This window comes from Streptomyces sp., assembly GCF_035645055.1.
GTDB lineage: Bacteria > Actinomycetota > Actinomycetes > Streptomycetales > Streptomycetaceae > Streptomyces.
Window position 1 is genome coordinate 1 of record NZ_DASQNH010000016.1, and the last position, 113,627, is coordinate 113,627.

Consider the following 113,627-nt stretch of genomic DNA (forward strand, 5'->3'; position numbering starts at 1 on the left):
TCCCCGTCTTCATGCAGTTCCCCGCCCCCCCCTCCGAAACCACGGAGGTCACGTTCCAACTCCCCACCTTCGCCAGCGCTCCCCTCTCGATCTCCGGGTGAGGCCCCCATGACCTCACGACTCACCGCAACCCTCACCACCACCGTCCTCCTCACCACCACCCTCTACACCGCCACGACGGCCCACGCCGACGACAGCCCCAGCGTTCCCCCCGGTACGGAGGCCACCGCCGTCGCGCCGGTCGAGCTGGACGTCAACGACCCGGATCTGAAGCTGCCGGAAGGCGCCACGCTGGCCGAGCCGAAGGTGCTCGACATCAAGCAGGTCGTGGAGGACGAGAGCGGCGAGGAGCGCCGGGAGGACACGAACGCGGACGTGAAGTTCGCCCTCCAGGCGGAGGTGCTGTTCCCCAAGGACAGCGCCAGGCTCAGCGCGCAGGCGAAGGCACGGATCGGGACGATCGCGCAGGAGATCAAGGCGCAGAACGCGACACGGATCCGGGTGTTCGGCTTCACGGACGACCTCGGCTCCTCGGCCCACGGCGACGTCCTGTCGAAGCGGCGGGCGAACGCCGTCCACGAGATCCTGGACGCGGAGCTGAACGACCCCGGTGTCACCTTCGAGGTCCGCGGATACGGCGAGGACTACCCGATCGCCTCGAACTCCTCGGAGGAGGGCCGCAAGAAGAACCGCAGGGTGGAGGTGTCGTTCCCGCGGGGGGAGAGCTGACCCGCGGCCGGCAGGGCAGTCGTCAGTCCGTACGCACGGAGACCACAGAGACCCGCGTCCCCGCCCCCATCCCCCACCCCGCCATCGCCCCCGCCCCCGCCTCCACCACATGCCGAGCCCGCAGCCGGGGCAGTCCGAGCCGGCCCGGGCGCATCGTGCGCACGGCGATGACCTGGAGCCTCCGGTCCAGGTAGGCCACGTCGATGGGGACGCGCATGCCGAAGGTGTGGATGCTGCCGGCGGGGGAGAGGAGGAGCGCGCCCTCGACCGTGTCCCGCCCCAGCAGGCCCTTGGTGCGGGCCCGGTAGGACGTCGCGATCTCCAGGGGGACGCGCGTCTCACCCCCGGCCCCGTGCACCACCAGCGTCCCCCGCCCGTCACGCCACCGCCGCCCCATCGCGGCCACCTCCCGTATCGGCACGTTCCGGTGGACCAGACTGTCACCATGCGCAGGATCCTGTTTCAGATGTCGGTGTCCCTGGACGGGTACATGGAGGGTCCCGGCCGCGATATCAGCTGGCACCGCGTCGACGACGAGCTGCACCGCCATATGAACGACACCCTCCGCGACATGGGCGGCTTCCTGAGCGGGCGGGTCGTGTACGAGCTGATGGCCGGGTTCTGGCCGACGGCCGATCAGGACCCCGGCGTCGGCGCGACCATGGCGGAGTTCGCCGGGATCTGGCGGGACATGCCGAAGATCGTGTACTCGCGCACGCTGCGGGAGGCGGACGTCGGGTGGAACACGTCGGTCGTACGGGAGGTGGTGCCGGAGGAGGTCCGCGCGCTGAAGGCCCGGCCCGGCGGCGATCTGGTGCTCAGCGGGGCGCGGATCGCGGAGGCGTTCCTCCGGCACGGGCTGGTCGACGAGTTCCGGGTCTACGTCCATCCGGTTCTCGTCGGGCGCGGTACGCCCATGTTCCCCGAGGCCTCCACGATGACCGACCTGCGGCTCCTGGAGAGCCGTACCTTCGGCAACGGGGTGGTCCTGCTCCGGCACGAAGTGCGGTGAACGGCCGACGGCCACCCGGGTAGTCGGATAAACCGGTTGTCCCCTGAACCCGCTGCGCCGTTAGGTGGTCCCATGACTGGTCTCGGCGCTGTGTTCCGTCCGCAACTTCCGCCCGAGCGACTGCGCGCCCTCGCGCGTCTCGCCGACGACACCGGGCTCGACGAGTTGTGGCTGTGGGAGGACTGTTTCCTGGAGGGCGGGATCTCCACGGCCGCCGCCGCGCTCGCCTGGACCGAGCGAGTGAGGGTGGGGGTGGGTCTCCTGCCCGTGCCGTTGCGCAATGTGGCGATCACGGCGATGGAGGCGGCGTCCCTGCACCGCATGTTCCCGGGCCGCGCGGTGGTGGGCGTGGGGCACGGGGTGCAGGACTGGATGGGGCAGGTCGGGGCGCGGGCCGAGTCGCCGGTGACGTTGCTGCGGGAGTATCTGGCAGCGCTGCGGGCCCTGCTGCGCGGGGAGCGGGTCAGCACCGAGGGCCGGTATGTGCGGCTGGACGACGTGGCCCTGGACTGGCCGCCTTTCGAGCCGGTGGAGGTGCTGGCCGGGGTCACCGGTCCGCGCTCGCTGCGGCTGTCGGGGGAGGCCGCCGACGGGACGATTCTCACCGCGGCCACGCCTCCGGACGGCGTACGCCGGGCGCGGCGGCTCATCGACGAGGGGCGGGCCTCGGCGGGGCGGAACGAGCCGCACCGGATCGTCGTCTATCTGCTGACCGCCACAGGTCCCGACGCCTCCGCCCGGCTGCGGGCCGAGCTGGCCGCCGAGGGTCTCGCGGACGTGCCCGAGCTGGGGGTCGCGGGTGACGCGGCGGATGTCGCGAAGGCCGTCGGGCGGCTCGTCGAGGCCGGTGCCGGCACGGTCGTCCTGCAACCGACCGCCGATGAGCCCGACCCGGAGGGGTTCGTACGGTTCGCGGCGGAGCGGGTACGGCCGCTCGTACCCTGAGACGCCTGGAGACGCCCGAAAGCGCACGCGCAACAGAATCGAGACGAGCACCCATGGAACGCCGGCACACGCCCTCCTTCGAGGAACTGATCGCCGAGGGTGCCTCGGTGCCCACCGAGGGCTGGGACTTCTCCTGGTTCGAGGGGCGGGCCACCGAGGCGCGGCCCTCGTGGCGGTACGCCGAATCGCTGGCCGGGCGGCTGGGCGCGGCGAGTGCCGTCCTGGACATCCAGACCGGGGGCGGGGAGGTCCTGGACTTCGCGCTGGGCCGGGCGGCGACCGCCCCCGCGCTCACCGTGGCCACCGAGGGCTGGCCGCCGAACGTCGCCAAGGCCACGGAGCTGCTGCGCCCGCGCGGTGTCGCGGTCGTGGCGGCGCCGCAGGACGCGCCGCTGCCGTTCGCCGACGGCGGCTTCGACCTGGTCGTCAGCCGGCATCCCGTGGTGCCGCACTGGGGCGAGATCGCCCGGGTGCTCCGGCCCGGCGGCGCGTACTTCGCCCAGCACGTCGGACCGAGCAGCGTCTTCGAACTCGTCGAGTACTTCCTGGGGCCCCAGCCGGAGGAGGTCCGCCGGGGCCGGGACCCGGAGCGGGAGCGGGCGGACGCCGAGGCGGCGGGCCTGGAGGTCGTGGAGCTGCGGGCGGAGCGGCTGCGGATGGAGTTCCACGACATCGCCGCCGTCGTCCACTTCCTGCGCAAGGTGGTGTGGATGGTGCCGGGCTTCACCGTGGAGGCGTACGAGCCGCAACTGCGGGCGCTGCACGAGCGCATCGGAAGCGAGGGGCCGTTCGTCGCCCACAGCACCCGGCATCTGTTCGACGCGCGGAAGCCGTGGTGAGCGGTGCCAACGAGCCCTCGCGGGGCGCCCGTTGGCGGATGGGAGCTTGCGACTGGATACCGGTGTCATCGCGAGGCCGGTGCCACCCGGAGCGGGGTTCAGGCGTCGCGTGTTTCCACATCGTTATCGCCGCCGACTCGCCTCCCGGGCACTGGCTCGCGTAAGTTCAGACCAAGCGAATTCGCGCGAGCAAAGCTGCGCGGTGGCACCGCGCAGTGGAGGGGGCTGCGCGGCGCACTCCGCCCCTTGCCCGGCGCGCCCAAGGCCGCTGCCGGCGGCCGTCAAGCGGGCGCCGACGCGCCGGGGTCGCCCGCGCGGGGGACCCCGGCCGCCCCCGGGCAGGCCCGCAGCCCCCTGTGAATCGGCCCGGAAGCCCCGGTGGAGCCGCACTTTCCAGGGTCGGCGTGCCGTTGCCGGGCGACTTCGGAGAGTAGTTGTGGCGCGCCGATGTGCGCAGCGGCCCTTACGAAGGGTTATGGTGGAAACCCCCCCTCGGGCCGGTCCGTCTCCCCCCCACGGACCGGCCCGTTTCTCTGTCCCGGGCAGGCCCCCGGCTCTCTTGCCCCGGGCGGGCCCGGGCCCAGGAACGGCGCTGCGCCGCCGCGGGGGTAGGCTTCGCCCCGGGGGACCGCCATACGGACAGGGACGCACCCGAACCCGCTCTCGGACCAGCCGCCGTCGGCGCGCCGTGCCCGTCCCCTGTCCGATCCGCACCGGAGGGGCTGACAATCACGTGAACCTGCGCGACAAGCTGCGCGGCCTGCTGGTCAGGCTCTACGCACGCCGGGTGGAAGGCCACCTGGACCACGCTCAGGTGCCCAAGCACATCGGCGTGATCATGGACGGCAACCGCCGCTGGGCCAAGGCCGCGGGCTCCAGTACCGTGCACGGCCACCGGGCCGGGGCCGAGAAGATCGAGGAGTTCCTCGGCTGGTGCACCGAGACGGATGTCGAGGTCGTCACCCTCTGGCTGCTGTCCACGGACAACTTCGACCGGCCGCAGGAGGAGCTGGGCCCGCTCCTCGGCATCATCGAGGACGTCGTGCGCACCCTCGCCGCCGACGGCCGCTGGCGGGTGCACCACGTGGGCACGATGGATCTGCTGCCGGCGGGCATGCAGGCCACTCTGAAGGAGGCCGAGGAGGCCACCGCCCACGTCGACGGGATACTGGTCAACGTCGCCATCGGCTACGGCGGCCGGCAGGAGATCGCCGACGCGGTGCGCTCGATGCTGCACGAGGCGGCCGGGAAGGGCACCTCCGTCCAGGAACTGGCCGAAGCCGTCGACATCGACATGATCGGCCGGCACCTCTACACGGGTGACCAGCCGGACCCCGACCTGGTGATCCGCACCAGCGGCGAACAGCGGCTGTCCGGATTCATGCTCTGGCAGACCGCCCATTCGGAGTACTACTTCTGCGACGTCTTCTGGCCGGCCTTCCGCAAGGTCGACTTCCTGCGTGCCCTGCGTGACTACGCGGCACGCCACCGCCGTTACGGCGGCTGACCCACACCCGCCCCCTGAGCGGGCGTACGTGTAGCCCTTTCGGCGTAGGGCAAACGGCGGCAAGACGGCGCATGTCACGTGGAGTTCACCGGCGCGCCGTCATATGCCGTGGCATGGCATCGCTTGTTCGAGGGCATAGACCAGACAGGTCGACACCCGAACCACGGGTGTCGGATCTTAGCGGGCGGCACGGGGCCGTCCGCCCGGGAGGCCCTTTGCACCAGCCCGATCGTGCGCCCACGGCGCGGACGAAGCGGCGGAGGGCCGGTTTTCGGCCCGTGCAGGGCGGCCGTCGACCGGCCGGAATTTCCCGCCCTCCCGGCCCTGCTTCCACTCCGTCGCTCCCCGACCTCATCCGAGGGGGTACGTCCTTCCGTGGTGACCAGCGCACAGCGCCACAAGCCAGACCGGCGCACCTATGTTCTCGACACCAGCGTCCTGCTGTCCGACCCGAACGCTCTGAGCCGCTTCGACGAGCACGAGGTCGTGCTCCCCATCGTCGTGGTCACGGAGCTGGAGGCCAAGCGGCACCATCCCGAACTCGGCTACTTCGCCCGGCAGGCCCTGCGCCTGCTCGACGACTACCGGGTGCGGTACGGCCGTCTCGACGCCCCCATCCCGATCGGGGAACTGGGCGGAACCGTCCGTGTCGAGCTCAACCACTCGGACCCCAGCGTGCTGCCCACCGGCTACCGCCTGGGGGACAACGACTCCCGCATCCTCGCGGTCGCCCGCAACCTGCAGGCCGAGGGGTTCGACGTCACCGTCGTCTCGAAGGACCTGCCGCTCAGGATCAAGGCCTCCTCCGTGGGGCTCCTGGCCGAGGAGTACCGCGCGGAGCTCGCGATCACGGATTCCTCCGGCTGGACCGGGATGTCCGAGCTGACGCTGCCCGCCGAACAGGTGGACATCCTCTTCGAGGAAGGGCACATCCACGTTCCCGAGGCGGCGGAGCTGCCCGTCCACACGGGCCTGACCATCCACTCCGAGCGCGGCCGGGCACTCGGCCGGGTGACCCCGGAGGGGAACGTCCGGCTGGTGCGCGGCGACCGGGAGGCGTTCGGCATCAAGGGGCGCAGCGCCGAGCAGCGCATCGCGCTGGATCTGCTGCTCGACCCGGACGTCGGGATCGTGTCGATGGGCGGCCGGGCCGGCACCGGAAAGTCGGCGCTGGCGCTGTGCGCGGGGCTGGAGGCGGTGCTGGAGCGCCGTCAGCACGAGAAGGTGATGGTCTTCCGTCCGCTGTACGCGGTCGGCGGGCAGGAGCTGGGCTATCTGCCCGGCACCGAGGCGGAGAAGATGAGCCCGTGGGCGCAGGCCGTCTTCGACACCCTCTCCGCGGTCACCAGCCGTGAGGTCATCGAGGAGGTCACCGCGCGCGGCATGCTGGAGGTGCTGCCGCTCACCCACATCCGCGGCCGGTCGCTGCACGACGCGTTCGTGATCGTGGACGAGGCGCAGTCGCTGGAGCGGAACGTCCTGCTGACCGTTCTGTCCCGGATCGGCGCCAATTCGCGGGTAGTTCTGACCCATGACGTGGCGCAACGGGACAACTTGCGGGTCGGGCGCTACGACGGTGTCGTCGCCGTCGTGGAGAAGCTGAAGGGGCATCCGCTGTTCGCGCATGTCACCCTGACCCGATCCGAGAGGTCCCAGATCGCGGCGCTTGTGACCGAAATGCTGGAGGACGGGCAGATCTGAGCCGCTTCTGATCCTCTGATCGACTCGCCCCGCCTCGGGGCGGTTGCAGGTGAGTTGGCGCCGTCCGGAAAGGCCAAGAGCCTAGCCGGGCGGCGCCCTCGCTTGTACGGGAACGAGGAAATCGCCGGGCGCAAACGGGATGTGAGCTTTCACACGCAACTCGGAATTGCCTAGCGGCGTCGCCGTGCGGCAGAGTCTCACTCCTGTCAGGCCCCGCATACGACACACCTGTACCCCCAGGGGTATCCCCACACTTCCGTGGGGGAGGTACGGCACCACTTGAAGGCCCCGTCAACTGCATAACGACCGTCGTATGCCGCCCGTGCACCACGCGGCGCTCCCCGCGAGGGAGTTGCCCACCGGGCCCGCGCCTCCCGTGACCCCGCAGTTGGGGAGGCCAGTGTCAGGGGCACGATTGCGTCCGCCAGGGTCACCGAAGCGGGCGATGCTGGAAGGAAACCGTGTGAGCCGGATTTCGGTCCGGGGATTCGCAGTGGCCTCGGCCACCGCGGTCACCGCAGTCGGAAGCGTCGTCGGCGTTGCCTCGGGCAGCACCGCGCAGAACAACGACGCCGAGGCGGCGGCAACCGACCTGACGCTCCTCGCGGACATCCCCGCGGGCCAGCAGGCCGAGGTGCAGACCGCGTCCCTGACGCAACAGGCCGACGTCCAGGCCATCGCCGCGGACGCGACCGCGAAGAAGGACGCCGAGGAAGCGGCCCGCAAGAAGGCCGCCGAGACCGCGATCGCGAAGAAGGAGCAGGCCGAGAAGGCCGCGAAGGCCGCCCAGGAGGCCAAGGAGCGCCAGGAGGCCGAGGAGAAGGCCAGCCGCGACGCCGCCCGGGCCGACGCCTCGACCTTCGCCGTCCAGAGCTCGTACTCCATCGCGCAGATCCAGTCGATGGCCGCGCAGATGGTGCCGGGCGACCAGTTCCAGTGCTTCAGCAACATCGTGGACCACGAGTCCGACTGGAACTACCGCGCCGTGAACCCCTCCTCCGGTGCCTACGGTCTCTTCCAGGCGCTGCCCGGGACCAAGATGGCGTCCGCCGGCGCCGACTGGCAGACCAACCCGGCCACCCAGATCAAGTGGGGCCTGAACTACATGAACGAGCGCTACGGCAGCCCCTGCGGCGCCTGGTCGTTCTGGCAGGCCAACCACTGGTACTAGGCCGCGAACGCCCGCGGACCGTACTCCGCTCGACTACGTGAAGCCCCTCGCCGTTCTACGGTGAGGGGCTTTCGCCATGTACGGTCTGACGGGACGACTCCAGGGGGGAGTGGTGGGGACCGACGGGGGAGAGGGACGGAACATGTCGCGAGTGCCAGGGTGGCTCGGCCGGCTGGGCGCCGGCCTGAACCGTATGGGCAGGCAGTGGGAGGAACGCCGCGCCGAGGCGGAGCGGGAGCACGCGGACGCCGAGTACGACGCGGCCGGCGCGCCCGGATACGTGCCGCCGCCTCCCGGGTACGCCCCGGCCGTCGCGCCCCGCCCCGACCCGGCGCACGCCGTGCCGTGGGGGGTCCGGGTCGCCGCCGAGGCCGGCTGGCGGCTGCTGGTGCTGGCCGGCACCCTCTGGGTGCTGATGCGGGTCATCAGCGCCGTCCAGCTGGTGGTGCTGGCGTTCGTCGCCGCGCTGCTGATGACGGCGCTGCTCCAGCCGACGGTGGGGCGGCTGCGGCGGCTGGGGGTGCCGCGCGGGCTCGCGACCGCGCTGACCGCGCTCCTCGGGTTCGTGGTGATGGGCCTGGTCGGCTGGTTCGTGAGCTGGCAGGTCATGGAGAACATCGACAACCTCTCCGACCAGGTCCAGGACGGCATCGACGAACTGCGCCGCTGGCTGCTGGACAGCCCCTTCCACGTCACCGACAAGCAGATCAACGACATCGCGGAGAACCTGCGCGAGGCGATCGGCGCCAACACCGACCAGATCACCTCGGCGGGTCTGGAAGGCGTGACGGTCGTCGTCGAGACGCTGACCGGCATCCTGCTCGCCGTCTTCTCCACGCTCTTCCTGCTCTACGACGGCCGGCGCATCTGGGAGTGGACGCTGAAGCTGGTCCCGGCCGCCGCCCGGCCGGGGGTCGCGGGCGCGGGGCCGCGGGCCTGGCGGACGCTGACCGCGTACGTGCGCGGCACGGTGATAGTGGCCCTGATCGACGCGATCTTCATCGGCCTCGGCATCTACTTCCTCGATGTGCCCATGGCCGTGCCGCTGGCGGTCTTCATCTTCCTGTTCGCCTTCATCCCGCTGGTCGGCGCCGTGATGTCCGGGGCGCTGGCGGTGGTCGTGGCGCTGGTCACCCAGGGGGTGTTCACCGCGGTGATGACGCTGGCCGTGGTGCTCGCCGTGCAGCAGATCGAGGGGCACATCCTCCAGCCGTTCATCCTGGGCCGGGCGGTGCGGGTGCATCCGCTCGCCGTGGTGCTGTCCGTCGCGACGGGCGGCATGGTGGCCGGGATCGGCGGTGCGGTGGTCGCCGTACCCCTGGTGGCGGTGACGAACACGGTCGTCGGGTATCTGCGGACGTACTCGCAGGAGGCCGCGCTCAGGCACTCGCCGGCGCCGCACGGCGCCACGTCGACGGACGTGTCCCCGGCCGAGCCGCCGGTGGACCCGGCCGGCTGAGCACGACGAAGGCCCGGCCGGCCGAAGCGCGACGAAGGCCCCGTCCACCGCTGGGTGGACGGGGCCTTGCCGGTGTGCTCAGCGGATCACTCGGCGAGGACCGCCTCGGCGTCGAGGGTGACGCCGACCGCCTGCACCACGGAGGCGATCTTGAACGCCTCCTGGATCACGTCGCGGTCGAGGCCCGCCTTGCGCAGCACCTGCTCGTGCGAGTCCAGGCACATGCCGCAGCCGTTGATGGCGGACACGGCGAAGGACCACAGCTCGAAGTCGACCTTGTCGACACCGGGGTTGCCGATGACGTTCATCCGCAGGCCGGCGCGCAGGGTGCCGTACTCGTGGTCGGACAGCAGGTGGCGGGTGCGGTAGAAGACGTTGTTCATCGCCATGATGGCCGCCGCGGACTTGGCCGCGGTGTAGGCCTCCGGCGTGAGGTTCGCCTTCGCCTCCGGCTCCAGCTCACGCAGCACGATCGGGGAGCGCGAGGCGATGGCGGTCGCCAGCACGGTGCCCCAGAGCTGCTGGGCGGGCAGGTCGGAGTTGCCGATGACCGAGCCCAGGTTGAGCTTCAGGTCCTTGGCGTAGTCCGGTATGCGGGACTTCAGGGAGTCGAGCGACATGGGTCACTCACCGGCCAGCAGCGCGACCGGGTCCAGGGTCTCGTCGCCCTTGCTCCAGTTGCAGGGGCACAGCTCGTCCGTCTGCAGGGCGTCGAGGACCCGCAGGACCTCCTTGGGGTTACGGCCGACGGAGCCGGCGGTCACCATGGTGAACTGGATCTCATTGTTCTGGTCCACGATGAAGACCGCGCGCTTGGCGAAGCCGTCCTCGTCCTCGATGCCCAGCTCGCGCATCAGCTCGTGCTTGGAGTCGGCCATCATCGGGAACGGCAGGTCGCGCAGGTCCTCGTGGTCCTTGCGCCAGGCGTGGTGGACGAACTCGGAGTCGCCGGAGAAGCCGAGGACCTGGGCGTCACGGTCGGCGAACTCGTCGTTCAGCTTGCCGAAGGCCGCGATCTCGGTCGGGCACACGAAGGTGAAGTCCTTGGGCCAAGCGAAGATCACCTTCCACTTGCCCTCGTAGGTCTTGTGGTTGATCTTCTCGAACTCCTTGCCCTTCTCCAGCGAGACGCAGGCGGTCAGTTCGAACTCGGGGAACTTGTCACCGACAGTGAGCACTAGCTCTCCTTGCAGCGCAGCGAAGAAACACCCGCTTTTGACAGGTGTTTCCCATGGGTTGGACGTGGCTGATGGTGGCACAGCGCGCATTGATTAGTGAAATAGCTACACTAGGTCGTGTTGATCGGAGGTAGTTATCAGTGACTGTCAGTAATGTGGGCCATCCCGGCAAGCGACGCCAGCCCAGTCTCGCCCAGCTCCGGGCCTTCGCCGCCGTCGCCGAGCATCTGCACTTCCGGGACGCCGCCGCGGCGATCGGCATGAGCCAGCCCGCCCTCTCCGGCGCCGTCTCCGCGCTGGAGGAGGTGCTGGGGGTGACCCTCCTCGAGCGTACGACCCGCAAGGTGCTGCTCTCGCCCGCCGGTGAGCGGCTGGCCGTCCGGGCCAAGGCGGTGCTGGCGGAGGTGGGCGCGCTGATGGAGGAGGCCGAGGCGGTGCGTGCGCCCTTCACCGGGGCGCTGCGGCTCGGGGTGATCCCGACGGTCGCGCCCTACCTGCTGCCGACCGTGCTGCGGCTGGTGCACGAGCGCTACCCCGACCTCGACCTCCAGGTCCACGAGGAGCAGACCGCCAACCTCCTCGACGGCCTCACCACCGGCCGCCTCGACCTGCTGCTGCTCGCGGTCCCGCTGGGCGTGCCGGGGGTGGTGGAACTGCCGCTGTTCGACGAGGACTTCGTCCTCGTCACCCCCCTCGACCACGGGCTCGGCGGACGCGAGGGCATCCCCCGCGAGGCGCTGAAGGAACTGAACCTGCTGCTCCTCGACGAGGGGCACTGCCTGCGCGACCAGGCCCTGGACATCTGCCGCGAGGCCGGCCGCGAGGACGCCCCCGTGACCACCACGGCCGCCGGCCTGTCCACGCTCGTCCAGCTGGTCGCCGGCGGCCTCGGCTGCACCCTGCTGCCGCGCACCGCCCTCAAGGTCGAGACCAGCCGCAGCAACCAGCTCCTCACCGGCTACTTCGCCGATCCCGCCCCGACCCGCCGGATCGCGCTGGCGATGCGGGCGGGGGCGGCGCGGGAGGCGGAGTACACGGAGCTGGCGGCCGCGCTGCGGGGGGCACTGCGACCGCTGCCCGTGCGGGTGCTGGAGGGCCAGGACTGAGCGGGGCCCGCCCGCCGTGCCCCGGCGGGCCCACGGCGGACCGGCCCCTCGGTCCTACTCCGTGCGAAGCCCGTCCGGGCGCATCAGACGGAGCAGGGGCGGCAGGCTGAGCAGGGTGACGGCGAGGACCACGGCCGCGCCCATGCCGGTCATCGCCAGCACGCTCGTCCAGTCCACGCGGACCGCGGTGTTCGTCATCTTCAGCAGCACCGTGCCCAGCGTCAGCCCCACCGCGCAGGCCAGCGCGAGGCCGAGCGCGATCGGGACCGCCGTCTGCCACAGCACCGACAGGCTCAGGGTGCGGCGCCGGGTGCCGAAGGCGACCAGCGACGACAGCAGTTTGCGGCGTTCGCGCAGCTGCTCCAGCTGGGAGACGAGCAGGCTCGCCCCGATCAGCAACAGGACACAGGTGGCGCCGACGAACAGGCCGGTGCGGATGGCGGTGAACCGGTTGCTCTGCTGGCTGGCCACCCAGGTCATCGGCTCGACGAACGGGTCGATGTCCGCGGCGGTGTTGCGCACGTACTCGCGGGCGTCCGGCACGGACTCGTCCAGCCGCACATAGAGCTGGCCGGGCACGGCCGTCGCCGCCTCGCGGGGCAGGGCGCTCGGGGTGAGCAGGATGCCGCCGCGCCGGGTACCGGTGGGGTCCGGGATCGAGCGGGCCCGCTTGATGTCCTTCGGCACGGGCCAGGCGACCGGCTTCGACTCGTCACCCGCCGGTGCGGGGTCGAAGTAGAGCGTGTTGCCCGGCCGGGCCAGCGCGGGCCCCTCGGTGTCGTAGTCGCCGCCCTCCAGGACGAACACGTCGCCGTCCCGGCAGGAGGGCAGCGCGGCCAGCTCCCGCAGGGATCCGCAGTCGCCGACGGCGACCTGTGTGAACCGGTCCGGGTCGGTGGGCCGGTTGTCGAACACGCCCTCGGAGAAGCCGTGGACCTGCCGTACTCCCTCGGTCGCCTCCAAGCGGGCGCGGGCCGCGTCGAGTGAGAGGCCCGCCGGGACGCCGACCTGCATCTGGGCGCGGCTGAGGTCCTTGCCGGTGCTCTCCGTGTAGTCGTCCTCGACGCCCGCGAACAGCATCTGGAGCGCTATCGCCCCGGCCACCGCCACGGCGATGCCGTTGACCATGCGGGCCGCGGAGCCGCTGCTCAGCTGGAGCCGGCGTACGGCGAGCTGCCAGGAGACCGCGCCCGCGCCGAGCCGGGCGACGACCGCCTCGACGATCCACGGCAGCAACGCGGTCACACCGACGAGGAGCAGCAGCACGCTGCCGGTGACGAGGTACTGGTTGAACTCGCCCTCGTTCCGGCCGTTGCCGATCATCGGGGAGAGCATCGCGAGGCCCGCGAGCGGCAGCAGCAGGCGCCACCACAGCCGGCGCCGCGCGGGCCGCGAGGCGCGCACCACACCGAGGGGTTCGATCACCACTCCGCGCAGCGCGACCTGGGTGACCAGCACGGCGGCGACCGGCACCGCCACGGCGACGAGCAGCGCCAGCAGCGGCGAGGGGTTGAGATAGCTCGGGAACGCGCTGAACCGGAACACCTCCACCGACCCCGCCCACTGGCGGCCGATCAGGAAGAACCCGGTGCCGAAGACCAGTCCGAGCAGCGCCCCGGCCATCGCCTCGCCCGCGGCCACCCGCCGGGTCATCCGGCTGTCGGAGCCGACCAGCCGCAACGCCGCGAGGCGCCGGTCGCGGCGCTCGCCGCCGAACCGCACGGCCGTGGCGACGAAGACACCGACCGGCATCAGCAGCACCACGAAGACGACCAGGACCAGCAGGAGCAGCACCGGGTCCATCCGCTCCGACGACGGCAGCGGATCACCGAACCGCTCGAGCCGGGAGACCCCGTCGTCGAGCCGGGCGGCAAGCCCTTCCCCGCCCCGGTAGAAGGAGAGTTCCTGCGAGCCGACCAGCCCGCTCTCCCCGATGGTGCCGACGATCCGCTGCGGCAGCCGGTCGCGCAGCAGCTTCCCCTCGTCCGACTCCAGCAGCCGCTTCAGCGCCGGGGAGACCACCATCTCGTCCACGCCGGGGAGCTTGTCGAGGCCGGGCGGTACGGGAGCGTGCGGCCCCTCGGGCTCCAGCACCCGCCCGCGTACGTCCAGCTCGCGGAAGGTCGTACCGACGTCGGCGATCAGGAGGGTGTCGTCGCCCTTCTTCGGCTCCGTCTGGTTGAAGAGGAGGTCCGAGCGGGCGCTCTCCCGGTCGTGCCGCACCGCCAGCGCGTTCGGGATCGCGGTCGTGAGCAGCAGCAACGCCACCCCGAGCCCGACGCCGACGGCGGTCAGCAGGGTGCGGATCCACCCCTCCCGCCCGCCGGCGAACGCGAACCGGAACCCCAGGCCCAGGTCCCTGGACCACTGACGCACGCTCATACGGCGCGCTCCATGTCCCGTGACCTGCCGTCCCGTACGACGATCTCGCGGTCGGAGTAGGCGGCGACCCGCGCCTCGTGCGTGACGAGGACGACGGCCGCGTTGGTGGACCGGGCCGCGTCCGTGAGCAGCTCCATCACGCGCTCGCCGTTGAGCGAGTCGAGCGCGCCGGTCGGCTCGTCGGCGAACAGCACCCGGGGGCTGGTGACCAGCGCCCGCGCCACGGCGACCCGCTGGCCCTGGCCGCCGGAGACCTCACCGGGCCGCTTGCCCGCGATGTCGTCGACCTCCAGGCGGGACATCCACTCGCGGGCCGCGCGCTCGGCGGCCTTGCGGGGCGCGCCGTTCAGCCGCAGCGGCAGTGCCACGTTCTCGACACAGCTCAGCTCCGGCACCAGCTGCCCGAACTGGAAGACGAACCCGAACTCGCTGCGCCGCAGCGCGCTGCGTTCGGCGTCGCTCATGGTCGCCATCTCGCGTCCGGCGTAGACGATCGACCCGGCGTCGGGGGTGACGATGCCGGCGAGGCAGTGCAGCAGTGTCGACTTGCCGGACCCGGAGGGGCCCATGACGGCGACGACCTCGCCCGGGTGGATGGAGAACGCGGCGCCGTCGAGCGCCGTCGTCGGCCCGTACGTCTTGCGCAGCCCTTCGGCCACGAGCAGGGCACCGGCGGGGGCGGTCATGCGGTCACCACCGTCTGGGCCAGCTTGTCGAGACGGGCGGCGGTCAGTTCGAGCCAGCGCAAGTCGGCCTCCAGGTGGAACAGGGCGTGGTCGCAGATCAGCTGGTCGGCGAGGTCGCCCTGGCGCTTGCGGTCGGTGAGGATCCGCATCATGCGCAGGTGCTCGGCGCGCTGGGTGTCGAGGATCCCGGCCGCGTCGCGATGGGTGAGCAGGGCGAGGACGACCTTGGTGTAGAGGGTCGACTGGAGGTACGGCTCGGGCTTCTCCGGGGTGGCGAGCCACTGCGCGACGTCGGTGATCCCGGCGTCGGTGATCGCGTACCGCTTGCGCTCGGGCCCGCCGCCGGGCTCGATGCCGTCGACTTCGACGAGCCCGTTCTTCAGCAGGCGGGACATCGTCGAGTAGACCTGGCCGTAGTGGAGCGGCCGGTCCTGACCGAACTTCGCGTCGAAGGCCCGCTTGAGGTCGTAGCCATGGCGGGGGCCGGACTCCAGGAGACCGAGAAGGGTGTGACCGATGGACATGGCGGCCACTCTACACACCATGTATACGTCGCGTGTATACGCCCCGGGTATACACGCGGTGTTCAGTTGTCCTGGTCGCTCGCGGATCCTCTCGGCGGCCGGCCCCGGCGCGGGATCGGGCCGGCCTCCCCGGGCAGCCGGCCCGCCTCGGCCAGCGCCCGGCGCAGCAGGAACTCGATCTGTGCGTTGGCCGAGCGCAGCTCGTCACCGGCCCAGCGGGCCAGTGCCTCGTACACCAGCGGGTCGAGCCGCAGCAGCACCTGCTTGCGCTGCTGCGGCCGCCGCCGCGGAGCGGGTCCCTCCGGAGAGTCCGTCACTGGTAGAGCGTCCCGGTGTTGAGGACCGGCTGCGCGGAGCGGTCCCCGCACAGGACCACCATCAGGTTGGACACCATCGCCGCCTTCCGTTCGGAGTCGAGTTCCACGATGTCCCGCTCGGCGATCCGGTCCAGGGCCGCCTCGACCATGCCGACGGCGCCGTCCACGATCTGCCGCCGCGCCGCGACCACCGCACCGGCCTGCTGCCGCTGGAGCATCGCGGAGGCGATCTCCGGCGCGTAGGCGAGGTGGGTGAAACGGGACTCGATGATCTGCACACCGGCCGCCTCCACGCGCGCGTGCAGTTCGACGGCCAGCTTCTCGGTGATCTCCTCGGCGTTGCCGCGCAGCGAGAGGGCGTCCTCGTCGTGGGCGTCGTACGGGTACTCGATGGCTATGTGCCGGACGGCCGCCTCGGTCTGGGTGGAGACGAACTCGATGTAGTCGTCCACCTCGAAGGTGGCCTGCGCGGTGTCCTCGACCCTCCAGACCACGACCGCGGCCAGCTCGATCGGGTTGCCATAGGCGTCGTTGACCTTCAGGACGGCCGTCTCGTGGTTGCGCACCCGCGTCGAGATCTTCGTCCGGGACGTGAGCGGGTTCACCCAGCGCAGTCCGTCCTGCCGGATCGTGCCCCGGTACCGCCCGAAGAGCTGGACGACCCGGGCCTCGCCCGGCGCCACCATGTTCAGCCCGCACATGGCGACGAACGCCGCGACCCCGACGAGGATGCCGAGGACGATCAGCGCGGCCTTGGCGCCGGTCGCGGAGACGGCGGTGGCGGCGACGACCGTCCCGACGCCCGCCAGCAGCCCGAGCAGTCCCAGCAGGAGCGCGAGCCCGCCGCCGATGCTGTGCGCGGTGAACTCGCGGACGCGGGGTTCGGGCATCTCGGGCAGGTCGGCGGTCGCCGCGGCGTCGTGTGTGGACATGGGTGGTCCCCCGTTCTCGTACTGCATGGGTGGTAGCTGCTTAGCTTCAATCTAGCTAAGTGATAGCACTTTACCCTCTCGTGGCAACCTCCAACCCCTCTCAGGCGTCGGTTCCGGTGGGACGGGTGCTGATTGTCACGTCCGTAAAAGACCGGATCCAACCGACTTGGTCGCATAGAGCGGTGTTAGCTTTCAGAGCTGACCTGAGCCATGCGCACTTGTGTGACAACCGAGAACGAAGCGGAGCAGACGGACTCATGGGACGAGCGGAAGAGAGACGAGCGCGACAGCGCGGTGGCCGCCGCGCGGCGCCCCGGCGCCGCCGTTCGTCGGGCGCGGCCGGCAAGACCGGCATACGCCGGCTGTTCACCTGGAAGAAGATCCTCGGCACGTTCCTCGGGGTGTGCCTGCTCGGGATCGGCGCGTTCGTCGTCCTGTACCTGTTGATCGACATCCCCAAGGGGAACGCCCTCGCCAAGGAGCAGGGCAACGTCTACAAGTACAGCGACGGCACCACCCTCGCCCGCAAGGGCCTCAACCGTGAGGTCGTCGACCTCGCCGAGGTGCCCAAGCCCGTCCAGCGGGCCTTCGTCGCCGCCGAGAACAAGTCCTTCTACAGCGACTCGGGCGTCGACCTGAAGGGCACCGCCCGCGGCGTCCTCAACACCCTGTCCGGCAAGGGCAAGCAGGGCGGCTCGACCATCACCCAGCAGTACGTCAAGAACTACTACCTCACCCAGGAACAGACGGTCAGCCGCAAGCTCAAGGAGCTGATCATCTCCCTGAAGGTGGACCGCCGGATGTCGAAGGACGACATCCTCGCGGGCTACATGAACACCAGCTTCTACGGCCGCGACGCCTACGGCATCCAGGCCGCAGCCCAGTCCTACTACCGCGTCGACGTCGACGACCTCACCCTCGAACAGGGCGCCTACCTCGCCGCGCTGCTCCAGGCGCCCAACTCCTACGACTGGTCGATCGCCTCCCCGACCGGCAAGAAGCTGGTCCGGGAACGCTGGGACTACGTCCTGGACAACATGGTCGAGGAGGGCTGGCTCGACGCCGGCAAGCGCGCCGGGATGACGTTCCCCGTGCCGAAGGAACCCAAGGCCGCGCCCGGTATGGAGGGCCAGAACGGCTACATCGTCGAGGAGGCCAACCGGGAACTCGCCCGGCAGCTCGTCGCGCAGGGCGCCGCCGCCGACATGGAGGAGGCGCTGACCAAGATCAAGCGCGGCGGCTGGACCATCACGGTCAACATCGACAGCAAGAAGCAGAAGCAGCTGGAGAAGGCCGTCAAGGACCAGCTCACCGGCAAGCTCGACCCGAAGAAGCGGAAAGTCGACGCGGACGTCCAGGCGGGCGCCGCCTCCGTCGACCCGAGGACCGGCAGGATCCTCGCCATGTACGGCGGCGTGGACTACGTCGAGCACTTCACGAACAACGCCACCCGCGACGACTACCAGCCCGCCTCCACCTTCAAGCCGATGATCCTGGCCGCCGCCCTGGAAGAGGGCGCCACCACCCAGGACGGCACCCCCATCAGGGCCAACACCCTCTACGACGGCGACAGCGAGCGCCCGGTCGTGGACAACGGCGTCCGGGTCGGCTTCGCCCCGGAGAACGAGGACCACGTCGACTACGGCGACATCACCGTGCAGCAGGCGATGAACCAGTCCGTCAACTCCGTCTTCGCGCAGATGGGCGTGGACGTCGGCATGCAGAGGGTGCTGGACACCGCCGGCCGGCTCGGCATGGACACCGAGGGCCTGGAGGCGGTCCCCGCCCAGACGCTCGGCTCGATGGGCGCGAGCCCGCTGGAGATGGCCGGCGCCTACGCCACCCTCGCCAACCACGGCAAGAAGGTCACCCCGACGCTGCTCGCCTCCGCCGAGCACAAGGACACCACCGTCGAGCTGCCCGACCCGGTCGGCGAGCAGGTCATCAGCCGGGAGGCCGCCGACACGGTCACCTCGGTGCTCACCGGCGTGGTCGACGACGGCACGGCCCGCCGCTCGGTCCGCGACAACCCGATGCGCGACGGCCAGCAGGTCGCCGGCAAGACCGGTACCTCCGACGACAACAAGTCGGCCTGGTTCACCGGCTACACGCCCACCCTGGTCACCTCGGTCGGCCTGTTCGGCGAGGACGACAAGCCCCCGCACCGCCAGGTCCCGATGTACGACGCGCTCGGCGAGGACCGCATCAACGGCGGTGGTTTCCCGGCGCAGATCTGGGCCCAGTACACCTTCGGCGCGATGGGCAGGGTCACGGCGTTCGACCTGGAGACCGCCCAGGGCGCGGCGGTGGAGCCGACCCGGACCCCGTCGCAGACCCCGAGCCGGACGCCGTCGCGGACCCCGACGAGCGAGCCTCCGACGTCATCGGCCCCGCCCACGTCGCAGAGCCCGAGCCAGACCCCCACGCGGACCCCGACCCAGACGCCGTCGCAGACCCCGTCCCAGACTCCGACGACGACGCCACCGACCACGACCGCCCCGCCGGACGGCGGCGGCCTCCCGGACAACCCCTTCGACCCGGAACAAGACGAGTAACGGGACCCCCGAGAGGGGCGCGGGGAACTGCGCGAGTACCACCCACGGACCCGCACCCGCCGTACGGAAGAACCCCTACGGCGGGTGCGCGCTATATCCGGTTCAACTCGAACCAGACGACCTTCCCCGTGCTGAGCCGGGTCGCTCCCCACCTCCGGGCCATCCGATTCACCAGATACAACCCACGCCCACCCTCATCGGTGGCCCGGGCCTGCCGCAGCCGCGGCAGCTGCGGCACGTCGTCACCGACCTCGCACCGCAGCACATCGGTCCGCAGCAGCCGCAGCGTGATCGGCCGCGAGGCATACCGCACCGCGTTGGTGACGACCTCGCTGACCAGCAGCTCCACCGAGTCGGTCAGCTCCTCCAGGCCCCACCGGGCGAGCGCCCGCCGGGCCAGCCGCCGGGCCCGGCCCGGGGCGGCGTCCTCCGGCTCCAGGAACCAGTACGCCACGTCACTCGGCGCGATCCCGTCGAAGCGGGCGGCCAGCAGCGCGATGTCGTCGTCCCGGTCGCCCGGCCCGAGCATGTCCAGCACCTCGTCGCACAGCGCCTCCAGCGGCGGCGGATGGTCCGGCCCGGTCAGCTGCGCGGTCGCGGCGAGCTTCTCGCGCAGCTGCTCTATGCCGGTCCACACGTCCCGCAGCCGGGACTCCACCAGCCCGTCCGTGTACAGCAGCAGGGTCGCCCCGGCGGGCGCGTCCAGCTCCACGGCCTCGAAGTCGACACCGCCGACGCCGATCGGCGCCCCCGCGGGCACCCGCAGCACCTCGGCCCGGCCGCCCAGATGCAGCAGCACGGGCGGAGGATGGCCGGCGTTGGCGATGGTGATGCGGTGCGAGACCGGGTCGTAGACCGCGTACAGGCAGGTCGCCATGCGGTCGGTGCCCAGCCGCTGGGCCTGTTCGTCGAGGTGGTGCAGCACCTCCTGGGGCGGCAGATCCAGCCCGGCGAGGGTCTGCGCGGTGGTCCGCAGCTGGCCCATGATCGCGGCGGAGGTCATGGAGTGGCCCATGACGTCACCGACGACCAGGGCGACCCGGCTGCCCGGCAGCGGGATCGCGTCGTACCAGTCGCCGCCGACCCGCGCGGTCTCCGCGGCCGGGAGATAGCGGGAGGCAAGCCGCACTCCGGTCGGCTGCGGAAGCGTCTCCGGCAGCATCGTGCGCTGCAACTCGTCGGCGATGTACGCCTCACGGCCGTACAGCACCGCCTTGTCGATGCCGAGCGCGCTGTGCGTGGCGAGCTGGGCGGCGACGAGGAGGTCGTCGGCCTCGAAGGCGATCCGCTCAGGGCGGCGCAGGAAGACCGCCGCGCCGATCACCCGGCGCCGGCCGCGCAGCGGCGCCAGGATGGCCCGCTGGCCGCCGGGAATGATCGATTCGCCTTCCTCGCCCAGGAGTTCGGGCAGCGCGGCGCGGGCGGCGGGCGCGTCGGCGAACACCGGACGGACGCCGCGCAGCACCTCGTTGAGGGCGCCGCCGGGCCGTACCTCGCACAGCTCGGCGGTGAGCGCGGACAGTTCGGACGGCTCCGGCTGGAAGACGGGCAGGAAGCCGCCGTCCGTGTCCCGGTCCTCCGGGATCCGGTCGGTGCGGCGCAGCCGCAGCACCACCGGGCCGGTGGGCCGCTCGTCGCCGACCGGCAGCGGGTCGCGCAGATAGACCAGGATCGCGTCGGAGAAGGTCGGCACGGTCGCCCGGCACAGCCCCATCACGATCTCGTCCAGGTCGATGCCGCGGGCGATGCGGCGGGTCGCGGCGCCCACGAAGCGCAGCCGGTCGCCGTCGCGGCGCATGGGTGTGGGCCGGCCGGGCGGCAGGCCCTGGCCGCTGCGGCGCTCCGGCTCCAGGCCCGGCTGGGCCGGAATGCCCTCCGGAGCCGGGCGCGGGCGGTGGTCCCCCACGCTCGGCTTGGCTCGCACGGGAGGCGCCCCCATCTGCTCGGCGGCGGCCGGCTGGGAGTGCTCGGGGCCGGTGCCGCCGGGGGTGGGCGTCACCGGGGGGCCCGGGGGCGTCTCACCGGCGCCGCGGGCCTGGGCCTGGGGTAACCCGGAACCGCCGGGCGTGCTGCTGCGCTGCGGCCCCGGGGTACGCAGGAGCGCCCCGCGGGGATCCGCGGGGGTGGCGCCCGCCTGGGGGCGCTCGAAGGAGGTCGGCTGCTCCGTCACGCGTGTCGAATCCATCCGTCCGGGGCTGCGCGCCGCGCGTACCGCGGGCGCCGTTGCAGTTCGTCCCGCAGGTAGGCCGATACCCCGAATACGTGCCCAGGGAACGGATTTCCCGCGTGGTCAGAGGTTGTGTCTGTGCCACTCGCGGACCGGTCGCGGCCCGCACGGGTGATGCGCTCGTACCCCTCGCTCACGTCCTGCCGCCCCTCGGTGACATGTGGTCAGGCCCGTTGCGCGCCCCGGGGGTTGCCGCCGCGCGCCCTTGCGGAGGACGATCCTACGTTTCTTGCCCGGGGGCACATCAAGGGTCTCACGAGGACACGGGCGCGGGCATGCGATCCCAGTCGTCCGGCAGGGCGGGGACGGACCAGGACGGATCCGGGCGCCAGTGCTGCCAGCCGTCCGGGAACGGCGGGCCCCAGGCGCGGATCACCTCCACCGCGTCCCGCCCCGCCGCCCGCACCCGCTCGGCGAGCCGGGCGTCCACCAGTCCGTCCCGCTGCGCCTGGGCGAACTCGTCCTCGTCACGCCAGTGCCAACTGCGGTCCGGGTGGACCGAGATGTCCAGGAAATGGTCCTCGGAGTCCACTCCGCCGTCCCAGCGGGCCAGCGGCTCCTCCAGATTCACGTACCAGTTCTTGAACTGCCAGCCCGGCTCCCAGAACAACCACACCGACCACGGCTCACCGGGCCGCGCCAGCTTCAGCACCCCGGTGCCGAACCACCGGTCGCGCTGCACGGTGCGCGGCTTGGTGTAGCGGCTCTCCAACGGCTCCAGATGCACCGGAGTGCCGTCCGCGAGCACCGGCTTCACACACTCGGTGCCGGGCGCCAGCCAGACGGCGAGCACCTCCTCGTCGTCGCGCACGACGGTGACGGGGCGCACGATGTGGAAGCGGTCGCCGGCGTTCTCCCGGTACCGCCACAGGATCTGACTCCCGGGCGTCCAGAAGGCCGTCGCTTCGCCCGCTTCCACTTCTCTCACCGCTCCGTCGTCTGCCATGAACAGATATTAGGTGTCACCGGCATACGACGCTGCGGTGCGCGTCACGGTTCACACACGCGCGCGACCGCGGGTCACGGACGCGTCATCCGCAGGACGTCCAGCGCCTCGTCCAGCTGCTCCGCCGTCAGATCCCCCCGCTCGACGTACCCGCTCTCCAGCATCACCTGGCGGATGGTCTTCCGCTCCGCGAGCGCCTTCTTGGCGACCTTCGCGGCCTCCTCGTAGCCGATGTACTTGTTCAGCGGCGTGACCACCGAGGGCGACGACTCGGCGTACTCGCGGGCACGTTCGCGGTGCGCGACGATCCCGTCCACGGTCCGGTCGGCGAGCAGCCGCGACGCGTTGGCCAGCAGCCGGACGGACTCCAGCACGTTCTTCCCGATGACCGGCAGCATCACGTTCAGCTCGAAGTTGCCTGCCGCGCCCGCGGCGGCGATGGTCGCGTCGTTCCCCATGACCTGAGCGGCGACCATCAGCGTGGCCTCGGGGATGACCGGGTTCACCTTGCCCGGCATGATCGAGGAACCCGGCTGGAGGTCGGGCAGCGAGATCTCGGCGAGACCGGTGCGCGGCCCGGAGGACATCCACCGCAGATCGTTCGCGATCTTCGTCAGCGACACCGCGATGGTCCGCAACTGGCCGCTGGTCTCCACGATCCCGTCCCGGGCGCCCTGCGCCTCGAAGTGGTCGCGCGCCTCGGTGAGCGGCAGCCCGGTCGCGCGGGCCACCTCCTCGATGACGGCGGCGGAGAAACCGGGCGGTGTGTTGATGCCGGTGCCGACGGCGGTCCCGCCCAGCGGCAGCTCGGCCAGGCGGGGAAGGGACGCCTGGAGCCGCTCGATCCCGTACCGCACCTGCGCGGCGTACCCCGCGAACTCCTGGCCCAGCGTCACCGGGGTGGCGTCCATCAGATGCGTCCGGCCCGACTTCACGACGTCCGCGAACTCCTCGGCCTTGCGGGAGAGGGAGGCGGCCAGATGCTCCAGGGCGGGGATCAGATCACGGGTGACGGCGGCGGTGGCGGCGATGTGGATGGAGGACGGGAAGACGTCGTTGGAGGACTGCGAGGCGTTGACGTGGTCGTTGGGGTGAACGGCCGTCCCCAGCCGCTCACTGGCCAGCGTCGCGATCACCTCGTTGGCGTTCATGTTGGACGAGGTCCCCGACCCCGTCTGGAACACGTCCACCGGGAAGTGCTCGTCCCAGCGTCCCTCGGCGACCTCCGCGGCGGCCTCCTGAATGGCCTCCGCGACCTCCTTGCCGACGACCCCCAGCCGGGCGTTCACCTTCGCCGCCGCCGCCTTGATCCGCGCCAGCGCCTCGATGTGCGCCCGCTCGATCCGCTGCCCGGAGATCGGGAAGTTCTCCACCGCCCGCTGCGTCTGCGCCCGCCACTTGGCGTCCGCGGGGACCCGGACCTCGCCCATGGAGTCGTGCTCGATGCGGTATTCGCTCATACCGGCTACAGCGATCGGGGACGGCGTGATGTTCCGGGGGGCGGAGGCCGCCCCCCGGAGGGACCAACTACACCAGACCCGGTCCCCGCACCGGAATGTGCGTGAACGTCGGCTCGGGCGCCGGGTTCTGGAAGAAGTCGTTGCCCTTGTCGTCGACGACGATGAAGGCCGGGAAGTCCTCGACCTCGATCTTCCAGACCGCCTCCATCCCCAGCTCCTCGTACTCGACGACCTCGACCTTCTTGATGCAGTCCTGGGCGAGCCGGGCCGCCGGGCCGCCGATGGAGCCCAGGTAGAACCCGCCGTGCGCGGCGCACGCGTCGGTGACCTGCTTGCTCCGGTTGCCCTTCGCCAGCATCACCTTGGAGCCGCCCGCCGCCTGGAACTGCTCGACGTAGGAGTCCATCCGGCCGGCCGTGGTCGGGCCGAAGGAGCCGGACGCGTAACCCTCGGGCGTCTTCGCCGGGCCCGCGTAGTACACCGGGTGGTCCTTCAGGTACTGCGGCATCTCCTCGCCCGCGTCCAGCCGCTCCTTGATCTTGGCGTGCGCGATGTCACGGGCCACGACCAGCGGCCCGGTCAGCGACAGCCGCGTCTTGACGGGGTACTTCGTCAGCTCGGCGAGGATCGTGTCCATCGGCTGGTTCAGGTCGATCTCGACGACGTCGGAGGACTCGTCCAGGTGCTCGTCCGTGGTCTCCGGCAGGAACCGCGCCGGGTCGGTCTCCAGCTGCTCCAGGAAGACGCCCTCGGCGGTGATCTTCGCGACGGCCTGCCGGTCGGCGGAGCAGGACACGGCGATCGCGACGGGGCAGGAGGCGCCGTGCCGGGGCAGGCGCACCACGCGCACGTCGTGGCAGAAGTACTTGCCGCCGAACTGCGCGCCGATGCCGATCTTCTGCGTCAGCTCGAAGACCTTCTCCTCCAGCTCCTTGTCCCGGAAGCCATGGCCGAGCGGCGAGCCCTCGGCGGGGATCTCGTCGAGGTAGTGCGCGGAGGCGTACTTCGCGGTCTTCAGCGCGTACTCCGCAGACGTACCGCCGACGACGATCGCCAGGTGGTACGGCGGGCAGGCGGCCGTCCCCAGGGAGCGGATCTTCTCCTCCAGGAACTTCATCATGGAGGCCTCGTTCAGGACCGCCTTGGTCTCCTGGTAGAGGAAGGACTTGTTGGCGGAGCCGCCGCCCTTCGCCATGAACAGGAACTTGTACGCCCCGCCGTCCGTGGCGTACAGCTCGATCTGCGCCGGCAGGTTCGACCCGGTGTTCTTCTCCTCCCACATGGTGAGCGGAGCCATCTGCGAGTACCGCAGGTTGAGCTTGGTGTAGGCGTCGTAGACGCCCCGGGACAGGGCCTCCTCGTCACGGCCCTCGGTCAGCACGTTCTGCCCGCGCTTGCCCATGACGATCGCCGTGCCGGTGTCCTGGCACATCGGCAGCACGCCCGCCGCCGCGATGTTCGCGTTCTTCAGCAGGTCCAGGGCGACGAACTTGTCGTTGCCCGACGCCTCGGGGTCGTCGATGATCCGCCGCAGCTGCGCGAGGTGGGCCGGGCGCAGATAGTGCTGGATGTCGTGGATCGCCTCCTCGGCCAGCTTCCGCAGCGCCTCCGGCTCCACCTTCAGGAACGTCCGCCCGTCCGGTCCCTCGACCGTGGAGACACCCTCGGAGGTCACCAGCCGGTACGGGGTGGTGTCCTCTCCCATGGGGAGCAGATCGGTGTACGCGAACTCAGGCATCTCGCCCATTCCTCACTCACGACAGACAGCGGCTGGCATCCATTGGCAGCGTCCACCAGCGTAGAACCTGGCTGTGACGGCGAGTCTGTGAGGTAAGGCTCAGTTGGGGCTCGACGGGGCTGTCGCGATCTATCGTGTTTGGGTACGCTGCTGTCGTGGACCTTCAGAAGCAGACCGCGCCCGCCGCCTCGGAGTCCCGTGCCACCGGCCTCCGGGCCTCCGAACTCCGCGCCTCGGACGCCGACCGCGACCGCGTCGCGGACCTCCTCGGGCATGCCCTCGCCGAGGGCCGCCTGACCGCCGAGGAGCACGCCGAGCGGATCGAGGAGGTCTACCGGGCCCGGACGGCCGGCGAGCTGGAACCCCTCGTCCGCGACCTGCCCGGCGCGCACCACCATCGGGCGAGCCCGGCGTACGGGCACGCGCCCGGCCGCCCCACGGCCGGTGCCATACCGGTGGACCCGGACGACAACGTGGTCGCGGTGTTCAGCGGCGCGATACGCAAGGGCCGCTGGCGGGCGGGGCGCCGGATCCACGCATACGCGATCTTCGGCGGAGTGGAGATCGACCTCAGCGAGGCGCTGTTCGAGTACCAGCAGGTCGTGGTGAAGGCCTTCGCGGTCTTCGGCGGCGTCGAGATCACCGTGCCGGAGAATGTGTCGCTGCGCGGCACCGGCGGCGCCGTCCTCGGCGGCTTCGACGTGGAGCCGCTGGACGCGGACGATCCGAACGCGCCCGTGGTCTACGTCGACGGCTGGGCGGTCCTCGGCGGGGTGGAGGCCCGCCCCAAGCGGGGCAGGCGCGTAGCCGACATCCTCGACCGCGTCCGCCGCCACCGGCCCGGCGGTCGGGGACTCCCTGCATAGGCGCGCGTACAGCGGGTAGACCTTGCTGCATCGTCTCTCGCTCGCGAAGCCGTCGTCAGGAGTAGACCGTGCTGCAACCGCCGCATTCGTCCCTGCAGGTAGCTGCCGTTCCGGCCCCGCGGGTGCCAGCGCGGGACAGGGATCAAGACGCTCCCTGGCACACCGAGGCGGTGTGCCGACGCGACGAAGCGGGCCTGTTCTTCGCCCCCTCCAAGGAGCCCACCGCCGCACGCCTCTCGCGCGAGGAGGCGGCCAAGCGGGTCTGCGCCCGCTGCCCGGTGATGGTCGAGTGCCGCGAGCACGCCCTGCTCCAGCCCGAGCCGTACGGCGTCTGGGGCGGCCTCACCGCCGCCGAACGCCGTGTCGTCCTGGCCCGGCGCCGCCGCCGCGACATGGAGCTGAAGAAGGCGGCGAGGACGGCCAACCCCATAGCGGCAGCGGGCTGACCGCCCGAGCACGCGAAAGGCGCCCCCTCCGCACAGGGGGCGCCCTTTTGCATACCGGGCAGGCCGACTCAGCACAGGGGCGCGGGCAACTGCGCGATCAACCCACCCCAGCCCGCAGTCGCCGACGGCCCGAGCCGTTCCCCTCGGCAGGCGCTCAAAAGGGGGTTACTTCGCCCGGTCGAAATCGATCGCGCTGTACGCCCGCAGCTTGCTCAGCCGGTGCTCCGAGTCGATCCGCCGCACCGTCCCCGACTTCGACCGCATGACGATCGAGTCGGTCGTCGCCGTCTCCGACCGGTACCGCACACCCCGCAGCAGTTCACCGTCGGTGATACCGGTCGCCACGAAGAACACGTTCTCGCCGGTGACCAGGTCCTCCGTGGTCAGTACCCGGTCGAGGTCGTGCCCCGCGTCGATCGCCCGCTGCTTCTCCTCCTCGTCCTTCGGCCACAGCTTGCCCTGGATGGTGCCGCCGAGGCACTTCACCGCACAGGCCGAGATGATGCCCTCGGGCGTACCGCCGACGCCGAGCAGCAGGTCGACGCCGGTGCCCTCGCGCAGCGCCAGGATCGACCCGGCGACATCGCCGTCCGAGATGAGCTTGATGCGCGCCCCGGTCTCCCGGATCTCCTGGATGATCCCCTCGTGCCGGGGCCGGTCCAGGATGACGACGGTGACGTCCTCGGGCGTGGCCCGCTTGGCCTTGGCGACCCGGCGGATGTTCACCGCCACCGGGGCGTCGATGTCCACGAAGTCGGCCGCCTCGGGTCCGGTGACCAGCTTGTCCATGTAGAACACGGCGGACGGGTCGAACATGGATCCGCGCTCCGCCGCCGCGAGCACGGCGATGGCGTTCGGCATGCCCTTGGCCGTGAGGGTGGTGCCGTCGATCGGGTCGACGGCGATGTCGCACTCGGGCCCGGTCCCGTCGCCGACGCGCTCCCCGTTGAAGAGCATCGGGGCTTCGTCCTTCTCGCCCTCGCCGATGACGACGACGCCGTTCATGGAGACGGTGGAGACAAGGGTCCGCATGGCGCGCACCGCGGCACCGTCGGCGCCGTTCTTGTCGCCGCGTCCCACCCAGCGGCCGGCGGCCATCGCCGCCGCCTCGGTCACGCGGACGAGTTCGAGGGCGAGGTTGCGGTCGGGGGCCTCGGAGGGGACATCGAGTTCGGACGGCAGATGATGCTCGGTCATCGGAGCGCACCTTTCTGATACGACGACGGCCGGATGAGGGTGTTGGCCATGACTCTATCGTCAGAGCGACAGAATGAGCACGGAACCCCACGGATGAGCGGACCGGGGCACCTGCGACCATAGAGGCGTGGCAGGTACGAACGGCAAGCAGAAGACGGCCCGGAGCATGATGCTCTCCCTGGGCGTGACCTTGCTCGCGGGCGGGGTCATGTACCTCTTCATCCCGCACGAGGACGGTGAGCCGGACCTCAGGCCGGTCGACTACCGCGTCGAGCTGCTCACGGCCCGCCGGGCCGCGCCGTACCCGGTGGCCGCGCCCGAGGGGCTGCCGGCCGCCTGGAAGGCGACGTCCGTGCGGTACCAGGGCGCCGAGAACGACACCTGGCACCTGGGCTTCCACGCCCCCGACGGCGAGTACGTCCAGATCAAGCAGTCCACGGAGAAGCCGTCCAGGTTCATCGAGGAGACGACCGACGGCGCTCACGCGACGAAGGCGACCGAGGAGATCGGCGGCCGTACCTGGACGCGCTACACCGGCGGACGGTACGACGCGCTGGTGCTGCCGGCGAACGGCGCGGGTGAGGGGGAGGGCGCGGGCGGCGCGGGTGCCACGGGCGCCAAGGGCGCGACGACCGTGGTGGCCGGTACGGGCTCGTACGCGCAGCTGAAGCAGATGGCGGCGGCCCTGAAGCTGGGCTGACCCGTCGGCGGGACGCGAAAGGGCCCCGGCGGATGCCGGGGCCCTTTCGCGCGGGCGAGGTGTGGACCTCAGACGGTCATGGACCTCAGACGGTCGTGACGACCTGCTCGAACGCCAGACGCGGCGAGCGCGGGAACCAGGCGTCGGGGCCCGGCTTGCCGATGTTGACCACCATCAGCGGGGTGTGGTCGTCGTCCAGGAACTCCTTGCGGACACCCTCGAAGTCCACACCGGTCATCGGGCCGGCGGCCAGACCGGCGGCGCGGACGCCGACGATGAAGTACGCGGCCTGGAGGGCGGCGTTGAGCAGCGCGGAGTTCTCGCGGACGGGGCGGTCGGCGAAGAAGGCGTCCTTGGCCTGCGGGAAGTGCGGGAAGAGGTCCGGCAGCTCCTCGTGGAACTCGTTGTCCGCGGAGAGGATGGCGACCAGCGGGGCGGTGGCCGTCTTCGGCTGGTTGCCCTCGGCCATGTGCTTCACCAGGCGCTCACGGGCCCCGGCGGAGCGGACCAGGGTGATGCGCAGCGGGGACTGGTTGAACGCGGTAGGGCCGTACTTGACCAGGTCGTAGATCGCCTGGACCTGCTCGTCGGTCACCGGCTCGTCGGTGAACGTGTTCGCGGTGCGGGCCTCGCGGAAGAGCAGGTCCTGGGCGGCGGGGTCAAGAACGAGGGACATGGCTGAACCTTTTCGACGGGGTGGTGAACGTCTTCGACCTTACGGAAGCGAAGTTCAACGTTCAACCAAAACGGGTCCGTGGTGATCCGCTTCACAGCCCGCGCCTCGACCTCGGCCCGCCGCCGGACTACCGCCGCCCGGCCTCGGACTCCGCCTCCGCCGCCTCGGCCTCCTCCGCCGCGGCCTCCTCGGCCAGCGCCGCGTCCAGCCGGGCCCGCGCGCCCTCCAGCCAGCGCCGGCACACCTTGGCCAGCTCCTCGCCGCGCTCCCAGAGCGCCAGGGACTCCTCGAGGGTCGTCCCGCCGGCCTCCAGCCGTCGTACGACCTCGATCAACTCGTCCCGGGCCTGCTCGTACCCGAGCGCCTCTTCCACCTTGCTGGTCATCCACCCACCCTAGGTTCGACTCGTACGGAGAACTCGCCCTCGGCCACCCGCGCGCGCAGCGCCTCGTCCGGCGAGACCTCGCCCGGATCGCGGATCACATGCCCGTCGGCCTTCTGGAGCACGGCGTACCCCCGCTGGAGCGTGGCCGCGGGCGAGAGGGCCACCACGCGCGCGTGGGTGTGGGTCAGCTCCGACTCGGCGCGGTCCAGGAGATGGCCCAGGCAACGGCGGCCCCGCCGGGTCAGCGAGTCCACCAGGTCGGAGCGCTCGTCGATCATCCGGTGCGGATTCTCCATCGCCGGACGCGCCAGCGCGTGCGCCAGCCCGCGCTCCTCCCGGTCGACGAACGCCTCCACGCAGCGCCGCGCCCGGTCGCGCAGGTGCCGCACCCGCTCGGCCTCCTCGCCGACGTCCGGCACCACCTTCTTGGCGGCGTCGGTCGGGGTGGAGGCGCGCAGATCGGCCACATGGTCGAGCAGCGGATTGTCGGGCTCGTGGCCGATGGCCGACACCACCGGCGTACGGCAGGCCGCGACCGCCCGCACCAGCTGCTCGTCGGAGAACGGCAGCAGATCCTCCACGCTGCCGCCGCCCCGGGCGACGATGATCACGTCCACGTCGTCGATCTCGTCCAGCTCCTTCACCGCCTGCACGACCTGCGGCACCGCGTGGACGCCCTGCACCGCGACGTTGCGCACCTCGAAGCGGACGTGCGGCCAGCGGTGCCGGGCGTTCTCCAGCACGTCCCGCTCCGCCGCCGAGGCGCGACCGCAGACCAGGCCGATCAGCTGGGGCAGGAAAGGCAGCGGCTTCTTGCGCTCCGGCGCGAACAGCCCCTCGCCCGCCAGCGACTTCTTCAGCTGCTCAAGACGCGCCAGCAGCTCGCCGACGCCCACGGGCCTTATCTCGGCCGCCCGCAGGGACAGCTGCCCCCGCGGCGCGTACCACTCGGGTTTCGCCAGCACGATCACCCGCGCGCCCTCACTCACCACGTCGGCCACCGCGTCGAACACCTGCCGGTAGCAGGTCACGCTCACCGAGACGTCGTACGACGGGTCCCGCAGCGTCAGGAAGACCACGCCCGCGCCCGGCCGCCGGGACAACTGGGTGATCTGACCCTCGACCCACACCGCGCCGAGCCGGTCGATCCACCCCCCGATGAGCCGCGACACCTCACCGACGGGGAGCGGGGATTCCGGGGACGTGTTCACAGCCATGCTCGTGAGCGTAACGGCACCCACCGACAATCCGGTGCGGTCGGCGCCGGGCGCGGAGCGCCGCATCAGCCGGCCTCCACCGGGTCCCGGCGGCGGCCCCGCTGCACGGCCAGGATCGCGCTGACCACGAACACCAGCAGGACCACGATCTCCATCGCCGGCACGAGGAAGCCCACGCGCGCGGCGGCCCGTACGCCCCACAGGTTCAGCAAGGTGGTGACGACGACCGCGAGCGCCGTCCACACCCACCGCGAGACCTCCGGAACCAGCGCCTCCATCTCGATCCCGGAGAACAGGTAGGCGACCGCCGGGATGAGCAGACAGTCCAGCATCGCCATCCAGCCCGCGACGAAACCGGCCCCGTTGCCGAGCGCCACACGCGCGTAGGCGAACACCGAGCCCGCCTGGGGGACGACCCGCACCATCTGGGCGTAGCTGAACGCGGTGAACGCCATGGCGACCGCGGCGACCAGGTGGACCAGCGCCACCGCGCCGTGCGACCGCGCGTCCAGGGTGCCGAACACGCCCACCGGGGCCATGGGGGCGATGAACAGCAGCCCGTAGACCACCAGGTCCCGGAAGCCCAGGCTGCGGCGCAGGCCATGGTGGTCGTCGGCCCGGGGGGTCTCCGTCCCGGTGTCGGACATCAGTTCCTCCGCGCGTCGCGTTCGTCCCGTTCCGTCCCGCACCTCCCAGCTCAGGGCCAGTCTCCCCGGCGATGCGACGAGGACGCGATCTTTGACCCCCCGAACGCGGCCTTACGATGGGTGCCATGACTGCTTCGCCTGGCCGCCGTGTCCTGCTCGCCGCCCCCCGTGGCTACTGCGCGGGTGTGGACCGCGCAGTGATCGCCGTCGAGAAAGCCCTGGAGCAGTACGGGGCCCCGGTGTACGTCCGGCACGAGATCGTCCACAACAAGTACGTCGTGCAGACCCTGGAGAAGAAAGGCGCGATCTTCGTCGAGCGGACCGAGGAGGTCCCCCCGGGGAACATCGTCATGTTCTCCGCGCACGGCGTCGCCCCCGTCGTCCACGAGGAGGCCAGGCAGGGCCGCCTCGCCACCATCGACGCCACGTGCCCGCTGGTCACCAAGGTCCACAAGGAAGCCGTCCGCTTCGCCGACGAGGACTACGACATCCTGCTGATCGGCCACGAGGGCCACGAGGAGGTCATCGGCACCTCCGGCGAGGCCCCCGACCACATCCAGCTCGTCGACGGCCCGGGCGACGTCGCCAAGGTCGAGGTGCGCGACCCCTCCAAGGTCGTCTGGCTCTCCCAGACCACCCTCTCCGTCGACGAGACCATGGAGACCGTCGACGCGCTCAAGGAGAAGTTCCCGCAGCTGATCTCCCCGCCCAGCGACGACATCTGCTATGCCACCCAGAACCGCCAGCTCGCCGTGAAGCAGATGGGCGCCGAGGCCGACCTGGTGATCGTCGTCGGCTCCCGGAACTCCTCCAACTCCAAGCGGCTCGTCGAGGTCGCCAAGCTCGCCGGCGCCCGCGCCTCCTACCTGGTCGACTTCGCCGACGAGATCGACGAGGCCTGGCTGGAGGGCGTGACCACGGTCGGCGTCACCTCGGGCGCCTCCGTGCCGGAGGTGCTGGTCGAGCAGGTGCTGGAGTGGCTCGCCCAGCGCGGCTTCGAGGACGTGGAGATCGTCAAGGCGGCCGAGGAGTCCATCACCTTCTCGCTGCCGAAGGAGCTGCGCCGGGACCTGCGCGAGGAAGCGGCGGCACTGGTCGCGGAGCGGGGTGGCGCGGGCGCCGCGGAGGCGTGACCGTCAGTCGTCCGTCGTAACGTGGAGCCATGCAGATCTTCGGCGTGGACATCGGCGGATCCGGAATCAAGGGTGCCCCTGTGGACCTCGACAGAGGTGACCTGGCGGCCGAGCGCCACAAGGTGCTCACCCCTCACCCGGCGACACCCGACGGCGTGGCCGACGGCGTCAAGCAGGTCATCGACCACTTCGGCTGGACCGGACCCGTCGGGCTGACCTTCCCGGGCGTGGTCACCGGCGGATCCACGGTGCGTACGGCGGCCAACGTCGACAAGAGCTGGATCGACACCGACGCCCGCGCGCTGTTCTCCGACCGCCTCGGCGGGCTCCCGGTGACGGTGGTGAACGACGCGGACGCGGCGGGCGTCGCCGAGATGTCCTTCGGTGCCGGACGCGACCGCAGGGGCCCGGTCATCCTGCTCACCTTCGGCACCGGCATCGGCAGCGCCGTCTTCGTCGACGGCACCCTCCTGCCCAACACGGAGCTGGGTCATCTGGAACTGCACGGGCACGACGCGGAGAAGCGGGCCTCCAGCAAGGCGAAGGAGGACCACGACCTGTCCTGGCAGGAGTGGGCCGAACGCGTCCAGGGGTACCTGGCCCACGTGGAGATGCTCTTCTCCCCGGAGCTGTTCATCATCGGCGGCGGCGTGAGCCGCAAGGCCCACAAGTTTCTCCACTTCATCGAGGGCATCAAGGCCGAGATCGTCCCCGCCCAGCTCCAGAACAACGCGGGCATCGTGGGCGCGGCGATGCACGCGGCGACGGATGGCCCGGCCGAGGGCCGGACCGAGGCGGGCTGAGCCCGCCGGGTTGGGCGCACGCGGGTGCACCGTGACGCGCGGGGGCCCGGCGCCCAGCCGGGGGAGGCGCCGCCGGTCGCTCTGCGAGTGGGAGGCGACGCCTCAGCGCCGATGGTGAAGCCGTCGGCGGGCGGATGCGACGGCTGAGCGCCGTCGGGATGCGGTGGAGCCACGCGCGGCGGTGTGACGGCGGCCGCGTTCGACGGGTGAGGCGCCGACGGGCGGGCGCCGCCGGCCCCCTACCGACGGCTGGGCGCCGTCGGTAGGGGGCGGCGGTGTCCGGCGGTGTCCGGGCCCTGCCCCCGGCGGGGCGCCGACGGCCGGTGTCGACGGCCGGCGTCGACGGGTGAGGCGCTGACGGCAGGCGACCGACGGTGGGCGCCGCGGGTCAGGCGTTGACGGCCGGTGCCGACGGGTGAGGCGCTGACGGGTGAGGCGCTGACGGGAGAGGTGCTGACAGCAGGCGATCGACGGGTGGGTGCCGCGGGTCAGGCAGCGACGGGCGGGCCTCGACGGTGAGGCGCCGACGGTCAGGTGTCCAGGGGCATGCGCCCACAGCCATGCACCCACGCTCGGGCGCCCGCAGTTACGCGTCGGCGGGTGGGCGGGGGCGGGTGGCGGCGGCTCGCTGGGCCATCAACCGCAGCTTGCGGACGGTCACGATGGAACCGGCGATCAGCGTTCCGCCGTACAGCCATCCGGCCTGCGTCGCCAGTGCCGTGAACAGGGCCATCACCCGGGCGCCGAGCCCGTCGCTCTCGGCGAGCGGGAGCAGCCCCAGCATGAAGGCGATCGGCACCACGACCGGCGCGCTCACCAGGTCGCCCCGGCGCACCCAGAGCGCGGTCAGCACGCACACCGGCAGGAACAGCACGCCGTACACCAGCTGCGAGGCTCCGAACAGCAGCCGGTCCAGGAAGGCCAGCCCCAGCATCAGGGCGGCGCAGAACAGTCCGCAGCCCAGTCCGGTCAGTCGTGGATTGGGCAGCCGGCGGATCTTTTGGGCGGGTGCGGTGGCGGGCCGCCGGGCGGGCGCGGTGCCGCGCTGCGGGCCGGGCCGGCGGGGCCGTTCCGGACGGGCTCGCCCCTGCCGGACCGGCCGGGCCGGCGGGACCTGCCGCGCCTGGCGGGGCTGCGGACTCTGACTGCCCTGCGGGGGCTGCCGCGGCGTGCGGACGCCATCGCGGGTCGCCTGCGGTGGCAGGGGCGGTGGGACGCCGCGGCGCGGTCCGTGCTGCGGGGGGCGTGTCCTGTGTTGCTCCACTGACCCAACTTAGGTCGGTTTATGTGCCGAATAGCCCGTCCGACACGCCGTGTGTCCCCGCTTGGCCAAGCGTTCGAGGCATCGCCGGGCCGGGGCGGGCACCCCGTAGACTGGTGGATCGGCCCACTCCGCCAGTCCTCATCTCACGTACGGGAAGTCGCAACGTGTCGCTCACGATCGGAATCGTCGGTCTGCCGAATGTCGGCAAGTCGACCCTGTTCAACGCCCTGACCAAGAACGACGTGCTGGCGGCCAACTACCCGTTCGCCACGATCGAGCCCAACGTCGGCGTGGTCGGTGTCCCCGACCCCCGCCTGGCGAAGCTGGCGGAGATCTTCAAGTCGGAGCGCGTCCTGCCGGCGACGGTCGACTTCGTCGACATCGCGGGCATCGTGCGCGGCGCCTCCGAGGGCGAGGGCCTGGGCAACAAGTTCCTCGCGAACATCCGTGAGTCGGACGCGATCTGCCAGGTCATCCGCGCCTTCAAGGACGAGAACGTCGTCCACGTCGACGGCAAGGTCTCGCCGAAGGACGACATCGAGACGATCAACACCGAGCTGATCCTCGCGGACCTGCAGACCATCGAGAAGGTCCTGCCCCGGCTCCAGAAGGAGTCGCGGATCAAGAAGGACATCGCGCCCAAGGTCAAGGCGGTCGAGGAGGCCAAGGAGATCCTGGAGAAGGGCGACACGCTCTTCGGGCACGGCATCGTCCAGGGCAGCGAGCGCGCGGAGCCGCTGCACGACCTGCACCTGCTCACCACCAAGCCGTTCCTCTACGTCTTCAACGTCGACGAGGACGAGCTGACCGACGAGGACTTCAAGAACGAGCAGCGCGCCCTGGTCGCCCCGGCGGAGGCGATCTTCCTGAACGCCAAGCTGGAGGCGGACCTCGCCGAGCTGGACGAGGCGGACGCCATGGAGCTGCTGGAGTCGGTCGGCGCGACCGAGCCCGGGCTCGCCACCCTCGCCCGCGTCGGCTTCGACACCCTGGGCCTCCAGACGTACCTGACGGCCGGCCCCAAGGAGTCCCGCGCCTGGACCATCAAGAAGGGCGCCACCGCCCCCGAGGCCGCCGGTGTCATCCACACCGACTTCCAGAAGGGCTTCATCAAGGCCGAGGTCATCTCCTTCGACGACCTGGTCGAGACCGGCTCGGTCACCGAGGCCCGCGCGAAGGGCAAGGCCCGCATGGAGGGCAAGGACTACGTCATGCAGGACGGCGACGTGGTGGAGTTCCGCTTCAACGTGTGAGCGGGTGAAATAACACCACGTCGCTCGGCATGGCAAACATGCAGGTCAGGAGGGGCCGGACTCGTGAGAGTCCGGCCCCTCCGTCCATCCCGTGCTGGATCGGTGCTGGATCTTCTGACCCGACGTCAGGCGTGCTCAGGTGTCGTAGACAGTGGAGCGATGCCCGACGTGCACGACCCACACCACCAGTTCGCCGTTGTCGATCGTGTAGATCACGCGGTAGTCGCCCACACGTAGGCGGCGGCGGTCGGGTTGGGAGACGAGGGCGGTGGTGTTGAACCCCAAGGGGTCGTTCTCCAGCTCGGTCAGCTTCGCCAGAATGCGCAGGGCCATGTCTCGCGGGACCTTGCGGAGTTCGGCCTGAGCCTCGGGCCGGAAGACGGTGCGGTACTCACTCACTGCGCGCCAGCGTCTCCCTCATGATGTCCTCGATCGGGATGCCGGGGGCCGGATTGGCCATGCGCTCGTCGATGATCCGATTGATCTCGCGCTCTTCCCATTCCTGGTACTTGCGCAGCACCTCGATGGAGACGACGGCGGCTACCTGCTTGCCGCGTCGGGTGATCACGGTGGGTACGTCATCCCGGTCGGCTCGCTCCACGACCTCGGCCAGGTGCGCCCGGACATCGCGAATGGACTCTATGGGCAGTGGCTGCGTCATGCGCCCAAGAGTACCGAATGTCTCATGTGTACACAACGGCTCATGTCTGCTCTGGGGTGCTGGGTAAACCGTCACCGTGCTGGATCTGTGCTGGATGCGACCTCGGAAAGGTGTGTTTTCGCAGGTCGCAGCGCTGTGGCTGACGTTCCGCTTCAACGTGTGATCGCAGCGTAACTACAAGTCAGGCCCTTCGTCGTGTTCGCGGAGGACGGGGGGACCGGCCTCGGTCGAGCACCTCGGCAGCGGCCTTGGTGCGCCCGAGGTCGTGCAGACACCAGCCGGTCGACATCGCCGCCGGATCGCTCACGTGTGAGGTTCCGATCACGGGCTCGGCGCCGTTGAGGGCGTCGTCGGAGAGCAGTTCCCGCGCCCTGTCGAGGCTGCGGAGGCAGTCGACTTCGTTGCCGACGAGCGCGTGCCCTTGGGCCTCTCGTTGGGCAGCGAGTCCTCTGATGCGCGGTGGGAGTTCGCTGCCCTGGGCTCGGCGGGCCAGGGCGACGGTGCCAGCGGCGTCCCCGCCGTACATCGAGACCAGGGCGCGCCGCACCAGTGCGTAGGAACCGAGGTACGGGTCACCTCCGGCGCGCGCCAGTTCGACGGCCTCGCCCGTCCAGCCGAGTGCCGCGTCGCTGTCCCCGGCCTCCTGGGCCATCCAGCCGGTGAACTCCGCGAACCGTGAGGCGAGCAGGAGCGCGGAGGCCCGGGAGGCGGACCTGGCATCGGAGGCGAGCCCGGCGACCATGCGAGTCTGCGTCTCCAGCAGGGGCAGCAGGATCTTGGGGGCGGTGGACTGACCGAGCTTCCGCAGCTGGTCGAACTGCATGCGGTAGGAGCCCAGGAGGGGGTCGTCGGCGGAGGACAACGCTTGACCGCCGAGTTTCAGGCCAAGATCGATCAGCACTCCTGTACCCGCCGAGAGGACTGCCCGTCGCCCGATGAGCCAGCGGCTCGGACCGGCTGGGGATTCGGCGGAGCCCGAGTCCGAGTCCGCTTCAGGGCGGGTGGCCAGGCGCTGCAGCTCGCCGTCCGCGCCGAGGAAGGCGTCACACCGCCGGGCCAGTTCGGGGGACGGGGAACGCTCTCCGCGTTCGACCTTGCTGAGGTGTCCCTTGTCGTAGTTGAGCGCCACGGAGAACTCGGTAAGAGTCAGCCCCGCTTCCACTCGTAAACGGCGAAGTTCCGGGCCGAAACATAAAGTCGTGCTCATTACTCAGCCTCCCTTTGAACAGTGACCGCGAGAGCCGTTCGACCTCACGGGAGCCGTCATCAGGCGATCACCGGTCGACGCGAAGCTCAACGGTGAACACCTGCTGTAACGGCGTCGTTTCGCTTCGCGTCCGAGACTGAGTCGGGCACGACCCTTGTCTGGAGAATCGGGGTTCGGCGGTGTTGCCCGTTGCCTCTTTCGTTCTTCGCTGTTCCCCGCCCGTTCCTCGGAGTGACCGGGATTGACCATGATCGGAACAACGTGTTCGAGAGTGACGGGGCCATGGGCGGGGTCCCGTCCTTCACGAAGTCGCAGTGCTCGATTACGTAGCCGCAGCTGGTCTCCGCGGGTGCCGGAACGGCATCGGCCACCTCGCCGGGGACAGGTCGGTACGGTCGATTCAGGCGGGGGCGACGAAGATGTTGTCCGTGTGAGCGGAGGGGCGACAGGGCTGCGTGCGCCGAGTTCGGTCAGGGCCCAGCGGATGTCGGGCGGGCTCGCTCCAGTCCGGCGGTGTCGCCCGTTCCAGGCAGGCACGGTAGGCGGCTCGGCCGCGCCTTCGATCTCCAGGCTCGCCAGGGCCATTGCCGCCCATTCCCGGACGGTGGAGCCGTTGCTGCTCAGGCGGGCGATCAGGTCGGGTCTGTCAACCGAACTGGCTCTGGCCTGCATTCGGTGGCGACCGAGAGTGCTGGAGCCGGTGGATGCCTACCCAGGCCGGCTGCCTCTCCACCCACACGCCCAGAGTCGCGGAGCCCTGAACGACGAGTCGAATGGGCGCATCGCTGCGCGTGACTATCGTCGCCGTGCGTCACCACCGGATGTGAGCCAGAGTCGAACGATTTACGGTCCCGCGGCTGGACTACTAGACGGTGCGGATGACAGGGGCGGGTTTGATGTCTTGGGCGTCGATGAGGGTGCGGATGCCGTTCGGGTCTGAGGTCCAGATGATGGCGCCGAGGCTGGCTGCCATGGTCACGACGGTGGCGTCGACGATGTCGGAGGTGCCGGCCTTGCCGCAAAGGATGCCTGCGGCTTTGGCGGTTTCGATGCCGACGGGTACGACGTGGCACCCGGCGAGGAATCTGCCGAGTCTGACCTGGCGGCGGGAGTCCCGCCATGCCTGGCTTACGACGACGGACGGAACGTGGATGTCCCGGCCGTCGTCGAGGGCCAGGCTGTGGCGGGCCCACATGCGTCGGTTGTCGTTGTCGATGGCGATGAGCGCCCCGGCGTCGTACAGGTAGGGGATGTTCACGCGGCCGAGGCTCCCGGGCCGCTGAGGTACTCGGCATCGGCGGCGGCGAGGTCCGCGCGGGCGGCGGCGAGCTCTTCGGGGGTGAAGGCGCCGTGTTCTGCCTGCCACTCCTGGATGACGGCCCGGCCGGCCCGCAGGCGCAGCTCGCGTTCGGCTGCTCCGGCGACGAGGCGGGAGAGCGGGATGCCTTCTTCCTCGGCGGCTCCGGCCAGGGCTTCGACCAGAGATTCGTCGAGAGTGATAGTCACCTTCTTGGTAGCCATACATCAACCATAGTGCGGTATGGCCTTCGGTGCTGGTGCACGGATCACGTGCCGACAAGCGTGGAGGGCGTGAGCCCATCCAGCGAGGAGGGTCTCGCCGACCCGATGGCCTGTGGGACCGTGGGGGCTGGTGTCCGCATTCGCCGGAAAGAGGGGTTTGCCGATGAAGCCCTTGCCCGTCCGTGAGGTGTCGGTGCACGGTTTCGAACACGGGTCGGGCGGAGGATCGCGGGGCTTGAGGTGGCGAGCGTCTTTCAGAAGTGCAAGAGGGACGTCCGGGACCGGAACTTTCCCTGTGATCGTCCGCGGTGTCGGCATGGGTGGACGGTGCGGTAACGGGAGCCGGGCGGTAGGCGCGGGCGTCAGCGGGAGAGGTCGTTTCCCCGTCGCGTGGGCGCGGATGGTGCGGACGCTTTCGCCGACAAGGTCGAGAACGACAAGAGGGCCGGCATTCGCTTTGATCCCGGGCGAGGGCTTGTGGCGTTGCGAGCCTGGGCTCAGGAGTGGCTGGAGCGACAGGTTGTAGGTGAGTCCACGCGCCGCAACTACGAAGGGTTCATCCGTAACCATCTCGGGCAAAGAAGGCGTGCCTCCTGGCCGGCCTGGCCGGCCTGGTCGATCTGGACGGCAAGGCCAAGTACACGCCTCGCAGCCTGCGGCACTTCTTCGCCTCCACTGCCCTGGCAAACGGTGTGCCGATCCATGAAGTGTCGCGCTGGCTGGGGCACCGTTCGGTCAAGACGACGGTCGATATCTACAGGCATCTGCTGCCCGGCGCGTGGGAGCGCTGCCGGGGTCTTGCAGCGCTCCATGCGGCCACTGCCCCCGGACGTGACGTCCCTGCCGTCAGAGGAGGCGAGCTCGAGCGCCTGCAACCAGGCTGTCTAGGCGTACGAGGGCTGGCTGGCCTGCGCGGTGCTGGGATAGAACGCCCGTGCTGGGATGGTGCTGGGAAGCCCACTGCGAAACCCGTGTTTCCGCAGGTGGGAGCTCTGCACTACAGGTTCCGCTTCAACGTGTGAGCGGATGACATAACACCACGTCACTGACTCGGCGAACATACAGGTCGGATGGGGTCGGCTCCTTCAGGGGTCGGCCCCATCGTCCATCCCGTGCTGTTCGGTGCTGGATCCTCGGCGCTGGAAGGGATCCAGGGTCGGGATCAGGTGCCGTAAACAGTCGAGCGATGTCCGACGTGTACGACCCACACCACAAGCTCTCCGCTGTCGATCGTGTAGACGACCCGGTAGTCGCCGACCCGCGGTCGACGGCGTTCTGGCTGTGACACGAGCGCGGTGGTGCCGAAGCCGGGGGGGGGGCGCTCTCCGGCTCGGTCAGCCTGGCCAAGATACGCAGAGCCATGTCGCGAGGGACGCGTTCCGGGTGCGCGTCATGCGCAGGGGGATCGTCGAGGAGCGCCTGGACCCGTTTCTCTCGCCGTGCAATCCGGTGATCGGGGACTGAGTCCCGCGGTGGAAGGGACCGGCTCCTCGGAGCCGGGCCCTTGGCCGTTTGGCGGGTCGGCTCGGCGAGGTGCGGTGCGGCGGCGAGGAGGTGCGGGTCTTCCGCGACCGCGTGGGCGTGGGCGTGGGCGTGGAGGAGATTACGCGCCGGCCGGCGGGTGGAGACCGTCCCGCTGCCGCAGACCCTGTGGACGTACCAGGCCTTCACCGCGGTACCGGGGGCGGCGTGGGTGGTCGGCGAGCACGGCACCGGGCCGAAGGTGCTGCGCCACGACGGTTCCGGCTGGACCGCCAGTCCGTCCCGATGCCCCGCGCGTCCCGCGCTGTTGCTGAGCCGGCGAACGGGGCTCCGTGCGAACGGGACGGCTGTCTCACCATGGGGAAAACTCGCGCGGGCAACATCCTTTTCCCGCAAGGTGGTTGGCGACACAACTGCCATGTATGGAGGGGATCATGAGCAAGGTCTGGCTGATCACGGGCGCGACCAGCGGTTTCGGGCGGGCGATCGCCGAGGCGGCACTGGCCGCCGGGGATGTGGTGGTGGGGGCCGCCCGGCGTACCGAGGCCCTGGAGGCTCTGGTGGCCGCGCACCCCGAGCGGATGGAGGCGCTGCGGCTGGACGTCACCGACATCGGCGCGGCCGAGGCGGCCGTGCGGGATGTGGTGGACCGGTACGGGCGGATCGACGTCCTGGTCAACAACGCGGGCCGCACGCACGTCGGCGCTTTCGAGGAGACCACGGACGACGAGCTGCGGGCCCTGTTCGATCTGCATGTCCTCGGCCCGGCCGCGCTGACCCGGGCGGTGCTGCCGTCCATGCGGGAGCGGCGGTCGGGTGCGATCGTGCAGATGAGCAGCGTGGGCGGGCAGCTGTCCTTCGCCGGGTTCGCGGCGTACAGCGGTACGAAGTTCGCGCTGGAGGGGATGTCCGAGGCGCTCGCCGACGAGGTGGCCGAGTTCGGCATCAAGGTGCTCGTCGTCGAGCCGGGAGCCTTCCGCACCTCGCTGTTCGAGGGCAACCGGGCGGGCTTCAGCCCGGACGGCGGGGCCTACCCCAAGGTCACACGGACCCGTGCGTATGTGGCCGGGGGCGACGGCACCCAGGCCGGTGACCCGGCGAAGGCGGCGGCGCTGATCCTGGCCGCTCTGGAGGCGGAGGAGACGCCACTGCACCTGCCGCTCGGCGATGACGCGGTCACGGCCGTCCTCGACCACCTGGACCAGGTGCGAGGCGACGTGACCGAGTGGGAGAAGCGCACCCGGAACACCGGCTTCGACGCCTGATGAGGGCCCGCCGCCGGGAGTGCGATGCGTCCTCGGCGGCGGTGACGGTCCATCATCTGAGGTGTGCGGCGGGACCGTTACGTCGGTGCAGGGCCCTTGTGCAATTCCTGTGGAGGGCTCAATCTTTCGGCTGACGCACCTGTATGGCGAGTGGTTGACATGACCCTGCCATGCGCGCCCCCCACCGGCGCACCACCGATCGAGGAGGACCCCTCAGATGGCAGTGATGCGTACTCCCCACCGCACCACCCGGCGAAGACTGGCCGCGATCGCCGTCGCGAGCACCGCGGCACTCGCCGCGGGCCTGGTCTCCGCACTGCCCGCAGGCGCCGCACCGGCCGCCGAAGGGCGCATCCAGTACGAGGACGCGGCGAACGCCGTGGCCGGCAGCTACATCGTGACCCTGAGGGCGGGCGAGGCCCGTTCCGGCTCGGCCGAGGGCCGCGCCCTGGCCGAGAAGTACGGTGCGACCATCGAGCGCACCTACACCAAGGCCCTCAACGGCTACGCGATCGAGGCCTCCGAGACCGAGGCCAAGCGGCTCGCCGCCGACCCGGCCGTCGCCTCCGTGGTGCAGAACCGCACCTTCAGCATCGACGCCACCCAGCCCAGCCCGCCCTCCTGGGGCCTGGACCGCGTCGACCAGCGCGCCCTCCCGCTGAACAACTCCTACACCTACCCGGACTCCGCCGGGCAGGGCGTGACGGCGTACGTCATCGACACCGGCGTCCGCATCAGCCACAGCGACTTCGGCGGCCGCGCCCTCAACGGCTACGACGCCATCGACAACGACAACGTCGCCCAGGACGGCCACGGCCACGGCACCCACGTCGCCGGCACCGTCGCGGGCAACGCGTACGGCGTCGCCAAGAAGGCGAAGATCGTCGGCGTCCGGGTGCTGAACAACTCCGGCTCCGGCACCACCGCCCAGGTCGTCGCCGGTATCGACTGGGTCGCCCGGAACGCCGTCAAGCCGGCCGTCGCCAACATGTCCCTCGGCGGCGGCGCCGACACCGCGCTCGACACCGCCGTACGCAACGCCATCGCCTCCGGCGTCACCTTCGCCGTCGCGGCCGGCAACGAGAACACCAACGCCTCGACCCGCTCGCCCGCCCGCGTCACCGAGGCGATCACGGTCGGCGCGACCACCTCCTCCGACGCCCGCGCCAGCTACTCCAACTACGGCACGGTCCTCGACCTGTTCGCCCCGGGCTCGTCCATCACCTCCGCCTGGAACTCCGGCGACACCGCCACCAACACCATCTCCGGCACGTCGATGGCGACCCCGCATGTCGCCGGAGCGGCGGCGCTCCACCTGGCCGACAACCCGACGGCCACGCCCGCCCAGGTGTCCTCGGCACTGACCACCGCGGCGACCCCCAACGTGGTCACCAGCCCGGGCACCGGTTCGCCCAACCGGCTGCTGTACGTCGGCGGCGGCACCACGACCCCGCCCGGACCGCGGTTCGAGAACACCGGTGACTACGCGATCAACGACAACGCCACCGTCGAGTCCCCGATCACCGTCTCCGGCGTCTCCGGCAACGCGCCCGCCACGCTGGCCGTCCAGGTCGGCATCGTCCACACCTACATCGGCGACCTCCAGGTCCAGCTGATCGCCCCCGACGGCACCGCCTACACCCTCAAGGGCTACGGCACCGGCGGCAGCTCGGACAACATCGACACCACCTACTCGGTCAACGCCTCCGCGGAGACCGCCAACGGCACCTGGAAGCTCCGGGTGAGCGACAACGCGGCCTACGACACCGGACGGATCGACACCTGGGCCCTCCAGTTCTGATCCCCGGGAGGGCCGTCCCTCAGTGATCCACCTCGTCCTCGCGGAAGGGCTCCGGGCCGGTGACCCGGCCCGCCGCGAGGACGAGGCGCGTGTGCCGGTGCGCGGCGAGGAAGCCATGACGGCCTGCTCGGCGGAGCCGCTGGCGAGCGGAGGGACGCTGACGCCGGGGAAACGGAACGGCTCGGTCGTCCCGCGCGACGGTGGGGCCGAACGGGGCGCGCCGCCCCGGCAGTCCGTGGCTCGCGGAGACGGCGTACGCCGGAGTCGTCACCCCTCGGCCCCGCTCGATCAGGGGGTACCCCCCTGGCCCCCGTCCGTTCCCGCTTACCATGCGCGAAGTCGTACGCCAGTTCCTCATGATCCGAGTCAGGAGCACGGTACCCGTGTCCACACCGCCGCCCGCCGGGCCCGGTCAGCCCCAGGACCCCCAGGGCCAGTACCCCGCTCCCCAGCCGCCCGGCCCGTACCAGCAGGGTCCCTACCAGCACGGCCCGTACCAGGGCCCGTACGGCCCCGCGCCCTACGGCGGCTGGAATCCGTACCCCCACCAGCCGGAACCCCCCGTCAACGGCTTCGCCATCGCCGCGCTCGTCCTCGGCGTGCTGTGCTTCCTGCCGGCCGTCGGGCTCGTACTGGGACTGGTGGCGCTGCGGCAGATCAAGAAGAAGGGCGAGCGCGGCAAGGGCATGGCGATCGCCGGTTCCGTGCTGTCGTCCGTCGGACTGGCGCTGTGGGCGGTGGCCGTGCCCACCGGCGCGGTGGCCGACTTCTGGGAGGGCTTCAAGGAGAGCGCCGCCGGGGAGACCCTCTCCGTCAGGAAAGGCCAGTGCTTCGACGCGCCCGGCGGCTCCCTGGAAGGCGTGACGTACGACCTCGACGTCGTCCCGTGCGCCGGCGAGCACGACGGCGAGGTGTTCGCCACGGTCACCGTGCCCGACGGCTCCTTCCCCGGTGACGACCACCTCACGGACATGGCCGAGGACAAGTGCTACACGCTGCAGAGCGGCTACGCCCTGGACGCCTGGGCCGTGCCCGAGCACGTCGATGTCTACTACCTCACTCCGACCGGGCAGAGCTGGCGGCTCGGCGACCGCGAGATCACCTGCATCTTCGGCAACACCGACGGGAAGGGCACCCTGACCGGGTCCCTGCGCAACGACGCGACCACCCTGGACGCCGACCAGCTGGCCTACCTGGAGACGGTGTGCGACCTCGACGCGGTGCTGGAGGGCGAGCCCGAGGCCTACGCCGAGGACGACCTCGACGCCAACACGGAGTGGGCGGCCGAGGTCCGCGACGGACTCGCCGCCCAGACCGAGGCACTGCGCGGGCACACCTGGCCCGCCGGCGCCGAGCGGCCCGTCACCGCCCTGATGACGGAGCTGGAGACGGCCCGGGGTCACTGGGCGAAGGCGGCGACCGCGACCGACGCGGACACCTTCTACGAGCACTACGACGCCGGGTACGCGTTCTACGACGGCGCGAAGACCATCGATGTGCGCGAGGCGCTGGGCCTGGACACCAGCCCGCCGGAGTACGACTACGAGGACGACAGCGGCGTGGGTGGCGGCGACGGGGGCGGCGGCGACGGGGGCGGCAGCGACCTCGATGTGTAGAGGGGCCGGCCGGCGGGAGGTGTGAGACCGGCTATAGCGGGAGAAAGTGCCCGCGTAAAGGCCCCCCTGGGCACATGTCATCACATCGAGTGATTCTCTGGCCTTTGCTTGCCCGGGACAACCCGCGGTTGCCACGCTGTTGCTGTCTGTACAACCTGATGGGAGCGGCCAGTGACATTCGGTGAGCAGCCGGCGTACCTGCGTGTCGCGGGTGATCTCCGCAAGAAGATCGTCGACGGTCTGCTGCCACCGCACACCCGGCTGCCGTCCCAGGCACGCATCCGCGAGGAGTACGGCGTCTCCGACACGGTGGCGCTGGAGGCGCGCAAGGTGCTGATGGCCGAAGGGCTGGTCGAGGGCCGTTCCGGGTCCGGCACCTATGTGCGGGAGCGGCCCGTGCCCCGCCGGATCGCCCGCTCCGGGTACCGCCCCGCCGACACCGCCACCCCCTTCCGCCAGGAGCAGGCCGACGCCTCGGCGCGCGGCACCTGGGAGTCCAGCAGCGAGCAGGCCGAGGCGAGCGGGCCCATCGCGGAGCGGCTGTGCCTCAAGCCCGGCGACCGCGTGATGCGCACCAAGTACCTCTACCGGGAGGCCGGGGAGCCGATGATGCTGTCGACCTCGTGGGAGCCCCTCGCCGTCACCGGCCGCACACCCGTGATGCTGCCCGAGGAAGGGCCGCTCGGCGGCATGGGCGTCGTCGAGCGCATGGCCGCCATCGACGTGATCGTGGACAACGTCACCGAGGAGGTCGGTGCCCGCCCCGGCCTCGCCGAGGAACTGCACGCCCTCGGCGGCGTCCCCGGCCACGTCGTCCTCGTCGTCCAGCGCACCTTCTACGCCTCCGGCCGCCCCGTGGAAACCGCCGACGTGGTCATCCCGGCGGACCGCTATCGCGTGGCCTACCACCTCCCGGTCAAGTAACCCGCGCGGACCCGGGCCCCGATCGCCCCGTGCGCCGCAGGAGCGCACTCGGGTCCGACGGCGCACGACCTCGCGGCAGTTGCCTGCGGCATCCGCGCGTCGGGCGGGCGGTGCCCGCCGGGTTATATCCGGACGTTTTAGCAGGTCGTCCCGGCCATGGCGGAGATGCCGCTGACCGGATGCGGTGGTAGGGGCCGACGGCGCGTTCGATGCGTGCGCCCCCTGAACGCTGGCTTGTTGCGTACCTCTTCGTGAAAAGCCGTATTCGCTGAGTGAAGGTTAGGCGTAGGCTCAGGCATATGCGGATTGCGGTTTCCTTACCGGGCGGGGCCAGGACGGGCAGCGGAGGGGCGCGATGAACGACAGCACGGTCACTCTTCCCTGGCTCGTCATACGCCAGGACGACAACGGCAATCGCTACAGCGTCGGCCGGTACGCGACCCGCGCCGAGGCGCAGAAGATCGCGGACAGCCTCGGCAGTCGCGGGCACAAGCAGCTCTACTGGGTCCAGCGGATCGACCAGATCGGCCCGGGCGGGGAGGATGCCCTCGGCTGACCGCCCCTGGATAGGCTCCGGTGCATGACGCAACGGACCGTGGTGGCCGGAGCCGCCCTGCTCGACGGCGGCCGCCTGCTCGCCGCGCGCCGCAGCGCGCCCCCGGAGCTGGCCGGCCGGTGGGAGCTGCCCGGTGGCAAGGTGGAACCCGGCGAGTCCCCGGACGCCGCCCTCGTGCGCGAGCTGCGCGAGGAGCTGGGCGTCGACAGCGAGGCCGTCGAGCGGGTGCCGGGGGAGTGGCCCCTGAGGAGCCCGTACGTCCTGCACGTGTGGACCGCGCGGCTGCGCCCCGGCTCCGCCGCGCCCAAGCCCCTCCAGGACCACGACGCGCTGCGCTGGCTGACCCCGGCCGAGATCTGGGACGTGGACTGGCTGGACCAGGACGTCCCGGCGGTGCGCGAGATCGCCGCCCGCCTCGGCAAGGCGGAGCGCTAGCCGAGTTCCGCGAAGGGGAGGGCGTCGGCCGAGCGCCACCCGCCGCTCCGTACGCCGTACCGAGCGCCACCCGCCGCTCCGTACGCCGTTCGTCCCACAGCGCGCCCTCTCGCGCGGTACTGCCCCCGGTATATCGGGTATGTGCCCACTAACCCCATGAAACCGGACATGGGTGGGCTTGTTTGCCTGGGATGTGATCGGCGTGTTCGACACCGAAGGCGACTGCGCCGAGTGGACCTTTCCCGCGGACCCGGGAGCCGTGCGCACCGCCCGGGCCGCCGTCCGCGGCCAGCTGCGCGGCTGGGGCCTGGACAGCCTCGGTGACCTGGCGGTTCTCCTGGTCAGCGAACTCGTGACCAACTCCCTGCGGCATGCCACCGGCCCCATCGGCGTGCGCCTGATCCGCCCCGCCGGGCTGCCCGCCGTGCTGCTCGTGGAGGTCTCCGACCCGCTGCCGGACCTGCCCCGCGAGCGCGCCGCCCGCCCCGACGACGAGAGCGGTCGCGGACTGCAACTGGTCGCCTCCTCCTCGCGCCGCTGGGGCAGCCGCCCGGGCGGCACCGGCAAGACGGTCTGGTTCGAGCTGGCGGTGCCGACCTGAGGCCGTACGAGCGCGCGAACGGCACCGCCGTCGTCGTGCGGCTGTCCACGCGTGCGGATCAGGCCGCCAGCCCGTGCCCGCGCGGGTGATTCGGGGGAGTGTCCGCTGGTTAGAAGACTGGAAGTGTTCTCGCAGCCCGGTCCGAAAAGCACCTGGACTGTGCTGTGATCGTGAACACCGTGTTGCGCGGCGCCGTAGTGCTGGATACTGCGGGCAGCCGCCCCCGGTGACCGGTGCCGGACGCGGTGAGCTGGAGGGGACGGTTCGCGTGAGCGGGATACCAGCGAAGGCCACGGAGTCCGAGGACCCGTCGGGCGGCGCGAGGTCAGGGGCCGCGGCTGCCGCGGGCGGCTCCTCACCGGCGCCCGGCGACGCCCTGTGGCAGAGCAGCCCACCCGGCTCGATCTACGACTACATAAAGGTCGCCTCCTTCTCCATCGGCCCCGACGGGCTGGTGGACCAGTGGAGCCTGCGCGCCGAGCAGCTGTTCGGCATTCCGGCCGGGCGGGCTGTCGGCATGGACCCCATCGAGGCGTTCATCGACCCCGACCTGCGCGAGCGCGGCGAGCGGAAGATGGCCGAGATCCTGGACGGGCGGGAGTGGACCGGCGTCGTCCCCTTCCGCACCCCGGACCCGGACGGCGGGCGTGGCACGGACGGGCTCGCCGAGGTCTATGTGATGCCGACCCGGACCGAGGACGGCGAGAGGGCCGCGGTCTGCATCGTCGTGGACGTCCGGGTGCTGCGCAGCATCGAGACCGATCTCGCCGCCTCGCAGGCGATTTTCGGCCAATCCCCGTTCGGGTTCCTGCTGATCGACACCGATCTGCGGGTGCGCCGCGCCAACCAGCGGTTCGCCTCCACCTTCGGCGGCACACCCGACGACCACCGCGGCAAGGGCGTCCACGACTACCTGCCGCGCGCCGAGGCCGAGCGGGTCTCCGCGACCCTGCGCCGGGTCCTGGAGACCGGCGACTCCATCACGGACATGCACGTCACCGGCTTCGTGCCGGGCTCCGACGAGCGACGGCACTGGTCCGTCAACCTCTACCGGGTGCACAGCGGCACCGGCCGGCCCATCGGCGTCGCCTGGCTGGGAACCGACATCACCGCTCGCCGGGCCGCCGCCCGGGAAGCCGCCGCCGCGCGGCGCAATCTCGCCCTGCTCAACGAGGCCGGCGCCCGCATCGGCAACTCCCTCGACCTGGAGACCACCGCCCGGGAACTCCTCGACGTCGTCGTCCCCGGCTTCTGCGATCTGGCGACCGTCGACCTCTACCAGGGTCTCCTCGTCGGCGACGAGACCCCGCCCGGCCTGCCCGACGGCAGCGCCGAACTGCGCCGGGTCGCCTTCGCCAGCGCCGTCTCCGACGCCCCCTTCGCCGGCACGGGCAAGCCGGTCAAGGTCGGCGCGGTCCACCACTACCCCTTCAACTCGCCCTGCGCGGACGCCCTGCGCACCGCCCGCCCGCGGCTCGTCCCACCGGAGGAGGGCGGGCTCGTGCAGTCCACCCTCGCGGTGCCGATGGTCGCCCACGACACCGTCGTGGGACTCGCCCAGTTCTCCCGGGCGAAGGGCAGCGAGCCGTTCGGCGACCGGGACCGCGACCTCGCCGTGGAGCTGGCCGCGCGCGCCGCCGTCTGCATCGACAACGCCCGGCTCTACCGGCGTGAGCACGAACGCGCGTTGATACTGCAACGGTCCCTGCTCCCACCCGGCGACCCGGTGGCCGCGGGCCTCGACATCGCCTGCCGCTATCTGCCCGGCAACGTCTCCACCGGGCGGCCCAGCGAGGTCGGCGGCGACTGGTTCGACGTCATCGAACTGCCCGGCCACCGCACCGCGCTGGTCGTCGGCGACGTGATGGGGCGCGGCCTGCGCGCCGCGGTCGCCATGGGCGAACTGCGCACGGCCGTGCGGACGCTGGCACAGCTCGACCTGGAACCCGCGGAAGTGCTCTCCCAGTTGGACGAGATCGCGCGCGGCCTCGGCACACCCGGGGGGCCCGCCCAGGCCTTCGGCCCCGGGGGAGGCATCCAGCAGGCCACCCGGGCCGCACGCCGCCCCCGCGAGGCCGACCTGTCCGAGGTGTACCTCGCGACCTGCGTGTACGCGGTGTACGACAGCGTCACCCGGCGCTGCACCTTCGCCAACGCGGGCCATCTGCCGCCGGTGCTGGTGGAACCCGGCGAGCCGGCTCTGATGCTGGACGTGCCGCCGGGGCTGCCGCTCGGTGTGGGCGGGGAGCCGTTCGAGGAAGTGGAGGTCGAACTCCCCGAGGGGGCGCTGCTGGCCCTCTACACGGACGGCCTGGTCGAATCCCGCGATCACCCCTTGGACGAGGGACTCCAGGCCTTCGTCGGCGCGCTCACCGACCCGGCCAGCCCCCTGGAGGACGTCTGCGACCACGTCCTCAACACCCTCGACACCCATCACGGTGAGGACGACATCGCCCTGCTGATGGCCCGCGTCCAGGGCCTGCCGGCCGAGTCCGTCGGCGACTGGACGCTGCCGCGCGAGCCGCGCAGTGTGGGCCGGGCCCGCGAGTACGCCCGCGGCCAGCTGCTGTCCTGGGACCTGGAGCCGCTGGTCGACACCACGGAACTCCTGGTCAGCGAACTGGTCACCAACGCCCTGCGGTACGGCGAGGGCGAGATCAGGCTCCGCCTCCTGCTGGACCGCACCCTGGTCTGCGAGGTGTGGGACTCCGGCCTGGTCCAGCCGCGGCGCCGCCGGGCCCGCGACACCGACGAGGGCGGCCGGGGCCTCCAGCTCGTCGGCCTGCTCTCCGCCGCCTGGGGCTCCCGCCGCACCCACCGGGGCAAGACGGTGTGGTTCGAACTGCCCCTGCCGGACGGGGAGAACGGCGTGGCGGACCCGGCGGAGGCACTGCTGAGCCTGTTCTGAGGCACGGCCCCGCCGCTACGACGGCTCCGGGCTCCGGCGGGCCCGTGTCCCCGGCCCGCCGAAGCTCGCGGCCGGGGCGGCGGCGGGGTCCGGGCCCAGCAGGATGCCGCCGAGCAGGGCACCGGCGGTTCCGGTGCCGGGGACGGCGTCCGGGTGGCCGTGTGCGCGGACGTCCCGTTCGGCGAGCTGCCGGGCCTGGCGGGCCAGCGCCTCCGCGGCCAGGGGTTCCGCCCGCTCCGCGTCCCGGGCCGCGACCAGCCTGGTCCGGGCCTCGGCGCCGGCCGCGCCCCGGTGCGTGGCGACGAAGTCCTCCGCCGCGGCGACGGCACTCCGGGCGACCAGCGCCGCGGCGGCCGGCAGCACCCCCGCCCGCCCGGTGGCGACCGGCGCGGTCGCCCGCACGATCCGGTGCAGCAGATCGAGGGGGTCGTACGGCCCGGCGGTCAGCTCCTCCCGTACGGCGGCCAGGACCGCGTCGGCGTGCAGGATCCGCGCCCGAGGTTCCCCGCCGGGGTCGGCCGCCGCGCCCGCCCGCTCCCGCGCCCCCGCCAGCTCGGCCTCCGCCCCGGTCAGCGCGGCCGGAACCAGCGCGGTGGCCTCGGCCAGCTCGGCGGCCAGCCGGCCGACGGCGGTCACCAGGAGGTCCGCCTGGGCGACGGCGCCCTCGGCGGCCCGCAGATGGGCGACGGCCCGGCCGTGCTCGCCCCGGTCCGCGCACTGGCGGGCGCGGTTGAGCCGGGCGGTGGCGAAGACCAGGCGGTCCTTGGCCTGTTCGGCGTATCCGGCGACCGGGGCCCGCGCGGCGGGCGGGTACCGCCCGGCGAGTTCCGCGAGCGCCGCTTCGGCCGCCCCGGTCCGCCCGGTCAGCTCCCGGAACCGGGCCTCCGCGATCTCCAGCGCCCCGCCGATCCCGCCCTCCAGATCCCGCAGCCGGTCCAACCCGGCGGCCTGCTCGTCCAGCAGCCTGCCCGCCTCCGCGCACCGCCCCACGATCCCGGCGAGCGCCTGCCGCCGCGCCGCCTGCTCGCCGGGCACCCCCTCGTCGTACCGCCGGCGCATCCGGAAGGCCTCCGTCAGCTCGGCGCGCGCGGCGGCCAGCGTCCGGGCGTACGGCGCCACGGCGCCGGTGCCGAGGCGCAGCTCGGCGAAGTCCAGTTCCTCACGGCTGGTGCGCACCCAGTCGTCCGCCGCGACCAGCGCCGTCCGCGCCCGCTCGTCCAGGTCGGCGAGCGGCGCGCCGGTCACCGGGCCCGCGGGCGGCCCACCCGGCCCGGTGCGGGCGCGCCGGCCGCGCCGGACGTATCCGTACGCGCCGAGGACGACCGCCGCACTCAGCGCGAGCAGCGGCAGCACGAGATCCGCGGTGGTGGTCTCCTCGACCTCCTCCCGCTGCGCCGAGGCGCTCGGCCCGGGCCCGGCGGGCGCCCGGGCGTCCGGGGCGGTCGTCAACCCCGGCAGGACCAGCCACAGCACGGCGAGCACCGCGCCCAGCACGGCATGCGCCACCCGGGCGGATATGTGCGAGGTCGCGCGCCGGGGGCGGGCCCGGGTCAAGGAGGGCATCACATTCCGGAGCGTATGAGCAGGAATGCGGCACCGCTAGCGGGGGGCGTCCCCGGTGGGGCCCGGCGCGCGGTGCACCGCGCGCCGGGCCGGGGCTCGCCTCCGTGACCCGGCCGCGCGGCGGCAGCCGGAAGGGCGTCTACCGGCTGACCCGCGATGACGGCTCCACTGCCGTCCCTGGTGTCCGGCCCGCTGCGTCTGCTGGAGGGCGACTTCCCGCACCCGGAGGGGATGCGGGCCATCGCGGAACACCACATCGGGCAGACGCTCAGCCTGCTGAGGAGCGCCTCCTGATCTTCGAGCCCAGCCACACCAGCGGGTCGTACTTGCGGTCCACCGCCCGTTCCTTCAGCGGGATCAGGGCGTTGTCGGTGATCTTGATGCCCTCGGGGCAGACCTCGGTGCAGCACTTGGTGATGTTGCAGTAGCCGAGGCCGTGTTCCTCCTGGGCGGACCGCTTGCGGTCCACGCCCGACCCGGCGGCGGCGTCCAGCGGGTGCATGTCCAGCTCGGCGATCCGCATCAGGAAGCGGGGACCGGCGAACGCGGCCTTGTTCTCCTCGTGGTCGCGCACCACGTGGCAGGTGTCCTGGCACAGGAAGCACTCGATGCACTTGCGGAACTCCTGCGAGCGGTCCACGTCCTCCTGCATCATCCGGTACTCGCCCGGACCGACCCCGGCGGGCGGCACGAAGGCGGGCACCTCCCTGGCCTTGCGGTAGTTGAAGCCGACGTCCGTCACCAGGTCCCGGACCACCGGGAAGGCCCGCAGCGGAGTGACGGTGACCGTCTCCTCGCGGGCGAACACCGACATCCGGGTCATGCACAGCAGCCGCGGCCGTCCGTTGATCTCCGCCGAGCACGAACCGCACTTGCCGGCCTTGCAGTTCCACCGCACGGCCAGATCGGGCGCCTGCGTCGCCTGGAGGCGGTGGATGATGTCCAGGACCACCTCGCCCTCGTTCACCTCGACCCGGAAGTCCTCCAGGCCGCCGCCGTGCGCGTCACCCCGCCACACCTTGAAGCGGGCCTCGTAGCCGCTCATTCGTACAGCTCCTCTTCGGCGAGGTACTTGACCAGCTCTTCCTTCTCGAACAGGGCGAGCAGGTCCGGGCGGATGGGCTCGGTGGTCTCCCGGGACAGGGTGATGGCGTCCCCGGCGAGCGCGCACAGCAGGTTCACCGACCGCCACGCCCGGTCCATCCCGGGGAAGTCCTCCCGGGTGTGGCCGCCGCGCGACTCGGTGCGTTCCAGCGCCGCCCGGGCCACGCACTCGCTGACCAGCAGCATGTTCCGCAGGTCCAGGGCCAGGTGCCAGCCCGGATTGAACTGGCGGTGGCCTTCCACCCCGGCCCGCGCGGCCCGGATCCGCAGTTCGGCGAGGGTCTCCAGGGCCTGCTCCATCTCACTCTGGCGGCGGATGATGCCGACCAGGTCGTTCATCGTGCGCTGGAGTTCCTGGTGCAGGGTGTACGGGTTCTCGCCGGTCACCGAGAAGGGCCGCAGCGCCTCCTCGGCCGCCGCGTCCACCTGGGTGTCGTCCACGGCCGGACGGGGGGCGGCCGTTCCACGCGCGTACTCCGCCGCGTGCCGGCCCGCGCGGCGGCCGAACACCAGCAGGTCGGAGAGCGAGTTGCCGCCGAGCCGGTTTGAGCCGTGCATTCCGCCCGCCACCTCACCGGCCGCGTACAGCCCTGGCACCCCGCGCGCCGCCGCCGTGTCGGAGTCGACGGCGATGCCGCCCATCACGTAGTGGCAGGTCGGTCCGACCTCCATCGCCTCCGCGGTGATGTCGACGTCGGCCAGCTCCTTGAACTGGTGGTACATCGACGGCAGCCGCCGCTTGATCACCTCGGCGGGCATCCGGGTCGACACGTCCAGGAAGACCCCGCCATGCGGGGAGCCCCGGCCCTCCTTCACCTCGGTGTTGATCGCGCGGGCGACCTCGTCGCGGGGGAGCAGCTCGGGCGGGCGCCGGTTGTGGTCCGGATCCTCGTACCAGCGGTCGGCCTCGTCCTCGGTCTCGGCGTACTTCTCCTTGAAGACGTCCGGGATGTAATCGAACATGAACCGCTTGCCGTCGGAGTTCCTGAGCACCCCGCCGTCGCCGCGCACCGACTCGGTGACCAGGATGCCCTTCACCGACGGCGGCCAGACCATGCCGGTCGGGTGGAACTGCACGAACTCCATGTTCAGCAGCGGCGCCCCCGCGAGCAGGGCCAGCGCGTGGCCGTCGCCGGTGTACTCCCACGAGTTCGACGTCACCTTGAAGGACTTGCCGATGCCGCCCGTGGCGATCACCACGGCGGGCGCCTCCAGGACGAAGAAGCGACCGGTCTCGCGTTCGTAGGCGAAGACTCCCGAGACCCGCCCCGCGGCGGCGGAGCCGCTGTTCGGTGCCGTGTCCTTGAGCACCCGGGTGACCGTGCACTCCTGGAAGACCTTCAGCCGCGCCTCGTAGTCCCCGGTCTCCCGGAAGTCCTCCTGCTGGAGGGCGACGATCTTCTGCTGGAGGGTGCGGATCAGTTCCAGCCCCGTGCGGTCGCCGACGTGGGCGAGACGCGGGTACTCGTGGCCGCCGAAGTTGCGCTGCGAGATCCGCCCGTCCTTCGTACGGTCGAACAGGGCGCCCCAGGTCTCCAGCTCCCACACCCGGTCGGGCGCCTCCTGGGCGTGCAGCTCGGCCATCCGCCACTGGTTGAGGAACTTGCCGCCGCGCATGGTGTCGCGGAAGTGGACCTGCCAGGTGTCGTTCTCGTTGGCGTTGGCCATGGCCGCGGCGATGCCGCCCTCGGCCATCACCGTGTGCGCCTTGCCGAACAGCGACTTGCAGATCACCGCCGTACGGGCACCGCGCTCCCGGGCCTCGATGGCGGCGCGCAGCCCCGCCCCGCCGGCCCCGACCACGACGACGTCCCACTCCTGTCGCTCGACCACGGACATCAGAAGAACCTCGGATCCTCGAAGACACCGGAAGCGACCAGATAGACGTAGAAGTCGGCGAGCGCCACGCTCGCCAGCGATGTCCAGGCGAGCAGCATGTGCCGGGCGTTGAGCTTCCCCACGAGCTGCCACATGCGGTAGCGCACGGGGTGCTTGGAGAAGTGCTTGAGCTTGCCGCCGACGATGTGCCGGCAGGAGTGGCAGGACAGGGTGTACGCCCAGATCAGGGCGATGTTGACGACGAACACCAGGGTGCCGAGGCCCATGTGGCCCCAGTCGTAGCGCTCGTCGCGGAAGGCGAGCACGGTGTCGTAGGTGAGGATGCCCGCGACGGGGATCGCCGCGTAGAAGAAGTAGCGGTGGATGTTCTGCAGGATCAGCGGGAAGCGGGTCTCGCCGGTGTACTTCTTGTGCGGCTCGGCGACCGCGCAGGCCGGCGGGGAGGCCCAGAAGCCCCGGTAGTAGGCCTTGCGGTAGTAGTAGCAGGTCAGGCGGAAGCCCAGCGGGAAGATCAGGATGATGATCGCGGGGGAGATGCCCCACCAGCTGCCGAAGATCTCCCAGTTCGGCCCGGCCTTCATCGGCTCGCAGTTCTCCGCCAGGCAGGGCGAGTAGAACGGCGAGACGTACGGCGCCGCGTAGTAGTCGGCGTTCGCGAAGGCCCGCCAGGTCGAGTAGACGACGAAGGCGAGCAGCCCGGCGGCGGTGGCGGCCGGCGCCAGCCACCAGCGGTCGGTCCGCAGATGGGGGGCGGCGATCGCGGCGCGGCCGGCGGCGCGGACGCCGCCGGCGCGGGGTTGCGGTTCGGTTGTCGGGGGTTCCGTACCAGTGGCCAAGGCGTGACTCCCGGTCGGCTCGGGTGGCTCAGGGTGCGCGACGGTCGCGGGCGCCGAGACCCTCGTCGTCCGAGTCCGTCCACAGCGCGACGTCGTACGGGGTGTCGGAGATGGTGACGAGCTGCTCGTGCCGCCGGTCGGAGACGGGCCCGGAGGCCGCCTCGCGCAGCAGCGCGACGCTCGCGCGCAGATGGTCGCAGTCGGCGCGGACGCGGCGGATGTCGAGTCCGCCGCCCATCTGCTGTTCCAGTCGGTTGACGGCCCGGTTCAGGTCGTCGAGGCACCGCTGGACGGTGCCCAGTTCCTCGTACACGGACATGACGTGACCTCACTTCCGTCGGCCGGGGGCCGTGGGCGGCAACGGTCATGCGCCTGCGAGTGTTGCGCGTCACACCTGTCGCTGGGAAGGGACGTGCACCGATTGGCCGAGGGCGGGTGGGTGCGTCCCGTGGTGCGTTGCGCCGCACGAGTGGCTTCCCGGCGGTCACCGCCGTGTCGCCGTCCGTTGCCGAATCCTTTCCTCTTCAGTGGCCGCATACATCGCATACATGTGATCAGCTCCATATACCGCCAAAAGTGATCATAACGCCCGCGGCTCCCGGAGGTAACCAGAGATGTCCCACGACGGCGTCACACCGCGCTCGGTCATGCGCTCGGTGGCCTTCCTCACCGCGGGCGCCCTCGCGGTCCCCGCACTCGCCGGCTGTGGCTCCGAGGACCCCGCCGGCAAGCCGCTGGCCGGGCAGGACATCGCCCCGGCCGCCCGGGCCCAGGTCGCCGACGGCGGCACCCTGCGCTGGGCCGTGGACGCCGTACCGGAGACGCTGAACACCTTCCAGGCGGACGCCGACGCCGCCACCACCCGGATCGCCCAGGCGGTGCTGCCGTCGATGTACCGGCTGGACCACACCGGCCGCCCGGAGATCAACCCGGACTACCTGGAGTCGGCCGAGATCGTCGAGACCGAACCCCGCCAGGTCGTCCTCTACAAGCTCAACCAGCAGGCCGTCTGGAGCGACGGCCGGGAGATCGGCGCCGCCGACTTCGCCGCCCAGTGGCGGGCCCTGTCCGGCAAGGACAGCGCCTACTGGACCGCCCGCAACGCCGGCTACGACCGGATCGAGCGCATCGAGCGCGGCGCCAACGACCTGGAGGTCCGGGTCACCTTCAGCCGGCCCTACGCGGACTGGCGGTCGCTGTTCTCGCCGCTGTACCCGAAGGAGGTCATGGGCACCCCGGACTCCTTCAACGACGGCGCCCGCAGAAAACTGAAGATCACCGCCGGGCCGTTCACCGTGAAGAAGGTCGACCGCAAGGACGACGAGGTCACCCTCGCCCGCAACCCCCGCTGGTGGGGCGGCCCGGCCAAGCTCTCCCGGATCGTGCTCACCGCCGTGCCCCGCGAGAAGCGGGCCGCCGCGCTGGCCGCCGGGAAGATCGACCTGGCCGAGATCGATCCGGCCGCGGCCCGCCGGATCACCGCCGCCGCTGCCGGACCCAAGGGCACCTCGGCCTCCCCGGGCGGGGGCACCTCGGCCTCGCCGAGCGGGGGCACCTCGGCCTCGCCGGACGGGGGCGACTCCGCTTCCCCGAGCCACGGCGGCGACGGCAAGGCCGGCACCGACGCGCACCGGCGCACGGCGAAGCAGACCCGCCGCCAGCAGCAGCTGAGCGCCTTCGAGGTCCGCAAGTCCCTGGAGCCCGCCTACACCCAGCTCGCCCTCAACGGCGCCGCGGGGCCGCTCGCCGACGAACGGGTCCGCCGTGCCGTCGCCCGCGCCCTCGACCGCGAGGCCCTGGCGGCGGCCGTCCTCAAGCCGCTGGGCCTGCCCGCCGTCCCCGTCGGCAGCCACCTCGCCCTCGCCGGCCAGTTCGCCTACGCCGACAACAGCGGCGCCCTCGGCGACCAGGACACCGCCGAGGCACAGGCCCTGCTCGCGGACGCCGGATGGGTGCCCGGGGGACCGCCCACGGAGGCCGAGAAGGGCGAGAAGGCGGCCGGCTCGCGGGGCGAGAAGGCAGGCGGGGACAAGGAGGACGGCAAGGACGACACGCAGGGCCGGTCCGAGGGCGACGACGACGGGGTGTACATCGTCGGCCGGGACGACAAGGCCGGGGACTCCGACGGATCGGGTGACTCCGACGGACCGGCTGACTCCGACGGATCCGGGGACTCCGGGAAGGACGGCTCCTCCGGGAAGGACGGTCACGGCCCGCGCCACCTCGCCCAGGACGGCGCGCAGCACCTGAAGCAGGGCGGCGCCCCGGGCGCGTACGCCCCCCAGGGCACCGCCGCGCCGGCGGGCGCGAAGAGCGGCGTCCTGACCAAGGACGGCAAGCCGCTCACCCTCCGCTTCGTGCTCCCCTCCGGCCCCGGCTCGGACAGCCTGCGCGCGGTCGCGGACCGGATCACCCGCATGCTGGACCGGATCGGCATCCGCACCGAGACGACCAAGGTCAGCGACGAGAGCTACTTCAAGGACCACATCGCGTCCGGCCAGTACGACCTCGCGCTGTACTCCTGGCCCGCCTCGGCCTTCCCCGCCACCGACGCCCGCCCGATCTACGCCAAGCCCGTCCCGGCCGCCGACGGCTCCCTCTCGGTCGAGCAGAACTGGACCCGGGTCGGCACCGACCAGGTGGACCAGCTCTTCGAACAGGCCATCGGCACCCTCGACGAGTCCGAGTCCCGCTCCCTGATCCGCAAGGCCGACGCCCGCATCTGGGCCGCCGCCGGCTCCATCCCGCTCTACCAGCGCCCCCAGCTGGTCGCGGCCCGCAAGAACCTCGCCAACGCCGGCGCCTTCGGCTTCCGAACCCCTGTATACGAGGACATGGGCTTCCTGAAGAAGGGCGTGCGGGTGTCGCCCAGCGCGTCGAGGTAGAGGGTCCCCGGACGCCCGGCGAAGCCGCATTCCCGGCGCCCCCGTACCATGGGGGGTAGGCCGAGGCGTCAGCAGCCCGGCGGGCCAGCGCGAGCGACGCGCAGCCGATTCCATACTCCGGGAGTACGCCGCACTATGCCCCTGTCCGCAACACGTCACGACATCCGCAACGTCGCCATCGTCGCCCACGTCGACCACGGCAAGACCACCATCGTCGACGCCATGCTCAAGCAGGCCGGCGCCTTCGCCGCCCACCAGCTCGACTCCGTCGACGACCGCATGATGGACTCGAACGACCTGGAGCGTGAGAAGGGCATCACGATCCTCGCCAAGAACACGGCGGTGAAGTATCACCCCAAGGACGGCGGGGACCCGATCACGATCAACATCATCGACACCCCGGGCCACGCCGACTTCGGTGGCGAGGTCGAGCGCGGCCTGTCGATGGTCGACGGCGTCGTGCTGCTCGTCGACGCCTCCGAGGGTCCGCTGCCGCAGACCCGCTTCGTGCTGCGCAAGGCGCTCCAGCAGCGGCTGCCCGTCATTCTCTGTATCAACAAGACGGACCGCCCCGACTCCCGGATCGACGAGGTCGTCAACGAGACGTACGACCTGTTCCTGGACCTGGACGCCGACGAGGACCAGATCGAGTTCCCGATCGTCTACGCCTGCGGCCGGGACGGCATCGCCTCGCTGACGAAGCCGGAGGACGGCACGGTTCCGGCCGACTCCACCAGCCTGGAGCCGTTCTTCTCCACGATCCTGGAGCACATCCCGGCCCCGACCTACGACGAGACCGCCCCGCTCCAGGCGCACGTCACCAACCTGGACGCCGACAACTTCCTCGGCCGTATCGCGCTGCTGCGCGTTCAGCAGGGCGAGCTGAAGAAGGGCCAGACGGTCGCGTGGATGAAGCGCGACGGTTCGGTCAGCAACGTCCGCATCTCCGAGCTGATGATGACCGAGGCGCTGACCCGCAAGCCGGCCGAGAAGGCGGGCCCGGGTGACATCTGCGCGGTCGCCGGCATCCCGGAGATCATGATCGGCGAGACCCTGGCCGACCCGGAGAACCCGATCGCGCTGCCGCTGATCACGGTCGACGAGCCGGCGATCTCGATGGTCATCGGTACGAACACCTCGCCGCTGGTCGGCCGGGGCGGCACCGGCAAGGGCGCGGACGCCAAGACGGCCGTGAAGGACCGCAAGGTCACCGCCCGCCAGGTGAAGGACCGCCTGGACCGCGAGCTGATCGGTAACGTCTCGCTGCGCGTGCTGGAGACCGAGCGCCCCGACGCCTGGGAGGTGCAGGGCCGCGGTGAGCTGGCGCTGGCCATCCTGGTCGAGACCATGCGCCGGGAGGGTTACGAGCTGACCGTCGGCAAGCCGCAGGTGGTCACCAAGGACGTCGACGGCAAGGTCTACGAGCCGGTCGAGCGCATGACCATCGACGTGCCCGAGGAGCACATGGGTGCCGTCACCCAGCTCATGGGCGTCCGCAAGGGCCGTATGGACAACATGTCCAACCACGGCTCGGGCTGGGTCCGCATGGAGTTCGTGGTGCCGTCCCGTGGTCTGATCGGCTTCCGCACCGAGTTCCTGACCCAGACGCGTGGCACGGGCATCGCCCACTCCATCCACGAGGGCCACGAGCCGTGGTTCGGCCCGCTCCAGACCCGGAACAACGGCTCCCTGGTGGCCGACCGGGCCGGCGCCGTCACCGCGTTCGCGATGACGAACCTCCAGGAGCGCGGCGTGCTCTTCGTGGAGCCGGGCACCGAGGTGTACGAGGGCATGATCGTCGGTGAGAACTCCCGCTCCGACGACATGGACGTCAACATCACCAAGGAGAAGAAGCTCACCAACATGCGGTCGTCCACGGCCGATGTGACCGAGTCGATCGTTCCGCCGCGCAAGCTGTCGCTGGAGCAGTCGCTGGAGTTCTGCCGTGACGACGAGTGCGTCGAGGTGACTCCGGAGGCCGTTCGCATCCGCAAGGTCAACCTCGACCAGCGGGAGCGGGCGCGCGCCGCGAGCCGCGCCAAGCACAGCTGACGACCGATCCCCGAAGGCCCGGGCGTCCCCATCGTGGGGGCGCCCGGGCCTTTTTCAACCCATTTTTTCGCGCCGTCTGGCCCTCCGCTGTCCGAAAGGCGGAGACCGACGCCCGATAGCCATGTAACACGTCCGTTTCGCGGCCTTCTTCGCCCGAACAGTTTGCCCAGATTTTGGAAGATCTTCGCGTGAGCTGTGACTGAATTGAGATTTAAGAACGGTGGTCGGTAGTTGGCTCATGGCAGATAGTTAGCCGCGTAGCGCTCGGGTCAATGGGTCTCGCGCTGTGGGGACAGCGCCCGACTCACGAGCACCAGGGGGTGTCTGACCCTCCGTCAGGGGTGTCGGAGGATCAGACGAGCGCCCCCTCCTGTTGGTGAACACGTGGAGTCATGAGGAGGAGTCCCATGCGCGGTGTCACAAGCGCGAGGTGGGCCACACCGTCGTCGGCCGTCGTCCACGGTCCCTCGCCCTGCGCCGATCCGCACTGAGCCCCGGCCCGGGGGCCGCCGCTGCCGCGCGACTACGCGCGTCCGGCTGCGCGTTCTCCCCTCGGTTCAGGGCGCCCTGACGCCTCTTCATGCACCGGACCGTGCTCGCACATCCCCGCGGGCCGGCGGTTCGGCACACCCACACCTGTGAAATGGGCGAACTGTGACAAGTCCTATCGACCTTGAGGGCGGCGGAACAGCGGCCGTCACCGACGGCGGACCGGGAGCGGAGAAGAAAGCCGAGGCCCCGGGGCTCGTCGGCCGCTCACCCGGCCAGTTGATGTGGCTGCGTTTCCGGCGCGACCGCACCGGCGTGATCGCCGCCTGCGTCGTCGGGTTCTACTTCCTGATCGCCCTGCTCGCACCGGTGATCGCGAAGCTGTACGGCAAGAACCCGTACACCGTCTACGCCGACGAGCGGCCCGAGCTGTTCGACAGCGCGGGCGTGCCGGTGCAGCCCAACGGCGGCATCAGCGCCGAATTCTGGTTCGGCCTCGAACCCGGCAACGGCTACGACGTCTTCACCAAACTCCTCTACGGCATCCGCACCTCGCTGATGATCTCCGTCGCGGTGACGGTCACGGTCGTCCTGACCGGCATCCTGCTCGGCGTCACCGCCGGCTACCTGGGCGGAAAGACCGACTACTGGATCAGCCGGATCATCGACTTCCTGCTCGCCTTCCCGGCGCAGCTGTTCTTCATCGCCAGCATGCCGGTGGTGGTCGCCCTCTTCGTCCACCCCCGGGACGAGACCCCGACCTATGTGCGGGTACTGGCCCTGATCATCGTGCAGTGGTTCCTGGGCTGGATGAGCCTCGGGCGCATCCTCAGAGGCACCACACTCGCGCTGCGGGAACGGGAGTTCATCGAGGCGGCGAAGGTCAGCGGGGCCCCGCCGTGGCGGATCATCCGCAAGGAGATCCTGCCGAACGTGGTCACCCCGCTGCTCGTCCAGTCCACGTATCTGCTGCCCAACTTCGTGACCGCCGAGGCCGGTCTGTCCTTCCTCGGGGTGGGCATCGTCGAACCGACGCCGGACTGGGGACAGATGTTCTCCAAGGCGTCCACCGAACTCGTGATGCAGAACGACATCACCTACATGTTCTTCCCCGGCGTCTCGATGATCATCTTCATCGTGGCTTTCAACCTGCTCGGGGACTCGGTCAGGGACGCCTTCGATCCCAAGACAGCGCGCTGACCATTCCGTGTGCAACTGGTGCAACACAGATGGGTGGAATCTGAGTGATGAGTAGGGGCGGACGCCACATACACGCCGCAATCTCAGTGCTCGCGGCCGGAGCTCTCGTGCTCACCGGTTGCAGCGAGGGCGGCAGCAAGACCGGGAACGACAAGAACGACAAGGAACAGCAGGAGAACGCCGCGCGGCAGCAGAGTTCCATCCCGTTCGGCGACGCGAAGGACAGTCAGGGCCCCGCGCCCGAAGTGCCCGGCGGCAAGAGCGGCGGCACCATCTCGGTACTCGCCCGCGACAGCTACGCCCACCTCGACCCCGGGCAGATCTACGTCCAGGACGAGATGGCGGTCTCCCAGCTGATCCACAGAGGCCTCACCGGTTACAAGGCCACCAGCAACGACGGCAGGAAGCACGAGGTCGTCGGTGACCTCGCCACCGACCCGGGGACCACCACCGACGGCGGCAAGACCTGGAAGTTCACGCTCAAGGACGGCATCAAGTGGGAGGACGGCTCCCCGATCACGGCCAAGGACGTCCGCCACAGCGTCGAGCGCCTGTTCGCGCCGTTCATCAACCAGGGCCCGCCGTACCTCCAGCAGTGGCTGGCCGACACCCCGGGCGCCGACTACCGCAAGCTCCTGCCGGACGGCCCCTACGAGGGCAAGCACCTCCCGGACACCCTGCTGGAGACCCCGGACGACAAGACGATCGTCTTCAGGTTCAAGACCGCCCGCCCCGACCTGCCGTACGCCCTGGCCATGGCCGGGTACGCCATCGTCTCCCAGAAGGGTGACACCAAGACCAAGTACGACAGGGACCCGGTGGCGGCCGGACCGTACAAGATCCAGGAGTTCAAGTCCGGCAAGTCGATGACGCTGGTGCGCAACGAGAACTGGGACCCGAAGACGGACCCGCTGCGCCACCAGTACGTCGACCGGTTCGACATCACTTTCAACCACCAGTACGAGCAGTCCACCAAGGCGATGCTCGCCGACAGCGGCAAGGACAAGACCGCCGTCAGCTTCAGCAACGCGGTCGACGCGGGCAACCTCTCCAAGGTCCTGAACGACCCGAAGCTGAAGGACCGCACGGTCTCCGGCTACCAGCCGTACGTCGGCCAGATGAACATCAACCTCAGCCACCCGGAGCTGAAGGACATCAAGATCCGGCAGGCCATCGCGCACGCCCTGCCCGTCACGCCGTTCGTCCGCGCCTTCGGCGGCACCGACGCGATGGAGGTCGCCGGCGGCATCCTCAGCCCGACGGTCAGCGGCTACGCCCCGAACCTCGACCCGTGGGGCAAGAAGAAGAAGCCCGCCGGTGACCCGGCGAAGGCCAGGAAGCTGCTGGAGGAGGCCGGCAAGGTCGGCATGAAGCTGACCTTCGGCTACATCAACACCCCCGAGGGCCAGCAGTACTCCACCGCCATGGCGGCGGGCCTGGAGAAGGCCGGCTTCGACGTGCAGCGCCAGGAGATCCCGGCCGAGACCTTCTACGACCAGGTCAGCCAGCTCGACAACAACTACGACATCTTCCACACCGCGTGGGGCGCCGACTGGCCGTCCGCCTCGACCGTGATCCCGCCGCTGTACGACGGCCGCGCGATCGCCGAGGGGGCGCAGAACTACTCGCAGGTCAACGACCCGAAGATCAACAGCGAGATCGACCGGATCAGCAAGATCACCGACCCGGCGAAGGCCGCGGCCGAGTGGGGCAAGCTCAACGAGTACATCGTCAAGGACGTCGTCAACGTCGTCCCGACCGCGTACTACAAGCAGGTCCAGATCGCCGGCTCCAGGATCGGCGGACTCGTCTACGACGACGTGATCAGCGGCGTCGACCCGCGCCGCCTGTACGTCAAGTAACCCCCGCCCGACCGGTACCCGGTGCCTCCGTCCGCTGCCCGGCGGCGGGGCACCGGGCACCCCCGGCCCGCTGACGTCTGAGAGCTGCCCCTGTCATGCTGCGCTTCCTCGTCCGCCGCACCCTCGGCGCCACCGTCATCCTCTTCCTGCTCAGCATCGTGGCGTTCCTGATCTTCTTCGGAATACCACGCGACCCGGCGCTGCTGATCTGCGGCAAGTCGTGCACGCCGGCCAACCTGGAGAACATCCGGCATGTGCTCGGCCTCGACAAGTCGATCCCCGAGCAGTACTGGCTCTTCCTGCACAACCTGGTCCTGGGCAGCGACGACTACCTGCAAGGCCCCTGCCCGGCGCCCTGCTTCGGCTACTCCTTCCACACCGGTGAAGCCGTCTGGGGCACCCTCCTCGACCGGCTGCCCATCACCATCTCCCTCACCATCGGCGGAGCCGTCTGCTTCCTGGTCTTCGGCCTGGGCACCGGCCTGCTCGCCGCCTGGCGCCGCGGCACCCTGATCGACAAGGCGGCCACGGCCACCGCGATGGTCGTCAGCTCGATGCAGATCTACTTCCTCGGCCCGCTGGCGCTGGCGATCCTCGTCTACCAGACGCAGCTGTTCGACAAACCGACGTACCACGAGTTCACCGAGGACCCCGTCGCCTGGTTCGGCGGGCTGATCATCCCCTGGGTCATCCTGTCGACGATCTTCGCCGCGCAGTACACGCGTATGGCCCGCTCGGCGATGATCGAACAGCTTCAGGAAGACCATGTGCGCACCGCCCGCGCCAAGGGCATGTCCCGGCGGTACGTCTTCTTCCGCTACGCCTGGCGCGGCTCGCTGATCCCGATCGTCACCATCTTCGGCATCGACCTGGGCTCCCTGCTCGGCGGGGCCATCATCACCGAGTACACCTTCGGCCTGCCCGGGCTCGGGCGGCTCGCGGTGGAGGCCGTCTCCTTCAGCGACCTGCCGCTGCTGCTCGGCGTGATGCTCTTCGCGGCCACGATGATCCTGCTGTTCAACATCGTCGTCGACGCCGCCTACGCCTTCATCGACCCCCGCGTCCGGCTGTCCTAGGAGCACTGTCGTGAGCACTCTGACCAAGGAAGCCGGTGCGCCGCGCCCCGCCGAGGGGGAGGCGTTCCTCTCGGTGCGGGACCTGCACGTCAGCTTCAAGACCGAGGACGGGATCGTCCGCGCCGTCGACGGGCTCTCCTTCGACCTCGAACGCGGCCGCACCCTGGGCATCGTCGGCGAGTCCGGCTCCGGCAAGTCCGTCACCAACCTGACCGTCCTCGGCCTGCACAACCCGATGTTCACCACCGTCGAGGGCGAGATCCTGCTCGACGGCAAGGAGCTGACCACCGCCCGCGAGCCGGAGCTGGAGAAGCTGCGCGGCAACAAGGTCGCCATGATCTTCCAGGACCCGCTCACCGCGCTCTCCCCCTACTACACGGTCGGCCGGCAGATCGCCGAGCCGTTCCGCAAGCACACCGGTGCCTCCAAGCGGGAGGCCTGGGACCGCGCGGTGGAGATGCTCGGCAAGGTCGGCATCCCCAACCCGGCGCAGCGTGCCAAGGACTATCCGCATCAGTTCTCCGGCGGTATGCGCCAGCGGGCGATGATCGCGATGGCGCTGGTCTGCGACCCCGATCTGCTGATCGCCGACGAGCCGACCACCGCTCTGGACGTGACGGTCCAGGCGCAGATTCTCGACCTGCTCAAGGACCTCCAGCGGGAGTTCGGCTCGGCGATCATCTTCATCACCCACGACCTCGGGGTCATCGCCGACATGGCCGACGACATCATGGTGATGTATGCGGGCAACGCGGTGGAAAGCGGCACCGTCGACGAGGTGCTGCGGGCGCCCCAGCACCCCTACACCTGGGGCCTGCTGAATTCGATGCCCCGCCTGGACTCGGACGTCGCCACCCCGCTCGCCCCCATCCCCGGCACCCCGCCGTCGCTGCTCAGCCCGCCGTCCGGGTGCCGTTTCCATCCGCGCTGCACCTTCCAGGACCGGGTGGGCGGCGCCCGGTGTGTCACCGAGCGCCCGCTGCTGGCCCCGGGCCGGGCCGCCGCCTGCCACCTGACGGCGGAGCAGAAACGGACCGTCTTCATCGAAGAGATCAAGCCCCGGCTGGGCTGACAGAGGAGAAAGAGGAGTCAATGAAGGAAGACCTCGTCCTCCCCGCCCCGCGCGAGGCCGCCGCCGGCCCGGAGGGGGAACCGCTGCTCGTGGTGGAAGGCCTCACCAAGCACTTCCCGGTCAAGGGCGGCTTTCCCGTCCGGCGCACCGTCGGCCAGGTCCAGGCGGTGGACGGCATCGACCTGACCGTGCGGGCCGGAGAGAGCTTCGGGCTGGTGGGGGAGTCGGGCTGCGGCAAGTCGACGACGGGCCGCCTGATCACCCGGCTGCTGGAACCGACCGCGGGCCGGATCTCGTACCGGGGCCGGGACATCACCCACGCCGGCCGCAAGGAGCTGGCGTCGGTCCGCTCCGAGATCCAGATGATCTTCCAGGACCCGTACTCCTCGCTCAACCCGCGCCAGACGGTCGGCAAGATCATCTCCGGTCCGATGGAGGTCAACGGGATCGAACCGGAGGGGGGCCGGGAGAAGCGGGTCCGCGAACTCCTGGAGATCGTCGGCCTCAACCCCGAGCACTACAACCGCTTCCCGCACGAGTTCTCCGGCGGTCAGCGCCAGCGCATCGGCGTGGCCCGCGCGCTGGCCCTGAACCCGAAGCTGATCGTGGCGGACGAGCCGGTCTCCGCGCTGGACGTGTCGATCCAGGCGCAGGTGGTCAACCTGCTCCAGCAGGTGCAGCGGGACCTGGGCATCGCGTTCGTCTTCATCGCCCACGACCTGGCCGTCGTACGGCATTTCTCACAGCGCGTGGCAGTGATGTACCTCGGTAAGATCGTGGAGATCGCCGACCGCGAGGACCTGTACGGCAACCCGCGGCACCCGTACACCCGGGCGCTGCTGTCCGCCGTGCCGGAAGCCACGGTCGACGACGACGGCCCGGCTCGTGAGCGCATTCGGCTCACCGGTGACGTGCCGTCTCCGATCAACCCGCCGTCGGGTTGCCGCTTCCGCACGCGCTGCTGGAAGGCGACCGACACGTGCGCGTCGGAGGCGCCGCCGCTGGTGCAGGTCGAGGGCAACAAGCCCGGCCACCTGACCGCCTGCCACTACCCCGAGACGGAGGGCACCGTACCGGCACCCCGGCTCTCCAAGGACCCCCAGACGGCGGCCTGACAACACCCCTTTTCCGTCAGCCGCCGCCACGGAACGGACCTTCACCGGCCCATTGACCCGAGCCCGCGAACGTCCGCTCCCGGGGCAGAAGGCCCGCGCCTCCCCAGGCGCGGGCCTTCGCTGTACCCGGGTCGTCAGACGCCGGTCGTGCCGTCGATCAGCTCCCGGAGGATGTCCAGGTGGCCGTTGTGGCGGGCCGTCTCCTCTATGAGGTGGTGCAGGATCCAGCGCAGGTCGACCGTGAGGCCGGAGCGGACGGTGGCCTTGGCCCGGGTGTCCAGGTCATGGGCGGCGACCAGCTCCCGGTAGCGGGCGGACTGCTCGGCGTACTCGCGCAGCAGCTCCGGCAGCGGGACGTCGACCGCGATCCGCATCTCGCGGTCCGGGTCCTCCTCGGTCCACGGACCCTCGTCCTCCTCGCCGAGGAAGATCACCTGGAACCAGTAGTACTCGACCCACCGCAGGTGGTTGATCAGGCCCGAGATCGTCATCAGGGGCGAGCCCGGCAGGGGCGCCGTACGGGCGCCCTCCGCCGAGACGCCCTCGCACTTGGCGCGGGCCGTGTCCCGGGTGTAGTCGAGGAAGGTGGTCAGCTGGGTGCGCTCGTCCCAGGCGGGAGGCGTGTCGGTGCGTGTCATCCGGGAGAGCATGACGCACCGTCACTCCCCCGTCGAGCCAATTAACGCCGTCCTCCGGCGCCGCCCTCCTCCAGTGCCGCCAGGGCCGGGTCCAGCACGATGTCCTCCGCGCGGGCCTCGATCGTCGGGTCCTCGGGGAAGTGGCAGGCCGACAGATGGCCCTCGTGGTTGCCCGGCAGCCGGACCAGCGGGGGCTCCTCGGTCGCGCACCTCTCCTGCGCCTTCCAGCAGCGGGTGCGGAAGCGGCAGCCGGAGGGCGGGGAGATCGGGGAGGGCACGTCGCCGGCCAGGCGGATGCGTTCGCGCGGGCCCGCCGACTCGCCGGCCACACTCACCTCGGGCACCGCGGAGAGCAGGGCGTGAGTGTAGGGGTGCCGGGGCCGGGTGTAGATGGACTCGCGGTCGCCGACCTCGATGATCTTCCCCAGGTACATGACCGCCACACGCTGCGAGAAGTGTCGTACGACGGCCAGGTCGTGGGCGATGAAGACGAACGCGATGCCCAGGTCCCGCTGCACCTGCTGGAGCAGGTTGACCACCTGCGCCTGGATCGACACGTCCAGCGCGGACACCGGCTCGTCCGCCACGATCAGCTTCGGGTTCAGGGCCAGCGCCCGCGCCACCCCGATCCGCTGGCGCTGACCGCCGGAGAACTCGTGCGGGAAGCGGTTGTAGTGCTCGGGGTTGAGGCCGACGATCTCCAGGAGTTCGCGGACCCGTTTCTCCCGGCCCCCCTCCGGTTCGATCCCGTTGATCTCCATCGGGCCGGAGATGATCTTGCCGACCGTGTGCCGCGGGTTCAGCGACGCATACGGGTCCTGGAAGATCATCTGGATCTCGGAGCGGACCGGCGCCAGCTCCTTGCGGCCGGCGTGGGTGATGTCCTTGCCCTGGTACGAGATCGTGCCCGCGGTCGGTTCCAGCAGCCGGGTGATCAGGCGGCCCGTCGTCGACTTGCCGCAGCCCGACTCGCCGACCAGGCCCAGGCTCTCACCCTCGTTGACCTGGAAGTCGAGGCCGTCGACGGCCTGCACATGGCCGACGGTGCGCCGGATCGGGAAGCCGCCCTTGATCGGGAAGTGCTTGGTCAGCCCGGAGACGTCCAGGAGGGGAGTGGTGCTGCTCATGGTGGTGAAGTCCCGTCTCTCGTACGTCAGTTGGCCGCGCTGCCGGCGAGCCCGGCGAGGTACTCGCGGCGCTGGTCGGAGGTCAGGTGGCAGGCGGACCCGCGTCCGTCGGTGATCTCCAGGAGCGGACGCTCCGACGAGCAGCGCCCGTCCTCGACCTTGTCGGCGAAGGCGCACCGCGGGTGGAAGCGGCAGCCCGACGGCGGGTTGAGCAGCGACGGCGGCGAGCCCGGGATCGGGTTCAGCGGCACGTCGACCGGGTGATCCAGGCTCGGCATGGAGCCCAGCAGACCCCAGGTGTAGGGGTGCCGCGGGTTGCGCAGCACCTCCTTCTTGGTGCCGCGCTCCACGCACCGGCCGCCGTACATCACCAGGACGTCGTCCGCGATGTCGGCGATGACCCCGAGGTCGTGCGTGATGAAGATGATCGAGGTGCCGAACTCCCGCTGGAGGTCCTTGAGCAGGTCCATGATCTGGGCCTGCACGGTGACGTCGAGGGCCGTGGTCGGCTCGTCGGCGATCAGCAGCTCCGGGTCGCAGACCAGCGCCATCGCGATCATGGCGCGCTGGCGCATACCGCCGGAGAACTGGTGCGGGTAGTCGTCCACCCGGACGTCGGGCTGCGGGATGCCCACCCGGGTGAGCATCTCGATCGCCCGCGCCCGCGCCTGCTGCTTGGAGCAGCCGGTGTGCTTGCGGTACGTCTCGCCGATCTGCCGGCCGATGGTGTGGTACGGCGACAGCGACGTCAGGGCGTCCTGGAAGATCATGGCCATCTTGTTGCCGCGCAGCTTGGCCAGGGTCCTCTCCGAGGCGCCGTTCAGCTCCTCGCCGTCCAGGCGGATGGAGCCCTCGACCGTGGTGCTGTCGGGGTTGTGCAGGCCCAGGATGGTCAGGTTGGTGACCGACTTGCCGGACCCCGACTCACCCACGATGCCCAGCGTCTTGCCGCGTTCGAGGTCGAAGGACAGGCCGTCGACGGCCTTGACGATGCCGTCCTCGGTCGAGAAGTGCACCTTCAGGTCCTTGATGGACAGGAAGGGCTGCTGATCGGTGCTCGTCACGGGGACGCTCCAGAGGGGGGTGATGCGGGGTAGCAGGTGGGGGCGGGGCGGGTCAGGCGAGCCGGATCCGCGGGTCGATCGTCGCGTACACGGCGTCGACCACGATGTTGGAGACCACGACGAAGGCAGCGGTGAGCACCATGACGCCGAGCAGCATGGGCAGGTCACTGGTGGACACGGACTTCACGGCGAGCAGGCCGATGCCCTGGATGCTGAAGGTCTTCTCGGTGATCATCGCGCCGCCGAGCAGGACGCCCAGGTCGATGCCGAAGATGGTGACGATCGGGCCCATGGCGCCGCGCCAGGCGAACCGGAAGAACACGCTCGAGCCGTTGAGGCCCTTGGCCCGGGCCGTGCGGACGTAGTCCTCGTTGAGCTGCTCCACCATCTGGGAGCGCGTCATACGGGTGTAGTTCGCGGTGAAGATCAGTGCCAGGACCAGCCAGGGCAGCAGCAGTCCGCTGAACCACCCGCCCGGGTTCTCCGTGAACTCGGTGTACGACGGCTGTTCCAGGATGTGCGTCTGATAGACGAGGACGTAGAGCGCCAGCGTGCCCACGAAGTAGATCTGCATGGAGGAGGCGACCAGCGAGGCGCTGCTGGCGATCTTGTCGACTGCCTTGCCCTGCTTCAGGGCGGCCAGCATGCCCATGCCGACACCGAAGATCAGGAAGACCACCGAGGCGCCGATGGCCAGGGAGAACGTCGCCGGGAACCGGTCCAGGATGGTCTCCAGGACGGGCTCGCGGTTGACGAAGGAGTAGCCCAGGCACGGGGCGTCGCAGCTCCCGAAGGAGGCGAAGTCGCGGCCCACGAAGATGCCCGAAAGCCAGTGCCAGTACTGCACCGGGAGCGAGTCGGTGATCCCCATGTTGTGGCGGATCAACTCCAGCGTCTCCGGGGTGCACAGCTTGCCGCAGGCCAGCCGGGCGGGGTCGCGTGGCACCGCGTAGAAGAGCATGAACGTGACCGCGCTGATGATCAACAGCGTGACCGCGGCGCCGAGGAGCCGGCGGGCGAGGAAGCGAAGCATGGGGGTTGGCTTTCCTGGGAGGGCCGTCGTGCGGATCGGGCCTGGCCGGGGTGACCGGGGGCCGCGGTGGACGAGCCGAGGGCGGGGCGGCACGGGGCCGCCCCACCTCTCAGGGATGGATCAGGACTTGACGTACAGCTTGTAGAGCATGCAGCCGTCGAAGTTCGGGTCCATCTTCACGTTGCCGAGCTTGGAGCCGTGCAGGTAGATACGGCGCATGTAGACGTCGGGGATGAACGCGCCGGTCTCGGTGACCTGCTTGTCCAGGGCCGCCCACATCTTGTTGGCCTTGTCCTGGTCCGTCTCGGCCGTGGCCGCCTTGATGGCCGCGTCGATCTTCGGGTCCTTCAGGTGCGAGTAGTTCTGGCCCTGGTCGACGACGTTGGCGCTGTCGAACAGCGGCTGGAACACGGAGTAGCCGGTCGGCCAGTCGGAGGACCAGCCACCCCAGTACACGTCGTACGGGTTGTCCAGCTTGCCGATCTGGTCGTACCAGGTGGTGGAGTCGATGCCCTTGGTGACGACCTCGAAGCCGGCCTGCTTCAGGGCGTTCTCGACGACGACCTTGATCTTGGCGTTGACCTCGTCCTGCATGTACGCGTAGACGACCTTGTAACCGGACTTGCCGGCCTTCTCCAGGACCTTCTTCGCGGCCTTCGGGTCGCCCGCGGGGTTGGCGAGCTTGCCCCACACGTCCTGCGACTCGTAACCCGCGACCAGCGGGCTCATGATGCCGGTCGCGTAGTCACCGCGCGACTCGCCGCCCTGGAGCTGGCGGATCTGGGCGGTCGGCCATGCCCTGATGAGGGCCTCGCGGACGGCCTTGTCCTTGACCCGGGAGGTGTTGATCCAGTAGCAGCTGACGCCGTTGCCGAGCGTCTCGAAGACGCGGTCCTTGGCCTCGGCCTTCGCCTTCTGGACGCGCTCCTGCGGGATGGTGCGCCAGGAGACGGCGTACTGGTCCTTGCCGGAGTCGGCCAGCAGACGGTCGGCCGCGTTCAGCGGCTCGATGCCGAAGGTGAACTCGAAGCGGTCCGGGTAGGCGTTGCGGATCGGGTCGGTCTTCGGGTCCCAGTGCTCGTTGCGGACCATGACCATCGACTTGTCGGTGGTGTGCGACTCGACGCGGTAGGGACCGTTGGAGAAGGGCTTCTTGTCGTACTTCTCCTTGGTGTCCTTCTTCACCGGGGTCGGCGCGTAGGAGTGCATCGCGAGCACGTAGTTGAAGTCGGGACGTGCCTCGGAGAGGTGGAAGGTGATCGTCTTCCCGCTGGTCTCGATCGACTTCAGGTGCTTGCCGCCGTACGGGCCCGGGTAGGACTTGCGGTACTCCGCGGAGCCGGTCAGCCAGGTCTGGACGTAGAAGGCGCCCTCGGTGACGAAGTTGGCGAAGCAGCGCTCGATGCCGTGGCGGACGTCATCGACGGTGACGTCGGAGCCGTCCTCCCACTTGATGCCGTCCTTCAGGGTGAAGGTCCAGGTCTTGCCGTTGTCCTTCATGGTGCCCGTGTCGGTGGCGAGGTCGCCGACCAGGGTCATGGAGCCGTCGTCGGCGACCTTGTAACCGGTCAGGGTGCGGGAGAGGACGATCGCCGCGAGCGAGTTCCAGGCGTAGTAGATGCGCTGCGGGTCCAGGTGCGAGAAGTCGTCGTCGTTCAGCAGGTAGACGGTGCCGCCCTTCTTCGCGCCGGAGACCTCCGGGGCCGGGCCCGTGGAGTCGGCGGCGGTGCCGATCTTGACCACGGTCGCGTCGGCCTTGGCGGCGTTCGCCTTGCCACCGGCGCCGGCGTTGTTCGTGGTGTCGCCGCCGCTGCACGCGGACAGCACGGAGCTGGACGCGGCCACGACACCGGTGGCTATGAGGAAGTTCCTGCGCGAGAAGGACATCGCAACCTGCCTTCGAGAATGAGAGTGGTGAGGGAAGCCCGGCACCCCGGCGTCTTTGCCGTGGTCCTGAAGAGGGCCGGGGTCAGCGCTTGGTCTTCGGGTCGAGCGCGTCGCGGACCGAGTCGCCGAGAAGGTTGAACGCCAGGACGAAGATCACCATCGCCAGGCCCGGGAAGAGCAGGTAGGTGATGTCTTCCTGGTAGACCTGGGCGGCCCGGCCGATCATGACGCCCCAGTCCGGGGTCGGGTCCTGGATGCCGACGCCGAGGAAGGCGAGGCCGGCTTCCGTGGTGACCATCAACGGCAGGTTGAGAGTCGCCTGGATGAGGATCGGCGTCCACAGGTTGGGAAGCAGTTCCTTGAAGATGATGCGCGCCGGGGACGCCCCCGTGACCTTGGCCGCCTCGACGAACTCGCGCTCGCGCAGGGCCAGCACCTGGCCGCGCAGCAGACGGGCGATGGAGGCCCAGCCGAAGGCGGTGAGCAGGCCGATGAGGCAGGCCACCGTCAGCCAGGTCGGGGTGTTCTCCTCGGGCGACACGAACAGGGCGAGCACCACGGGGGTGAAGGCCACGAAGAACAGCTGGGAGGGGAACGACAGCAGGGTGTCGATGACCCGGCCGATGAACCAGTCCGTCTTGCCGCCCAGGTAACCCGCCGTGACGCCGAGCGTGACACCGATGAGCACGACGAGCAGCGTGATGGCGGCGGAGATCAGCAGGGAGTTGCGGATCGCGTAGAGCAGGAAGGTGAAGACGTCGCGCCCGAGGCCCGGCTCGATGCCGAACCAGAACTCGCTGCTGATGCCGCCGTTGGGGAGCACGGGGTAGCCGTTGTCGCCCAGCAGGCCGTACTGGTTCAGGCCGTACGTCGTGTACGGGTCCTTCCCGTACAGCTTGGCGATCAGCGGCGCGCACAGGGCGATCACGAAGAAGAAGATCACGATGCAGGCGGATATGACGCCCGTGCGGTCGCGCTTGAAGCGACGCCACGCCAGCTGACCGGGGGAGCGGCTCTCGTTGGGTTTCGGGGCGGGAGAAGTGGTCGACTTCTCGACGCTCTCGTCGGTCACCTCAAGCGGGGCAGCCGCGGATGGAGTTGGGGGGGTCATGGTGCTCCTGGCCCAAGGGAGGGTCTGAGTGACTCCGCAGGGCGCTCCCCTACGGGCTACGCGGGACTTTTTCAACGTAATTCATTCAAGGTCAACAAATTCTGGTCCGGCTTGGGTTTCTCTTTACCTTCTTTGCCGTCGGTTGATCATTCCGTAGCTACGCGGGTAGCGCTTCCGTGATCAACCCGTGTCTTACATGGGGCCAATCCGGTGAAACGGGCGATGTGTTCGATATACGGACGCCAGGGTGTCGAAATGCGTACATCCCGGCGTCACTTTTCAACGGTTCGGCATCGGATCCCGTCGATCTGTTGCGCGGATTTCGAAGATCCACGTCAGCGGCCGGCCGGTCCGGGGGTGAGATCCCCCCAAAGGGCCGAGTGCGTGTGCGCTGTGCGCGGTACGGGTCGATATTTGCCGATAACGACGAGGCATTTCCCGACAACGCATCAGCTCGGTCCGGGCACCGGCCGGCTGGGTCTGAGGAGGCACACCATGCGCGGAGCCACGCACGCCAAGTGGGTCGCATGCGCGGCGGCGGCCGCCCTCGCGGCGACCGCCTGCGGGGGCGGCGGCAATGGTGCGGGCGGCGCGGTGCTCAGCTCCTCCTGGGGTGACCCGCAGAACCCGCTGGAGCCGGCCAACACCAACGAGGTGCAGGGCGGCAAGGTGCTCGACATGGTCTTCCGCGGGCTCAAGCGGTACGACCCGGAGACCGGCGAGGCCGAGGACATGCTCGCCGAGAGGATCGAGACCACCGACCAGCAGCACTTCACCATCACCGTCAAGGACGGCTGGACCTTCAGCAATGGCGAGAAAGTGACGGCCAAGTCCTTCGTCGACGCCTGGAACTACGGCGCGAGCCTGAGGAACAACCAGCGCAACGCGTACTTCTTCAGCTACATCCAGGGGTACGACAAGGTCCACCCCGACAAGGGCGAGCAGAGCGCCGACACCCTCTCCGGCCTGAAGGTCACCGGTGAGCGCACCTTCACCGTCGCCCTCACCCAGAAGTGGTCCACCTTCCCCGACACCCTCGGCTACAACGCCTACGCCCCGCTGCCCCGCGTCTTCTTCGACGATCACGACGCCTGGCTGGCCAAACCCGTGGGGAACGGCCCGTACACCGTGCAGTCGTACACCCGGGGCTCCCAGATGTCCCTGCGTGCGTGGGAGGAGTACCCCGGCCCGGACAAGGCGCGGAACGGCGGTGTCGACCTCAAGGTCTACACCGACAACAACACCGCCTACACCGACCTCATGGCCGGCAACCTCGACCTGGCCGACGACGTCCCCGCCGCCCAGCTCCGCAACGTCAGAAGCGACCTCGGCGACCGCTACCTCAACACCCCCGCCGGCATCCTCCAGACCCTGGCCTTCCCGTACTACGACGAGAACTGGGGCAAAGACGGCATCGAGAAGGTCCGCAAGGGCCTGTCCATGGCCATCGACCGCGAGCAGATCACCGAGACGATCTTCCAGAAGACCCGCACCCCCGCCACCGACTGGACCTCCCCGGTGCTGGGCGAGGACGGCGGCTACAAGGCGGGGCTGTGCGGAGAGGCCTGCGAGTACAAGCCTGACGAGGCGAAGAAGCTCATCCAGGAGGCCGGCGGGCTCCCCGGCGGCCAGGTCAGGATCGGCTACAACGCGGACACCGGCTCCCACAAGGACTGGGTCGACGCGGTCTGCAACTCCATCAACAACGCCCTCGACAACGACCGGGCCTGCGTCGGCAACCCCGTCGGCACCTTCGCCGACTTCCGCAAGCAGATCACCGAGAACAAGATGACCGGGCCGTTCCGGGCCGGCTGGCAGATGGACTACCCGCTCATCCAGAACTTCCTCCAGCCGCTGTACTACACCAACGGCTCCTCCAACGACGGCAAGTGGTCCAACGCCGAGTTCGACAGACTCGTCGACGAGGCCAACGCCGAGGACGACACCGCCAGGGCCGTCGAGAAGTTCCAGCAGGCGGAGGAGGTCGTCCGGGACAACATGGCAGCCATCCCGCTCTGGTACCAGAACGGCAGCGCCAGCTACTCGGAGCGGCTGTCCGACGTCAAGCTCAACCCGTTCAGCGTCCCGGTGTACGACCAGATCAAGGTCGGCTGAGGCGGCGCCATGGGACGGTACGTCGTCCGGCGGCTGCTCCAGATGATCCCGGTCTTCGTCGGGGCCACGCTGCTGATCTTCCTCATGGTGAACGTGATGGGCGACCCCATCGCGGGCCTGTGCGGCGACCGGCGGTGCGACCCGGCCACGGCCGCCCAGCTCAGGAAGGAGTTCGGCCTCGACAAGCCGGTGTGGCAGCAATACCTGACCTACATGGGCAACGTCTTCACCGGCGACTTCGGCACCGCCTTCAACGGCCAGCCGGTCACCGAGCTGATGGGTTCCGCCTTCCCGGTCACCATCCGGCTCACCATCGTGGCGATCCTCTTCGAGATCGTCATCGGCGTCACCCTCGGCGTCGTCACCGGCCTGCGCCGCGGCCGCCCCGTCGACACCACCGTCCTGCTGGTCACCCTCGTCGTCATCTCCGTCCCCACCTTCGTCACCGGCCTGCTGCTCCAGCTGCTGCTCGGCGTCGAGTGGGCCTGGATCAAACCCTCGGTGTCCCCGGAGGCCGGCTTCGGCGAGCTGATCGTCCCCGGCCTGGTCCTCGCCTCCGTCTCCCTCGCCTACGTCACCCGGCTGACCCGCACCTCCCTCGCCGAGAACAAGCGCTCCGACTACGTCCGCACCGCGATCGCCAAGGGCCTGCCCCGGCACCGGGTGGTCACCCGGCACCTGCTGCGCAACTCCCTCATCCCGGTCGTCACCTTCATCGGCACCGACGTGGGCGCGCTGATGGGCGGCGCGATCGTCACCGAGCGGATCTTCAACATCCACGGCGTCGGCTACCAGCTCTACCAGGGCATCCTCCGCCAGAACACCCAGACCGTGGTCGGCTTCGTCACCGTCCTGGTCCTGGTCTTCCTGGTCGCCAACCTCCTCGTCGACCTCCTGTACGCCGTACTCGACCCGAGGATCCGCTATGCCTGACGAGCCCTACGAGCCCGAGCGCGCCATGGCCGGCACCGGCATGGGCGGCCAGATGGACCTCGCGGCGAGCGAGGCGGTGACCCTGGAGAAGCCGCTCCGCGGCCCGGACGGCGCGGGCGGCCCCGCCGGCAAGCCCCGCTCCCTGTGGTCCGACGCCTGGCACGACCTGCGCCGCAACCCCGTCTTCATCGTCTCCGGGCTGGTCATCCTCTTCCTGGCCGTGATCTCCCTGTGGCCGTCCCTGATCGCCTCCGGCAACCCCCTGCACTGCGATCTCGCCAAGGCACAGGAGGGTTCCGGGCCCGGCCACCCCTTCGGCTTCAACGGCCAGGGCTGCGACGTGTACACCCGCACCGTCTACGGCGCCCGCACCTCCGTCGCGGTCGGCGTCTGCGCGACGCTCGGGGTGGCGGTCCTGGGCAGCGTGCTGGGCGGGCTCGCCGGGTTCTTCGGCGGCGTGTGGGACTCGATCCTCTCCCGCGTCACCGACGTCTTCTTCGCCATCCCGGTCGTCCTCGGCGGCCTGGTCCTGCTCTCCGTGGTCACCAGCAACAGCATCTGGCCGGTCATCGGCTTCATGGTGCTGCTGGGCTGGCCGCAGATCTCCCGGATCGCCCGCGGCTCGGTCATCACCGCCAAGCAGAACGACTACGTCCAGGCGGCCCGCGCCCTCGGCGCCTCCAACTCCCGGATGCTGCTGCGGCACATCGCGCCCAACGCCGTCGCCCCGGTGATCGTCGTCGCGACCATCGCGCTCGGCACCTACATCGCCCTGGAGGCCACCCTGTCCTACCTCGGCGTCGGCCTGAAGCCGCCCAGCGTCTCCTGGGGCATCGACATCTCCGCCGCCTCCCCGTACATCCGCAACGCCCCCCACGCCCTCCTCTGGCCCTCCGGCGCCCTCGCGCTCACCGTCCTGGCCTTCATCATGCTCGGCGACGCGGTACGCGACGCCCTCGACCCGAAGCTGAGGTGAGACGTGCTCCTCGAAGTGCGCGACCTGCACGTGGAGTTCCGCACCCGGGACGGGATCGCCCGGGCCGTCAACGGCGTCACCTACCGCGTGGACGCGGGGGAGACCCTGGCCGTGCTCGGCGAGTCGGGCTCCGGCAAGTCCGTCACCGCGCAGGCCGTCATGGGCATCCTCGACATGCCGCCGGGCCGGATCACCGGCGGCGAGATCCTCTTCCAGGGCCGGGACCTGCTGAAGCTGAAGGAGGCCGAGCGGCGCGAGGTGCGCGGCGCCGGGATGGCGATGATCTTCCAGGACGCGCTGTCCTCGCTGAACCCGGTGCTGACCGTGGGCGACCAGCTGGGCGAGATGTTCGTCGTCCACCGCGGCATGTCGAAGAAGGACGCCCGCGCCAAGGCCGTGGAGCTGATGGACCGGGTGCGCATCCCGGCGGCCAGGGAGCGGGTGCGGCAGTACCCGCACCAGTTCTCCGGCGGCATGCGCCAGCGCATCATGATCGCCATGGCGATGGCCCTGGAGCCGGCCCTGATCATCGCCGACGAACCGACGACGGCACTGGACGTGACGGTCCAGGCCCAGGTCATGGACCTGCTCGCGGAACTCCGGCGCGAGTTCCACATGGGCCTGATCCTCATCACCCACGACCTCGGGGTGGTCGCGGACGTGGCGGACCGGATCGCCGTCATGTACGCGGGGAAGATCGTCGAGTCGGCCCCGGTCCATGACCTCTACAAGGCCCCCGCCCACCCCTACACCCGCGGCCTGCTCGACTCCATCCCGCGCCTGGACCAGAAGGGCCAGGAGCTGTACGCCATCAAGGGCCTGCCGCCCAGCCTGCTGGACATCCCGTCCGGGTGCCCCTTCCACCCCCGCTGCCCGATGGTCCAGGACGTGTGCCGCACCGACGTGCCACCCCTCTACGCGGTGGACGAGGAGCGGGGCAGCGCCTGCCACTTCTGGAGGGAGTGCCTGCATGGCTGAGCCGATCCTGGAAGTGCGCGGGCTGGTCAAGCACTACCCGCTGACGCGGGGGGTCCTGTTCAAGAAGCAGGTCGGCGCCGTCAAGGCTGTCGACGGGGTGGACTTCACCCTGGACCGGGGCGAGACCCTGGGCATCGTCGGCGAGTCCGGCTGCGGCAAGTCGACGGTCGCCAAGATGCTGGTCAGCCTGGAGCGGCCGACATCCGGGGAGATCCGGTACAAGGGCGAGGACGTCACCCGGCTCTCCGGCCGCGCCCTGCGGGCCGTACGCCGCAACATCCAGATGGTCTTCCAGGACCCGTACACCTCGCTCAACCCCCGGATGACGGTGGGCGACATCATCGGCGAGCCCTTCGACATCCACCCCGAGGTGGCTCCCAAGGGCGACCGTCGGCGCAGGGTCCGGGAACTCCTGGACGTCGTCGGCCTGAACCCCGAGTACGTCAACCGCTACCCGCACCAGTTCTCCGGCGGCCAGCGCCAGCGCATCGGCATCGCCCGCGGCCTGGCCCTGCGCCCCGAGATCATCGTGGCGGACGAACCGGTCTCGGCCCTGGACGTCTCGGTCCAGGCCCAGGTCATCAACCTGATGGAACGCCTCCAGAACGAGTTCGACCTGTCCTGCGTCTTCATCGCCCACGACCTGTCGATCGTCCGGCACATCTCCGACCGCGTCGGGGTCATGTACCTGGGCCGGATCGTCGAGACCGGCCGCGACGCCGAGATCTACGACCACCCCACCCACCCCTACACCCAGGCCCTGCTCTCCGCCGTGCCCGTGCCCGACCCCGAGGCCCGCGAGCACCGCGAGCGCATCATCCTGTACGGCGACGTCCCGTCCCCCATGAACATCCCGTCCGGCTGCCGTTTCCGCACCCGCTGCTGGAAGGCCCGCGAACGCTGCGCCCTGGAGGTCCCGGCCCTGGCTGTCCCCGAGGCCTTCCACCGCACCACGGGCCCCGCCGCCCACCCCAGCGCCTGCCACTTCGCGGAGGAGAAGCACGTCGTCCCGTCGGACCGGCCGGAGTAACACAGTGGCAACTCGCCCGACCCTGTTCCGATATACGGACGCGCCAGGCTGAACACCGTACGGCCGTGCGGGTGCCGTGAACGGGCCGGGATGCGCCATGTCATCCCGGCCCGTTGCCCGTTCTACGCCAGGCCCAGGGACCGCTTGAGGAAGTCCACCTGGAGCAGCAGCAGGTTCTCGGCGACCTGCTCCTGGGGGGTCATGTGGGTGACGCCGGACAGGGGCAGGACCTCGTGCGGGCGGCCGGCGGCGAGGAGGGCCGAGGACAGGCGCAGGGCGTGCGCGAAGACCACGTTGTCGTCGGCCGTGCCGTGCACGATCATCAGCGGCCGGTGCGGCTCGGCGGGGGCGGACAGGCCCTCGTCGGTCACCAGGGAGCTGTGCGCGTACGCCTGCGGTGAGACGGCCGGGTCGCCCAGGTAGCGCTCGGTGTAGTGGGTGTCGTAGAGGCGCCAGTCCGTCACCGGTGCCCCCGCGACGCCCGCGTGGAAGACGTCCGGGCGGCGCAGGACCGCGAGTGCCGCGAGCCAGCCGCCGTAGGACCAGCCACGGATGGCCACCCGGCTCAAATCCAGCGGGTGATTCCGAGCCAAATCCTGGAGTGCCTCGATCTGGTCGTCGAGGGACCTCGTGAAGTCCTGGTGGATCGCCTTCTCCCAGCCGGGCGAGCGGCCCGGCGTGCCCCGCCCGTCCGCGACCACCACGGCGAAGCCCTGGTCGGCGAACCACTGCGAGGTCAGATGGGCGTTGTGGGCGGCGACGACGCGCGGGCCATGGGGGCCGCCGTAGGGGTCGAGGAGCACCGGCAGGGGCGTGTCACCGGGGTAGTCCCGTGGCATAAGCAGGGCGCACGGAATTCGTCGTGCGCCCCCCTCGGTGAGCGTGACGCGCGGGGACATACCGGGGTCTTCGGCGTACGACGGGATGATGGCCGCTTGCTTCCCCTCCCGCAGCACCCGCACCACCGCCCCCGGCCGCTCCAGGGTCGCCGACACCAGGACGGTCACGTCGCCGGACCGCACCGCCGAGTGCACCCCGGGCTCCTCCGACAGGCGCTCGACGCCCAGCTCGTTGACCCGGTAGACATGCACCTCACCGGTCTCCGGCCGTTCCGCTTCCGCGCCGGCGGAGGCCGAGACGAGCACGTCGCCGGGCGAGACGTCGAGCACCGCACGGATGTGCAAGTGCGCCCCCGTCAGAGGTCGTTCGCCCACTGCCAGCACGCGTGCGCCGCCCTCGTCGGCGATCCGCACCAGCTGCCCGGAGGGCGACCAGCACGGCACTCCAGGGAAAAGATCCAGCCAAATCGGATCTTCGTCGGCGTGCACCATCCGGGTCGCCCCGGTGTCCGGGTCCACGGCCAGGTACAGCTGGCTGCGCTGATCCCGAGCCTGGACGAGAAGCAGCGGCGCACCCGCCGCTGACCAGTGCACACGCGCCAGATACGGGTAGCGCGCCCGGTCCCAGACGACCTCCGTGCGGGTCCCGCCGAGGTCGACGACGAACAGCCGGACGTCCGCGTTCGGCGTCCCGGCTGCCGGATAAGGGACGTGTTGTGGGTCACGTTTCGGCTGCGCAGGATCGGAGATCCACCATCGCTCCACCGGCGTGTCGTCCACCCGCGCCATCAGCAGCCGGTCCGACTCCGGCGACCAGCAGAAGCCGCGCGAACGCCCCATCTCCTCGGCCGCGACGAACTCGGCCAGGCCGTAGGTCACCCCGTCCGATTCCGGTTCCGCGAGCGCCCGGTCACCCTCGCCCTCGGCGCCGACCACCCGCAGCGCACCCCCCGCCACGTAGGCCACCAGCCGGCCGTCGGGGGAGGGGCGCGGGTCGATCACCGGCCCGGGGACGGCGAGTTCACGCGCCGTACCGGCCCGCAGCTCGGCCGTGAAAAGCCGCCCTGACAAGGCGAAAGAGGCCAACTCGACCGCTGTGTCGGTGGCGTAGCCGACGATGCCGGCCCCGCCCTCCCGGCTGCGCTCGCGGCGCGCCCGCTCCTCGGGCGACAGGTCCTCCGCGGCACCGCCCAGCAGCACACCCGGGTCGGCGGCCACCCGCTCGGTGCCGTCCGCCAGGTCGAGCACCCACAGCGCGTTCGCCCGGTCCGTACCGGTACTCGAGCGCAGGAACACGACACGCGACGCGTCGGGCGCCACGCTGAACGAACGCGGCGCGCCGAGCGTGAACCGCTGGGTCCGCGCGTGCCGCCGGGGGAAGGAATCAGGCTCGGTCGTCATGCCCTGACCATATTGGCCATGCGCCCCCTTGTGCGGCTGTGCGCCGACCGATGCGCGCGCACGGATAGTTATGATCACTAGCGCTGTGTGGGTATGAACCTGCCTGCTGTATGGATTCACACGTTCCCCTGCTCTGTGTCCCCACGTCCCCGGGTCCTTGGAGGTGAGCCGCCGTGGCACTCTCGATTTCGGCGGTGGTGCTGCTGGCGATCATCGTCTTCCTGCTCGTCAAGAAGTCAGGGCTGAAGGCCGGGCATGCGGTGATCTGCATGCTCCTGGGCTTCTACCTCGCCTCCTCGACGGTCGCGCCGACGATCAGCGAGGTGACGTCGAACATCGCGGGGATGATCGGCAGCATCAAGTTCTGACGCCTTTAGGGTGGGTCCCATGACGGACCTGCCCTCCCGGCGTCTGCTGCTGGTGCACGCGCACCCGGACGACGAGTCGATCAACAACGGCGCCACCATGGCCCGGTACGCGGCCGAGGGTGCCCAGGTGACCCTGGTCACCTGCACCCTCGGCGAGCGCGGCGAGGTCATCCCGCCGGCGCTCGCGCATCTCACCGGCGCCGCCCTCGGCGCGCACCGCCTGCGCGAGCTGACCGCCGCCATGGCCGAGCTGGGCGTCACCGACTTCCGCCGGCTCGGCGGCGACGGCCGCTACGCCGACTCCGGGATGATGGGCCTCCCCGACAACGACGACCCGGCCTGCTTCTGGCAGGCGGACGTCGACGAGGCCGCCGGACACCTCCTCCGGGTGATCCGGGAGGTACGCCCCCAGGTCCTCGTCACCTACGACCCCGACGGCGGCTACGGCCACCCCGACCACATCCAGGCCCACCGCGTCGCCATGCGCGCCGTCGAGCTGGCCGCCGAGGCCGGGTGCGCCCCCGCCAAGGTCTACTGGAACCGTGTCCCGCGCACCGCCGGCGAGGCCGCCTTCGCCCGGCTCCATCAGGAGCTGCCCCGGCTGTCCTTCACCAAGGCCGCCGCCCTCGACGACGTCCCCGGCGTGGTCGACGACGAGCGGATCACCACCGAGATCGACGGCGGCGACGCCCACACCGCCGCCAAGACCGCCGCGATGGCCGCGCACGCCACCCAGATCGAGGTCGACGGCGACTTCTTCGTGCTCTCCAATGAACTGGCCCAGCCGGTCTTCCGTACCGAGTACTACGAGTTGGTAGGCGGGGAACGGGCGGCCGGGCGGGAGACCGACCTGTTCGCCGGGATCACCGAGGAGGCGTCATGACGGACCGCGGTTCCCTGCTGGCCCAGCCCCTGACCCGCCCGTCCCCGGGCCGGACGGCCGCCCTTGTGGGGCTCTTCCTGCTCGGTGCGGTGGTCGCCGGCGCCGGCGCCCTGGTGCAGGGCGCCTGGTTCCCCGGCGGGCTGCTGCTCGCCCTCGCGGGCGCCGCCGGGCTGTTCCTCGGCGGGGCGCAGGCCACCGGCGGCCGGGGCGGGGCCCTCGCGCCCGCCGCGGGCTGGCTGGTCGCCGTCGTCCTGCTCACCACCAGCCGCCCCGAGGGCGACTTCGTCTTCGCCGCGGGCACCGGCTCGTATCTCTTCCTGCTCGGCGGCATGGCCGTGGCTGTGATCTGCGCCACCCTTGGTCCGGTACGGCAACCCGGGGGCCCGGCCGTCCGACTTGGCAAGTGACGTACCACTTCGCCGTCCCATGCTCGTGCGAGTCCCGTGTGGGTTTCCCCAGTGGTCATGGGATAAGCGCCGGAAGCGGACAGTATGGTTGTGCGCGCCGCCGAGCCGCCCGAACAAAGTGAGGTCGTACGCGGGCGGCGGAGCCAACCGGGAGAACCTGCCTTGAGTCGTGAAACTGACAGTCCGTCCTCCGGGCCCCACGGGCGCGGCGGAGCCGCATACCCCTCGGGCACGCCGCCGTACGGTACCCCCACGGCTTCCGACGGCGGCGCGGGTGCGGGCCGTTCGGCCGCACCGCCGGAGGAACGCAAGACCGAGACCACGCTGACCACCCGGATCCGGATCAACATCCCCGGGTCGCGGCCCATCCCGCCGGTCGTCGTGCGCAAACCCGTCGGGGACGGCGAGTCCGCCGACGCGCCCGAAGCCGAGGCTCCGGCTCCGGGCGCCGCCACGACCACGGGCACCGTCGAACCTCCCGCCCCCGCCGAACCGGCGCCGCAGGGCGAGGACAAGACCAGCGACTGGTTCGCCCCCCGCAAGTCCGGGGCGCCCAAGGGCGGTCCGGGCGGTGGTCCCGCCAACGGCACCGGCGCGCCCGGCGGTTCGGCACCCGCCGCACCGCCCGCGGCCCCGTCCGGCGGCGCGCGGCCCGCGCCCGGATCCGGACGGCCCGGCGGCGTCGTCGGCGCCATGAGCAAGCCCGGCGGCACCGGCTCCGGGCTGCCCGGCGCCACCGGCGGCCCCGTGGCGCCCGGCCACGGCGGCGGCACCGGCTCCTTCGACGTCACCGAGGCCCTCGCGGCGGGCCCGCTGGGCAACGGCACCCGCCCGACCCCCGGCGAACCGCGCCACGACGACCTGCCGTACGCCCCGGAGAAGGGCCGGACGGGTCCGACGGGCCGGACGGGTCAGACCGGTCAGAGCGGTCAGAGCCCCTACGCGGGTCCCGGCGGCCGCAACGGCCATGGCGGCCCCGCCGGGCCGACCGGCGGCCCCGTCACCGGCGACGGCCCCCTGGCCCCGTCCGCCCCCGGCGCCCTCGCGGGCCCCGGTACGGCACCCGGCACCGCACCCGGCGTTCCGGGCATGACGGGCCCGGGTGGCGGCCTCAGCGACGACACCGCCATCCTCACCCCGCAGAAGCAGGTCCCCGAACCCCCGGCCGGCACCGACTTCCGCACCCCGCCGCACGACAACGTCTCCGGGCACACCGTCACCAGCGGCATCCCGGTCGTCCCCGGCCCCGACCGCGACGCCGGATTCCCGCCGGCCGGCCCCGGCACGGCCCCCTCGGCACCCACGCCCCCGGCGCCGCCCGCGCCCGGCGGCCAGCGCACCCCGGCCGCCGCGCCCCGCAAGAAGAAGGGCCGCAACAAGCTGGTGCTGCTCGGCGGCGGCGTGATCGTCCTCGCCGGTGTCGCCTACGGAGCCGGGCTGCTGATGAACCACTCCGACGTCCCCAAGGGCACCACCGTGCTCGGCGTGGACATCGGCGGGGGCACCCGCGACGACGCCGTGAAGAAGCTGGACGACGCGCTGGGCGACCGGATCGACGACCCGATCAAACTCACCGTCGACGGTGACACCGTCACCCTCAAGCCGGACCAGGCGGGCCTCGCGTTCGACGCCCAGGCCACCGTCCGCGAGGCCGCGACCAGCGACTACAACCCGGTCTCCGTGATCGGCTCGCTCTTCGGCGAGCAGCGGGTCGTCGAGCCCGTCATGCCGGTGGACGAGGAGAAGCTGCACGTCGCGCTCGAGGAGGCGGCGGGCGGTGCCGGCACGGCCACCGACGGCACGATCCGCTTCGAGTCCGGAAAGGCCGTCGCCGTCTACGGCAAGCCGGGCAAGGGCATCGACGCCGACGGCGCCACCGAGGCCGTCGCCGAGGCCTACCGCACCCAGGTGGAGACCGGCACCGCGACGCCGGTCCCGCTGCCGACCACCACCAAGCAGCCGACGGTCTCGAACGCCGAGGTCGACCGGATGATGAAGGAGTTCGCGGAGCCCGCGATGTCCGACATCGTCAGGGTCCAGACCGACGCGGCGCACTCCCTCCCCTTGAGCCCGGAGAACTCCCTCTGGAAGTTTCTCCGCGTCAAGGCGGTCAACGGCAAGCTGGTCGACAGCCCGGACCTGCAAGCCCTCGAGCAGCTCTACGGCAGCACCTTCGACGGCGTCCTCATCACCCGCGGCACCGGAGAGAAGACCCCGGTGACCCCCCAGGACGTCTACGGCGCCCTCCGCACGGCCCTGCTGAGCAAGACCAACCGCACAGCGGTCATCGAAACGAGCTGACACCACGAGAAGAGGCCCCCGACAACGCCGGGGGCCTCTTTTCACGCCGGGCACGGGCGACCGGCTCAGGGGCGCGGGGCCGTATCGGGCTGCGGCTCCGCCGCGGCGGGCGCGACAAGCCACGGACATCCCGCACCCGCGACGCACCGGACGCCCACGGCGAACCGCTAGTTCAGCATCGCCCGAGCAGCCCGAGCCTCCCCCAGCAACCGTTCCCCCGCCCCCGCGTCCACCGCGGACACCACCTCCGCATACGCCTCCAGCTCCTCCGCCCCGGCGACGAACTCCCCCCGCCGCACCAGCAGCCGAGCCCGCTCGTACCGCAACCGCGCCGGATGCGACGGCAGCAGCAGCGACAACTCCACCGCCCACAGCGCGACATCCGACCGCTCCGGCCGCGCGGCGGCCCACGCCCGGATGTTGTTCAGGATCCGCAGCACGACCTCCGCCGGCGCGGCGGGCGTCAGCGCCGAAGGGTCGAGCGGCGCCCCCGTGGCGCCGACCACGAGCAGCTCCGCATCCATCCCGCTCAGCACCCGCCCCCCGTCGAACGGATCCGCGAGCACCCGCTCCCCGGCGCTGCCGAACCCCACGGCGAAGTGCCCGGGCAGCGCGACCCCGTACACCGGTGCCCCGGCCCGCCGCGCCACCTCCATCCACACCACGGACAGCAGGATCGGCAGCCCCCGGCGCCGCCGCAGCACCTCGTGCAGCAGTGACGACTCCAGCCGCCGGTAGTCCCCGGCCGTGCCCCGGAACCCGAGTCGTTCGCCCAGCAGTTCCCGAGTCGCCTCGGCCCACGCGCGCGGCCCTCCGGGCCGGTACGGCAGCAGCCCGGCCAGCCGGTCCAGCTCCATCTGCGCGGCGTCGATGCCCGCATCGTCCAGGGCGGCGTCCCCCGCCGCCGCCAGCAGCAGGCACAGCGCGGACAGGTCGGGCCGCTCGGCCCGCGCCTCCTCGGCGAACCGCAGCCGCAGCGCGGCGGCCCGCTCGGGCGGCGGAGGAAACGGAGGACGCGTCACGACCGGCACCCCTCAGCCCTGCCCGGCACGGGAGCCACCGGAGTCGTCCCCCGCCCCCGGCTCGCGGAAGTGGTGGTACGCGTGGTGCGGGGCGAACCCCAGCTCCCCGTACAGCGCCCGCGCCCCCGCGTTGTCCGTCTCGACCTGGAGCCAGCCGGCCGACGCGCCCTCCTCCAGGGCCCGCCCGGCGAGCGCGGTCATCACCGCGGTGGCCAGCCCCCGCCGCCGGAGCGCCGGATCGACCTCCACGGCGGCGAATCCGGCCCACCGCCCGTCGACCACGCACCGCCCGATCGCGGCGGGCGGCGCCCCCGCCTCCTCACCGGGCACGGCCGCGAACCACACGGACTGTGCTCCTCCCCGCTCGGCCTCGCCCGTGCGGGGGGATCCCCATCCCAGCACCCGCAGGGCGATCTCGCTCAGCCCCTTGCGCTGGTAACGGGCCAGCCACGCCTCGTCGGCCTCGCGGGACAGCCGCACCTGCACGGGCGTGTCCCGGTCCGCGACCGGCGCGAGGGCGCCGATCCACACCTCGGCGGTCACCTCCCGCACCCAGCCGCGCTCGGCCAGCTCCGCGCACAGCAGCTCCTGGGTGCCCTCGGCGCCGGTGGCGGCCTGGATGTACGCGGGCAGGCCGCGCTCGCCGTACCAGCGGCGTACGACGGACAGGGCGTCGTCGAGCGGCAGCCCCGGGTCGCCCAGCGCCAGCACCGAGTTGGCCCGCCGGGTGAACCCTCCGGCGGCCCTCAGCTCCCAGTCGCCCAGCGGTTCGCTCTCCACGGGCCGCCACGCCCGGGCGGAGATCCGCGCGAGTTCCGGATAGGAGGCGGCGGGGCCGCGGCGGCGCGCCGGGGCGGCGGGCACCACTTTGCCCGCGACCAGCGAGGTTTCCGGGATGCGGACGAGTTCGCCGTCCCGCCGTGTGATCAGCAGCACACCGTTGTCCCAGGATGCGAGAACACCCACGGTGTCGGTGAATTTCTTTTGCGTCCCTGTGCTGCCGCTAGGGTTGCCCAAGCGCCGCACGGAGACGCGTTTGCCCACGTCAGCAGCGGTGATACGGACCTCAAGGCGCCCTGCCGCGGAGATTTCCACAGGTCGGTTCACCCCTCCTGTTCGGATCTTGCCCAAGAACGGAGATACTAGGGGCGGGCATCGACGACGCCGCGCTCCCGCGCGCCAGGCGGCGGAGCCTGAGGAGGCCCGCCAGCGCCCTATCGAGGAGGAACGACAGCGTGACCTACGTCATCGCGCAGCCTTGTGTCGACGTCAAGGACAAGGCGTGCATCGAGGAGTGCCCGGTCGACTGCATCTACGAGGGCCAGCGGTCCTTGTACATCCACCCGGACGAATGCGTCGACTGCGGTGCCTGTGAGCCGGTCTGCCCGGTCGAGGCGATCTTCTACGAGGACGACGTGCCGGAGGAGTGGAAGGACTACTACAAGGCGAACGTCGAGTTCTTCGACGAGCTGGGTTCGCCCGGCGGTGCCAGCAAGCTCGGTCTGATCGAGCGCGACCACCCGTTCGTCGCCGGTCTGCCGCCGCAGGGCGAGTAATACCCCGCGTCCGCGTCAGCGGCCCGCAATCCGCGCCGCCTCGGTCCCGTACGGTCTTGATCGCCCCTGATCGCCGTGCGGGACCGAGGCGTTTGCCCAACCGTTGAGAGTGAGCGAACCGTGTCCGCAGTCTCCGACCGCCTGCCCACCTTTCCCTGGGACAAGCTCGCGCCGTACAAGAAGACGGCCGCCGAGCACCCCGACGGCATCGTGGACCTGTCCGTGGGCACGCCCGTCGACCCGGTGCCCGAGCTGATCCAGAAGGCGCTGGTCGCCGCGGCCGACTCGCCGGGCTACCCGACGGTGTGGGGCACGCCGGAGCTGCGGGACGCGATCACCGGCTGGCTGGAGCGCCGCCTCGGCGCCCGCGGCGTCACCCACCGCCACGTGCTGCCGGTCGTCGGCTCCAAGGAACTCGTCGCCTGGCTCCCCACCCAGCTCGGCCTCGGCCCCGGCGACCGGGTCGCCTACCCGCGCCTGGCCTACCCGACCTACGAGGTCGGCGCCCGGCTCGCGCGCGCCGGGTACGAGGTCTACGACGACCCGACCGAGCTGGACCCCGCGGGCCTGAAACTGCTCTGGCTGAACTCGCCGTCCAACCCGACCGGCAAGGTCATCCCGAAGGACGAGCTGACCCGGATCGTGGCCTGGGCCCGCGAGCACGGCGTGCTCCTCGTCTCCGACGAGTGCTACCTCGAACTGGGCTGGGAGGCCGACCCGGTCTCGGTGCTGCACCCGGACGTCAACGGCGGCTCCCACGAGGGCATCGTCGCCGTCCACTCCCTCTCCAAGCGCTCCAACCTGGCGGGCTACCGCGCGGCCTTCATCGCCGGCGACCCGGCCGTCCTGGGCCCCCTGCTGGAGATCCGCAAGCACGGCGGGATGATGACCTCCGCGCCCACCCAGGCGGCCGTCGTGGCCGCCCTGGGTGACGACGAGCACGTGCGCGCGCAGCGCGAGCGGTACGCCGCCCGGCGTACCGCCCTGCGCGGGGCCCTGCTCGGCCACGGCTTGCGCATCGAGCACAGCGAGGCCGGCCTCTACCTGTGGGCCACCCGCGACGAGTCCTGCTGGGACACCGTGGCGCACCTCGCCGAGCGCGGCATCCTCGTCGCGCCGGGCGACTTCTACGGCCCGGCGGGCAACCGGTTCGTGCGAGTGGCGCTGACCGCCACGGACGAGCGGGTGCGGGCCGCGGTGGAGCGGCTGGCGCGGTAGCCGTCCGGCGGGTCGCGGACACGGCGAAGGGGTCCAGGGACGCGCTCCCTGGACCCCTTCGCCTACCGCGGCGCGTCAGCCGAGGGGGAGGCCCTCGGTGGGCAGCTGCTGGGTGGGGAGTCCGCCCTTCGTCAGGGAGTCGGTGGGCAGTCCGCCCTTGCCGGCGGCCTTGGCGGTGTCGCCGACGATGTCTCCGGCGGAACCGGCCACCTCCCCGGCGGCCTTCTGCGCGGCAGGGGTCGCCTTCTTCGCCGCATTGCCGGTGGTCTTGCCGGACTGCTTGACGGTCTTGCCGCCGGTGTCGCCCGCCAGCTCGGTGACGTTCTGGGCGGCGCCGTCGACGGTGCTGCCGGCGTTCGCGCCGTCCAGGGCGGTCAGCCCGCCGAGGTTCGGGGCGGCCGGCAGTTCGGGAGCCGCGGAGGCGGCACCGGCCGCACCGACCACGGAGGCCGCTCCCGCTGCGGTCAGCAGCGCGGCACGGGCGATCCGGCGGGTCAGGGGGAGGGACATGATGCTCCTTCGACGGGAGAAGAACGTAAAGAGAACGTGCGCCGTGACTACCGCTCGACCCCCCGCCGAGGTTGCGCACACCAAACGTAAAGAGTTGGCAATGCGTCGCATTATCGGCTGTGGATAAAAAGGGACAAAGGGCTGCCTGTGCGAAAGTCTGCCGAATCCTTACAGCCCTGCGTCCCCAAGGGATTTTCCGGGGGCTCGGTGACCGCGCGAAAACCCGCGCACACCGTCGCCCGCGCACGGTCGGCATAACCCGTCCGGGTGAGCGTCCGAACTACTGCGCAGTGACGATCCGCACCGCGTCGGCGCCCTCGCCGTTCTTCGCGTCGGCCCCCGCCTCCGACGTGCGCCAGCGGCCCTCCGTGGTGCCGCCCACCCACTCCCGGCCCGCGTACGAGACCCGCTCGATGTGCAGTGCGGAGGCGTTGGCCACCGCCCAGTGGGCCAGCTGCCAGCCCCGCTCGCGCTCGGCCCGCCCGTCCCCGGCGCCCGGCTGCTCCGCGACCGGGACCGTCACGGTCCGCCCGCTCGTCTCGGCGCTCACCGTCGGCCGCGGCGCCGCCTCGGCGCCGACCTCCGCGCCGGTCTCCTCCATCGCGTCCCGGCCGAAGTCCCGCACCAGCGCCGAGCGCACCCCGTCCGGACCGGAGACGCGGGTCGCGTCCGGGCGGCCCTCACAGGTCAGGGTGGCCTCCGCGCGGCCGGTGAGGGCGGCGGCGAGCAGCGTGGCGTCCGGCTCGTGCTTGGCGTACGCCTGCGGGAAGCCGCTGCGCTGCACCCGCTGGGCGGCCACGGTGAGCGGCAGCCGGGTGTAGCCCGGCACCTCGACCAGATGGTCGTAGAACATGCCCGCCGAGTAGATCGGGTCCATGATCTGCCGCTCGGTGCCCCAGCCCTGCGACGGGCGCTGCTGGAACAGGCCGAGCGAGTCGCGGTCGCCGTGGTCGATGTTGCGCAGCGCCGACTCCTGGAGCGCGGTCGCCAGCGCGATCGTCACCGCCCGCTCGGGCAGCCCGCGCGCGGTGCCGACGGCCGTGATCGTCGCCGCGTTCACCGCCTGCTCGGGGGAGAACTCGTACGTCGCCCCGTCGCCCTTGCCGGAGACCACCTTGCAGCCCGGACCGCCGGCCCCGCCGGTGACGTACTGCACCGCGAGGTACCCCGCGACCGCGAGCAGGACCACGAAGGCCGCCCCGCAACGCAGGAGACGGCCGTGACGCTTGGGAGAAGGGGACGGCTCTGGCACGCGTCCAAGGTACTGGAGCTGCCGCGACACCCGGAGCCGGGTGGGCGCCGGGCCCGATGTGCGGCGGCGTTAGGGTCGACGGCATGGCCGATACCCCGCTTGATCTCACGCTGGACGCCGCGCGGCTGACCGCGCGGCTCGTCGACTTCCCCTCGGTGAGCGGCGGTGAGAAGCCGCTCGCGGACGCCGTCGAGACCGCCCTGCGCGCCCTGCCGCACCTCACCGTCGACCGCTTCGGCAACAACGTCGTGGCGCGCACGAACCTGGGCCGGCCGGAGCGCGTGATCCTCGCCGGGCACATCGACACCGTCCCGATCGCGGAGAACGTGCCGTCCCGCCTCGACGAGGACGGCGTGCTGTGGGGCTGCGGCACCTGCGACATGAAGTCGGGCGTGGCCGTCCAGCTGCGGATCGCCGCCACGGTCCCCGCCCCCAACCGCGACCTGACCTTCGTCTTCTACGACAACGAGGAGGTCGCGGCCGACCTCAACGGCCTCAAGCACGTCTGCGAGGCCCGCCCCGAGTGGCTGGAGGGCGACTTCGCGGTGCTCCTGGAGCCGTCCGACGGCCAGGTCGAGGGCGGCTGCCAGGGCACGCTCCGGGTGCTGCTGAAGACCACGGGCGAGCGGGCCCACTCGGCGCGCGGCTGGATGGGCTCCAACGCCATCCACGCGGCGGCGCCGATCCTGGAGCGCCTGGCCGCGTACGAGCCCCGGTGGCCGGTGATCGACGGGCTGGAGTACCGGGAGGGCCTGAACGCGGTCTTCGTCTCGGGCGGGGTCGCCGGGAACGTGATCCCCGACGAGTGCGTGGTGACCGTGAACTTCCGCTACGCGCCCGACCGTACGCCGGAGGAGGCGATCGCCCATGTGCGCGAGGTGTTCGCGGACTGCGGGGTGACGGAGTTCGTGGTCGACGACCACAGCCCCGGCGCGCTGCCCGGCCTCTCCCACCCGGCCGCCGCGGCGTTCATCGAGGCGGTCGGCGGCACCCCGATGCCCAAGTACGGCTGGACGGACGTCTCCCGCTTCTCCGCGCTCGGCATCCCGGCGGTCAACTACGGCCCCGGCAACCCGCACTTGGCACACAAGCGGGACGAGCGGGTAGAGACAACGAAGATCCTCGCGGCGGAGGAGCGGCTGCGCTCCTGGCTGACGGCCTGAGCGCGCCCCGCGCTCCGTGGGCCGGGCGCTTCGTGGCGGACACGCGCGCGTCCCCCCTCCGTAACCCGCGTAGATCTACGCTGAGACCGAAAGACATGGCAACCGGAGGGAGCGCACATGGCTACCGGCAACCCTGAGGGCAGCAAGCAGCCGCCGGAGGAGCAGCGCCTCGGACCGGTCCTCCGGAGGCGGGACCAGGTGCAGACGAGCACCACGGACCAGCGGCTGCTGGACGAGCGCGCTCCGTCCGACTGGGTGCACACCGACCCCTGGCGGGTGCTGCGCATCCAGTCGGAGTTCATCGAGGGCTTCGGCACCCTCGCCGAACTCCCGCCCGCGATCAGCGTCTTCGGCTCGGCGCGGACACCGGCGGACTCGCCCGAGTACGAGGCGGGGGTGCGGCTGGGCCGGGGCCTGGTCGAGGCCGGGTTCGCCGTCATCACCGGCGGCGGGCCGGGCGCGATGGAGGCCGCCAACAAGGGCGCCTGCGAGGCGGGCGGGATCTCGGTCGGCCTCGGCATCGAGCTGCCCTTCGAGCAGGGGCTCAACCCGTACGTCGACATCGGCCTTAACTTCCGCTACTTCTTCGTGCGGAAGATGATGTTCGTGAAGTACGCGCAGGGGTTCGTGGTCCTTCCCGGCGGCCTCGGCACGCTCGACGAACTCTTCGAGGCGCTGACCCTCGTCCAGACCCAGAAGGTCACCCAGTTCCCGATCGTGCTGTTCGGCACCGAGTACTGGGGCGGCCTCGTCGACTGGCTGAGGAACACGCTGATCGCCGAGGGCAAGGCCGCGGAGAAGGACCTCACCCTCTTCCACCTCACCGACGACGTGGACGAGGCGGTCGCCCTCGTCTCGAAGGAGGCGGGCCGCTAGCCTCCCGCCCCGCCCGGCCTGGTGTCACGCCAGGCCGCGGCGGGCCACCGCCGGCGGGCGACGGCCGGCGATCGACGCGACCATGTCCAGCACCTGACGGGTCTCGGCGACCTCGTGGACGCGGTACACCTGGGCGCCCAGCCACGCCGACACCGCGGTCGTCGCGAGCGTGCCGATCACCCGCTCCTTGACCGGGCGGTCCAGCGTCTCCCCGACGAAGTCCTTGTTGGACAGCGACACCAGCACCGGCCACCCGGTCTCCACCATCTCGCCGAGCCGCCGGGTCGCCTCCAGGCTGTGCCGGGTGTTCTTGCCGAAGTCGTGCCCGGGGTCGATCAGCACCGACTCCCTCGGCACCCCCAGCGCCACCGCCCGCTCGGCCAGCCCCACGGTCACCCGCAGGATGTCGGCCATGACGTCGTCGTACGTCACCCGGTGCGGGCGGGTCCGGGGCTCCGCGCCGCCCGCGTGGGTGCACACCAGGCCCACCCCGTGGCGGGCCGCGACCTCCGCGAGGCGGGGGTCCACCCCGCCCCACGCGTCGTTCAGCAGATCCGCGCCCGCCTCGCAGACGGCCTCGCCGACCTCGGCCCGCCAGGTGTCCACGCTGATCACGACGTCGGGGAAGCGCCGCCGCACCTCGGCCACGAACCCGACCGTGCGCCGCGCCTCCTCCTCGGCGGTGACCTCTTCGCCCGGCCCGGCCTTGACCCCGCCGATGTCGATGATCGCGGCGCCCTCGGCGACGGCCTGCTCCACCCGGGCGAGGGCGGGCTCGTCGCGGAACGTCGCCCCCTGGTCGTAGAAGGAGTCCGGGGTCCGGTTCACGATCGCCATGATCACCGGCTCGTGCGCGTCGAATTCACGCCTGCCCAGCCTGAGCATCCCCTGTGACCTCTCCTTGCGCGTCGTACGGCCAGTCGGCTTTTCGGCCGCCTGCGACCTTAGCTGTCAGACTCGCATGGCACGATCGGACCCTGACACGTCCGACCCGACTCACCCGACCGTGGGGGCCACAGCGATGGTGATGTTTCTGTTCCTGGTCGTCGCGCTCGCCGTGGTCGTCGCCGCGGTGACCCTCGCCGTGGTCGGCGGCGGCGAGCAGGCGCCCCTGCCGGAGGCGGCGCCCGAGCGGCTGTACGACCCGCTGCCGCCGGACCGGCCGGTCAACCGCGCGGATGTCGACGCCCTGCGCTTCCCGCTCGCCGCCCGCGGCTACCGGATGAGCGACGTCGACGACGCCCTGAACCGCCTCGCCGCCGAACTCGCCGAACGCGACGCCCGGATCGCCGACCTGGAGTCCGCCCTGACCGGCGCGCGCACCGCCGCCGGCCGCGCCCCCATGGACCGGCCGAACCGGCCGAACCGGCCGAACCGGCCGGAGCAGCCGGAGCAGCCGGAGCAGCCGGGACAGGGCGCCGAGCAGTGACCGACGGCACGCCCCTGCCCGGCCCGGACGGCGCGCCCCGCTGCCCCTGGGCGCTCTCCGCCCCCGACTACCTCGCCTACCACGACCAGGAGTGGGGCCGCCCGGTCCACGGCGACGACGCGCTCTTCGAACGCCTCTGCCTGGAGGCCTTCCAGTCCGGACTGTCCTGGATCACCATCCTGCGCCGCCGCCCGGGCTTCCGCACCGCCTTCGCCGGCTTCCGGATCGCCGAGGTCGCCACCTTCACCGACGCCGACCGCGAGCGCCTGCTCGCCGACCCCGGCATCATCCGCAACCGCGCCAAGATCGACGCCACGCTCGCCAACGCGCGCGTACTGGCCGACTGGGCCCCCGGCGAGCTGGACGAGCTGATCTGGTCCCACGCCCCGGACCGGTCCGCCCGCCCGGTCCCCAAGGTCCTCGCCGACGTCCCGGCGATCACCCCGGAGTCGACGGCCCTGTCCAAGGCGCTGAAGAAGCGGGGCCTGCGCTTCGTCGGCCCCACGACGGCGTACGCCCTGATGCAGGCGTGCGGTCTGGTCGACGATCACTTGGAGACCTGCGTCGCCAGAAGCGCGCCCTGACCTCTCCGGGCTCACCGGCCCAGATACCTGGGCTTCTCCTTGTTCACGAAAGCCCGCACCGCGATCGCGTGGTCCTCGGAGGACCCGGCCCGCCGCTGGAGCTCGTCCTCCTTCTCCAGCGCCTCCTCGAAGGTGTGCGTGAGCGCGTACGCCATGGACTCCTTCAGCGCCGCGTAGGCCACCGTCGGACCCTCGGCCAGCTCGCGGGCCACCTTCTCCGCCTCGGCGCGCAGCTCGGCGGCCGGCACCACCCGGTTGGCGATGCCGAGCTCGTACGCCTCCTGCGCCTTCACGCTGCGCGGGAAGAGCAGCAGGTCGGCGGCGCGGCCGGCGCCGATGAGCCGAGGCAGGGTCCAGGAGATGCCGGAGTCCGCGGTGAGCGCGATCCCCGCGAACGCGGTGGTGAAGGACGCGGTGTCCGCCACCACCCGGTAGTCGGCGGCGAGCGCGAACCCGAAACCGGCCCCGGCCGCGACCCCGTTCACGCCCGCGATTACCGGCTTGCGCATACCGGCCAGTGCCCGCGCGATCGGGTTGTAGTGCTCCCGCACGGTGCTCATGGTCCGTCCGTCGCCCGTCTCCCGGTCGGCGGCGAGCAGGCCGATGTGCTCCTTGAGGTCCTGGCCCACACAGAACGCCCGGTCCCCGGCGGCGGTCAGCAGCACCGCGCGGACGGCGTCGTCGGCCGCCGCCGACCGCACCGCTTCCCGGAGGGCGACCTTGGTCGCGATGTTCAGCGCGTTCATCGCCTCGGGGCGGTTCAGCGTGATCGTCGCGAGCCCGTCGGTCACCTCGTAGAGCACGGTGTCGGCCATGGCGTATCCCCTCCGGTACGGATCCTGTGTCCGGGTCCTGTGTCGGGTCCCGTGTACGAAGGACAGCATGGCGGAGATCACCGGCGACGTCCGTGTGACCTCCGTCAAAGAAAGCGGGCCGGTTTCCGCTCGGCGTGGGGACGCGCGGTCGCGCAGTATCGCAGTCACATCGCCGAATTGAGTGGTTTTGCTCGCGCGCGTTGCCCAAGCGATGCGGACCGATGTTGGTCATCGGGTCGTGAGATGCGGGATAATGGCCTGGAAGCAATGTGTTCGATGCCGGTGTCGCGTGTCCCACTCACGGACCGCGTGCCCCCCAGTGGGCCGTCGGCTTTGACGATGAGCTGGTTTCAGGAAGGGGAACGAGCATGGCGGCCATGAAGCCGCGAACGGGTGACGGCCCGCTCGAGGTGACCAAGGAGGGGCGGGGCATCGTCATGCGCGTTCCGCTCGAAGGCGGCGGTCGGCTCGTCGTCGAGCTGACCCCGGACGAGGCCGACGCGCTCGGCGACGCCCTCAAGAAGGTCGTGGGCTGAACGCGCGCAAGCGACCACACCCTTTCGGCCGCCCCGGCACCCACACGGTGCCGGGGCGGCTGTGTGTCCAGGTTCTGACCTGCGGTTTCGGCGCTACGGGCGCCCGGACTCGCGCTTGACCGCGCACAGGAGCCCGTCCCCCACCGGCAGCAGCGACGGCACCAGTTCCTGGCTCTCGCGCACCCCGCGCAGCAGCTCGCGCAGCCGCACCACCTCGGTGGGCTGCGGTCCCGAGTCCACCGTGCGGCCGTGCGCGAAGACGCCCTCGAAGACCACCAGGCCCCCCGGTCGGAGCAGGCGCAACGATTCAGCGAGGTAGTCCAGCACCTCCAACCGGTCACCGTCGCAGAAGACGAGGTCGTAGCCCGCGTCCGCCAGCCGGGGCAGCACCTCCAGCGCCCGGCCGGGGATGAACCGGGCCCGGTTGCTGGCGAACCCGGAGGCGCGGAACGCCTGCCGGGCGGACTGCTGGTGCTCCGGCTCGGGGTCCACGGTGGTCAGCACACCGTCGGGGCGCATGCCGTGCAGCAGATGGATCCCGGAGACGCCGGTGCCGGTGCCGATCTCCGCGACCGCCTTGGCGTCCACGGAGGCGGCCAGCATCCGCAGCGCGGCGCCCGTACCGGGCGACACCGGGCGCAGCCCCGCCTCACGCGCCCGGTCGCGGGCCCAGTGCAGCGCTTCGTCCTCGGCGACATAGGCGTCGGCGAACGCCCAGCTCGTCTGCCGGTTGCCGGTAATGACCCTCTCCTGTCCCCACGGTTGCCTCGGCGTGACTGTATCCGTTGGCGCCGGGAACCCGCAGATGGGACCAGGCGTTTAGAGAGGTGGGAGACGACAGCGGGGGACACAGTTGGATCACGATGACGAGCGGGGCGCCGAGCAAGTGCTGACGCAGCCGTATGAGCCGTGGCAGCCCAGATCAAATTCTCGCAAAACCGCTTATCCGGAGCTAACGGACGAGGTGGCTATGGTAGGGGCTCCACTGGACACCACCAGAGCCGACAGGGGAGGTGCGGCCGCACCTGTGGACCGGGGAGGAGTGCTGCGGCGCTTCCTCGAGTCGGCGGGCAGGCCGAAATCCGTGAACGACACCGCTGACCACAGCCACGCCGACGGCTATGCCCAGACCGCGACCTTCTCCACCGACGCGGACGGGCAGGCGTGGACTCCGCCCACCTGGGAGGAGATCGTCAGCACGCACAGTGGCCGCGTCTACCGCCTGGCGTACCGTCTCACCGGCAACCAGCACGACGCCGAGGACCTGACCCAGGAAGTCTTCGTCCGGGTCTTCCGCTCCCTGTCGACGTACACCCCGGGCACGTTCGAGGGCTGGCTGCACCGCATCACCACCAACCTCTTCCTGGACATGGTCCGCCGCAAGCAGCGCATCCGGTTCGACGCCCTCGGCGAGGACGCGGCCGAGCGCCTGCCGAGCCGCGAGCCGTCCCCGCAGCAGGTCCTCAACGACGCGCACTTCGACGCCGACGTCCAGCAGGCCCTCGACACCCTGGCGCCCGAGTTCCGCGCCGCGGTCGTCCTCTGCGACATCGAAGGGCTGTCGTACGAGGAGATCGCCGCGACCCTCGGCGTGAAGCTCGGCACCGTCCGCTCCCGGATCCACCGCGGCCGCTCCCAGCTGCGCAAGGCCCTCGCGCACCGCTCGCCGGAGGCCCGCGCCGAGCGCCGTTCCTTCCTCGCCCGTGTTCCCGCCCTGGGCGGAGGGGGCGCGTCCGCGTGAGTGGATCACGGCCGAAACCTGCGGAGGGACACCTCGCAGAGCAGCACCTGGGAGACCGGCTCGCCGCCCTCGTCGACGGAGAGCTCGGTCATGACGCGCGCGAGCGCGTACTGGCACATGTGGCGACCTGCCCCAAGTGCAAAACGGAGGTCGACGCCCAGCGCCGGCTGAAGAACGTGTTCGCGGAAGCGGCCCCGCCGCCGCCCTCCGAGAGCTTCCTGGCCCGGCTCCAGGGACTCCCCGGGGGAGGCGACCCGGACGGCGGCGACCCGCCGCTCGGCGGGGCCGGACCGGCCGGCACCTTCTCCGCACGGCCCGGCGCCGGGGGCGTCTTCGGGCTGAGACGGGGCGGCGAGCGCTTCCAGTTCGACTACGTCCCGGCCCGCCCGCACACCTCCGTCCCGCCGGTCGCCGCACAGCGCGGCTTCCGCGTCCACGACGTCACCCACTCCGACGGCGAGCGGGCCTCGCGCGGGCGCCGGTTCGCGTTCGTCGCCGCCGGGGCGGTGTCGCTGGCCGCCATCGCGCTGGGCGGTGTCACCATCGGCGCCCCCGGCGACCCCGAGGCGCGAGGCGGCGCCGGCAGCAATGTGACGCCGCTGCGCTCCCCGGGCGCGGGCACCAGCCCGGCACCGGAGAACCAGCGGCGGCGCACGGTCGGCCCCCTGCTGGCGCAGGGCCTGGGCGGACGGGTGCTGGGCGAGACCCCGGCGGCCCCGACACAGCTCTCGGCACCGCTGCTGCCCGGGGTGACGGTCCCCGTCGCCGGACAGCAGCACGGCTCCGTACATCCGCTCACCGCACCCGTGGTGGCCGGCGCGGCGGCCATGTCCCCGTTGATACGCCCGCTGGGCGCGCCCCCGCCGATCAGCCTGACCGCCTGGTCCATGGCACCCGAGGCCGGCCCCCCCGGCCTGCTCGCCGCGTCTCCCCGCCCCGACCCGGGCGGTACCCACCCCGCTCGCTGACCGGTCTCTGCGGATCGGCTCGCGAACCTGGTTGAATCCCGGGGAGGACCCGCGCCCCCGGCCCAGCCCGGGGCGCGGAGTCGACGAACCGCGGCCACCATCGACGAGCCGAGCCGCGCCCAGCTGTGGGGAGAGCATGAACGAGGGGAAGCCCACGCAGAGCCCTTCGGGCCGGCCGGACGACACGGCCCGGCCCGACGGCGACTTCGAACCGGAACGCCCCGCACCGCCACGGCCGGGCACTTCCCCCCAGGGGGCCCTGAACGACGGCGACTTCGACCTGGGCGCTCCCGTGCGGGCGCCGGGTGCCGGGTCCGCCGCCGAGGACGGCGCGGGGGTGGGTGACGACGTGGCTTCCGCCCAGGGGGATTTCGAGCTGGGCGCTCCCGCGGGGGTGCCGGGAGTCGGGTCCGCCGCCGAGGACGGTGCCGGGGCGGGCGACGACGTGGCCTCCATTCAGGAAGATTTCGAGCTGAGGCGTCCCGAGCGTCCGGAGGGCGGTCGGGACGAAACGGCCGGTGCCGGCGCCAGTTCCGACGGCGCGGAGGGCGCCCCCGGCGGTGGGGAGGCCGGCTCCGCCGGGGCACCGGCCGCCTCCGGCTCGTTCGGCGGGGAGTCAGGCTCCGCCGTGCCCCCGGGTGCCGTGGGGTCCCCTGCCGACGCCCTCAAGCCCCTCCACGATCCCGACCCCTACAGCACCCCGCCCTATGGCGAGCCGGGTCCCTGGGCGCCCGCTCCGCCCGTGCAGCACCCGGCGGCGACACCCGCGCAGGGCACGGCGATACCCGCACCCCCGCCGCCCGCCGTGGACCCGACGGCGCCCCACCCCGCCCTCGCCCCGGCCCCGCCTGTGGCCCACCACCCGGCGCCCACCCCGGCCCCGCCCGCGACCCACCACCCCGCGCCCACCCCGGCCCCGCCCGTGACCCACCACCACCCTTCGCCAACCCTGGTTCCGCCCCCGCACGGTGACACCCCGGCGCTCGGAGCCGCCGGGATGGCTGCGGCGGGCGCCCCTGGTGGCTCCGCGCCCGCGCCCGGTGGTCCCGCTTCCACGCCTCCCGCAGGTCCCTGGCAGCGCTACGACCCCTGGGCGGGGCCGGCCACCGCGGTCGCGCCGCTCCAGCAGAACGGCGCGGCGGTGCCCACGCGCGGGCAGCGCCGCGCACGGGCCAGGAAGACGCTGGTGAGCATGGCCGCGCTGCTGGCCCTGGTGTCCGGCGGGATCGGCGGTGTCGTGGGCGCGTATCTGGAGCGCAACGGCGGCGTCGGGCAGGTGGAGCTGCCGCAGGCCGGGCGGGAGTCCGCGGACCGGGACCCGGCCAGCGTCGCGGGGATCGCCGGCCGGGCGCTGCCCAGCGTCGTCACCCTGCATGTCTCCGGCAGCGACGAGTCCGGCACCGGCACCGGGTTCGTGCTCGACGACCGCGGTCACATCCTCACCAACAACCATGTCGTCGAGCCCGCCGGCGCGGACGGTGAGATAACGGTCACCTTCCACAGCGGCGACACCGCGCAGGCGGAGGTCGTCGGCCGGGACGGCGGATACGACCTCGCCGTCGTCCGGGTCCGCGGCGTCAGCGGGCTGAAGCCGCTGCCGCTGGGCAACTCCGACAACGTCCAGGTCGGTGACCCGGTCGTGGCCATCGGCGCGCCCTTCGACCTGGCGGGCACCGTCACCTCGGGGATCATCTCCGCCAAGGAGCGGCCCATCACGGCCGGCGGCGAGAAGGGCGACGGCAGCGATGTGTCGTACGTCGACGCCCTGCAGACCGACGCGCCCATCAACCCGGGCAACTCCGGAGGCCCGCTGCTCGACGCCGAGGCCCGGGTCATCGGCGTCAACTCCGCGATCCGTTCCGCCGGCGGCGGCGGCCTGGACGGCGGCCAGGCCGGTTCCATCGGCCTCGGTTTCGCGATCCCGGTCAACCAGGCCAAGCGGGTCGCCGAGGAGCTGATCAACACCGGCAAGGCGACCCATCCGGTGATCGGCGTCACCCTCGACATGAACTACACGGGGGACGGGGCCCGGGTCGGCGTCAAGGGCAGCGACGGTGGCTCCGCCGTGACCCGGGGCGGCCCCGGCGACCGGGCCGGGATCGAGCCCGGCGATGTCATCACCGAGGTCGACGGCCAGCGGGTGCATTCCGGCGAGGAGCTGATCGTCAAGACCCGCGCCCACCGCCCCGGCGACCGCCTGGAGCTGACCGTCGTCCGCGACGGCGACGAGCGCGCGATCTCCCTGGTGCTCGGATCGTCGGAGGACTGAGCCGAGCATCCGTCAGAACGTGACAGCGACCTCACGGATCGGACAGGTTGTCCTCGCCCGCGAGGGCAGCGACCGGGAAACCGCTCACATACACACACTCGGAGGTCACGGGGCGGTACCGGTCGGACAGGATCGACGGGTACCGTGGATGCGGCCCGGACCACGGGAGGACATCGCAAGGAGCTTCAGGTGTTCAATGACATAGGCGCGCTTGAGCTGGTGACGATCATCGTCCTCGCCGTGCTCGTGTTCGGACCGGACAAGCTCCCGAAGGTCATCCAGGACGTGATGCGCACGGTCCGGAAGATCCGTGAGTTCTCGGAGAGCGCCAAACAGGACATCCGGCAGGAACTCGGGCCCGAGTTCAAGGACTTCGAGTTCGAGGACCTGAACCCCAAGACGTTCATCCGCAAGCAGCTGGACAACGACGACCTGGGGATCAAGGAGATCCGCAACGGCTTCGACCTGAAGAAGGAGATGGCCGAGGTGACGGACGCGGTCCACGGCCGCGACTCCGAGTCGTCCTCCTCGTCCTCTCCCGCGGTGTCCTCCTCCCCGGCCGGTGACCGCGTCGACATGAGCAAGAAGCCGGAGCCCGCGGACCACCGTCCGCCCTTCGACGCCGACGCCACCTGAGTCCCGCGCGCACCACCTCGCGCCCCCTCGCACGGCTTGAACACGCCTTCGGGCGCCCCACGCGCCGGGCGCGTTCCCGGCTGCCCGGAGCGGTGTGGATATGCTGCCGAGTTGTTGTGCGGACCGTACGCAAATAAGCAACGCCGCCCGAAGGGGGGCGGGCGGAGCGGTCCGACGAGAGCGAGGAGGCGTCCGGGTACATGGAGACGACGAGTCGGTCAGTCGCGCAGACGCCGGCCGCGGAGGGCGGACAGCAGGTCCCCTCCGCCCGGCGGGCGGTCGACGGCTACCTGCGAGCGTCCTTCCCGTGGTACGGCCTCGACGAGGCCTTCACGGGGCCGCGTTGGCTGATGCAGGTCGGTACGGCGGCCGACGGGGCCGTGGAACACGGTTCGATCGGGCACGGGCACGAGCCCTCGGTACGGGCGGACGCGACGGGCGAGGACCGCGAGCGGTTCGCGGTCGTGGTGACCGTCGCGGCGAACCCGGTGCGGCGCAGCCCGGACGGCACGGGGCTGCTGGAGGCCACCTCGGTCTCCTCGGCGGCCTGGCTGGCCGGTGTGGGGCTGCTGTCCTTCACCTGGCCCGGGCAGATGGACCACAGCCTGCGTGACGACTGGCTGGAGCAGCAGACCGAGACCGCGTGGGCGCTCGCCGACGATCTCGACGGGCCGGAGTGGTCGACGCTGAGCCTTCCGGTGGACGGGGTTCCGACGCCGTTCCACTACCGGGAGTCCGAGTTCGGCTGGGTGCTGGCCGGGTCCACCCGGCAGGGTGTGCACGTCGGGGCGTACGGCCGGGGCATGAGCGCGTACGGGCTCGGCTTCGCCGCGATCAAGGACATCGCCGAGTACGAGTAGGGCCACGCAGAGCTGGGCCCCGCAGAGCTGGGCCGCGCAGCTGGGCCGCGCAGAGCTGGGCCCCGCAGAGCTGGGCCGCGCAAGGGGAAAGGGGCGCCGAAGACCATCGGCGCCCCTTTCCCGCGGGGACTGAAGAGGCTCAGAACTTGTTCTTCGGCGTGATCCCCAGCGACAGGCCCGACAGGCCCCGCTGGCGGCCGCCCAGCTTGCCCGCGATGGCGCGCAGGGCCGCGCCCGCCGGGGACTCGGGGTCGGTCAGGACGACCGGCTTGCCCTCGTCGCCGCCCTCGCGCAGGCGGACGTCGATGGGGATGGAGCCGAGGACGGGGACGTTCGTGCCCGTCGTGCGGGTCAGGCCGTCGGCGACCAGCTGGCCGCCGCCGGTGCCGAAGACGTCGACCATCTCGTCGCAGTGCGGGCAGGGCAGGCCGGACATGTTTTCGACCACGCCGACGATCTTCTGGTGGGTCTGCACGGCGATGGAGCCCGCCCGCTCGGCCACCTCGGCGGCGGCCTGCTGCGGGGTCGTCACGACCAGGATCTCGGCGTTCGGGACCAGCTGGGCGACGGAGATCGCGATGTCACCGGTGCCGGGCGGCAGGTCCAGGAGCAGGACGTCCAGGTCACCCCAGTAGACGTCCGCGAGGAACTGCTGGAGGGCGCGGTGGAGCATCGGGCCGCGCCAGACGACGGGGGCGTTGCCCGGGGTGAACATGCCGATGGAGATGACCTTCACACCGTGCGCGGACGGCGGCATGATCATGTTCTCGACCTGGGTGGGCCGTCCGTCGGCGCCCAGCATGCGGGGCACGGAGTGGCCGTAGATGTCGGCGTCGACCACGCCCACCTTCAGGCCGTCGGCCGCCATCGCCGCGGCCAGGTTGACCGTCACGGAGGACTTGCCGACGCCGCCCTTGCCGGAGGCGACCGCGTAGACGCGGGTCAGCGAGCCGGGCTTGGCGAAGGGGACCTCGCGCTCGGTCTGGCCGCCGCGCAGCGCCGCCGCCAGCTCCTTGCGCTGCTCGTCGCTCATCACGTCCAGGGTGACGTCGACGTGGGTGACACCCTCGACGCGGGAGACCGCCTCGGTCACGCGCTGGGTGATCGTGTCGCGCATGGGGCAGCCCGAGACCGTCAGGTACACGGTGACGGCGACCGTTCCGTCCGCCCCGATGTCCACCGACTTGACCATCCCGAGTTCGGTGATGGGTCGGTTGATCTCGGGGTCGTTCACCGTCGCCAGTGCCTCGCGCACCGCGTCTTCCGTAGCCATAGAGACGATGGTACGGCGCCGCACAGGGGCTGCGGAAAGCCCGTCAGCGGTCGGCTACGTCACGTCCCGCCGACCGGTCTGCCGGGAATACGCGGTATCCGTCCCCGCGCCGTCCCCGCGCCCGTGCCGGTCGTCCTTCCCGTGGTGGCCGTCGGTGCGCTCCTCCAGCTCCCTCATCAGGTCCTGCAGCTCCGAGCGGATCCAGTCGCGGGTCGCGACCTCGCCGAGGCCGATCCGCAGGGCCGCGATCTCCCGGGTCAGGTACTCGGTGTCCGCGATCGACCGCTCGTTCTGCTTGCGGTCCTGCTCCAGGTTGACCCGGTCGCGGTCGTCCTGCCGGTTCTGCGCGAGCAGGATCAGCGGGGCGGCGTAGGAGGCCTGGAGGGACAGCACCAGCGTCAGGAAGATGAACGGATACTCGTCGAAGCGCACACCGGACGGCGCGGAGACGTTCCACAGCACCCACACGATGATGACGACGGTCATCCAGACGAGGAACCGGCCGGTGCCGATGAACCGCGCGATCCGCTCCGAGAGCCGTCCGAAGGCCTCCGGGTCCCACTCGGGCAGGATCCGGGGGCGGGGCGGGAGCGGCAGGTCCAGCCGGGCCCGTGGGCGGGTCGTCGCGGTGGCCCCGGCGGGCATGCGATCGCGCTCGCGGGTCTCCCGGGTCGTCTCCCGCTCAGGAGCCATGGGCGGCCGTCCCTTCGTCCAGGTGGAACTCGGTCTCCCGCCAGTCCTCCGGCAGCATGTGGTCCAGGACGTCGTCCACGGTGACCACGCCGAGCAGCGACCCGGACTCGTCCACCACGGGCGCCGCGACCATGTCGTAGGTGGCGAAGAACCCGGCGACGACCGGCAGCGCGGCGTCGGGCGCGAGCGACAGCAGGTCGTCGTCGACGAGTGAGCTGACCAGGGTGTACGGCGGGTCGCGCAGCAGCCGCTGGAAGTGCACGGTGCCCAAATACTTGCCCGTCGGGGTCTCGTCGGGCGGGCGGCAGACGTAGACCTGGGCGGCGAGCGCGGGGGAGAGGTCGGGGTTGCGGACCCGGGCCAGCGCGTCGGCGACGGTGGCGTCCGGGCGCAGCACGATCGGCTCGGTGGTCATCAGACCGCCGGCCGTGTGCTCCTCGTACGACATCAGCCGGCGCATGTCGGCCGCGTCGGACGGCTGCATCAGGCTCAGCAGCCGCTCCTGCTCCTCCTTCGGCAGCTCGGCCAGCAGGTCGGCCGCGTCGTCCGGGTCCATGGCCTCCAGGACGTCGGCGGCGCGCTCGCCCTTCAGCTTGCCGAGGATCTCGATCTGGTCGTCCTCCGGCAGCTCCTCCAGGACGTCGGCGAGCCGGTCGTCGTCGAGGGCGGCGGCGACCTCGGCGCGGCGCTTGGGGGAGAGGTGGTGCAGCACGTTCGCCAGGTCGGCGGGGCGCAGCTGCTCGAAGGTGGCGAGCAGGTTCTCGGCGCCCTGCCCGTGCTCCTCCAGGGAGAAGCCGGTGACCGCCGACCACTCGACGGTCAGGGTCTCGCCCTTGGCCCGGCGGAAGGCGCCGCCCTTGCGTCCCTTGCGGACGAACACCCGGTCGATCTCCCAGTCGCGGCGGGCCGGGAGCTGCTGCACCGACAGATCGAGGACGGTGACCTCCTCGCCGGTCTCGACGAGGGTGACGCGCCGGTCCAGCAGCTCACCGAAGACCAGCCGTTCGGTGGGGCGCTGCTCGAAGCGGCGGACATTGAGCACGCCGGTGGTGATGACCTGACCGGACTCGATGCCGGTGACCCGGGTCATGGGCAGGAAGATGCGGCGGCGGGTGGCGAGCTCGACGACCAGGCCGAGCAGCCGCGGGGGCCGCCGGGCGACCCGCAGCATGACGACGAGGTCCCGCACCCGGCCCACCTGGTCGCCGGTCGGGTCGAAGACGGCGATGCCGGCGAGATGCGAGACGAAGATCCGGGGGGCGCCCGCTGCCATGTTCCGCACCTCCGCTTCCGTCCCGCCCCGGTGTGTCCGGGTTGCCCGTTCGGGTGGGCTTCAGGCTAGCCCGTCCGGATCGGATACGCCCTGGTGAGCGGTCCGGACGGTCTGGCTCCGTTCGGGCCTCCGGGCCCCGGTACCCTGCGGTACGCCGACCGGAACCACCGTGAGAAAGGCAGCGCCACCTGTGACCGCGATTCCCCAGGGCCGTACCCGCCGGGCCACGCTGGTGAGCGCACTGTGCGCACTGGTGGTGGCGGGAGTGGGGCTGACGGGATGCAGCAGTGAGGACCCGGACGCGGGCACCAACGGGGTGGGCAAGCTGCCCCCCGAGAAGATTCAGGCCAGGACGCGGGCGGCCGCGGAGGCGGCCGGGGCGGTACGGCTGTCCGGGACCGTGGTCACCAGCGGGCGCACCTACACACTCGACATGCGGCTGAAGGACGACGGCGGCAGTGGGTCGGTCACCGCGGAGGGCGCGGCCTTCGAGCTGCTGCGGATCGGGGAGCAGCTGTATCTGAAGGCGGACACGGCGTTCTGGAACCCGGAGGGCGGCACGGGCGGGGCCGGTGAGGCCGCCGCGGACAAGCTCGGCGGCAAGTACGTCAAGGTGCCCGAGGGCGACCCCTCCTACCAGCGGTTCAGCGGCTTCACCGACAAGGACGTCCTCCTCGACAGCCTGCTCACCCTGCACGGCACCCTGAAGACCGACGGCCGCCACGAGCGGTCCGGGGTGCGCACCATCCGCATCACCGGCGACCAGGGCTCCGGCGGCACCCTCGACGTCTCCCTGGAGGGCACGCCGTACCCCCTGCGGCTGGTCCGCGGCGGCGGCGCGGGCACCCTGACGTTCTCCGCCTGGGGCAAGGACTTCGCCCTCACCGAGCCGGAGAAGAGCGAGACGGTGGACTACGGCCCGCAGCTGCCGACGTCGTGACGGGCCCGGCGGCCCCCGCGGGACTACGTCCGCTTGCGCCGCTTCAGCAGCAGCCGCGGCAGTGCGGCGGGGATCGGCCGGCGGGTCGTCGCCGGGCTGGGCAGCGGCGCGTCGGCCAGTGAGCCGTCGGGCAGCGGCAGCGTCACGCCCGTCGGCTCCAGGCGGAGCACCCGGCACTCGCGGCGCCAGCGCTCGGTCATCGCCTCGCCGTCGGGCGCGTTGAGCCGCTTGCCCTTCAGCTCGGCGACCGCGGCCTCCCACGCCTCGGACCGCGGCGCCAGCTCCACGACGGTCGCCGTCCAGGCCACCACCCGGCCGCCCTTGTCCTTGCTGCGCACCGTCACCTCGGCCGCGGCCCCGTCGGCCAGCCCCGGCAGCGGCTGCTCGCCCGGCCCGTCACCGACCACGCAGGCGGCACCCTCGTGCCAGGCGTGCCACAGCGCGCGGGCGGGCACACCCGGTCCCTTCACCCAGATGAGGCCGGACTTCTTCGTGGCCTCCTCGACGAGGGCCCGGTCGAGCAGCTCGGTTGTCATGGGCCCAGCCTATCCAGGCCGGGTCAGGACCGGCCGTCGCGCTCCGGGCGGCTCAGAGCCAGCCGTTCCGCTTCAGCGTGCGGTGGATGCCGAAGCAGATCATCGCGGTGATGCCGAGCACCATCGGGTAGCCGAACCTCCACCGCAGCTCCGGCATGTAGTCGAAGTTCATCCCGTACACACCGCACACCATCGTCGGTACGGCGATGATCGCGGCCCACGAGGTGATCTTCCGCATGTCCTCGTTCTGCGCCACGGACGCCTGGGCGAGGTTGGCCTGGAGGATGGAGTTCAGCAGCTCGTCGAAGCCCATGACCTGCTCCTGCACCCGGGCCAGGTGGTCGGCGACGTCCCGGAAGTACTTCTGGATGTCCGGGTCGATCAGCCGCATCGGCCGCTCGCTCAGCAGCTGCAACGGCCGCACCAGCGGGGACACCGCGCGCTTGAACTCCAGTACCTCGCGCTTGAGTTGGTAGATCTGCCCGGCGTCGGTGCCGCGCGGGGTGCCCTTGCGGCCCGGCGAGAAGACCTCGGTCTCCACCTCGTCGATGTCGTCCTGCACCGCGTCGGCGACGGCGATGTACCCGTCGACGACATGGTCGGCGATGGCGTGCAGCACCGCCGAGGGGCCCTTGGACAGCAGTTCCGGGTCGTCCTGGAGCCGGTGCCGGAGCCCGCGCAGCGAGCCCTGGCCGCCGTGCCGGACGGTGATGAAGAAGTCCTGGCCGGTGAAGCACATCACCTCGCCGGTCTCCACCACCTGGCTGTTGGCGGTCAGCTCGTCGTGCTCGACGTAGTGGATGGTCTTGAAGACGGTGAAGAGGGAGTCGTCGTAGCGCTCCAGCTTGGGCCGCTGGTGGGCCTGGACGGCGTCCTCCACGGCCAGCGGGTGCAGCCCGAACTCCCCGGCGATCCCGGCGAATTCGGACTCGGTCGGCTCGTGCAGCCCGATCCAGACGAAGCCTCCGTCGCGGCGCACCAGGCGCATCGCCTCCTGCGGCGTGAGCGGCGCGGGCGTCTGGAGCCGGGCACCGTCGCGGTAGACGGCGCAGTCGACGACGGCGGAGGAGGTCGCGGGGTCGCGGGTGGTGTCGTAGCCGCCGGTGTCCTTGCGCAGCGCGGGGCGGGACGGGCGGACGGCGGCGCGCAGGTCGCGAATCATCGACATGGGCAGGCTCCTTCGCATCGGGCAGCGAAAGACCGCCGACGACGGGTGGAACTACCCGGAATGGGGACGTCCTGCGTGCGGAGGTTTGGCACGTCCACAAAGCGGGGAGCACCGCACCGTCGCGGTGGCGAGCTTCGCTACTGAGTCAGCTGCTGATGCAGACCAGACAGAACAGACAGATCAGGTACAGCGAAACGAAGTGCTCTTCCGGGTGACCCGGATGAAGACGCGCATGCGAGAGGCGGCAGCCAGCCAGAGCCAGAGCAGCTACATCAATGGCCGGAAGAGCGGGTGGTACTGCACGGTCGACTTCGATCCATGACAGCCCCACCTCCTCCGGCCGGTCCCTGCTGAGGGACGATCCCAACCCCCTAGAGGGTTCCCGTGGCGTCGGGACTTGACTCGCACGCTTGCCGCATGCTGCCCGGCCACCGGCCAAGAGTATCAGCCGACAGAAGTGTCAAGGCGCTGCTTTGCCTGGTACTGACGAGTTCTATGCTCGCCGCATGGCTGATGTTCTTCCTTTGGTCGAGGCCCGGTTGCGTACCGCGCTCGGCGAGCCGGACGCCCGCGCCGCGGTCACCTTCCTCGGCACGGACCGCATCGAGGTACTGCGCTTCCAGGAGGGGGACATCGTCCGCTACGCCACCCTCGGCATGTCCGCCCAGCCCATGACCGACCCCACGGCGATGCTCGCCGATCCCGTCAAGGGCCCCCGCGTCGAGCTGGTGCTGTCGGTGCGCGCCGGGCTCGCCGACACCGACAAGGTGCTCCGCCCGCTCGCCGTGCTCGCCGCGTCCCCGCAGGTCGAGGGGGTGGTCGTGGCCCCGGGTGCCTCGCTGGACGTGGGCGAGCCGCTGTGGCCCGGCGCCCCCTTCACCTCGGTGCTGGTCGCCGAGCCGGGCGGTCTGGTGGAGGACCTGGAACTGGACGCGCCGATGGACCCCGTGCGGTTCCTGCCGCTGCTGCCGATGACCCCCAACGAGGCGGCCTGGAAGCGGGTGCACGGCGCCCAGGCCCTCCGGGAACGCTGGCTGAACCACGGGACGGACCTGCGCGATCCGCTGCGCACGACCGTCCCGCTCGGGTGACCGAACTCACCAACCACGGCCCGCCGTCGATCAGTTGGCGGACACCGAGACGCGGCCCTGCGCCGGCCCGCTCCTCGGCCCTCGGTGATGGACACGTCTGACTGAGGGGGGGACCCGGGTTTCCGCCCGGACGGGTGATCGTCCTTGACGTGGCGCGGCAGGGGTAGGACCGTGGGGCTCTATGAGGGGCGAACCCAGTTGCCCGAAGTGCGGTGGCCGGGTCAGGGCGCCCGGACTCTTCGCCGACTCCTGGCAGTGCGATGTGCATGGCGCGGTGTACCCGCTGCAGCCCGTGGTCCCGCCCAGTGTCGAGGCCCTCGCCGTCGTGGTGCGTCGCGCGCAGGTGCCGGTGTGGATGCCGTGGCCCCTGCCGATCGGCTGGCTCTACACGGGCGTGCTCTGCGCGGGTGACGACCGCAGCGGCGGGCGCGCCACGGCCCTGGCCTGCTCGGGGCCCAGCCCGCTGGGGGGCGTCGGCGAGCTGGTCCTGGTGGCCGAGGAGCTGGGCGTGGGGCTCGGCGCGCGGTACGCGGGCATCGACGGACCGGATCCCGGGCCGTACGTGGACGTCGAGAAGCCGCCGCAGGCCAAGGTGCTCGCCGCCGGCCGGCCCACCCCGCTCTGGCATGTCTCCGGCACGCCGGACGACCGCGCGGTGTTCGCCGGGGAGGCGCGGGGACTGTGGCTGTGGGCCGTGGTCTGGCCGGAGCAGTCGGGGCTGCTGATGTACGACGAGCTGGTGCTGACGGACGTACGGGACGCGGGCGCGGAGATGGAACTGGTGCCCTGCGGGGCGCTGTCGCCGCGGCTGCTTTCGCCGTAGGGGTTGCCGTCGGCGGCGAGCAGGTTGCCGTGGGCCGATGGCGCGGCTCCGCGTGCTCCTGAGGAAGGGGTCAAAAGATGTCCTCGTCGTGACCGGACTCACTGGCCTGTAAAGGGCGCATCCCGGTTGCGGGTGTGACATGGGGGCCACGTTCCCCGTTATCCTTGGGTGTCCCCACCCGTCCCGTGACCGCCTGGAGTTCGCTCGTGCGCATAGACCTGCACAGCCACTCCACCGCGTCCGACGGCACGGACACCCCTGCCGAGCTGGTGCGCAACGCCGCCGCGGCCGGTCTGGACGTGGTCGCGCTGACCGACCACGACACGACCCGGGGGCACGCCGAGGCGATCGCCGCCCTGCCGCCGGGGCTGACCCTGGTGACCGGGGCCGAGCTGTCCTGCCGTATCGACGGGGTCAGCATGCACATGCTGGCCTACCTCTTCGATCCGGAGGAGCCCGCCCTGCTCGCCGAGCGGGAGCTGGTGCGCGACGACCGGGTGCCGCGGGCCAAGGGCATGATCGCCAAGCTCAACGAGCTGGGTGTGCCGGTCACCTGGGAGCAGGTCGCGCGGATCGCCGGGGACGGCTCCGTGGGGCGGCCGCATGTCGCCTCCGCGCTCGTCGAGCTGGGCGTCGTGGCCACCGTGAGCGACGCGTTCACCCAGGACTGGCTGGCCGACGGCGGCCGGGCCTTCGTCGGGAAGCACGAGACCGATCCCTTCGAGGCCATCCGGCTGGTGAAGGGCGCGGGCGGGGTGACGGTCTTCGCCCACCCCGCGGCCGCCAAGCGGGGCCGTACGGTGCCGGAGTCCGCGATCGCCGAGATGGCCGCCGCCGGCCTGGACGGCATCGAGGTCGACCACATGGACCACGACCCGGACACCCGGGCGCGGCTGCGCGGCCTGGCCAAGGAGCTGGGGCTGCTCGTCACCGGCTCCAGCGACTACCACGGCAGCCGGAAGACCTGTGTGCTCGGCGAGTACACGACCGACCCCGAGGTGTACGGGGAGATCACCCGCCGGGCGACCGGGGCGTTCCCCGTGCCGGGGACCGGCGGAGCGGTCTGAGGACGCGGTTCGCCGCTCCGCTCCACCCGCACGTTCGCCCCCCTTTCTCCCTTTCAGCGCAAGGCCTGTAGCACTCCCATGTTCGACATCGCCGTCTTCGGCTCCCTGTTCCTGACCCTTTTCGTCATCATGGATCCCCCCGGGATCACCCCGATCTTCCTCGCCC

At 71.2% G+C, this 113,627-nt stretch carries 105 protein-coding genes and 3 pseudogenes (1 of these 108 running past the window's edge); 60 read left to right on the forward strand and 48 right to left on the reverse strand.

Translation table 11 applies throughout. The features are described 5' to 3' along the window. Positions 1-108: 108 nt before the first annotated feature. Positions 109-729 (forward strand): OmpA family protein, encoded by a 621-nt coding sequence (locus tag VE614_RS04110; RefSeq protein ID WP_324932095.1) that lies wholly within the window; start codon positions 109-111, stop codon positions 727-729. Between the two features lie 22 nt (positions 730-751). On the opposite strand, the gene VE614_RS04115 is transcribed toward VE614_RS04110, so the two are convergent. Then, positions 752-1,126 carry a DUF192 domain-containing protein gene (locus VE614_RS04115; RefSeq protein WP_324932098.1) on the reverse strand — a complete coding sequence of 125 codons (375 nt, stop codon included), beginning with the start codon at positions 1,124-1,126 and terminating at the stop codon, positions 752-754. A 48-nt stretch (positions 1,127-1,174) separates the two neighbouring features. Between VE614_RS04115 and VE614_RS04120 the strand changes: the two genes are divergently transcribed. The 7 genes from VE614_RS04120 (at position 1,175) to VE614_RS04150 (ending at position 9,363) form a co-directional block, all read left to right on the forward strand. Further along, a complete protein-coding gene (locus tag VE614_RS04120) occupies positions 1,175-1,741 on the forward strand; it encodes a dihydrofolate reductase family protein (protein ID WP_324932101.1) in 567 nt (188 codons plus the stop codon). Positions 1,742-1,813: 72 nt separating this feature from the next. After that, on the forward strand, positions 1,814-2,686 hold the full coding sequence (locus VE614_RS04125) for an LLM class flavin-dependent oxidoreductase (protein WP_324932104.1): 873 nt from the start codon (positions 1,814-1,816) through the stop codon (positions 2,684-2,686). Between the two features lie 53 nt (positions 2,687-2,739). Next, positions 2,740-3,525: a class I SAM-dependent methyltransferase gene (locus tag VE614_RS04130; RefSeq protein ID WP_324932107.1), complete on the forward strand. Its 786-nt coding sequence runs from the start codon at positions 2,740-2,742 to the stop codon at positions 3,523-3,525. A 733-nt stretch (positions 3,526-4,258) separates the two neighbouring features. Beyond that, the gene (locus VE614_RS04135; RefSeq protein WP_324932110.1) at positions 4,259-5,032 is read left to right on the forward strand and encodes an isoprenyl transferase; all 774 of its coding nucleotides are present in this window, start codon (positions 4,259-4,261) and stop codon (positions 5,030-5,032) included. A 375-nt stretch (positions 5,033-5,407) separates the two neighbouring features. Next, a complete protein-coding gene (locus VE614_RS04140; protein WP_324932112.1) occupies positions 5,408-6,733 on the forward strand; it encodes a PhoH family protein in 1,326 nt (441 codons plus the stop codon). A gap of 463 nt (positions 6,734-7,196) precedes the next feature. Continuing rightward, the gene (locus VE614_RS04145; protein WP_324932114.1) at positions 7,197-7,904 is read left to right on the forward strand and encodes a transglycosylase SLT domain-containing protein; all 708 of its coding nucleotides are present in this window, start codon (positions 7,197-7,199) and stop codon (positions 7,902-7,904) included. Positions 7,905-8,046: 142 nt separating this feature from the next. Continuing rightward, positions 8,047-9,363: an AI-2E family transporter gene (locus VE614_RS04150; RefSeq protein WP_324932122.1), complete on the forward strand. Its 1,317-nt coding sequence runs from the start codon at positions 8,047-8,049 to the stop codon at positions 9,361-9,363. Positions 9,364-9,449: 86 nt separating this feature from the next. Here the strand turns inward: VE614_RS04150 and VE614_RS04155 are convergent, their stop codons facing one another. Both VE614_RS04155 and VE614_RS04160 read right to left on the reverse strand, forming a co-directional pair. Beyond that, complete coding sequence (locus tag VE614_RS04155) at positions 9,450-9,983, reverse strand: alkyl hydroperoxide reductase (RefSeq protein WP_043503774.1); 534 nt, start codon at positions 9,981-9,983, stop codon at positions 9,450-9,452. A gap of 3 nt (positions 9,984-9,986) precedes the next feature. Beyond that, positions 9,987-10,541 (reverse strand): peroxiredoxin, encoded by a 555-nt coding sequence (locus tag VE614_RS04160; protein ID WP_324932129.1) that lies wholly within the window; start codon positions 10,539-10,541, stop codon positions 9,987-9,989. 140 nt (positions 10,542-10,681) lie between these two features. Between VE614_RS04160 and VE614_RS04165 the strand changes: the two genes are divergently transcribed. Continuing rightward, on the forward strand, positions 10,682-11,647 hold the full coding sequence (locus VE614_RS04165; protein WP_324932133.1) for a LysR substrate-binding domain-containing protein: 966 nt from the start codon (positions 10,682-10,684) through the stop codon (positions 11,645-11,647). 54 nt (positions 11,648-11,701) lie between these two features. Here VE614_RS04165 and VE614_RS04170 read toward each other — a convergent pair whose 3' ends face one another. From VE614_RS04170 to VE614_RS04190, 5 genes are all read right to left on the reverse strand, one after another. After that, entirely contained in the window at positions 11,702-14,029 is a 2,328-nt protein-coding gene (locus tag VE614_RS04170) for an ABC transporter permease (protein WP_324932136.1), read from the reverse strand. After that, the gene (locus VE614_RS04175) at positions 14,026-14,715 is read right to left on the reverse strand and encodes an ABC transporter ATP-binding protein (protein WP_324932139.1); all 690 of its coding nucleotides are present in this window, start codon (positions 14,713-14,715) and stop codon (positions 14,026-14,028) included. Before VE614_RS04175 ends, VE614_RS04170 begins: the two co-directional genes overlap by 4 nt. Beyond that, positions 14,712-15,239 (reverse strand): PadR family transcriptional regulator, encoded by a 528-nt coding sequence (locus VE614_RS04180; protein WP_324932142.1) that lies wholly within the window; start codon positions 15,237-15,239, stop codon positions 14,712-14,714. Before VE614_RS04180 ends, VE614_RS04175 begins: the two co-directional genes overlap by 4 nt. 62 nt (positions 15,240-15,301) lie before the next feature. After that, on the reverse strand, positions 15,302-15,556 hold the full coding sequence (locus tag VE614_RS04185; protein ID WP_324932144.1) for a hypothetical protein: 255 nt from the start codon (positions 15,554-15,556) through the stop codon (positions 15,302-15,304). Beyond that, on the reverse strand, positions 15,553-16,488 hold the full coding sequence (locus VE614_RS04190; RefSeq protein ID WP_324932145.1) for an SPFH domain-containing protein: 936 nt from the start codon (positions 16,486-16,488) through the stop codon (positions 15,553-15,555). Before VE614_RS04190 ends, VE614_RS04185 begins: the two co-directional genes overlap by 4 nt. Positions 16,489-16,745: 257 nt before the next feature. Here VE614_RS04190 and VE614_RS04195 point away from each other — a divergent pair, with 257 nt between their 5' ends. Then, the gene (locus VE614_RS04195) at positions 16,746-19,043 is read left to right on the forward strand and encodes a transglycosylase domain-containing protein (protein WP_324932147.1); all 2,298 of its coding nucleotides are present in this window, start codon (positions 16,746-16,748) and stop codon (positions 19,041-19,043) included. 91 nt (positions 19,044-19,134) lie between these two features. Here the strand turns inward: VE614_RS04195 and VE614_RS04200 are convergent, their stop codons facing one another. The 4 genes from VE614_RS04200 to VE614_RS04215 form a co-directional block, all read right to left on the reverse strand. Further along, positions 19,135-21,228 carry a SpoIIE family protein phosphatase gene (locus VE614_RS04200; RefSeq protein ID WP_324932149.1) on the reverse strand — a complete coding sequence of 698 codons (2,094 nt, stop codon included), beginning with the start codon at positions 21,226-21,228 and terminating at the stop codon, positions 19,135-19,137. A 295-nt stretch (positions 21,229-21,523) separates the two neighbouring features. After that, positions 21,524-22,216, reverse strand: a complete 693-nt coding sequence (fomD, locus tag VE614_RS04205; RefSeq protein WP_324932152.1) for a cytidylyl-2-hydroxypropylphosphonate hydrolase — start codon at positions 22,214-22,216, stop codon at positions 21,524-21,526. A 74-nt stretch (positions 22,217-22,290) separates the two neighbouring features. Then, complete coding sequence (locus tag VE614_RS04210) at positions 22,291-23,676, reverse strand: class II fumarate hydratase (protein WP_324932154.1); 1,386 nt, start codon at positions 23,674-23,676, stop codon at positions 22,291-22,293. A gap of 67 nt (positions 23,677-23,743) precedes the next feature. Further along, positions 23,744-25,414, reverse strand: coding sequence for a fumarate hydratase (locus VE614_RS04215; RefSeq protein ID WP_324932157.1), 1,671 nt, complete (start codon positions 25,412-25,414; stop codon positions 23,744-23,746). 155 nt (positions 25,415-25,569) lie between these two features. Between VE614_RS04215 and VE614_RS04220 the strand changes: the two genes are divergently transcribed. Further along, positions 25,570-26,280 carry a DUF1707 SHOCT-like domain-containing protein gene (locus tag VE614_RS04220; RefSeq protein WP_324932160.1) on the forward strand — a complete coding sequence of 237 codons (711 nt, stop codon included), beginning with the start codon at positions 25,570-25,572 and terminating at the stop codon, positions 26,278-26,280. Positions 26,281-26,348: 68 nt separating this feature from the next. After that, positions 26,349-26,726 carry a WhiB family transcriptional regulator gene (locus VE614_RS04225; protein WP_324932163.1) on the forward strand — a complete coding sequence of 126 codons (378 nt, stop codon included), beginning with the start codon at positions 26,349-26,351 and terminating at the stop codon, positions 26,724-26,726. A gap of 165 nt (positions 26,727-26,891) precedes the next feature. Here VE614_RS04225 and glpX read toward each other — a convergent pair whose 3' ends face one another. After that, entirely contained in the window at positions 26,892-27,923 is a 1,032-nt protein-coding gene (glpX, locus tag VE614_RS04230) for a class II fructose-bisphosphatase (protein ID WP_324932165.1), read from the reverse strand. Between the two features lie 127 nt (positions 27,924-28,050). Here glpX and VE614_RS04235 point away from each other — a divergent pair, with 127 nt between their 5' ends. Further along, the gene (locus tag VE614_RS04235) at positions 28,051-28,623 is read left to right on the forward strand and encodes a DUF4245 domain-containing protein (protein WP_324932168.1); all 573 of its coding nucleotides are present in this window, start codon (positions 28,051-28,053) and stop codon (positions 28,621-28,623) included. A gap of 85 nt (positions 28,624-28,708) precedes the next feature. Here VE614_RS04235 and VE614_RS04240 read toward each other — a convergent pair whose 3' ends face one another. From VE614_RS04240 to VE614_RS04255, 4 genes and pseudogenes are all read right to left on the reverse strand, one after another. Further along, positions 28,709-29,299, reverse strand: a complete 591-nt coding sequence (locus VE614_RS04240; RefSeq protein ID WP_324932171.1) for a malonic semialdehyde reductase — start codon at positions 29,297-29,299, stop codon at positions 28,709-28,711. A 127-nt stretch (positions 29,300-29,426) separates the two neighbouring features. Next, positions 29,427-29,684, reverse strand: a complete 258-nt coding sequence (locus VE614_RS04245) for an exodeoxyribonuclease VII small subunit (RefSeq protein ID WP_324932174.1) — start codon at positions 29,682-29,684, stop codon at positions 29,427-29,429. After that, a complete protein-coding gene (gene xseA / locus VE614_RS04250; protein WP_324932177.1) occupies positions 29,681-30,901 on the reverse strand; it encodes an exodeoxyribonuclease VII large subunit in 1,221 nt (406 codons plus the stop codon). The genes VE614_RS04245 and xseA overlap by 4 nt, the downstream gene beginning before the upstream one ends. A 95-nt stretch (positions 30,902-30,996) precedes the next feature. After that, positions 30,997-31,548: pseudogene (locus VE614_RS04255) on the reverse strand (APC family permease); the annotation flags it as partial. Between the two features lie 116 nt (positions 31,549-31,664). On the opposite strand from VE614_RS04255, the gene VE614_RS04260 reads away from it, so the two are divergent. Together VE614_RS04260 and ppgK are read left to right on the forward strand one after the other, a co-directional pair. Beyond that, positions 31,665-32,681 carry a 4-hydroxy-3-methylbut-2-enyl diphosphate reductase gene (locus tag VE614_RS04260; RefSeq protein ID WP_324932180.1) on the forward strand — a complete coding sequence of 339 codons (1,017 nt, stop codon included), beginning with the start codon at positions 31,665-31,667 and terminating at the stop codon, positions 32,679-32,681. A gap of 29 nt (positions 32,682-32,710) precedes the next feature. Then, positions 32,711-33,484, forward strand: a complete 774-nt coding sequence (ppgK, locus tag VE614_RS04265; RefSeq protein ID WP_324932183.1) for a polyphosphate--glucose phosphotransferase — start codon at positions 32,711-32,713, stop codon at positions 33,482-33,484. Positions 33,485-34,070: 586 nt separating this feature from the next. On the opposite strand, the gene VE614_RS04270 is transcribed toward ppgK, so the two are convergent. Next, a complete protein-coding gene (locus tag VE614_RS04270) occupies positions 34,071-34,748 on the reverse strand; it encodes a DUF6542 domain-containing protein (protein WP_324932186.1) in 678 nt (225 codons plus the stop codon). A 164-nt stretch (positions 34,749-34,912) separates the two neighbouring features. Here VE614_RS04270 and ychF point away from each other — a divergent pair, with 164 nt between their 5' ends. Continuing rightward, on the forward strand, positions 34,913-36,001 hold the full coding sequence (gene ychF / locus VE614_RS04275; RefSeq protein ID WP_324932189.1) for a redox-regulated ATPase YchF: 1,089 nt from the start codon (positions 34,913-34,915) through the stop codon (positions 35,999-36,001). Positions 36,002-36,136: 135 nt separating this feature from the next. Here the strand turns inward: ychF and VE614_RS04280 are convergent, their stop codons facing one another. The 5 genes from VE614_RS04280 to VE614_RS04300 all read right to left on the reverse strand — a co-directional run bounded on the left by VE614_RS04280 (position 36,137) and on the right by VE614_RS04300 (position 39,390). Next, on the reverse strand, positions 36,137-36,400 hold the full coding sequence (locus VE614_RS04280) for a type II toxin-antitoxin system RelE/ParE family toxin (protein ID WP_324932191.1): 264 nt from the start codon (positions 36,398-36,400) through the stop codon (positions 36,137-36,139). Then, positions 36,393-36,662, reverse strand: a complete 270-nt coding sequence (locus VE614_RS04285; protein ID WP_100828042.1) for a type II toxin-antitoxin system Phd/YefM family antitoxin — start codon at positions 36,660-36,662, stop codon at positions 36,393-36,395. Before VE614_RS04285 ends, VE614_RS04280 begins: the two co-directional genes overlap by 8 nt. A gap of 181 nt (positions 36,663-36,843) precedes the next feature. After that, positions 36,844-37,791, reverse strand: coding sequence for a transcriptional regulator (locus tag VE614_RS04290; RefSeq protein ID WP_324932202.1), 948 nt, complete (start codon positions 37,789-37,791; stop codon positions 36,844-36,846). Positions 37,792-38,734: 943 nt separating this feature from the next. Next, positions 38,735-39,127, reverse strand: a complete 393-nt coding sequence (locus VE614_RS04295) for a type II toxin-antitoxin system VapC family toxin (protein ID WP_324932206.1) — start codon at positions 39,125-39,127, stop codon at positions 38,735-38,737. Continuing rightward, the gene (locus tag VE614_RS04300) at positions 39,124-39,390 is read right to left on the reverse strand and encodes a hypothetical protein (protein ID WP_055571332.1); all 267 of its coding nucleotides are present in this window, start codon (positions 39,388-39,390) and stop codon (positions 39,124-39,126) included. Before VE614_RS04300 ends, VE614_RS04295 begins: the two co-directional genes overlap by 4 nt. Before the next feature lie 653 nt (positions 39,391-40,043). Here VE614_RS04300 and VE614_RS04305 point away from each other — a divergent pair. Beyond that, complete coding sequence (locus VE614_RS04305) at positions 40,044-40,412, forward strand: hypothetical protein (protein ID WP_324932440.1); 369 nt, start codon at positions 40,044-40,046, stop codon at positions 40,410-40,412. A 140-nt stretch (positions 40,413-40,552) separates the two neighbouring features. On the opposite strand, the pseudogene VE614_RS04310 reads toward VE614_RS04305, so the two are convergent. Next, positions 40,553-40,752, reverse strand: a pseudogene (locus VE614_RS04310) (type II toxin-antitoxin system RelE family toxin). Between the two features lie 30 nt (positions 40,753-40,782). Here VE614_RS04310 and VE614_RS04315 point away from each other — a divergent pair. The 9 genes from VE614_RS04315 (at position 40,783) to VE614_RS04355 (ending at position 50,978) form a co-directional block, all read left to right on the forward strand. Continuing rightward, complete coding sequence (locus VE614_RS04315; protein WP_324932442.1) at positions 40,783-40,854, forward strand: Imm7 family immunity protein; 72 nt, start codon at positions 40,783-40,785, stop codon at positions 40,852-40,854. Positions 40,855-41,306: 452 nt separating this feature from the next. Then, a complete protein-coding gene (locus VE614_RS04320) occupies positions 41,307-42,137 on the forward strand; it encodes an oxidoreductase (RefSeq protein WP_324932212.1) in 831 nt (276 codons plus the stop codon). A gap of 217 nt (positions 42,138-42,354) precedes the next feature. After that, positions 42,355-43,938: a S8 family peptidase gene (locus VE614_RS04325; RefSeq protein ID WP_324932215.1), complete on the forward strand. Its 1,584-nt coding sequence runs from the start codon at positions 42,355-42,357 to the stop codon at positions 43,936-43,938. Positions 43,939-44,321: 383 nt separating this feature from the next. Next, positions 44,322-45,554, forward strand: coding sequence for a DUF4190 domain-containing protein (locus VE614_RS04330; protein WP_324932218.1), 1,233 nt, complete (start codon positions 44,322-44,324; stop codon positions 45,552-45,554). A 171-nt stretch (positions 45,555-45,725) separates the two neighbouring features. Further along, complete coding sequence (locus VE614_RS04335; RefSeq protein WP_324932221.1) at positions 45,726-46,478, forward strand: GntR family transcriptional regulator; 753 nt, start codon at positions 45,726-45,728, stop codon at positions 46,476-46,478. A gap of 355 nt (positions 46,479-46,833) precedes the next feature. Further along, entirely contained in the window at positions 46,834-47,034 is a 201-nt protein-coding gene (locus VE614_RS04340; protein ID WP_324932224.1) for an SPOR domain-containing protein, read from the forward strand. A gap of 24 nt (positions 47,035-47,058) precedes the next feature. Beyond that, positions 47,059-47,469: a (deoxy)nucleoside triphosphate pyrophosphohydrolase gene (locus VE614_RS04345; RefSeq protein ID WP_324932227.1), complete on the forward strand. Its 411-nt coding sequence runs from the start codon at positions 47,059-47,061 to the stop codon at positions 47,467-47,469. Positions 47,470-47,641: 172 nt separating this feature from the next. Beyond that, positions 47,642-48,070, forward strand: coding sequence for an ATP-binding protein (locus tag VE614_RS04350; protein WP_324932230.1), 429 nt, complete (start codon positions 47,642-47,644; stop codon positions 48,068-48,070). Between the two features lie 268 nt (positions 48,071-48,338). Further along, positions 48,339-50,978: a SpoIIE family protein phosphatase gene (locus VE614_RS04355; protein ID WP_324932233.1), complete on the forward strand. Its 2,640-nt coding sequence runs from the start codon at positions 48,339-48,341 to the stop codon at positions 50,976-50,978. Between the two features lie 15 nt (positions 50,979-50,993). Here the strand turns inward: VE614_RS04355 and VE614_RS04360 are convergent, their stop codons facing one another. Next, positions 50,994-52,541 (reverse strand): hypothetical protein, encoded by a 1,548-nt coding sequence (locus tag VE614_RS04360; RefSeq protein ID WP_324932236.1) that lies wholly within the window; start codon positions 52,539-52,541, stop codon positions 50,994-50,996. A 156-nt stretch (positions 52,542-52,697) separates the two neighbouring features. On the opposite strand from VE614_RS04360, the gene VE614_RS04365 reads away from it, so the two are divergent. Then, the gene (locus tag VE614_RS04365; RefSeq protein ID WP_324932239.1) at positions 52,698-52,835 is read left to right on the forward strand and encodes a hypothetical protein; all 138 of its coding nucleotides are present in this window, start codon (positions 52,698-52,700) and stop codon (positions 52,833-52,835) included. On the opposite strand, the gene VE614_RS04370 is transcribed toward VE614_RS04365, so the two are convergent. The 4 genes from VE614_RS04370 to VE614_RS04385 are packed head-to-tail and all read right to left on the reverse strand — an operon-like array spanning position 52,810 to position 56,639. Continuing rightward, positions 52,810-53,586 carry a succinate dehydrogenase/fumarate reductase iron-sulfur subunit gene (locus tag VE614_RS04370; RefSeq protein ID WP_324932242.1) on the reverse strand — a complete coding sequence of 259 codons (777 nt, stop codon included), beginning with the start codon at positions 53,584-53,586 and terminating at the stop codon, positions 52,810-52,812. The two genes, VE614_RS04365 and VE614_RS04370, sit on opposite strands and share 26 nt — an antisense overlap. Next, a complete protein-coding gene (locus VE614_RS04375; protein ID WP_324932245.1) occupies positions 53,583-55,484 on the reverse strand; it encodes a fumarate reductase/succinate dehydrogenase flavoprotein subunit in 1,902 nt (633 codons plus the stop codon). The genes VE614_RS04370 and VE614_RS04375 overlap by 4 nt, the downstream gene beginning before the upstream one ends. Beyond that, positions 55,484-56,320, reverse strand: a complete 837-nt coding sequence (locus tag VE614_RS04380; protein WP_324932248.1) for a hypothetical protein — start codon at positions 56,318-56,320, stop codon at positions 55,484-55,486. Before VE614_RS04380 ends, VE614_RS04375 begins: the two co-directional genes overlap by 1 nt. A 28-nt stretch (positions 56,321-56,348) precedes the next feature. Beyond that, positions 56,349-56,639 (reverse strand): hypothetical protein, encoded by a 291-nt coding sequence (locus VE614_RS04385; RefSeq protein ID WP_324932251.1) that lies wholly within the window; start codon positions 56,637-56,639, stop codon positions 56,349-56,351. Between the two features lie 295 nt (positions 56,640-56,934). Between VE614_RS04385 and VE614_RS04390 the strand changes: the two genes are divergently transcribed. From VE614_RS04390 to VE614_RS04420, 7 genes are all read left to right on the forward strand, one after another. After that, entirely contained in the window at positions 56,935-59,205 is a 2,271-nt protein-coding gene (locus VE614_RS04390; RefSeq protein WP_324932254.1) for an ABC transporter family substrate-binding protein, read from the forward strand. Positions 59,206-59,340: 135 nt separating this feature from the next. After that, on the forward strand, positions 59,341-61,257 hold the full coding sequence (typA, locus tag VE614_RS04395; RefSeq protein WP_324932257.1) for a translational GTPase TypA: 1,917 nt from the start codon (positions 59,341-59,343) through the stop codon (positions 61,255-61,257). A 654-nt stretch (positions 61,258-61,911) separates the two neighbouring features. Further along, complete coding sequence (locus VE614_RS04400) at positions 61,912-62,946, forward strand: ABC transporter permease (protein ID WP_324932260.1); 1,035 nt, start codon at positions 61,912-61,914, stop codon at positions 62,944-62,946. Positions 62,947-62,993: 47 nt separating this feature from the next. Further along, on the forward strand, positions 62,994-64,808 hold the full coding sequence (locus tag VE614_RS04405) for an ABC transporter substrate-binding protein (protein ID WP_324932263.1): 1,815 nt from the start codon (positions 62,994-62,996) through the stop codon (positions 64,806-64,808). 95 nt (positions 64,809-64,903) lie between these two features. Then, positions 64,904-65,884: an ABC transporter permease gene (locus VE614_RS04410; protein WP_324932266.1), complete on the forward strand. Its 981-nt coding sequence runs from the start codon at positions 64,904-64,906 to the stop codon at positions 65,882-65,884. 10 nt (positions 65,885-65,894) lie between these two features. Then, positions 65,895-66,956: an ABC transporter ATP-binding protein gene (locus VE614_RS04415; RefSeq protein ID WP_324932269.1), complete on the forward strand. Its 1,062-nt coding sequence runs from the start codon at positions 65,895-65,897 to the stop codon at positions 66,954-66,956. A gap of 20 nt (positions 66,957-66,976) precedes the next feature. Further along, positions 66,977-68,071 carry a dipeptide ABC transporter ATP-binding protein gene (locus VE614_RS04420; RefSeq protein WP_324932271.1) on the forward strand — a complete coding sequence of 365 codons (1,095 nt, stop codon included), beginning with the start codon at positions 66,977-66,979 and terminating at the stop codon, positions 68,069-68,071. A gap of 134 nt (positions 68,072-68,205) precedes the next feature. Here VE614_RS04420 and VE614_RS04425 read toward each other — a convergent pair whose 3' ends face one another. The 6 genes from VE614_RS04425 to VE614_RS04450 all read right to left on the reverse strand — a co-directional run bounded on the left by VE614_RS04425 (position 68,206) and on the right by VE614_RS04450 (position 74,931). Beyond that, complete coding sequence (locus tag VE614_RS04425) at positions 68,206-68,709, reverse strand: DinB family protein (protein WP_324932274.1); 504 nt, start codon at positions 68,707-68,709, stop codon at positions 68,206-68,208. Between the two features lie 41 nt (positions 68,710-68,750). After that, the gene (locus tag VE614_RS04430) at positions 68,751-69,836 is read right to left on the reverse strand and encodes a dipeptide ABC transporter ATP-binding protein (RefSeq protein ID WP_324932277.1); all 1,086 of its coding nucleotides are present in this window, start codon (positions 69,834-69,836) and stop codon (positions 68,751-68,753) included. Between the two features lie 26 nt (positions 69,837-69,862). Further along, positions 69,863-70,900, reverse strand: a complete 1,038-nt coding sequence (locus VE614_RS04435) for an ABC transporter ATP-binding protein (RefSeq protein WP_324932280.1) — start codon at positions 70,898-70,900, stop codon at positions 69,863-69,865. A gap of 52 nt (positions 70,901-70,952) precedes the next feature. Then, positions 70,953-71,933: an ABC transporter permease gene (locus VE614_RS04440; RefSeq protein ID WP_324932283.1), complete on the reverse strand. Its 981-nt coding sequence runs from the start codon at positions 71,931-71,933 to the stop codon at positions 70,953-70,955. A 120-nt stretch (positions 71,934-72,053) separates the two neighbouring features. Next, complete coding sequence (locus tag VE614_RS04445; RefSeq protein WP_324932287.1) at positions 72,054-73,820, reverse strand: ABC transporter substrate-binding protein; 1,767 nt, start codon at positions 73,818-73,820, stop codon at positions 72,054-72,056. 82 nt (positions 73,821-73,902) lie between these two features. Beyond that, positions 73,903-74,931, reverse strand: coding sequence for an ABC transporter permease (locus tag VE614_RS04450; protein ID WP_324932290.1), 1,029 nt, complete (start codon positions 74,929-74,931; stop codon positions 73,903-73,905). A gap of 495 nt (positions 74,932-75,426) precedes the next feature. Here VE614_RS04450 and VE614_RS04455 point away from each other — a divergent pair, with 495 nt between their 5' ends. From VE614_RS04455 to VE614_RS04475, 5 genes are read left to right on the forward strand one after another with little or no spacing between them, the layout of a single operon-like run. Continuing rightward, positions 75,427-77,046 (forward strand): ABC transporter substrate-binding protein, encoded by a 1,620-nt coding sequence (locus VE614_RS04455; RefSeq protein ID WP_324932293.1) that lies wholly within the window; start codon positions 75,427-75,429, stop codon positions 77,044-77,046. Between the two features lie 9 nt (positions 77,047-77,055). Beyond that, a complete protein-coding gene (locus VE614_RS04460; protein WP_324932296.1) occupies positions 77,056-77,979 on the forward strand; it encodes an ABC transporter permease in 924 nt (307 codons plus the stop codon). Next, entirely contained in the window at positions 77,972-78,955 is a 984-nt protein-coding gene (locus tag VE614_RS04465) for an ABC transporter permease (protein WP_324932299.1), read from the forward strand. The genes VE614_RS04460 and VE614_RS04465 overlap by 8 nt, the downstream gene beginning before the upstream one ends. Positions 78,956-78,958: 3 nt before the next feature. After that, positions 78,959-79,933, forward strand: a complete 975-nt coding sequence (locus VE614_RS04470) for an ABC transporter ATP-binding protein (RefSeq protein WP_324932302.1) — start codon at positions 78,959-78,961, stop codon at positions 79,931-79,933. Continuing rightward, positions 79,926-80,963: a dipeptide ABC transporter ATP-binding protein gene (locus VE614_RS04475; protein ID WP_324932305.1), complete on the forward strand. Its 1,038-nt coding sequence runs from the start codon at positions 79,926-79,928 to the stop codon at positions 80,961-80,963. The genes VE614_RS04470 and VE614_RS04475 overlap by 8 nt, the downstream gene beginning before the upstream one ends. A 122-nt stretch (positions 80,964-81,085) precedes the next feature. On the opposite strand, the gene VE614_RS04480 is transcribed toward VE614_RS04475, so the two are convergent. Further along, a complete protein-coding gene (locus VE614_RS04480) occupies positions 81,086-83,203 on the reverse strand; it encodes a S9 family peptidase (RefSeq protein WP_324932308.1) in 2,118 nt (705 codons plus the stop codon). A 173-nt stretch (positions 83,204-83,376) separates the two neighbouring features. Between VE614_RS04480 and VE614_RS04485 the strand changes: the two genes are divergently transcribed. The 4 genes from VE614_RS04485 (at position 83,377) to VE614_RS04500 (ending at position 87,162) form a co-directional block, all read left to right on the forward strand. Beyond that, positions 83,377-83,571, forward strand: coding sequence for a hypothetical protein (locus VE614_RS04485; protein WP_324932312.1), 195 nt, complete (start codon positions 83,377-83,379; stop codon positions 83,569-83,571). 19 nt (positions 83,572-83,590) lie between these two features. Then, positions 83,591-84,454, forward strand: coding sequence for an N-acetyl-1-D-myo-inositol-2-amino-2-deoxy-alpha-D-glucopyranoside deacetylase (gene mshB, locus VE614_RS04490; RefSeq protein ID WP_324932316.1), 864 nt, complete (start codon positions 83,591-83,593; stop codon positions 84,452-84,454). Continuing rightward, positions 84,451-84,861, forward strand: a complete 411-nt coding sequence (locus VE614_RS04495; protein ID WP_324932319.1) for a DUF6113 family protein — start codon at positions 84,451-84,453, stop codon at positions 84,859-84,861. Before mshB ends, VE614_RS04495 begins: the two co-directional genes overlap by 4 nt. 162 nt (positions 84,862-85,023) lie before the next feature. Next, positions 85,024-87,162: a hypothetical protein gene (locus tag VE614_RS04500; RefSeq protein WP_324932322.1), complete on the forward strand. Its 2,139-nt coding sequence runs from the start codon at positions 85,024-85,026 to the stop codon at positions 87,160-87,162. A 167-nt stretch (positions 87,163-87,329) separates the two neighbouring features. On the opposite strand, the gene VE614_RS04505 is transcribed toward VE614_RS04500, so the two are convergent. Together VE614_RS04505 and VE614_RS04510 are read right to left on the reverse strand one after the other, a co-directional pair. Then, complete coding sequence (locus tag VE614_RS04505) at positions 87,330-88,184, reverse strand: transglutaminase-like domain-containing protein (protein ID WP_324932325.1); 855 nt, start codon at positions 88,182-88,184, stop codon at positions 87,330-87,332. 12 nt (positions 88,185-88,196) lie between these two features. After that, entirely contained in the window at positions 88,197-89,279 is a 1,083-nt protein-coding gene (locus tag VE614_RS04510; RefSeq protein ID WP_324932445.1) for a GNAT family N-acetyltransferase, read from the reverse strand. 140 nt (positions 89,280-89,419) lie between these two features. On the opposite strand from VE614_RS04510, the gene fdxA reads away from it, so the two are divergent. Together fdxA and VE614_RS04520 are read left to right on the forward strand one after the other, a co-directional pair. Next, positions 89,420-89,740 carry a ferredoxin gene (gene fdxA / locus VE614_RS04515; RefSeq protein ID WP_043503874.1) on the forward strand — a complete coding sequence of 107 codons (321 nt, stop codon included), beginning with the start codon at positions 89,420-89,422 and terminating at the stop codon, positions 89,738-89,740. 120 nt (positions 89,741-89,860) lie between these two features. Further along, positions 89,861-90,958 carry a bifunctional succinyldiaminopimelate transaminase/glutamate-prephenate aminotransferase gene (locus VE614_RS04520; RefSeq protein ID WP_324932329.1) on the forward strand — a complete coding sequence of 366 codons (1,098 nt, stop codon included), beginning with the start codon at positions 89,861-89,863 and terminating at the stop codon, positions 90,956-90,958. 75 nt (positions 90,959-91,033) lie between these two features. On the opposite strand, the gene VE614_RS04525 is transcribed toward VE614_RS04520, so the two are convergent. Then, positions 91,034-91,468, reverse strand: coding sequence for an ATP-binding protein (locus VE614_RS04525; RefSeq protein ID WP_324932331.1), 435 nt, complete (start codon positions 91,466-91,468; stop codon positions 91,034-91,036). Positions 91,469-91,748: 280 nt separating this feature from the next. Beyond that, on the reverse strand, positions 91,749-92,720 hold the full coding sequence (locus tag VE614_RS04530; protein ID WP_324932334.1) for a heavy metal transporter: 972 nt from the start codon (positions 92,718-92,720) through the stop codon (positions 91,749-91,751). Positions 92,721-92,803: 83 nt separating this feature from the next. Between VE614_RS04530 and dapE the strand changes: the two genes are divergently transcribed. Then, on the forward strand, positions 92,804-93,883 hold the full coding sequence (gene dapE, locus VE614_RS04535) for a succinyl-diaminopimelate desuccinylase (protein WP_324932337.1): 1,080 nt from the start codon (positions 92,804-92,806) through the stop codon (positions 93,881-93,883). A gap of 117 nt (positions 93,884-94,000) precedes the next feature. After that, complete coding sequence (locus VE614_RS04540; RefSeq protein ID WP_324932340.1) at positions 94,001-94,759, forward strand: TIGR00730 family Rossman fold protein; 759 nt, start codon at positions 94,001-94,003, stop codon at positions 94,757-94,759. Between the two features lie 24 nt (positions 94,760-94,783). Here the strand turns inward: VE614_RS04540 and folP are convergent, their stop codons facing one another. Then, a complete protein-coding gene (gene folP / locus VE614_RS04545; protein ID WP_324932343.1) occupies positions 94,784-95,644 on the reverse strand; it encodes a dihydropteroate synthase in 861 nt (286 codons plus the stop codon). Between the two features lie 136 nt (positions 95,645-95,780). Between folP and VE614_RS04550 the strand changes: the two genes are divergently transcribed. Further along, positions 95,781-96,188 (forward strand): DivIVA domain-containing protein, encoded by a 408-nt coding sequence (locus VE614_RS04550; RefSeq protein WP_324932346.1) that lies wholly within the window; start codon positions 95,781-95,783, stop codon positions 96,186-96,188. Continuing rightward, positions 96,185-96,772, forward strand: coding sequence for a DNA-3-methyladenine glycosylase I (locus tag VE614_RS04555; RefSeq protein ID WP_324932349.1), 588 nt, complete (start codon positions 96,185-96,187; stop codon positions 96,770-96,772). Before VE614_RS04550 ends, VE614_RS04555 begins: the two co-directional genes overlap by 4 nt. An 11-nt stretch (positions 96,773-96,783) precedes the next feature. On the opposite strand, the gene VE614_RS04560 is transcribed toward VE614_RS04555, so the two are convergent. Then, a complete protein-coding gene (locus VE614_RS04560; RefSeq protein WP_324932352.1) occupies positions 96,784-97,587 on the reverse strand; it encodes an enoyl-CoA hydratase/isomerase family protein in 804 nt (267 codons plus the stop codon). Positions 97,588-97,955: 368 nt separating this feature from the next. Between VE614_RS04560 and VE614_RS04565 the strand changes: the two genes are divergently transcribed. Beyond that, the gene (locus tag VE614_RS04565) at positions 97,956-98,123 is read left to right on the forward strand and encodes a DUF3117 domain-containing protein (protein WP_003966491.1); all 168 of its coding nucleotides are present in this window, start codon (positions 97,956-97,958) and stop codon (positions 98,121-98,123) included. A gap of 93 nt (positions 98,124-98,216) precedes the next feature. Here VE614_RS04565 and VE614_RS04570 read toward each other — a convergent pair whose 3' ends face one another. Next, positions 98,217-98,930 (reverse strand): O-methyltransferase, encoded by a 714-nt coding sequence (locus VE614_RS04570; protein WP_324932448.1) that lies wholly within the window; start codon positions 98,928-98,930, stop codon positions 98,217-98,219. A 235-nt stretch (positions 98,931-99,165) separates the two neighbouring features. On the opposite strand from VE614_RS04570, the gene sigE reads away from it, so the two are divergent. From sigE to VE614_RS04595, 5 genes are all read left to right on the forward strand, one after another. Then, on the forward strand, positions 99,166-99,864 hold the full coding sequence (gene sigE / locus VE614_RS04575) for an RNA polymerase sigma factor SigE (RefSeq protein WP_324932451.1): 699 nt from the start codon (positions 99,166-99,168) through the stop codon (positions 99,862-99,864). After that, positions 99,861-100,832 (forward strand): anti-sigma factor family protein, encoded by a 972-nt coding sequence (locus tag VE614_RS04580; protein ID WP_324932356.1) that lies wholly within the window; start codon positions 99,861-99,863, stop codon positions 100,830-100,832. The genes sigE and VE614_RS04580 overlap by 4 nt, the downstream gene beginning before the upstream one ends. 136 nt (positions 100,833-100,968) lie before the next feature. Continuing rightward, positions 100,969-103,101 (forward strand): S1C family serine protease, encoded by a 2,133-nt coding sequence (locus VE614_RS04585; RefSeq protein ID WP_324932359.1) that lies wholly within the window; start codon positions 100,969-100,971, stop codon positions 103,099-103,101. 189 nt (positions 103,102-103,290) lie between these two features. Further along, complete coding sequence (locus tag VE614_RS04590; protein WP_324932362.1) at positions 103,291-103,737, forward strand: sec-independent translocase; 447 nt, start codon at positions 103,291-103,293, stop codon at positions 103,735-103,737. 200 nt (positions 103,738-103,937) lie between these two features. Then, positions 103,938-104,597, forward strand: coding sequence for a hypothetical protein (locus VE614_RS04595; protein ID WP_324932365.1), 660 nt, complete (start codon positions 103,938-103,940; stop codon positions 104,595-104,597). 139 nt (positions 104,598-104,736) lie between these two features. On the opposite strand, the gene VE614_RS04600 is transcribed toward VE614_RS04595, so the two are convergent. The 3 genes and pseudogenes from VE614_RS04600 to VE614_RS04610 form a co-directional block, all read right to left on the reverse strand. Then, entirely contained in the window at positions 104,737-105,870 is a 1,134-nt protein-coding gene (locus VE614_RS04600; protein ID WP_324932368.1) for an Mrp/NBP35 family ATP-binding protein, read from the reverse strand. 43 nt (positions 105,871-105,913) lie between these two features. Then, a pseudogene (locus tag VE614_RS04605) lies at positions 105,914-106,563 on the reverse strand (DUF1003 domain-containing protein). Then, the gene (locus tag VE614_RS04610) at positions 106,553-107,836 is read right to left on the reverse strand and encodes a magnesium transporter MgtE N-terminal domain-containing protein (protein ID WP_324932372.1); all 1,284 of its coding nucleotides are present in this window, start codon (positions 107,834-107,836) and stop codon (positions 106,553-106,555) included. The pseudogene VE614_RS04605 and the gene VE614_RS04610 overlap by 11 nt, the downstream one beginning before the upstream one ends. Positions 107,837-108,026: 190 nt before the next feature. Between VE614_RS04610 and VE614_RS04615 the strand changes: the two genes are divergently transcribed. Beyond that, entirely contained in the window at positions 108,027-108,776 is a 750-nt protein-coding gene (locus VE614_RS04615) for a hypothetical protein (protein WP_324932376.1), read from the forward strand. A gap of 23 nt (positions 108,777-108,799) precedes the next feature. Here VE614_RS04615 and VE614_RS04620 read toward each other — a convergent pair whose 3' ends face one another. Further along, entirely contained in the window at positions 108,800-109,312 is a 513-nt protein-coding gene (locus VE614_RS04620) for a hypothetical protein (RefSeq protein WP_324932379.1), read from the reverse strand. Positions 109,313-109,364: 52 nt separating this feature from the next. After that, entirely contained in the window at positions 109,365-110,480 is a 1,116-nt protein-coding gene (locus tag VE614_RS04625) for a magnesium and cobalt transport protein CorA (protein WP_324932383.1), read from the reverse strand. Between the two features lie 506 nt (positions 110,481-110,986). On the opposite strand from VE614_RS04625, the gene VE614_RS04630 reads away from it, so the two are divergent. The 4 genes from VE614_RS04630 to VE614_RS04645 all read left to right on the forward strand — a co-directional run. Then, the gene (locus VE614_RS04630; protein ID WP_324932386.1) at positions 110,987-111,571 is read left to right on the forward strand and encodes a suppressor of fused domain protein; all 585 of its coding nucleotides are present in this window, start codon (positions 110,987-110,989) and stop codon (positions 111,569-111,571) included. Positions 111,572-111,752: 181 nt separating this feature from the next. Next, entirely contained in the window at positions 111,753-112,394 is a 642-nt protein-coding gene (locus VE614_RS04635) for a DUF6758 family protein (RefSeq protein WP_324932389.1), read from the forward strand. A 206-nt stretch (positions 112,395-112,600) separates the two neighbouring features. Next, positions 112,601-113,461 carry a PHP domain-containing protein gene (locus VE614_RS04640; RefSeq protein WP_324932392.1) on the forward strand — a complete coding sequence of 287 codons (861 nt, stop codon included), beginning with the start codon at positions 112,601-112,603 and terminating at the stop codon, positions 113,459-113,461. A 78-nt stretch (positions 113,462-113,539) separates the two neighbouring features. Continuing rightward, positions 113,540-113,627, forward strand: partial view of a MarC family protein gene (locus VE614_RS04645; RefSeq protein ID WP_324932395.1) — the beginning only. Its footprint extends 518 nt past the window's final position; only the first 88 of its 606 coding nucleotides appear in the window; the start codon lies at positions 113,540-113,542; the stop codon falls past the right edge of the window.

Coding starts and splice junctions, on each gene's coding strand:
- VE614_RS04110 (WP_324932095.1), top strand. CDS start 109: ATGACCTCACGACTCACCGCAACCCTCACCACCACCGTCCTCCTCACC.
- VE614_RS04115 (WP_324932098.1), bottom strand. CDS start 1,126: ATGGGGCGGCGGTGGCGTGACGGGCGGGGGACGCTGGTGGTGCACGGG.
- VE614_RS04120 (WP_324932101.1), top strand. CDS start 1,175: ATGCGCAGGATCCTGTTTCAGATGTCGGTGTCCCTGGACGGGTACATG.
- VE614_RS04125 (WP_324932104.1), top strand. CDS start 1,814: ATGACTGGTCTCGGCGCTGTGTTCCGTCCGCAACTTCCGCCCGAGCGA.
- VE614_RS04130 (WP_324932107.1), top strand. CDS start 2,740: ATGGAACGCCGGCACACGCCCTCCTTCGAGGAACTGATCGCCGAGGGT.
- VE614_RS04150 (WP_324932122.1), top strand. CDS start 8,047: ATGTCGCGAGTGCCAGGGTGGCTCGGCCGGCTGGGCGCCGGCCTGAAC.
- VE614_RS04155 (WP_043503774.1), bottom strand. CDS start 9,983: ATGTCGCTCGACTCCCTGAAGTCCCGCATACCGGACTACGCCAAGGAC.
- VE614_RS04170 (WP_324932136.1), bottom strand. CDS start 14,029: ATGAGCGTGCGTCAGTGGTCCAGGGACCTGGGCCTGGGGTTCCGGTTC.
- VE614_RS04175 (WP_324932139.1), bottom strand. CDS start 14,715: ATGACCGCCCCCGCCGGTGCCCTGCTCGTGGCCGAAGGGCTGCGCAAG.
- VE614_RS04180 (WP_324932142.1), bottom strand. CDS start 15,239: ATGTCCATCGGTCACACCCTTCTCGGTCTCCTGGAGTCCGGCCCCCGC.
- VE614_RS04190 (WP_324932145.1), bottom strand. CDS start 16,488: ATGTCCACACACGACGCCGCGGCGACCGCCGACCTGCCCGAGATGCCC.
- VE614_RS04195 (WP_324932147.1), top strand. CDS start 16,746: ATGGGACGAGCGGAAGAGAGACGAGCGCGACAGCGCGGTGGCCGCCGC.
- VE614_RS04200 (WP_324932149.1), bottom strand. CDS start 21,228: ATGGATTCGACACGCGTGACGGAGCAGCCGACCTCCTTCGAGCGCCCC.
- fomD (WP_324932152.1), bottom strand. CDS start 22,216: ATGGCAGACGACGGAGCGGTGAGAGAAGTGGAAGCGGGCGAAGCGACG.
- VE614_RS04210 (WP_324932154.1), bottom strand. CDS start 23,676: ATGAGCGAATACCGCATCGAGCACGACTCCATGGGCGAGGTCCGGGTC.
- VE614_RS04215 (WP_324932157.1), bottom strand. CDS start 25,414: ATGCCTGAGTTCGCGTACACCGATCTGCTCCCCATGGGAGAGGACACC.
- glpX (WP_324932165.1), bottom strand. CDS start 27,923: ATGACCGAGCATCATCTGCCGTCCGAACTCGATGTCCCCTCCGAGGCC.
- VE614_RS04240 (WP_324932171.1), bottom strand. CDS start 29,299: ATGTCCCTCGTTCTTGACCCCGCCGCCCAGGACCTGCTCTTCCGCGAG.
- VE614_RS04245 (WP_324932174.1), bottom strand. CDS start 29,684: ATGACCAGCAAGGTGGAAGAGGCGCTCGGGTACGAGCAGGCCCGGGAC.
- xseA (WP_324932177.1), bottom strand. CDS start 30,901: ATGGCTGTGAACACGTCCCCGGAATCCCCGCTCCCCGTCGGTGAGGTG.
- VE614_RS04260 (WP_324932180.1), top strand. CDS start 31,665: ATGGGTGCCATGACTGCTTCGCCTGGCCGCCGTGTCCTGCTCGCCGCC.
- ppgK (WP_324932183.1), top strand. CDS start 32,711: ATGCAGATCTTCGGCGTGGACATCGGCGGATCCGGAATCAAGGGTGCC.
- VE614_RS04285 (WP_100828042.1), bottom strand. CDS start 36,662: ATGACGCAGCCACTGCCCATAGAGTCCATTCGCGATGTCCGGGCGCAC.
- VE614_RS04300 (WP_055571332.1), bottom strand. CDS start 39,390: ATGGCTACCAAGAAGGTGACTATCACTCTCGACGAATCTCTGGTCGAA.
- VE614_RS04320 (WP_324932212.1), top strand. CDS start 41,307: ATGAGCAAGGTCTGGCTGATCACGGGCGCGACCAGCGGTTTCGGGCGG.
- VE614_RS04325 (WP_324932215.1), top strand. CDS start 42,355: ATGGCAGTGATGCGTACTCCCCACCGCACCACCCGGCGAAGACTGGCC.
- VE614_RS04340 (WP_324932224.1), top strand. CDS start 46,834: ATGAACGACAGCACGGTCACTCTTCCCTGGCTCGTCATACGCCAGGAC.
- VE614_RS04345 (WP_324932227.1), top strand. CDS start 47,059: ATGACGCAACGGACCGTGGTGGCCGGAGCCGCCCTGCTCGACGGCGGC.
- VE614_RS04360 (WP_324932236.1), bottom strand. CDS start 52,541: ATGCCCTCCTTGACCCGGGCCCGCCCCCGGCGCGCGACCTCGCACATA.
- VE614_RS04365 (WP_324932239.1), top strand. CDS start 52,698: ATGACGGCTCCACTGCCGTCCCTGGTGTCCGGCCCGCTGCGTCTGCTG.
- VE614_RS04370 (WP_324932242.1), bottom strand. CDS start 53,586: ATGAGCGGCTACGAGGCCCGCTTCAAGGTGTGGCGGGGTGACGCGCAC.
- VE614_RS04375 (WP_324932245.1), bottom strand. CDS start 55,484: ATGTCCGTGGTCGAGCGACAGGAGTGGGACGTCGTCGTGGTCGGGGCC.
- VE614_RS04385 (WP_324932251.1), bottom strand. CDS start 56,639: ATGTCCGTGTACGAGGAACTGGGCACCGTCCAGCGGTGCCTCGACGAC.
- VE614_RS04390 (WP_324932254.1), top strand. CDS start 56,935: ATGTCCCACGACGGCGTCACACCGCGCTCGGTCATGCGCTCGGTGGCC.
- typA (WP_324932257.1), top strand. CDS start 59,341: ATGCCCCTGTCCGCAACACGTCACGACATCCGCAACGTCGCCATCGTC.
- VE614_RS04405 (WP_324932263.1), top strand. CDS start 62,994: ATGAGTAGGGGCGGACGCCACATACACGCCGCAATCTCAGTGCTCGCG.
- VE614_RS04410 (WP_324932266.1), top strand. CDS start 64,904: ATGCTGCGCTTCCTCGTCCGCCGCACCCTCGGCGCCACCGTCATCCTC.
- VE614_RS04420 (WP_324932271.1), top strand. CDS start 66,977: ATGAAGGAAGACCTCGTCCTCCCCGCCCCGCGCGAGGCCGCCGCCGGC.
- VE614_RS04425 (WP_324932274.1), bottom strand. CDS start 68,709: ATGACACGCACCGACACGCCTCCCGCCTGGGACGAGCGCACCCAGCTG.
- VE614_RS04430 (WP_324932277.1), bottom strand. CDS start 69,836: ATGAGCAGCACCACTCCCCTCCTGGACGTCTCCGGGCTGACCAAGCAC.
- VE614_RS04440 (WP_324932283.1), bottom strand. CDS start 71,933: ATGCTTCGCTTCCTCGCCCGCCGGCTCCTCGGCGCCGCGGTCACGCTG.
- VE614_RS04445 (WP_324932287.1), bottom strand. CDS start 73,820: ATGTCCTTCTCGCGCAGGAACTTCCTCATAGCCACCGGTGTCGTGGCC.
- VE614_RS04450 (WP_324932290.1), bottom strand. CDS start 74,931: ATGACCCCCCCAACTCCATCCGCGGCTGCCCCGCTTGAGGTGACCGAC.
- VE614_RS04455 (WP_324932293.1), top strand. CDS start 75,427: ATGCGCGGAGCCACGCACGCCAAGTGGGTCGCATGCGCGGCGGCGGCC.
- VE614_RS04460 (WP_324932296.1), top strand. CDS start 77,056: ATGGGACGGTACGTCGTCCGGCGGCTGCTCCAGATGATCCCGGTCTTC.
- VE614_RS04465 (WP_324932299.1), top strand. CDS start 77,972: ATGCCTGACGAGCCCTACGAGCCCGAGCGCGCCATGGCCGGCACCGGC.
- VE614_RS04475 (WP_324932305.1), top strand. CDS start 79,926: ATGGCTGAGCCGATCCTGGAAGTGCGCGGGCTGGTCAAGCACTACCCG.
- VE614_RS04480 (WP_324932308.1), bottom strand. CDS start 83,203: ATGACGACCGAGCCTGATTCCTTCCCCCGGCGGCACGCGCGGACCCAG.
- mshB (WP_324932316.1), top strand. CDS start 83,591: ATGACGGACCTGCCCTCCCGGCGTCTGCTGCTGGTGCACGCGCACCCG.
- VE614_RS04495 (WP_324932319.1), top strand. CDS start 84,451: ATGACGGACCGCGGTTCCCTGCTGGCCCAGCCCCTGACCCGCCCGTCC.
- VE614_RS04525 (WP_324932331.1), bottom strand. CDS start 91,468: ATGTCCCTCCCCCTGACCCGCCGGATCGCCCGTGCCGCGCTGCTGACC.
- dapE (WP_324932337.1), top strand. CDS start 92,804: ATGGCCGATACCCCGCTTGATCTCACGCTGGACGCCGCGCGGCTGACC.
- VE614_RS04540 (WP_324932340.1), top strand. CDS start 94,001: ATGGCTACCGGCAACCCTGAGGGCAGCAAGCAGCCGCCGGAGGAGCAG.
- folP (WP_324932343.1), bottom strand. CDS start 95,644: ATGCTCAGGCTGGGCAGGCGTGAATTCGACGCGCACGAGCCGGTGATC.
- VE614_RS04550 (WP_324932346.1), top strand. CDS start 95,781: ATGGTGATGTTTCTGTTCCTGGTCGTCGCGCTCGCCGTGGTCGTCGCC.
- VE614_RS04560 (WP_324932352.1), bottom strand. CDS start 97,587: ATGGCCGACACCGTGCTCTACGAGGTGACCGACGGGCTCGCGACGATC.
- VE614_RS04565 (WP_003966491.1), top strand. CDS start 97,956: ATGGCGGCCATGAAGCCGCGAACGGGTGACGGCCCGCTCGAGGTGACC.
- VE614_RS04585 (WP_324932359.1), top strand. CDS start 100,969: ATGAACGAGGGGAAGCCCACGCAGAGCCCTTCGGGCCGGCCGGACGAC.
- VE614_RS04595 (WP_324932365.1), top strand. CDS start 103,938: ATGGAGACGACGAGTCGGTCAGTCGCGCAGACGCCGGCCGCGGAGGGC.
- VE614_RS04600 (WP_324932368.1), bottom strand. CDS start 105,870: ATGGCTACGGAAGACGCGGTGCGCGAGGCACTGGCGACGGTGAACGAC.
- VE614_RS04610 (WP_324932372.1), bottom strand. CDS start 107,836: ATGGCAGCGGGCGCCCCCCGGATCTTCGTCTCGCATCTCGCCGGCATC.
- VE614_RS04620 (WP_324932379.1), bottom strand. CDS start 109,312: ATGACAACCGAGCTGCTCGACCGGGCCCTCGTCGAGGAGGCCACGAAG.
- VE614_RS04625 (WP_324932383.1), bottom strand. CDS start 110,480: ATGTCGATGATTCGCGACCTGCGCGCCGCCGTCCGCCCGTCCCGCCCC.
- VE614_RS04630 (WP_324932386.1), top strand. CDS start 110,987: ATGGCTGATGTTCTTCCTTTGGTCGAGGCCCGGTTGCGTACCGCGCTC.
- VE614_RS04635 (WP_324932389.1), top strand. CDS start 111,753: ATGAGGGGCGAACCCAGTTGCCCGAAGTGCGGTGGCCGGGTCAGGGCG.